The organism is Dietzia sp. SL131, from assembly GCF_026672565.1.
Lineage (GTDB): Bacteria > Actinomycetota > Actinomycetes > Mycobacteriales > Mycobacteriaceae > Dietzia > Dietzia kunjamensis.
In genome coordinates, this window is sequence record NZ_JAPPRI010000003.1 from 2678346 (window position 1) to 2793688 (window position 115343).

General features: G+C 67.8%; 88 protein-coding genes and 5 pseudogenes (1 of these 93 only partly in view). 39 read left to right on the forward strand and 54 right to left on the reverse strand.

Translation table 11 applies throughout. From position 1 onward, the window contains the following. Window positions 1-397, reverse strand: the start of a protein-coding gene (locus OVA21_RS13510) for an FUSC family protein (RefSeq protein ID WP_096906724.1). The gene continues 893 nt to the left of window position 1, outside the view; 397 of the gene's 1290 nt are visible here — the first part of the coding sequence; the start codon lies at window positions 395-397; its stop codon lies off the left edge, out of view. After that, a complete protein-coding gene (locus OVA21_RS13515) occupies window positions 354-770 on the reverse strand; it encodes a DUF3151 domain-containing protein (RefSeq protein WP_067719394.1) in 417 nt (138 codons plus the stop codon). The genes OVA21_RS13510 and OVA21_RS13515 overlap by 44 nt, the downstream gene beginning before the upstream one ends. Before the next feature lie 249 nt (window positions 771-1019). Here OVA21_RS13515 and OVA21_RS13520 point away from each other — a divergent pair, with 249 nt between their 5' ends. Together OVA21_RS13520 and OVA21_RS13525 are read left to right on the forward strand one after the other, a co-directional pair. After that, window positions 1020-2441 (forward strand): NAD(P)-binding domain-containing protein, encoded by a 1422-nt coding sequence (locus OVA21_RS13520; protein WP_268092602.1) that lies wholly within the window; start codon window positions 1020-1022, stop codon window positions 2439-2441. A 130-nt stretch (window positions 2442-2571) separates the two neighbouring features. Beyond that, window positions 2572-4272, forward strand: a complete 1701-nt coding sequence (locus OVA21_RS13525; protein WP_442778955.1) for an alkaline phosphatase D family protein — start codon at window positions 2572-2574, stop codon at window positions 4270-4272. 82 nt (window positions 4273-4354) lie between these two features. Here the strand turns inward: OVA21_RS13525 and OVA21_RS13530 are convergent, their stop codons facing one another. After that, complete coding sequence (locus OVA21_RS13530) at window positions 4355-5746, reverse strand: outer membrane protein assembly factor BamB family protein (RefSeq protein ID WP_268092604.1); 1392 nt, start codon at window positions 5744-5746, stop codon at window positions 4355-4357. Window positions 5747-5915: 169 nt separating this feature from the next. Between OVA21_RS13530 and OVA21_RS13535 the strand changes: the two genes are divergently transcribed. Beyond that, window positions 5916-6509 carry an Rv0361 family membrane protein gene (locus OVA21_RS13535; RefSeq protein WP_268092605.1) on the forward strand — a complete coding sequence of 198 codons (594 nt, stop codon included), beginning with the start codon at window positions 5916-5918 and terminating at the stop codon, window positions 6507-6509. Between the two features lie 63 nt (window positions 6510-6572). Here the strand turns inward: OVA21_RS13535 and OVA21_RS13540 are convergent, their stop codons facing one another. The 3 genes from OVA21_RS13540 to OVA21_RS13550 form a co-directional block, all read right to left on the reverse strand. Next, window positions 6573-8126, reverse strand: a complete 1554-nt coding sequence (locus OVA21_RS13540; RefSeq protein WP_227022147.1) for an HNH endonuclease signature motif containing protein — start codon at window positions 8124-8126, stop codon at window positions 6573-6575. A gap of 236 nt (window positions 8127-8362) precedes the next feature. Beyond that, a complete protein-coding gene (fbaA, locus tag OVA21_RS13545; protein ID WP_067719407.1) occupies window positions 8363-9406 on the reverse strand; it encodes a class II fructose-bisphosphate aldolase in 1044 nt (347 codons plus the stop codon). A gap of 130 nt (window positions 9407-9536) precedes the next feature. Next, on the reverse strand, window positions 9537-10532 hold the full coding sequence (locus tag OVA21_RS13550) for an MsnO8 family LLM class oxidoreductase (protein ID WP_268092606.1): 996 nt from the start codon (window positions 10530-10532) through the stop codon (window positions 9537-9539). Between the two features lie 137 nt (window positions 10533-10669). Between OVA21_RS13550 and OVA21_RS13555 the strand changes: the two genes are divergently transcribed. Beyond that, on the forward strand, window positions 10670-11305 hold the full coding sequence (locus OVA21_RS13555) for a DedA family protein (protein ID WP_082924096.1): 636 nt from the start codon (window positions 10670-10672) through the stop codon (window positions 11303-11305). 22 nt (window positions 11306-11327) lie between these two features. On the opposite strand, the gene OVA21_RS13560 is transcribed toward OVA21_RS13555, so the two are convergent. The 12 genes from OVA21_RS13560 to clpB form a co-directional block, all read right to left on the reverse strand. After that, entirely contained in the window at window positions 11328-11519 is a 192-nt protein-coding gene (locus OVA21_RS13560) for a hypothetical protein (protein ID WP_194307473.1), read from the reverse strand. Continuing rightward, complete coding sequence (locus OVA21_RS13565) at window positions 11516-11722, reverse strand: helix-turn-helix domain-containing protein (RefSeq protein ID WP_067719412.1); 207 nt, start codon at window positions 11720-11722, stop codon at window positions 11516-11518. The genes OVA21_RS13560 and OVA21_RS13565 overlap by 4 nt, the downstream gene beginning before the upstream one ends. Then, entirely contained in the window at window positions 11722-12201 is a 480-nt protein-coding gene (locus OVA21_RS13570; RefSeq protein WP_159148994.1) for a DUF2975 domain-containing protein, read from the reverse strand. The genes OVA21_RS13565 and OVA21_RS13570 overlap by 1 nt, the downstream gene beginning before the upstream one ends. Window positions 12202-12287: 86 nt before the next feature. After that, the gene (locus tag OVA21_RS13575; protein WP_067719417.1) at window positions 12288-12938 is read right to left on the reverse strand and encodes a TrmH family RNA methyltransferase; all 651 of its coding nucleotides are present in this window, start codon (window positions 12936-12938) and stop codon (window positions 12288-12290) included. Beyond that, on the reverse strand, window positions 12935-13777 hold the full coding sequence (locus OVA21_RS13580) for an SDR family oxidoreductase (protein ID WP_067719420.1): 843 nt from the start codon (window positions 13775-13777) through the stop codon (window positions 12935-12937). The genes OVA21_RS13575 and OVA21_RS13580 overlap by 4 nt, the downstream gene beginning before the upstream one ends. Then, on the reverse strand, window positions 13774-14547 hold the full coding sequence (locus OVA21_RS13585; RefSeq protein WP_268092607.1) for a lysoplasmalogenase family protein: 774 nt from the start codon (window positions 14545-14547) through the stop codon (window positions 13774-13776). The genes OVA21_RS13580 and OVA21_RS13585 overlap by 4 nt, the downstream gene beginning before the upstream one ends. Before the next feature lie 5 nt (window positions 14548-14552). Continuing rightward, window positions 14553-15110, reverse strand: a complete 558-nt coding sequence (pyrE, locus tag OVA21_RS13590; protein ID WP_132062441.1) for an orotate phosphoribosyltransferase — start codon at window positions 15108-15110, stop codon at window positions 14553-14555. Window positions 15111-15259: 149 nt separating this feature from the next. Beyond that, window positions 15260-17623 (reverse strand): hypothetical protein, encoded by a 2364-nt coding sequence (locus OVA21_RS13595; protein WP_268092608.1) that lies wholly within the window; start codon window positions 17621-17623, stop codon window positions 15260-15262. A gap of 104 nt (window positions 17624-17727) precedes the next feature. Beyond that, a complete protein-coding gene (locus OVA21_RS13600) occupies window positions 17728-18612 on the reverse strand; it encodes a sulfurtransferase (RefSeq protein WP_132062439.1) in 885 nt (294 codons plus the stop codon). A 129-nt stretch (window positions 18613-18741) separates the two neighbouring features. Further along, on the reverse strand, window positions 18742-19698 hold the full coding sequence (locus OVA21_RS13605; RefSeq protein ID WP_268092609.1) for a hypothetical protein: 957 nt from the start codon (window positions 19696-19698) through the stop codon (window positions 18742-18744). A gap of 1 nt (window position 19699) precedes the next feature. After that, window positions 19700-20380 carry a hypothetical protein gene (locus OVA21_RS13610; RefSeq protein ID WP_268092610.1) on the reverse strand — a complete coding sequence of 227 codons (681 nt, stop codon included), beginning with the start codon at window positions 20378-20380 and terminating at the stop codon, window positions 19700-19702. Window positions 20381-20914: 534 nt separating this feature from the next. Next, window positions 20915-23467 (reverse strand): ATP-dependent chaperone ClpB, encoded by a 2553-nt coding sequence (gene clpB, locus OVA21_RS13615; protein ID WP_268092611.1) that lies wholly within the window; start codon window positions 23465-23467, stop codon window positions 20915-20917. A gap of 231 nt (window positions 23468-23698) precedes the next feature. On the opposite strand from clpB, the gene OVA21_RS13620 reads away from it, so the two are divergent. Further along, window positions 23699-24535: a hypothetical protein gene (locus OVA21_RS13620; protein ID WP_268092612.1), complete on the forward strand. Its 837-nt coding sequence runs from the start codon at window positions 23699-23701 to the stop codon at window positions 24533-24535. Window positions 24536-24579: 44 nt separating this feature from the next. On the opposite strand, the gene OVA21_RS13625 is transcribed toward OVA21_RS13620, so the two are convergent. After that, window positions 24580-25194: a malonic semialdehyde reductase gene (locus tag OVA21_RS13625; RefSeq protein ID WP_268092613.1), complete on the reverse strand. Its 615-nt coding sequence runs from the start codon at window positions 25192-25194 to the stop codon at window positions 24580-24582. Between the two features lie 141 nt (window positions 25195-25335). On the opposite strand from OVA21_RS13625, the gene OVA21_RS13630 reads away from it, so the two are divergent. From OVA21_RS13630 to OVA21_RS13660, 7 genes and pseudogenes are all read left to right on the forward strand, one after another. Beyond that, window positions 25336-25635, forward strand: a complete 300-nt coding sequence (locus tag OVA21_RS13630) for a hypothetical protein (RefSeq protein ID WP_268092614.1) — start codon at window positions 25336-25338, stop codon at window positions 25633-25635. Window positions 25636-25711: 76 nt separating this feature from the next. After that, a complete protein-coding gene (locus tag OVA21_RS13635) occupies window positions 25712-26503 on the forward strand; it encodes an ROK family protein (protein WP_268092615.1) in 792 nt (263 codons plus the stop codon). Between the two features lie 359 nt (window positions 26504-26862). Continuing rightward, complete coding sequence (locus tag OVA21_RS13640) at window positions 26863-27012, forward strand: hypothetical protein (protein WP_268092616.1); 150 nt, start codon at window positions 26863-26865, stop codon at window positions 27010-27012. A 43-nt stretch (window positions 27013-27055) separates the two neighbouring features. After that, a pseudogene (locus OVA21_RS13645) lies at window positions 27056-28110 on the forward strand (IS256 family transposase); the annotation flags it as partial. 375 nt (window positions 28111-28485) lie between these two features. Next, complete coding sequence (locus OVA21_RS13650; protein ID WP_268092617.1) at window positions 28486-29307, forward strand: ribulose-phosphate 3-epimerase; 822 nt, start codon at window positions 28486-28488, stop codon at window positions 29305-29307. A 566-nt stretch (window positions 29308-29873) separates the two neighbouring features. After that, complete coding sequence (locus tag OVA21_RS13655; RefSeq protein ID WP_268092618.1) at window positions 29874-30542, forward strand: class I SAM-dependent methyltransferase; 669 nt, start codon at window positions 29874-29876, stop codon at window positions 30540-30542. 50 nt (window positions 30543-30592) lie between these two features. Continuing rightward, window positions 30593-32872 (forward strand): SUMF1/EgtB/PvdO family nonheme iron enzyme, encoded by a 2280-nt coding sequence (locus tag OVA21_RS13660; RefSeq protein ID WP_268093158.1) that lies wholly within the window; start codon window positions 30593-30595, stop codon window positions 32870-32872. A gap of 343 nt (window positions 32873-33215) precedes the next feature. On the opposite strand, the gene OVA21_RS13665 is transcribed toward OVA21_RS13660, so the two are convergent. Beyond that, complete coding sequence (locus tag OVA21_RS13665; RefSeq protein ID WP_268092619.1) at window positions 33216-33440, reverse strand: integrase core domain-containing protein; 225 nt, start codon at window positions 33438-33440, stop codon at window positions 33216-33218. A 157-nt stretch (window positions 33441-33597) separates the two neighbouring features. Here OVA21_RS13665 and OVA21_RS13670 point away from each other — a divergent pair, with 157 nt between their 5' ends. Further along, window positions 33598-35007, forward strand: coding sequence for an IS1380 family transposase (locus tag OVA21_RS13670; protein ID WP_069389547.1), 1410 nt, complete (start codon window positions 33598-33600; stop codon window positions 35005-35007). 61 nt (window positions 35008-35068) lie between these two features. Here the strand turns inward: OVA21_RS13670 and OVA21_RS13675 are convergent, their stop codons facing one another. Continuing rightward, window positions 35069-35257, reverse strand: coding sequence for a hypothetical protein (locus tag OVA21_RS13675; RefSeq protein WP_268092620.1), 189 nt, complete (start codon window positions 35255-35257; stop codon window positions 35069-35071). Between the two features lie 328 nt (window positions 35258-35585). Here OVA21_RS13675 and OVA21_RS13680 point away from each other — a divergent pair. Together OVA21_RS13680 and istA (OVA21_RS13685) are read left to right on the forward strand one after the other, a co-directional pair. Beyond that, a pseudogene (locus OVA21_RS13680) lies at window positions 35586-36347 on the forward strand (transposase); the annotation flags it as partial. Window positions 36348-36500: 153 nt separating this feature from the next. Then, window positions 36501-37625 carry an IS21 family transposase gene (istA, locus tag OVA21_RS13685; RefSeq protein ID WP_268092622.1) on the forward strand — a complete coding sequence of 375 codons (1125 nt, stop codon included), beginning with the start codon at window positions 36501-36503 and terminating at the stop codon, window positions 37623-37625. A gap of 22 nt (window positions 37626-37647) precedes the next feature. On the opposite strand, the gene OVA21_RS13690 is transcribed toward istA (OVA21_RS13685), so the two are convergent. Continuing rightward, window positions 37648-38415, reverse strand: coding sequence for an ATP-binding protein (locus tag OVA21_RS13690; RefSeq protein ID WP_006898359.1), 768 nt, complete (start codon window positions 38413-38415; stop codon window positions 37648-37650). Further along, window positions 38415-40016 carry an IS21 family transposase gene (gene istA / locus OVA21_RS13695; protein WP_268092623.1) on the reverse strand — a complete coding sequence of 534 codons (1602 nt, stop codon included), beginning with the start codon at window positions 40014-40016 and terminating at the stop codon, window positions 38415-38417. Before istA (OVA21_RS13695) ends, OVA21_RS13690 begins: the two co-directional genes overlap by 1 nt. A 139-nt stretch (window positions 40017-40155) precedes the next feature. On the opposite strand from istA (OVA21_RS13695), the pseudogene OVA21_RS13700 reads away from it, so the two are divergent. Further along, window positions 40156-40700, forward strand: a pseudogene (locus OVA21_RS13700) (IS30 family transposase); the annotation flags it as partial. 11 nt (window positions 40701-40711) lie between these two features. Here the strand turns inward: OVA21_RS13700 and OVA21_RS13705 are convergent. Beyond that, entirely contained in the window at window positions 40712-41110 is a 399-nt protein-coding gene (locus OVA21_RS13705) for an IS3 family transposase (RefSeq protein ID WP_268092625.1), read from the reverse strand. A 160-nt stretch (window positions 41111-41270) separates the two neighbouring features. Then, window positions 41271-42523, reverse strand: a pseudogene (locus tag OVA21_RS13710) (IS3 family transposase). 537 nt (window positions 42524-43060) lie between these two features. Here OVA21_RS13710 and OVA21_RS13715 point away from each other — a divergent pair. The 3 genes from OVA21_RS13715 (at window position 43061) to OVA21_RS13725 (ending at window position 47218) form a co-directional block, all read left to right on the forward strand. Continuing rightward, complete coding sequence (locus OVA21_RS13715; protein ID WP_268092626.1) at window positions 43061-43819, forward strand: DUF5663 domain-containing protein; 759 nt, start codon at window positions 43061-43063, stop codon at window positions 43817-43819. 317 nt (window positions 43820-44136) lie between these two features. Further along, entirely contained in the window at window positions 44137-46068 is a 1932-nt protein-coding gene (locus OVA21_RS13720; protein WP_268092627.1) for a type IV secretory system conjugative DNA transfer family protein, read from the forward strand. Between the two features lie 142 nt (window positions 46069-46210). Continuing rightward, window positions 46211-47218 carry a hypothetical protein gene (locus tag OVA21_RS13725; RefSeq protein ID WP_268092628.1) on the forward strand — a complete coding sequence of 336 codons (1008 nt, stop codon included), beginning with the start codon at window positions 46211-46213 and terminating at the stop codon, window positions 47216-47218. A 119-nt stretch (window positions 47219-47337) separates the two neighbouring features. Here the strand turns inward: OVA21_RS13725 and OVA21_RS13730 are convergent, their stop codons facing one another. From OVA21_RS13730 to OVA21_RS13750, 5 genes are all read right to left on the reverse strand, one after another. Further along, window positions 47338-47664: a LuxR C-terminal-related transcriptional regulator gene (locus tag OVA21_RS13730; RefSeq protein ID WP_268092629.1), complete on the reverse strand. Its 327-nt coding sequence runs from the start codon at window positions 47662-47664 to the stop codon at window positions 47338-47340. Between the two features lie 143 nt (window positions 47665-47807). Continuing rightward, window positions 47808-48659 carry a hypothetical protein gene (locus OVA21_RS13735; protein WP_268092630.1) on the reverse strand — a complete coding sequence of 284 codons (852 nt, stop codon included), beginning with the start codon at window positions 48657-48659 and terminating at the stop codon, window positions 47808-47810. A 230-nt stretch (window positions 48660-48889) separates the two neighbouring features. Then, window positions 48890-49843 carry a hypothetical protein gene (locus OVA21_RS13740; protein ID WP_268092631.1) on the reverse strand — a complete coding sequence of 318 codons (954 nt, stop codon included), beginning with the start codon at window positions 49841-49843 and terminating at the stop codon, window positions 48890-48892. Beyond that, window positions 49840-50784: a protein phosphatase 2C domain-containing protein gene (locus OVA21_RS13745; protein WP_268092632.1), complete on the reverse strand. Its 945-nt coding sequence runs from the start codon at window positions 50782-50784 to the stop codon at window positions 49840-49842. Before OVA21_RS13745 ends, OVA21_RS13740 begins: the two co-directional genes overlap by 4 nt. Continuing rightward, window positions 50774-51496: a vWA domain-containing protein gene (locus OVA21_RS13750; protein WP_268092633.1), complete on the reverse strand. Its 723-nt coding sequence runs from the start codon at window positions 51494-51496 to the stop codon at window positions 50774-50776. The genes OVA21_RS13745 and OVA21_RS13750 overlap by 11 nt, the downstream gene beginning before the upstream one ends. A 139-nt stretch (window positions 51497-51635) precedes the next feature. Between OVA21_RS13750 and OVA21_RS13755 the strand changes: the two genes are divergently transcribed. From OVA21_RS13755 to OVA21_RS13795, 9 genes are all read left to right on the forward strand, one after another. After that, on the forward strand, window positions 51636-52838 hold the full coding sequence (locus tag OVA21_RS13755; protein ID WP_268092634.1) for a hypothetical protein: 1203 nt from the start codon (window positions 51636-51638) through the stop codon (window positions 52836-52838). Beyond that, window positions 52835-54343, forward strand: coding sequence for a sensor histidine kinase (locus OVA21_RS13760; RefSeq protein ID WP_268092635.1), 1509 nt, complete (start codon window positions 52835-52837; stop codon window positions 54341-54343). The genes OVA21_RS13755 and OVA21_RS13760 overlap by 4 nt, the downstream gene beginning before the upstream one ends. Next, complete coding sequence (locus OVA21_RS13765; protein WP_268092636.1) at window positions 54340-54852, forward strand: response regulator; 513 nt, start codon at window positions 54340-54342, stop codon at window positions 54850-54852. Before OVA21_RS13760 ends, OVA21_RS13765 begins: the two co-directional genes overlap by 4 nt. Continuing rightward, a complete protein-coding gene (locus OVA21_RS13770) occupies window positions 54849-56159 on the forward strand; it encodes a hypothetical protein (protein WP_268092637.1) in 1311 nt (436 codons plus the stop codon). Before OVA21_RS13765 ends, OVA21_RS13770 begins: the two co-directional genes overlap by 4 nt. Then, complete coding sequence (locus OVA21_RS13775; protein WP_268092638.1) at window positions 56156-57385, forward strand: hypothetical protein; 1230 nt, start codon at window positions 56156-56158, stop codon at window positions 57383-57385. Before OVA21_RS13770 ends, OVA21_RS13775 begins: the two co-directional genes overlap by 4 nt. A 75-nt stretch (window positions 57386-57460) precedes the next feature. Next, window positions 57461-59026, forward strand: a complete 1566-nt coding sequence (locus OVA21_RS13780; protein WP_268092639.1) for a protein kinase domain-containing protein — start codon at window positions 57461-57463, stop codon at window positions 59024-59026. A 233-nt stretch (window positions 59027-59259) separates the two neighbouring features. Beyond that, complete coding sequence (locus OVA21_RS13785) at window positions 59260-60522, forward strand: TRAFAC clade GTPase domain-containing protein (RefSeq protein WP_268092640.1); 1263 nt, start codon at window positions 59260-59262, stop codon at window positions 60520-60522. Continuing rightward, a complete protein-coding gene (locus OVA21_RS13790) occupies window positions 60519-62486 on the forward strand; it encodes a hypothetical protein (protein WP_268092641.1) in 1968 nt (655 codons plus the stop codon). The genes OVA21_RS13785 and OVA21_RS13790 overlap by 4 nt, the downstream gene beginning before the upstream one ends. Next, window positions 62483-63169 carry a hypothetical protein gene (locus OVA21_RS13795; RefSeq protein WP_268092642.1) on the forward strand — a complete coding sequence of 229 codons (687 nt, stop codon included), beginning with the start codon at window positions 62483-62485 and terminating at the stop codon, window positions 63167-63169. The genes OVA21_RS13790 and OVA21_RS13795 overlap by 4 nt, the downstream gene beginning before the upstream one ends. Before the next feature lie 14 nt (window positions 63170-63183). Here the strand turns inward: OVA21_RS13795 and OVA21_RS13800 are convergent, their stop codons facing one another. Further along, complete coding sequence (locus OVA21_RS13800; protein WP_268092643.1) at window positions 63184-65961, reverse strand: penicillin-binding transpeptidase domain-containing protein; 2778 nt, start codon at window positions 65959-65961, stop codon at window positions 63184-63186. Window positions 65962-66260: 299 nt separating this feature from the next. Continuing rightward, window positions 66261-67037, reverse strand: a complete 777-nt coding sequence (locus OVA21_RS13805) for a hypothetical protein (RefSeq protein ID WP_268092644.1) — start codon at window positions 67035-67037, stop codon at window positions 66261-66263. Window positions 67038-67584: 547 nt separating this feature from the next. Here OVA21_RS13805 and OVA21_RS13810 point away from each other — a divergent pair. The 4 genes from OVA21_RS13810 (at window position 67585) to OVA21_RS13825 (ending at window position 72787) form a co-directional block, all read left to right on the forward strand. After that, window positions 67585-68292, forward strand: a complete 708-nt coding sequence (locus tag OVA21_RS13810; RefSeq protein ID WP_268092645.1) for a hypothetical protein — start codon at window positions 67585-67587, stop codon at window positions 68290-68292. Between the two features lie 102 nt (window positions 68293-68394). After that, window positions 68395-69732 carry an IS21 family transposase gene (istA, locus tag OVA21_RS13815; RefSeq protein WP_268092646.1) on the forward strand — a complete coding sequence of 446 codons (1338 nt, stop codon included), beginning with the start codon at window positions 68395-68397 and terminating at the stop codon, window positions 69730-69732. After that, window positions 69729-70502, forward strand: coding sequence for an IS21-like element helper ATPase IstB (gene istB / locus OVA21_RS13820; RefSeq protein WP_268092647.1), 774 nt, complete (start codon window positions 69729-69731; stop codon window positions 70500-70502). Before istA (OVA21_RS13815) ends, istB begins: the two co-directional genes overlap by 4 nt. 92 nt (window positions 70503-70594) lie before the next feature. After that, entirely contained in the window at window positions 70595-72787 is a 2193-nt protein-coding gene (locus tag OVA21_RS13825; RefSeq protein ID WP_268092648.1) for a hypothetical protein, read from the forward strand. Between the two features lie 51 nt (window positions 72788-72838). On the opposite strand, the gene OVA21_RS13830 is transcribed toward OVA21_RS13825, so the two are convergent. The 8 genes from OVA21_RS13830 to OVA21_RS13865 all read right to left on the reverse strand — a co-directional run bounded on the left by OVA21_RS13830 (window position 72839) and on the right by OVA21_RS13865 (window position 88814). Beyond that, window positions 72839-73597: an ATP-binding protein gene (locus tag OVA21_RS13830; RefSeq protein ID WP_106385343.1), complete on the reverse strand. Its 759-nt coding sequence runs from the start codon at window positions 73595-73597 to the stop codon at window positions 72839-72841. Continuing rightward, on the reverse strand, window positions 73594-74463 hold the full coding sequence (locus OVA21_RS13835; RefSeq protein ID WP_268092649.1) for a Mu transposase domain-containing protein: 870 nt from the start codon (window positions 74461-74463) through the stop codon (window positions 73594-73596). The genes OVA21_RS13830 and OVA21_RS13835 overlap by 4 nt, the downstream gene beginning before the upstream one ends. A gap of 109 nt (window positions 74464-74572) precedes the next feature. Beyond that, window positions 74573-75343, reverse strand: a complete 771-nt coding sequence (locus OVA21_RS13840) for an ATP-binding protein (RefSeq protein WP_107755567.1) — start codon at window positions 75341-75343, stop codon at window positions 74573-74575. After that, on the reverse strand, window positions 75340-76914 hold the full coding sequence (gene istA, locus OVA21_RS13845) for an IS21 family transposase (protein WP_268092650.1): 1575 nt from the start codon (window positions 76912-76914) through the stop codon (window positions 75340-75342). Before istA (OVA21_RS13845) ends, OVA21_RS13840 begins: the two co-directional genes overlap by 4 nt. 119 nt (window positions 76915-77033) lie before the next feature. Continuing rightward, window positions 77034-77870: an IS21 family transposase gene (istA, locus tag OVA21_RS13850; RefSeq protein ID WP_268092651.1), complete on the reverse strand. Its 837-nt coding sequence runs from the start codon at window positions 77868-77870 to the stop codon at window positions 77034-77036. Between the two features lie 687 nt (window positions 77871-78557). After that, window positions 78558-79712 (reverse strand): hypothetical protein, encoded by a 1155-nt coding sequence (locus tag OVA21_RS13855; RefSeq protein WP_268092652.1) that lies wholly within the window; start codon window positions 79710-79712, stop codon window positions 78558-78560. Next, entirely contained in the window at window positions 79709-85210 is a 5502-nt protein-coding gene (locus tag OVA21_RS13860; RefSeq protein ID WP_268092653.1) for a hypothetical protein, read from the reverse strand. Before OVA21_RS13860 ends, OVA21_RS13855 begins: the two co-directional genes overlap by 4 nt. A 256-nt stretch (window positions 85211-85466) precedes the next feature. Further along, window positions 85467-88814 (reverse strand): DEAD/DEAH box helicase, encoded by a 3348-nt coding sequence (locus OVA21_RS13865; protein ID WP_268092654.1) that lies wholly within the window; start codon window positions 88812-88814, stop codon window positions 85467-85469. Window positions 88815-88906: 92 nt separating this feature from the next. Between OVA21_RS13865 and OVA21_RS13870 the strand changes: the two genes are divergently transcribed. Both OVA21_RS13870 and OVA21_RS13875 read left to right on the forward strand, forming a co-directional pair. Next, window positions 88907-89254, forward strand: a complete 348-nt coding sequence (locus tag OVA21_RS13870) for an ArsR/SmtB family transcription factor (RefSeq protein ID WP_268092655.1) — start codon at window positions 88907-88909, stop codon at window positions 89252-89254. A gap of 45 nt (window positions 89255-89299) precedes the next feature. Next, the gene (locus OVA21_RS13875; RefSeq protein ID WP_268092656.1) at window positions 89300-90283 is read left to right on the forward strand and encodes an SRPBCC family protein; all 984 of its coding nucleotides are present in this window, start codon (window positions 89300-89302) and stop codon (window positions 90281-90283) included. Between the two features lie 22 nt (window positions 90284-90305). On the opposite strand, the gene OVA21_RS13880 is transcribed toward OVA21_RS13875, so the two are convergent. Beyond that, window positions 90306-91358 (reverse strand): DUF368 domain-containing protein, encoded by a 1053-nt coding sequence (locus OVA21_RS13880; RefSeq protein ID WP_268092657.1) that lies wholly within the window; start codon window positions 91356-91358, stop codon window positions 90306-90308. A 132-nt stretch (window positions 91359-91490) separates the two neighbouring features. Here OVA21_RS13880 and OVA21_RS13885 point away from each other — a divergent pair, with 132 nt between their 5' ends. Both OVA21_RS13885 and OVA21_RS13890 read left to right on the forward strand, forming a co-directional pair. After that, window positions 91491-92186 (forward strand): hypothetical protein, encoded by a 696-nt coding sequence (locus OVA21_RS13885; RefSeq protein ID WP_167457943.1) that lies wholly within the window; start codon window positions 91491-91493, stop codon window positions 92184-92186. Between the two features lie 163 nt (window positions 92187-92349). After that, window positions 92350-93654, forward strand: coding sequence for an FAD-binding oxidoreductase (locus OVA21_RS13890; RefSeq protein WP_268092658.1), 1305 nt, complete (start codon window positions 92350-92352; stop codon window positions 93652-93654). 22 nt (window positions 93655-93676) lie between these two features. On the opposite strand, the gene OVA21_RS13895 is transcribed toward OVA21_RS13890, so the two are convergent. From OVA21_RS13895 to gdhA, 9 genes and pseudogenes are all read right to left on the reverse strand, one after another. Then, window positions 93677-94837, reverse strand: coding sequence for a hypothetical protein (locus OVA21_RS13895; protein ID WP_268092659.1), 1161 nt, complete (start codon window positions 94835-94837; stop codon window positions 93677-93679). Next, window positions 94834-95688, reverse strand: a complete 855-nt coding sequence (locus OVA21_RS13900; RefSeq protein ID WP_268092660.1) for a nitrilase-related carbon-nitrogen hydrolase — start codon at window positions 95686-95688, stop codon at window positions 94834-94836. The genes OVA21_RS13895 and OVA21_RS13900 overlap by 4 nt, the downstream gene beginning before the upstream one ends. Before the next feature lie 63 nt (window positions 95689-95751). After that, window positions 95752-96024 carry a hypothetical protein gene (locus OVA21_RS13905; protein WP_268092661.1) on the reverse strand — a complete coding sequence of 91 codons (273 nt, stop codon included), beginning with the start codon at window positions 96022-96024 and terminating at the stop codon, window positions 95752-95754. A gap of 2 nt (window positions 96025-96026) precedes the next feature. Further along, window positions 96027-98399, reverse strand: coding sequence for an AMP-binding protein (locus tag OVA21_RS13910; RefSeq protein WP_268092662.1), 2373 nt, complete (start codon window positions 98397-98399; stop codon window positions 96027-96029). Window positions 98400-98453: 54 nt separating this feature from the next. Continuing rightward, a complete protein-coding gene (locus OVA21_RS13915) occupies window positions 98454-98891 on the reverse strand; it encodes a heat shock protein transcriptional repressor HspR (RefSeq protein WP_067719464.1) in 438 nt (145 codons plus the stop codon). Then, on the reverse strand, window positions 98888-100069 hold the full coding sequence (gene dnaJ / locus OVA21_RS13920; RefSeq protein ID WP_268092663.1) for a molecular chaperone DnaJ: 1182 nt from the start codon (window positions 100067-100069) through the stop codon (window positions 98888-98890). The genes OVA21_RS13915 and dnaJ overlap by 4 nt, the downstream gene beginning before the upstream one ends. A gap of 160 nt (window positions 100070-100229) precedes the next feature. Continuing rightward, window positions 100230-100846, reverse strand: a pseudogene (gene grpE / locus OVA21_RS13925) (nucleotide exchange factor GrpE). Continuing rightward, window positions 100843-102696, reverse strand: coding sequence for a molecular chaperone DnaK (dnaK, locus tag OVA21_RS13930; protein ID WP_268092665.1), 1854 nt, complete (start codon window positions 102694-102696; stop codon window positions 100843-100845). Before dnaK ends, grpE begins: the two are co-directional and overlap by 4 nt. Window positions 102697-103041: 345 nt before the next feature. Continuing rightward, window positions 103042-104388 (reverse strand): NADP-specific glutamate dehydrogenase, encoded by a 1347-nt coding sequence (gdhA, locus tag OVA21_RS13935; protein WP_069388614.1) that lies wholly within the window; start codon window positions 104386-104388, stop codon window positions 103042-103044. Between the two features lie 239 nt (window positions 104389-104627). Here gdhA and OVA21_RS13940 point away from each other — a divergent pair, with 239 nt between their 5' ends. The 3 genes from OVA21_RS13940 to OVA21_RS13950 all read left to right on the forward strand — a co-directional run bounded on the left by OVA21_RS13940 (window position 104628) and on the right by OVA21_RS13950 (window position 111367). Next, entirely contained in the window at window positions 104628-106256 is a 1629-nt protein-coding gene (locus OVA21_RS13940; RefSeq protein ID WP_268092666.1) for a S1 family peptidase, read from the forward strand. A 174-nt stretch (window positions 106257-106430) separates the two neighbouring features. Next, window positions 106431-109703 carry a heterodisulfide reductase-related iron-sulfur binding cluster gene (locus OVA21_RS13945; protein WP_268092667.1) on the forward strand — a complete coding sequence of 1091 codons (3273 nt, stop codon included), beginning with the start codon at window positions 106431-106433 and terminating at the stop codon, window positions 109701-109703. Window positions 109704-110113: 410 nt separating this feature from the next. Next, window positions 110114-111367 carry a pyridoxal phosphate-dependent aminotransferase gene (locus tag OVA21_RS13950; protein ID WP_069389501.1) on the forward strand — a complete coding sequence of 418 codons (1254 nt, stop codon included), beginning with the start codon at window positions 110114-110116 and terminating at the stop codon, window positions 111365-111367. 37 nt (window positions 111368-111404) lie between these two features. Here OVA21_RS13950 and OVA21_RS13955 read toward each other — a convergent pair whose 3' ends face one another. From OVA21_RS13955 to OVA21_RS13970, 4 genes are all read right to left on the reverse strand, one after another. Next, window positions 111405-112826 carry a UDP-glucose dehydrogenase family protein gene (locus tag OVA21_RS13955; protein WP_268092668.1) on the reverse strand — a complete coding sequence of 474 codons (1422 nt, stop codon included), beginning with the start codon at window positions 112824-112826 and terminating at the stop codon, window positions 111405-111407. Window positions 112827-112918: 92 nt separating this feature from the next. After that, a complete protein-coding gene (gene dcd, locus OVA21_RS13960) occupies window positions 112919-113482 on the reverse strand; it encodes a dCTP deaminase (protein WP_067719486.1) in 564 nt (187 codons plus the stop codon). Then, window positions 113463-114293 carry a hypothetical protein gene (locus OVA21_RS13965; RefSeq protein ID WP_268092669.1) on the reverse strand — a complete coding sequence of 277 codons (831 nt, stop codon included), beginning with the start codon at window positions 114291-114293 and terminating at the stop codon, window positions 113463-113465. Before OVA21_RS13965 ends, dcd begins: the two co-directional genes overlap by 20 nt. A 170-nt stretch (window positions 114294-114463) precedes the next feature. Further along, window positions 114464-115312 (reverse strand): hypothetical protein, encoded by an 849-nt coding sequence (locus OVA21_RS13970; RefSeq protein ID WP_268092670.1) that lies wholly within the window; start codon window positions 115310-115312, stop codon window positions 114464-114466. Between the last annotated feature and the right edge of the window lie 31 nt (window positions 115313-115343).

Sequence of the window (115343 nt, forward strand, 5' to 3'; positions counted from 1 at the left end):
CGAACACCGCCGCAGACATCGCCAGGATCACCACCAGCGCGATCTGCCACGCCCCGGAGCCGATCTCCCGGATCAGCAGGTCACCGAACCCGACGCCGACGATGACGCCGAGCACCAACTCGACACCCCTCCGGACGCGACGCCCCATACCGGTGCCCAGGGCGATGGCGGCCGCGATGGGCGCGAAGAAGGGCGCCGAGTGGTGCAGCACGTCGTGCGCGAGGAACCAGGCCAGTCCCGCGGCGAGACCGCACTGCAGGATCGGCAGGAACGCGTAACCGAGTCGCCGGGCGCGCGCCCTCAGCGGGCCCGGCAGCGCGGCGTAGACGCCCAGCGCGCGGGCGTCCAGTCGGTCACGCCAGGCCGAGAGACGCGGCGGCGTGCGGGTCTGACTCATTGACCAGGTCCAGACAACGGATGTACTCGTCCTCCTCACCGATCGACTGCGCGGCGCGGGCCAGCGCGGCGACGCAACGGAGGAAGCCGCGGTTGGGTTCGTGGTCGTACGGCACCGGCCCGAAGCCCTTCCAGCCGTGGCGCCGCAGCTGGTCCAGCCCGCGGTGATACCCGGTGCGGGCGAACGCGTAGGCGCTGATCACCTCGCCGGAGTCGAGTGCGCGCTCCGCGAGCTCGGCCCACGCGATCGAGGCGGTGGGGTGGGAGGCCGCCACGGTGCGGGGATCCTCCCCCGCGGCGACGGCGGCCTCCGCCTCCGGGTCACCGGTGAGACGGGTGGGCGGGGGGCCGAGGAGATCTCCGAACTGGGTCATGCCCCCATTGTCCACTAATCCGCCGCATCGCCTCCCCTGCCCCCATTTGCTAAGGTCGAGGGCATGCGGCGCCCCGGACGGGGCGCCGTGCGCTCGTCGCGGGCAGTGGTTTCACGCCCCTTCGGAGTGATAGTGGTCCCGGTGTCGAGGCCCCGTTACGCGGACTCATCCGGTCCCCGCGTCGGACGAGCTTCCACCGGCACCAGTCGGAGTGAACGAACAGGTCGAACGTGGGCCGGAAGGAAGACTGTGTCTAGACAGCGTATTGCGATCATCGGAGCCGGGCCGAGCGGAATGGCCGCCCTCAGGGCGTTCGAATCGGCCCAGCGGTCCGGGGCCAAGATCCCCGAGATCGTGGCCTACGAGAAGCAGGACGACTGGGGCGGCCAGTGGAACTACAACTGGCGGTCCGGCACTGACAAGTACGGCGAGCCGGTCCACTCCTCCATGTACCACAACCTCTGGTCGAACGGCCCCAAGGAGGCGCTCGAGTTCGCCGAGTACACGTTCGACGAGCACTTCGGCAGGCCCATCTCGTCGTATCCGCCGCGTGAGGTCCTGTGGGACTACATCGACGGCCGGGTCCAGGGGTCCGACGTCAAGAACAAGGTCCAGTTCTCCACGGCCGTCCGTTGGGTGGACTACGACCGCGATCTGGACACCTTCACCGTCACCGTGGAGAACCTCAGGTCCGGCAAGACGACCTCGTCGGAGTTCGACCGCATCATCGTGTCCACCGGCCACTTCTCCTACCCGAACCTGCCGGACTTCAAGGGCATCGGGACGTTCCCCGGGTCGATCCGCCACGCCCACGACTTCCGCGGAGCGGAGAAGCTTGCGGACAAGCGCGTGCTGCTGATCGGCGCCTCCTACTCCGCCGAGGACATCGGCGTGCAGGCCTTCAAGATGGGCGCCCGGTCGGTGACGATCTCCTATCGCACCGCCCCCATGGGCTACGACTGGCCGGACGGGATGGAGGAACTGCCGCTGGTCCAGCGGTTCGACGGCGAGACCGTCCACTTCACCGGCGGCCAGACCCGCGAGTTCGACGCCGTGATCCTGTGCACCGGCTACCTCCACAAGTACCCGTTCCTGCCGGCGGACCTGGCCCTGCAGTCGCCCAACAACATCTACCCCGCGGGGCTGTACCGCGGCGTCGTGTGGCAGAAGAACCCCAAGGTCTACTACCTGGGCGCCCAGGACCAGTGGTTCACCTTCAACATGTTCGACGCCCAGGCCTGGTACGTCCGCGACCTCATCCTGGGCCGGGCCAAGTTGCCGTCCGCCGAGGATCGGGTCGCCCACATGCGGGCCTGGCGGAACCGCTTCCAGGAGTTGGACGGGGACGCCGACGACGTGCGCTTCCAGGCCGATTACGTCCGCGACCTCATCGAGGCCACGGACTACCCGATGTTCGACCTCGACGAGGTGGTCGAGATCTTCCTCGCCTGGAAGAAGGACAAGAAAAAGAACATCCTGACCTACCGGGACAAGCCGTACCGCTCCGTCCTCACCGGCACCATGGCGACCGTCCATCACACCCCGTGGCTCCAGGAGCTGGACGACTCGCGCGAGCGGTACCTCTCGACGCCGGAGAAGACCGAGATCGAGGAGCTCGTGGTGGGCGCCGACACCACCCCGGGACAGGACGCGCAGGTCGCCGGCGAGTGAACCGTCGGTGACGTCTGGGGCGAATCCGCTCCCGGACGTCACCCGAGGGGACAGACTTGAACGCGTGACCGCGTCTCCCGCCCCCTCGCCCGAAGCTCCCGGGTCAGCCCGCATCGCCGGAACCGCCCGCATCGCCGATTCCCACCCCACCGGTGGCATCGGCAGGCGCTCCCTCCTCCGGGCCGGAGCGCTGGCCGGTGCCGCCGTCGGGACCGGTGCCCTGGCCGGACGCACCGCGGCCGCCGGGGCCGCGGCTGCCGGAGGCACGGGAGGTGGCGGGGCCCCGGCCGGAGCCGTCTTCCGGCACGGCGTCGCCTCGGGCGACCCCATGGCGGACCGCGTCATCCTGTGGACGCGCGTGACGCCCACCCCGCAGGCGAGCCCCGGTTCCGGGATCGGTGACCCCGTCGTCGTCGCCTGGGAGGTCGCCACCGACCCGGGGTTCACCTCCCTCGTCCGCACGGGGTCCGTCGTCACCGACGCCGGCCGCGACCACACGGTCAAGCTCGACTGCACCGGACTGGCGCCGGACCGCTGGTACCACTACCGCTTCCGCGCGCTCGGTCAGGTCTCACGGACCGGGCGCACCCGCACCGCGCCCGCCGACGGCGCCATGCCCGCCACCGGCCGCTGGCGCGTCGGCGTGGTGTCGTGTTCCAACTGGGAGGCCGGCTTCTTCTCCGGCTACCGGCACCTCGAGGCGCGCGGCGACCTGGACGCGATCATCGAACTCGGTGACTACATCTACGAGTACGGCCGCGGCGAGTACACCGCCGCCATCGGGGCGATCCGCCCGCACGAACCACCGCACGAGATCGTCACCCTGGCCGACTACCGGATCCGGCTGGCGCAGTACCACACCGATCCCGACCTGCAGTCCCTGCACGCGCACGTCCCCTGGATCTGCACGTGGGACGACCACGAGCTGGCCAACGACTCGTGGGAGCACGGCGCCGAGAACCACCAGCCGCACGAGGGCCCGTTCTCCGACCGCAAGGCCGCGTCCTCGCAGGCGTACTTCGAGTGGATGCCGGTCCGGCCGGAGTCGCTGCGCGACGGCGGGCACCTCTACCGGCGCCTGCGCTGGGGGTCGTTGACCGAGATCAGCATGCTGGACCTGCGCTCGTACCGTTCCGAGAGCCCCGATCGGTTCAACGGCCTGGCGATCGACCAGACCAACACGATGACCGGCGCCGAGCAGTTCGACTGGCTGGCCCGCGGGCTGCGGTCGTCGACCGCCCGCTGGAACGTCATCGGCAACTCGGTCATGGTCTCGCCCGTGCTCATCCCGCCGTTGGACGCACGCACGACCGGCGCGCTCACCGAACTCCTGGGGGTCCCGCGGGAGGGCATCACCTACAACTCGGACCAGTGGGACGGGTACGCCGGTGAGCGCCGCCGCCTGTTCGAGGCCATCCGCGCCACCGGCAACCGCAACCACGTCTTCCTCACCGGCGACATCCACACGTCCTGGGCCAACGAGGTGCCGTTCGACCCGGCGGACTACCCCGGGGCCGGCACCGGGGCGGTCGAGTTCGTCACCCCGTCCATCACGAGCAACAACATCAACGACATGGTGGGCGGACTACCCGAGGGCAACCCGCTCTCGCAGGCCGCCCAGGGCGCGCTGACCGCCGCGAACCGGCACGTCCGCTGGGCCGATCTCGATCGCCACGGCTTCACGGTGGTCGAGTTCACCAGCGACTACGCCCACGCCGACTACTGGGCGCTCGTGGCCCGCGAGGACCCGAACAGTGGCGCCTACCCGATGGCGAGCTGGCGGACCCGGCACGGCACCGACCGCCTGGAGCCCGCGGGCCCGCTCCCCTGACCCGGCAGGTCGGGTGGGCCCGGGGGCCAGTGGGGCGAGCCGGGGGCCGGTGGGGCGAGACAGGGGCCGGCCCCGGCGCCCGTCAGTACGCGGGGTCGAGCGATCCCGCGTCCGTGCCGAGCGATCCCGCCGCGGACGCCGCGGACCCCGCGGCGCTCCCCCACGGTGACGCCGGGTCGCCGAGGCTCGCGGTCGCGCCGCCCGTGGCGCGGGAGTCGGGGAACTCCTCGAGCGGGACGAAGTAGACGTTCCGGCTCTGACTGGGGACCACCAGGGTGTCGTCGACGAGGATCGGCCCGGCCGGGGCCAACGGCCCCTCCAGCTCGAGTACGCCGGTGATCGCGCCGGTGCGGACGTCGAGGCGGTACACGTTCCCGGCGGTGGTCGAGAAGTAGGCACCACCCGCGTGGATCACCGGGGCACCCTTGATCGCGCCGACAGGGTTACGCCACAGTCGCTCGCCGGAGTGCAGGTCATACGCATAGGCGGCGCCCGTGGTGGGACTGCCCACGAAGACGGTGCCGTCGTGGATGGTCGGCGCACCGGACCGGTTGTTGGTCGGGGCGGGCCCGTCGCCGATCACGTCCCGCCACACCACCTCGCCGGACTGCTGGTCCATCGCGATGATCGTGTGCTCCTCGCGCGCGCCGGCGATCCCGGGCAGCAGGGCGCGGTTGGCCGTGGTGACGACGATCCCCTCGTCGACGGCCGGCGGGACGTCGTCGAGGCCGTGGGTGAACTCGGGGAACTCCCGCTGCCAGGCGAACTCGCCGGCCGCGGTGTCGTAGGCGAAGAACGTGTAGGGCCGGGGCGCGCCGCCGCCGAAGTACAGCACCCCGCCCTGTTCCGACGGCGAGGACATGCTCACCACGTGGCCGGTCTCCACCACCTCGAGCGCCTCCCCGGTCGCCGGGTCGAGCTTGTACAGGCGCCGATCGCCGGTGACCGCCCACACCGCTCCGCCCGTCACGGCGGGTGTCGGCATGACCTCGCCGGCGGTGTCGTGGCGCCACAGGATCGCACCGGTGTCCGGGTCCAGACTCAGGACACCGGACTCCCCGGTGCCGCGGTAGCCGCCCGGCCCGTCCTGGAAGAAGCGGTTGCCGAATCCCACGAACAGCCGCCCGTCAGAATGGATCATCTCCGAATGCACCCAGTTCGGCGCCTGCGCCTGCCACAGCAATTCGCCCGTCGCCAGGTCGAACGCCTGCAACTCCCCGGAGCCGTGACTGCCGACGAACACCTTGCCGTCGGCCACCACCGGGGTCGCCCGCACCTCGTTCGCGGTGGGGATGGTGCCGGAGAAGATCTGGGCCCCGCCGGTGACGACGTGGGTGTTGTTGGTGGGGGTCGCGCGGTACTGGCTCCAGTCGCCGGGGTCAGCGTGGGCCGGGCCGATGCCGGACAGCAGGAGCGCCGAGACGGCCATGCCGCCGGTGAGGACACGGACAGAGCTGAGACGGAGCCTGGGCATACCTGAAGGCTAACTGGCTATCTCATGTGTAATGCCCGTGGCCTGGCGGGAGCGGAGTCCGCGCCGGTGCGGTCGGCGCCCCTGCACCCCCGGAATCACAGGTCGGTCCGCTACGGTGGCGGGTCGACGCGGCCCGTCCGGGGCCGGCGACGCGCACCGGGAGTAGTAGATGACGACGACGAGCCAGCAGCCGGCCGCCGGGGAGCCGAACCCCGCGGGACAGCCGGGCGGGGGCCCGGAGGGTGGGGCACGTCCGGGCAGCGGCCGGCAAGGCGGTCGCGGCGGGCGGGGCGGCGTGGCCGTCACGGCGGCCGTGGTCGTGGCGCTCCTCGTGATCGCCGCGCTCGTCTGGCTCTTCCTCGCGGGCCCGCTGTCGTCGTCCGCGCGGGCCGAGCGGGACGTCGAGCAGACGCTGGAGAGCATGAGTTCGGCGGAGTCGTTCGCCGAGTTCAACGGGCACATGTGCGCGGAGAACCGCGTCCCGCAGGAGCTCGTCGACACCATCACCGCGTCGAGCGAGGCGACGGGCTCGGACCTCGACTCGATGTTCCGCGAGTCGATCGCGGGTTCGTTCCCCCAGGATCTCGAGGTGCTCGGGGTGGAGATCAGTGACAACGGCGCCGAGGCGACCGCGACCGTGGAGTCGGCGTCCGACGGGACGGGCCCGGAGCAGATTCACATGCGCGACGAGGACGGCGCCTGGAAGATGTGCCAGCCCGGAGTCGGAATGGGCGCGGTCCCGCAGGACCAGCAGCCGGGCTGACCCGACCCGTCGAGGGCGACCCGACCCGCCAACGGTCAGGCGGGCCGGGTCTGCCGCTGGCAGTCAGGCTGGCCGGGAACCGTCTCGGCCGGTGCGGTAGTCCCGCTCGATGCCGGGCGGATTGGTGAGGTGGCCGTCGTCGGCGATGAGACGGTCGACGTGTTGTCGCCATCGGTGGTCGAGAATCCGGTCGCGCGCCTGGGCCAGCGGCCCGTGTGGTGTGGTGCGGTGTTCGTGACCGGTCTCGGTGATGATGGTCAGTTCGCCGAGCGGTCCGGGCCGGTAGGCACAGTGCCCGAAGGTCTTCTCCCGATGGTGCTTGCGACACAGGCACACGAGGTTCCACTCGGCGGTGGGTCCGCCCAGTTCAGGTCGCTGATGATCGAAGGCGATGACATGGTCGATCTCACAGTCATGGGCGTCGACCGTACACCCCGGGTGGCGGCACGTGCCGTCGCGGAGCCGGATTCGCTCGGCCAGCGCCGGGGTGATGAAGTACTTCAGCACCGCGTCCGGTGTGTCCTGAACACCCGGTTGCGGGTCGAGCAGTTCGAACCGGACCCTGGAGTCCCCGCCGGACAGGAGTTCCTCGCACAGCCAGTCGAAGCTCGAGTAGGCGCCGTTCACGAACTGCACGCGGTTGGGCAGGCCCTGGGCGACGCTGTCGATGATCGAGATCCGGATGGGCTGCTCGGTGCCCCACGACGCTCCCAGCGGGGGCCTGTCGGCGGCGTCGGCGCGGGTGCCGGTAGCGGCATCGCCCGCGCCCGCCGACTCTTCCGCGTCGTACAGGCTCGTGCCGATGTCGTTGGTCGTGGGGTCCCCGAGTGCGCACAGGGCGTCGGCGCGCAGTTGGTCGCGCGTGCGGGGGTGGCCCGACTCCGAGGCAGCGCGGGCGGCGGAGTCGATCCGGCGGCGGAGCTTCTCTGCATCCCCGCTGGGCAGCGAGGCCCACATGCTGGTCATGCCGTCGCGGGCCGGGCGGAACCGAACCGTCCGCTGGTCGACGGCGGCGTCCACGGCGTCGCCGGCGGCCTGCGGGTCATGACGCTCCCGGGACGCGTCGACCGCCGTGTCCAGGGCCGAGCGACTGGGCCGGTGGCCCCCGTCGAGGTCTCGGCTCAGGGCGCCGACGACGTCGGATTCCACCGCACCGATGATCGTGTCGGGCACCTCTGCCAGACGGCAGGCGGCGTCGATCGCCAACTGTTCGGGGAACAGTCCGCGTTCGATGGCCTTGCGGAGACGCGGCAGACGCGTGTGGACCTGCACGCCGGCCGTGACCAGGCGTGAGGCATGCCACCCGGTCAGCGACATGGCCGCGGCCAGGTGGTCGCGCGCACGGTCAGTGGGTTCGAGTCGGGAGTAGGCGGGACGCGAGTCCCCGAAGGGCGGCGCATCCGCCGGCCCCGGGGAGCCCCTGTCGACACTCCCCATCGCCTGGACCAACAGGTGGGCCGCCTGCAGCCGGGTCGCCGCCGCCAGGTTCTGCGCCAGCGTCGCCGAGCGCGCCACCTCGCTCAGGGCCTCGGTGCCCAGGGTGTCGAGGGACTCCGGCACCGCGCGGAGCGCCCCGGCGAAAGCCGACCTCGTCGTCGTCCCCGTTTCCTCGCTCACCACCGCACCCCCTTCAGCGTCGCACCCGACTCGAACATACAAGCGATCTTACCGGCACCCTCCGCGTAGCACAAGGGTTCGATTCGGCGGCGAGAGGTCCACACACGACAGCGGCGCCCCTCCGGGTGGAGGAGCGCCGCTGATGGGGCGGTGTCAGGCCGCGATGAGATACGACCGGTCAGGCAGGCCGATCAGGCCGTGATCGATCAAGCAGCGTTCACTCAAGCCGCTTTCACTCAAGCAGCGGCACCCTTGGACTTGCCGGCCGACTTCAGGTCGTTGCACGCCTCGACGACGCGCTCGGACATGGCCTGCTCGGCCTTCTTCAGGTAGGAACGCGGGTCGTAGACCTTCTTGTTGCCGACCTCGCCGTCGACCTTGAGGACGCCGTCGTAGTTGCCGAACATGTGCGCGGCGATCGGCCGGGTGAACGCGTACTGGGTGTCGGTGTCGACGTTCATCTTGATGACGCCGTAGGACAGCGCCTCCTCGATCTCGCTCTTAGCCGAACCCGAGCCGCCGTGGAAGACGAAGTCGAACGGCAGGTCACCGGCGTTGAGGCCCAGCTTCTCGACCGCGACGTCCTGGCCCATCTTCAGCACCTCGGGCTTGAGCTTGACGTTGCCCGGCTTGTACACGCCGTGGACGTTGCCGAAGGTCGCGGCCAGCAGGTAGCGCTGCCCGGTGTTGCCGGCGCCGAGGGCGTCGATGGTGGCCTCGAAGTCCTCACGGGAGGTGTAGAGCTTCTCGTTGATCTCGTTCTCGACGCCGTCCTCCTCGCCGCCGACGACGCCGATCTCGATCTCGAGGATCTGCTTGGCGTTTGCCGTCTTCTCGAGCAGCTCCTTGGCGATCTCCAGGTTACGGTCGAGCGGGGTGGCCGAACCGTCCCACATGTGGGACTGGAAGAGCGGGTTCTCGCCGCGGTCGACGCGCTCCTGCGAGATCTCGATGAGCGGCCGCACGAAGCCGTCGAGCTTGTCCTCGGGGCAGTGGTCGGTGTGCAGCGCGACGAGGACGTCGTACTTCGCCGCCACCACGTGCGCGAACTCGGCGAGCGCGACCGCGCCGGTGACCATGTCCTTGACGTTAAGGCCGGAGCCGAACTCGGAACCGCCGGTGGAGAACTGGATGATGCCATCGGACCCGGCATCGGCGAAGCCCTTGATGGCCGCGTTGATGGTCTCCGAGGACGTGCAGTTGATCGCCGGGTAGGCGAAGCCCTCGTTACGGGCCCGGTCGAGCATGTCCTTGTACTGTTCGGGAGTTGCGATGGGCATGTGGTCTCCTCCAGGGTTCTCGGCTGTGCGACGCGCGCATCTCGGGGCGCCGCACCCCTGTGGAGGTGGGCGCACACCCTCCAGCCTAGGCGAGCGTGACGACGCGCACCCGCGAGCCGTGCGGTACCGGTCAGCCGGGGAGCAGTTCGGCGAGCGCAGCGTCGGCCCGGGCGAGGTCGTCGCGGTCAAAAATGGAGGTGGACGCCATGATCTCGTCGGCCCCGGTCCGCTCGACGAGCACGGCGAGTTCGCGTGCGACCTTCTCCGCGTCCCCCTGGACGGCCCCCGCCATCCAGTCCTCGACCCGTCGCAGCTGCTGCGGACGGAACCTGCGGTCCAGGATCTCCGTCGGCGACCGCAGCGGGCCGAACACCCCGGTCTCCCGGGATTCCGCCATCGCCCACGCCTCCGGGAGGAGTAGCTGTCGCGCGGTCCCGACCGAGTCGGCGACCATCACCTCCAGGCTCACCACCACATAGGGCTCCGGCGTGGCCTCGCTCGGCCGGAACATCTCGCGGTAGCGATCCAGGGGCGACGGGTCGGCGAGCAGCCTCGGTCCCCCGAGCACGACGGGCAGTCCGGCCCGTGCAGCGACCTCCAGGCCCCGACCGGTCGCGAGCACGAACAACGGGGGCGGGGCCTCGACGACCGGCAGCGCGGTGACGGGCCCCCGACCGTGGAGGAAGTCCTGCACCGCGGTGATATCGCGGGCGAACGCGTCGGTGTCGTACTCGGCGACGCCGAGCGCCGCACGGACCGGTGCGGTGAACCCGAGCGAACGTCCCACCCCGAGGTCGATACGGCCCGGGTGCATCGCCTCGAGCATGGCGAACTGCTCGGCGACGATCAGCGGTCGATGGTTGGGCAGCATCACGCCCCCGGATCCGAGGCGGATACGGTCGGTGCGCGCGGCGGTGGCCGCGATCAACAGCGGCGGGCTCCCGCTCGCGATCCCGGGCACCGCGTGGTGCTCGGCCGTCCAGTAGCGGTGGAAGCCCAGGGCGTCGGCCCGCTCCGCGCGGGCCAGGGTGCCCTCGATCGCGGCGGCGTGAGACTCGCCGACGCGGGTCCGGGACCTGTCCAGGAGACTGAGGCGGAGGGTGTCCGGCAGGTCGGTGGGGGCCACGACCACACCGTAGCGCCCGGAGTGACGTCGATCGCGGACACGGCCGGGCCCGGGGTCCGCGGGAGTATGATCCTCCGGTGAACACGCACCTCGTGGCCGAACAGGCACAGCAGGTCCTCGCCCTGGGCCCGGGCTTCATGGATCCCGAATTCTGGCTGTCCGGCGACGGACCGTTCGGCAACGCCATCCTCCCCGCGCTGCTCGCCGTGGTCTTCATCGAGTCCGGACTGTTGTTCCCGTTCCTCCCCGGCGACTCACTGTTGTTCACGGCCGGCCTGCTCACGCAGCAGGACAGCCCGTTCGCGCCACTGTGGGTGGTGCTGGTGACCGCGCCGATCGCGGCGTTCCTCGGGGACCAGGTGGGGTACTTCATCGGCAACCGCTGGGGACATCACCTGCGGGAGCGGCCGGACGGGCGGTTCTTCAAGCAGGCCTACATCCACGAGGCCCACGAGTTCTTCGACAAGTGGGGCCCGGCGACGATCATCCTCTGCCGCTTCGTCCCGATCGTCCGGACGTACGCGCCGCTGGTCGCCGGCATGGCGGGGATGCGCTACCGGGTCTTCGTCTCGTTCAACGTGATCGGGGCCCTGCTGTGGGCTGCGGGCGTGACCGCGCTGGGCGCGTGGCTCGGCCAGTTCACCTTCATCAAGGAGCACATCGACCTGATCCTCATCGGCATCGTGCTGGTCTCGGTGCTGCCGATGGCGATCACCGCGGGCCCCAAGGTCGTCGACCGGATCCGCAACGGGCCCGCGGCACCGGCCATGTAGCGCGCCCTCCTGCCGCCGACGCCTAGTCCGGTCCGCGCTCCCCCGGCCCGCGCCAGCGCAGCGCGACGACCGCGGCACCGATCACCACGAGCACCCCGATCCCCTGCAGACCCGGGGAGTCGTCGGCCTCACCGAGGACGACCGCCGTCGCCCCCAGCGCGATTATGGCCAGCACTGCGGCCAGGACCAGCAGGAAGTGCACCCGGCGCTTCATTCCTCGACCCATTCGAGCAGGTCGCCGGGCTGGCATTCGAGCACCCGGCACATCGCCTCGAGCGTGCTGAACCGCACGGCCTTGGCCCGACCGTTCTTCAGCACCGAGACATTGGCGGGCGTCAATCCCACCCGCTCCGCGAACTCTCCGACGCTCATCTTGCGCTTGGCGAGTTCGACGTCGATCCGCACGATGATCGGCATCAGACCACCGTGTCCATCTCGGAGCGCAGGGAGGTCGCCTGCCGGAGGAGCGCGCGCATGACGACCATGAGCAGCGCGGCGACCGTGATGATGACGACGACGAGGAAGAGCAGTAGCGGCAGGCCGGGATCAGTCGCGTTGATGCCGACCAGCACGAGCACCACCACGAGCATCGCCCAGGCGGCGACGATCGCCCCCAGGATCACATCGACCCAGACCAGGGACCCGTCCGTGAAGATGCGGTCGGCCCTGACCATCGAGAGCAGCTTCCAGGTGGCCACCACCACGACCTGGATGCACACCACCCAGTAGATCGATACGGCCGTCAGCAGCCACCGCAGGTGCGCGTCGCCCGGTGACGTCTCGGCCATGTGCGCGAACTGCCCGGGCAGGGACATGGTCTGCAGCAGGACCAGTATCGCGAACAGCACCACCAGGCACACCCGCAACGGCAGGACCGCTCGTTTCTCGATATTCATACACCGACTATGGACCTATACCTATCGAAAAACAATAGGCGCGGGAAACGGCGGGCGGGCGTCGCGGTGGGCGGGCGAGATGGCGATCAGGCCGGGGCGGCGTGTTCGCGGATCCAGGCGTGCATGGCGATCCCGGCGGCCACGCCGGCGTTGATCGAGCGGGTCGAGCCGAACTGTGCGATCGAGACGGTCTTCGCGGCCCGCAGCCGCGCGTCCTCGCTCACCCCGGGCCCCTCCTGTCCGAAGAGCAGGACGCAGTCGCGCGGCAGGCTCGCGGTTTCGAGGGGCTCGGCACCGGGGAGGTTGTCGACGGCGACGACCGGCAGCCCCTCGGAGCGGGCCCACTCCATGAGGGCGCCGACGTCGGCGTGGTGGCGCAGGTGCTGGTAGCGGTCGGTGACCATGGCCCCGCGTCGGTTCCAGCGGCGGCGGCCCACGATGTGCACCTCGGCGGCCAGGAAGGCGTTGGCGGTGCGCACGACGGTGCCGATGTTGGCGTCGTGGCCGAAGTTCTCGATGGCCACGTGGAAGGGGTGCCGACGGGTGTCGAGGTCGGCGACGATCGCCTCGCGGCGCCAGTAGCGGTAGCGGTCGACAACGTTGCGACGGTCGCCTGCGTCCAGGAGGTCGGAATCCCACCGGTCGCCGGCCGGGCGCGGCTCCCCGGGATGCTCGGTCTCCCACGGGCCGACGCCGACCGCGCCCTCGCCCCACTCGGTCGGGCCCGCCGCCGTCACGAGGTCAGGCGCTGATTGGACAGCTTGACGAGTCGGCTGGGGGCGACCTGCGAGGCCAGGTACATGGCGGTGGCCTGCTTCCCGACCGGCCGGTGGACCTCGCGGCCCAGCGCCCGGCGGATCCTGCCGAACACCCCGGAGGGCTCACGCGCCGTCTGCTCGGCCAGGTCGAGGATCTCGCCGGCGACGTCGCCCTCCGTGAGGCGCACGCCCATCGTGCGCATCCCGGTGGTGTTCACGCCCTCGAGCATTCCGGTGCCCACGTACAGCGGCCACACCGAGCACACCCGGATGCCGTGGCGGGCCCACTCCAGGTCCAGTGCCTCGGTGATCCCGCGGACCGCGAACTTGGTCGCCGAGTACGTCGCCATCTCGGCCTGGCCGTAGATCGCCGACGCCGAGCAGAGGTTCACCACGGTCGGGGTGGCGGACTTCTCCAGGAACGGGAACGCGGCGCGACAGCCGTAGAGCACCCCCTTGACGTTGACGTCCACCAGCGCGGCGTCCTGCTCGAAACTCGCGTCCATGAACGGAGTGCCGTAGAGCAGGCCGGCGTTGTTGACCAGCACGTCCAGCGCGCCACCGCTACGGGCGGCGAGCTCGGTGAGAGCGGCCTCCCACGCGGCGGGATCAGTGACGTCGAGCGAACCGGTGACGATCCGCTCGTCTCCCTCGGCCCACGCACAGGGCTGGAGGTCGTACGCGCCCACGAGGTAGCCGGCGTCGGCGAACCGGCGCGCGGTGGCCTCGCCGATCCCGCGGCCAGCGCCGGTGACCAGGACCGTACGGACCGTGCCGGTGGACGGCGTGCCGGGACCCTGTGCGCCCGCGGCGGTCACGACGCGCTCCCGGCGGTACGCGCCGCGGCGGCGGTACCGGTGAGCAGCAGGAGCGCCGCGGTGGCATAGGTGTCGATCACTCCGACGTCCAGCGCCCGGGCGAGCGCGGTCCCGCCCTCGGTCTTGCGGCGGACCAGGATTAACGCGTCGCTGAGCAGGAAGACCGGCCCGGCGACCGCCAGGACCGAGGCCGCCGGTCCGTGCGACCGGTCGACGGACGTGGCCAACGCGGACAGCGTGGCGAGCAGCCCGCCGTACGCGGCGAGCGGGGCGTTGGCGCGATCCTCTGTGAGCAGCACGGCGCCCGCGACGCCGGCGACGACACCGTGCACGGCGGACTGCACCGGCTTGAACCGCAGCCCCGACCGGAGCATGAGTCCGCCCAGGGCCAGGTGCCCCGCCCCGAACGCCGCCGCACCCGCGACGAGCCTCGACTTGGACCGGCTCGCGTGGCCGCCACCGAGCATGAGGATCACGTCGCCGGCGGTGTACGCCGCTCCGGTGGCCGACAGCAGCGCGGTGTCGACCGCGGAGAGCCGACCGTCGCGCAGCGCGATCGCCAGCGCCGCCGGCACGATCACCGGCTTGCACAGCTTCTCCAGCGCGCCGACCCCGGTGGCCTTGGCGATCTCCGTCCCCACCGCGGCCGCGAGGAACGCGGGCCCCTCCGGGCGGGACGTGTCGCCGAGTGCGCCCACCCGCTCCGTCAGCGCCTGCACCAGGCGATCGCGGAATGCCCTCGTCGTCGTCGTTGTCGTCGTCGTATCCATGCCGGTCACTCCAGTCCCAGGTCGGTCAGACCCAGCAACGCGCGGTACTCCACGCCCTCGGCCCGGATCACGTCGTCGGCACCGGTCGCGCGGTCCACCACGGTGGCCACGCCCACGACCTCGGCGCCCGCCTCGCGCAGGGCGGCCACTGCCGTGAGCGGCGAGTTCCCGGTGGTGGTGGTGTCCTCGACGACCAGGACACGGCGACCGACGATGTCGGGGCCCTCGATGCGGCGCTGCATCCCGTGCTTCTTGGCCTCCTTGCGCACCACGAACGCGTCGATCGGCCGGCCGGGCGCGTGCATGATCGCCGTGGCCACCGGATCGGCGCCCAGCGTCAATCCACCGACGGCGTCGAAGTCCCAGTCCGCGGTGAGTTCGCGCAGCAGCCGTCCGATCAAGGGCGAGGCCTCATGGTGCAGCGTGGCGCGGCGCAGGTCGACGTAGTAGTCGGCCTCGCGCCCCGAGGAGAGCGTGACGCGACCGTGGACGACGGCCAGCTCGGCGACCAGCTCGGACAGTCGCGTGCGGGCCTGGGCGTCGACGGTGACGGGATCGGTCATGGGACTCCTCGCGGGGACACGGTGTTCATTGACACGGTTGTGTGGTGACACGGCTTGTGGTGACACGGTTTGTGGTGACACGGTGGGCGGAACGGCTGCCCCCGACTCTAGTCCGCCCCCGGAACGCCCCGACCCGCTGCGGCGTCGGGTCAGTCCCTGATGTCGGGCGGGAGCCGAAGCTTCGCGGTCTGCTCCACGTCCGGGTCGATGCCGGGACGCTCGCGGCCTGAGGCATCGTCCGCCTGCTCGCCGGCCTCGTGGCTGGGTCGCCCGTCCGCCTGCTCGCCGGCCTCGTGGCTGGGTCGCCCGTCGGCCTGCTCATCAGACTCCGCGTTCGGCTCCGCGTCCGGCTCCGCGTCCGGCTCCGCGTCCGGCTCCGCGTCCGGCTCCGCGTCCGGCTCCGCGCGCCGATGATGACGTCGCCCGCTCGACGGCGTCGCCCCCACCTTGGCCGCGAGGTCCGCGACCGTCAGCCGGCCCGACTCGCCCTCCTGGCTCTCCTCGGCGGCGTCGGCCCCGTGCCGGCCACCCGACGTGCGGTCGAGGTCGGAGCCACCGTCGATGCGGGCGGCGTCGAACCGCTCGACCTCGTCGCGGATCTCGTCCTCGTCGTCCTCCGAGCCGAGCGGCTTGATGCCGGCGGCGCCGGTCGCCGCGCCCGCGGCGAGCGGAGGGACCGACGCGTCCTCGGGGTAGGCCTGCCCGACACCGCGAGTCGGACGCGACAGCGGGGGCCTCGGCGCCAGGTGGTCGGCCGCCACGTCGCCGCGGGCCGGGACCGGCCCCGACGGCTCCATGATCTCGGCGAACGGGTCGGGTTCTTCGGCGGCGGGTTCCGCGGTCTGTGCTGGCCCGGCGGCGACAGCGGTGACGGGTTCATCTGCGGCCTGGTCGCCCGCAGCGCCGTGCTCGGTGTCGTCCGCGGTGTCGTCGGCGGGGTCCCCACGGTCGGCCACGACGGGCACGTCGGTCAGGTCGCGCGCCCCCCTGCGGTCGGGGACCAGGCGGAGGTGACCGGCCCGCCGGGGCTCGGGCGCCGGAGGCGACGTGCCCTCCTCAGGGGCGACGGCGGTGGCCACGCCGGCGACCCGGCCGGTGTCCGTGTCGGTGTCCGTGTCGGTGTCCGTGTCGGTGTCCTCGTCGTCGACAACGGCGAAGTCCTCCGGGTCGGGCAGCGCCGCCGTCGCCGGGGCGCCGTTCGTGCCGGTGCCGACCTCGCCGTCCATCCCGACGGTGGGGTCGGCCTCGGGGCCCGCCGCCGCGCCGGGCGCTCCGGGATCGATCTCGGAGGGCAACGCGCGGGCCCGCCCCCCGATCGGCGGGAACGGAGCCAGCACATCGGCAGCCCCGTGCAGTGCCATCACCACGTCATCCCAGGTGGAGGGGTCGTCGACCCCGTCTATCGTCGCCGCCACCCACTCGCCCTCGGCCCAGATGCGACGCACCCCGGCGGGCACCTCCCGAACGGCGTCGACCAGCCGATCGCGGTCGATGAGATCGAGACGGCCGTAGTCCGAGGTCCGGGCCTCCAGGGCGCCGACCTCGCCGGCGTCGTGGAAGCCGGGCTCGGCCTCGACGTCCGGGCGGCTCAGGTCGAGGACCACATCGGAGGCGGTGTCGCGGCGCAGCGCGAGGACGGTGCGTCCGCCGGTGACGCCCATGATCGCCCGGCGACCACGGAAGATCCCGTGGGACACGGTGCCCAGTGCGCTGAGTCCACCAGAGAAGTCCCCGTGCATGAACTCCGGCGCCGGAGTGGGGGTCGGGGCGAACTCCCGGTCCTCCAGCCAGCGCACGACCGGCGAATCCGCCAGCGGATCGGCGGGCGACTCCTCGACCGGCTCGAGCGCGGACGTACGCTGCCGACGCGCCGGCAGCAGTGCCCGGACCCGGTCCAGCAGCCGCGGCGACGACTCCGTCGTGGGCTCGGCCGGATCGAGCGGGGCGGGCTCGGCGGGGCCATCGTCGGCGACGGGGCCCGTCGTGGCGACGGCGTCCGCGCTCGCGTCCGTGTCCGCGTCCGTGTCCGCGTCGGAGCGGTCACCGAAATCGGCCACCGAGTCCGGCCCTGCCTCGGCGTCGGCGTCCGAACCGTCGGCGCCATACGCCGCCGCGGTTGTCTCCACGACATCGCGCGGCGCGTCCCCCGTCGCCGGCTGCGCGCCCACCTCCGGCTCCGGGCCGCCCTCGGCCACCTCGCGCTCGATGTCGGACGCCTCGGACCGCTGGAACGGCGCGAGACGGGGCTCGCCCGCACGCTCGGCCGAGCCGGGATCCTGTCCCACCTCATCCGCAGGCGAGTCGTGGAGCGGGACCTCGTCGTCGTCTCGGTCGTCGCGGTCTCCGTGGTCGTCGTCCGGGGACTCCCCCTCCGGCGGCGAGTCGACAGCCGTCCGCCTCTCGCGACGGGCGCCGCCACCCGCGCCGCCTCCCCGCTGCTTGGCGTCCAGGCGCAGCAGGACGAGCGCCGCGGCGAGCAGCACGAGGGCTACGAGGAACCAGATCCAGACCATGCCCCCAAGGGTAGTCAGGGGCGGCGGTGTGCCCGGCCAGGCGCAGCGGCGCGTGGGGGCGCGGCCGGATGAGGAGACGGGCGTGGGCGAGGCGCCGAGGGCGGTCAGCGGGGCTGCTCGCCGATCGAGACCGGCCGCTTCCGGTCCGCCGACCACGCTGACCACGAGCCCGGGAACAACCGACCCGCCTCGATCCCGGCGACCTCCATCGCCGCCAACGCGTGGCAGGCGTGGATGCCCGAACCGCAGTACACGACCGCGTCGGACCCACTGGTCACGCCCACCTCGGCGAACATGCGGCGGATCTGGTCGGCCGGCAGGAAGCGGCCGCGCTCGTCGAGGAAGTCCCCGGTGGGCATGTTCACCGCGCCCGGGATGTGTCCGGCGCGCGAGTCCATCGGCTCGGTGCGGCCCTCGTAGCGCTCCGGGGTGCGGGCGTCGATGAGCACGCCCCGCTCGGGCCACGTCCCGGTGTCGTCGATACCGACGGTGAGCATGTGGTCCAGATCGAAGGTGAAGTCGCCGCGCGAGACCGGGTTCCCGGGCCCCACGGCGAGGTCCTCCCCCTCCGCGATCCACGCCTTGAGACCGCCGTCGAGCAGGTGCACGTCCTTCTTGCCGGCCCACCGCATGAGCCACCAGGCGCGGGCGGCCGAGGTGTTGCCGAGGTCGTCGTAGATCACCACGCGACTGTCGTCGTCGATACCGACGCGGCGCATCGCGTCCTCGAAGTCCTCGGGCGACGGGAGCGGATGACGCCCCTCGCGGACGTTGCGCTGCCCCGCGAGGTCGCCGGGCAGGTCCAGGTACTGCGCGCCGGGGATGTGGCCCGACCAGTAGTGCTCCCGGCCGTTCGCGTCCCCGAGCTGCCAGCGCACATCGAGGATCACCGGGGGAGGCAGCGTGACGACGTCCTCGATCAGCTCACGCGCCGTGACGAGGAGGGGGCTGACCTGGGTATCGGTGGCGGGGGCGGGTTCACTGGTCACGTGCCCAGGGTAGTCCTTACGACGACGAGGTGGCGGGTCCCGATCGACCCGCCGTGAGCGGTCTCACGTGAACACCCGGCGGTGGGCGGCGCGCCCCGGCGCGGCCCCGCCGCCACAGGGAACCGCGGTTCAGGCGGCCGCAGGCCCGTCGCTGCGCGGGGCGAAGACCTCCAGCGGCCCCGGCGTCAGCTGCCACATGATGTCTGCGGCCTCCTGTGCCGTGTCGGCGAGACGCTCCAGCTCGCGCTGGCCGGCCGCGGGGCCGTACTCGCGGAGGAGTTCCGAGGCCTCGTCGAGCAGCCTGGCCACGTAGGTCCCGTAGGCCATCCGGTCCACGAGTGTCCGGGGGGCCGGGTCGTCGATCACCGATCCGCACTGCATGGCGGTCGCCGAGAGCAGCTGAAGAGGGACCAGCTCGAGCGGGGTCAGGGGCCGCGGGTCGGGGATCACCCCGACGCCGTCTCCCATGTCCACCACCTCCCTCGCGTGGTCGGGCCGCGGGGCCAGGTCCCGCTCGAGGAAGAACTCGAGGACGTCGTCGATCATCGTCGTCTCGTCGTCGGGCAGCGCGTCGTCGGGCAGGCCGGCGTCGGCATCGGCCGGGCCGCGGGCGACGTCCCCCTCCGCCCGGGCGATCGACCGGGCGAGAGCCCCGGCGGTACTGGCCGCCCAGCCGAGCTGCTGGCGGGCCTGTTCGAGTAGGACCCAGGCGGTGGTGGGGTCACCCAGCTCGCGGCGCTGGCGCAAGGACAGCTCGACCAGCGTGCTCATGGTGCAGAGCTGGTCCACCATCCTGCCCAGGTGGCGGGCCCGCTCAGAGGCCTCCTGACCGCGGCCGGAACCGTCCGGGGCGATGTCCGTGAGCCAGGTGGCCAGGTCCACGGTGAGGTACTCCACCACGTCGAGCGTGTAGTCCATGCCCCGGTCATGCTCCTTGCACAGGTGGGCAGTCGTGTACAGGACCGGGGACCCTCCCGTCAGGTCACCGTCGGTCGGGCCCCCGACCGTGGGCGGCGGGGCGGGCGGGGTGGGGTCGGTCGGGTCGGGGTCGGTCGGGTCGGGGTCGGTCGGGTCGGGGTCGGTCATCTCAGGCCACCTTTCGGGGGTCGCGGTCTGTGGTGACGGAGTCGAGGAGGTCGGGAGCCAGGTGGTGCACCCAGAGGCCGGGTTGCCAGAGCCTCGAGGCCTGCCACTCCCAGCGGGCGACCTCCACGTGGGTCCGTCGCCTCCTGCGAATGTCGGCGACGCAGTCGGCGTGGTCCGCGTCCGCACTGACGAGGATCGCCGCGTCGGTGAGGCCGTCATCCGTCCACTGCGTCAGCAACTCCTGGACCGCCGCGTCCCCGTTCTCCTCGCGATGTCGACGGATCGGAACCACGGTGTCGTGCGGCGTCCGGTCTCCCGCGCGGGCCTCCTCGGCCGCGGCCCTGACCGAGACCATCCCGGGGTCGATCAGGGTGACCCGGGGGTCGCGGGCCCACTGTCGCGCGGCGGCGTCCTGGGCGGCGCGGGCCGCCGGGTTGGCGGCTCTCTCGTGCCTACCCAGGATGATCCCGATCCGCACCGCCCCGCCCGGCCGTCGGCGCCGGGCGACAACGCCGTCCGCGAGGCGGGGCATGTCGAGTGTGAATGTCGAGAGGGGGCGTCGCGAGTAGCCGAAGCCGTCCGCGGCTCCGAGTAGGACATTCCATCCGTCCACGATCACCGAGACGGATTCGGTGCGGGTGTGGAGGAAGGGCGCGATGTTCGAATGGTGGTCGTTGTTCACGAGGGCTCCTGTGGCTTCGGGTCGGCGGGCCGGGCGCCCGTCGACCACAAGAGGACCACACCTTTCAACGCAGGTCAAGCAGCATTTTCGCCGGTAAAGTCCCAAAAAAATCCCGGATTCGAGCAGAGTCTGTTTCCCAGAGATCCCTTCTCTTTCCCGGACCGGAAAGGCCCTGGAATGTTCGAATAAGTGGTGCGGGGCAAGAGTCCGGACGAATCGATAAATCGGTAAATTTCCTACCAGCGGCGATGCGCCCGGCCCACCTCCGCCGCCCCGGTCCGCGGCAGGTGCGCACACCTCTGGCACCCGCCCCGGAGGCCCGTCCCCGGGGCACGATCACGGGCCTCGACCAAGTCCGAACGCCCCCCGGGGGGGGGACGCCCCGACCGCAGCCGCCCACCTCGAGAATCGTCTGTGTGATATTCATCACAGAGACGTCGAGGGGCCGTCCGTATCCCCGACATGACGAGAGACGGGCCCGACCACCATTCACGGTGGTCGGGCCCGTCAGGCACCGGACTCGTCAGACGCCGGTCAGTCGAGGCTGAGCGACTCCCCGTCCTCCGCCAGTGACACGGTGACCGTGTCACCGTCACGGACGTCGCCGCCCAGCAGGGACCGGGCGAGCTTGTCACCAATCGCCTGCTGCACCAGCCTGCGCAGCGGGCGGGCGCCGTAAGCCGGGTCGTAACCGCGCCGGGCGAGCCAGCCCTTTGCGGCGTCGTCCACCTCGAGCGTGAGGCGGCGACCCTTGAGGCGTCGCGCGAGCTCGTCGATCTGGATGTCGACGATCGACTCCAGCTGCTCCTCGCTGAGTGCGTCGAAGACCACGACGTCGTCGAGCCGGTTGATGAACTCCGGCTTGAACGCGCGCTTGACCGCGTCCATCATCTGCTCCCGCGTCCCGCCCGCGCCCAGGTTGGACGTGAGCACCAGGATGGTGTTGCGGAAGTCGACCGTGCGCCCCTGCCCGTCGGTGAGGCGACCGTCGTCGAGCACCTGCAGGAGGATGTCGAAGACGTCCGGGTGCGCCTTCTCGACCTCGTCGAGCAGGACGATCGTGTACGGCCTGCGTCGCACCGCCTCGGTGAGCTGACCGCCGGACTCGTAGCCGACGTAACCCGGAGGGGCACCCACGAGCCGCGAGACGCTGTGCTTCTCGGAGTACTCGCTCATGTCGATCCGGACCATGGCCCGCTCGTCGTCGAACAGGAACTGCGCGAGCGCTTTAGCCAGCTCGGTCTTGCCCACGCCCGTCGGGCCGAGGAACAGGAACGACCCGGTGGGGCGGTTGGGATCGGCGACCCCGGCGCGCGCGCGGCGGACCGCGTCGGAGACGGCCTGGACGGCCTCTCTCTGACCCACGACCCGGCGACCGAGTTCATCCTCCATGCGCAGGAGCTTCTCGGTCTCACCCTCGAGCATCTTCCCCACGGGGATTCCGGTCCACGCGGAGACGACCTCGGCGACGTCCTCCGGGCCGACCTCCTCCTTGAGCATCGCGCCCGCCGCGGCCTCGGACTCCTCGGCATCCGCGAGCTGCTTCTCCAGCTCCGGCAGACGCCCGTAGCGGATCTCGGCCACCCGCGCGTAGTCGCCGTCACGCTCGGCCTTCTCGGACTCGGTGCGCAGGGCGTCCAGTTCCTCCTTGATCTTCTGCACGCCCTCGATGGCGGTCTTCTCGTTCTGCCAGCGGGCGGTGAGCTCGGCGAGCTTCTCCTTGGCGTCGGCCAACTCGGCCTGCAGGGCCACCAGTCGATCCTTGGACGCCGCGTCGGTCTCCTTCTGCAGCGCCACCTCCTCGATCTCGAGTCGACGGACGATCCGCTCGGCGGCGTCGATCTCCTCGGGCCGCGAGTCGATCTCCATCTTGAGGCGGCTGGCGGCCTCGTCGACGAGGTCGATCGCCTTGTCCGGCAGGAACCGCTGGGTGATGTAGCGATCCGAGAGCGCGGCGGCGGAGACCAGGGCGGAGTCGGTGATGCGCACACCGTGGTGCACCTCGTACCGCTCCTTGAGGCCGCGGAGGATCCCCACGGTGTCCTCGACGCTCGGCTCTCCCACGTACACCTGCTGGAAGCGGCGCTCAAGGGCCGCGTCCTTCTCGATGTACTTGCGGTACTCGTCGAGGGTCGTGGCGCCGACCAGTCGCAGCTCACCACGGGCGAGCATCGGCTTGATCATGTTGCCGGCGTCCATCGAGCCCTCGCCGGTCGCTCCCGCGCCGACGATCGTGTGGATCTCGTCGATGAACGTGATGATCTGCCCCTCCGCCGCCGTGATCTCGTCGAGCACCGCCTTGAGGCGCTCCTCGAACTCGCCGCGGTACTTCGCGCCGGCGACCATCGACCCCAGGTCCAGCGAGAGCAGGGTCTTGCCCTTGAGGGACTCCGGGACGTCACCCGCGACGATGCGACGGGCCAGCCCCTCGACGATGGCGGTCTTGCCGACCCCGGGCTCGCCGATGAGCACCGGGTTGTTCTTCGTGCGGCGGGAGAGGACCTGGACGACGCGCCGGATCTCGGAGTCACGCCCGATCACCGGGTCGATCTTGCCCTCGCGGGCACGGGCGGTGAGGTCCGTGGCGTACTTCTCGAGAGCCTGATACTGGTCCTCGGGGTTCTCCGTGGTCACGCGCGTGTTCCCGCGGACCGCCGTGAACGCCGCCTTGAGGGCGTCCTCGGTGGCACCGAGCTCCGTGAGGAGCTTGGCCGCATCGCCACCGGTGTGACCGGCCGCGATCCCGACGAGGACGTGTTCGGTGGAGACGTAGTCATCGCCCATCTCCGCCGCGAGGGTCTGGGAGTAGTTGATGACGGCGAGGGCGTCCCGGTTGAAGTTGGGGGCGGCGAGCCCCGAGCCGGACGCCTTGGGGTAGCCGCCGACGAGGCCCTTCGCCTGGGTCAGGGCGAGCTGCGGGTCCACCCCGCAGGCCTGGAGGAGGGGACCCGCGATCCCGTCCTGTTGTTCGAGCAGGGCCACGAGCAGGTGGCCCGGACGCACATCCGGGTTGCCCGCCGCGGAGGCGGCTTGGACTGCGGCCGACAGAGCCGCCTGGGTCTTGGTCGTGGGGTTGAACTGGCTCATCGACCGGTCCTTTCTTCGACGTATTGTTGAGCGTACTGGAATCAAGACCGGCCCACATCAGGACCGGACAGTCCGTACAACTGCCGAACAGTTGAGTCTATTCCGCTCAAGTCAGGGAATCCGGTGTGAACGCCGCCACCACGTGAGTAGATTCTTAGCGGTACCGCGAGGCCCCTCCCTCGCATCGACCCAGGACAGGCCCCCGTTGACCCCCTCACCCCACCCCGCGCCGTGAACAGACAGCGATCCGTTCATCCCGCCGTCAGCTTCTCCGCCTACTTGCTGGCGATCGTCGTACCGCTCGTCCTGGCGCTGGCGGTCGTCGGATCCTCGCCGGCACTCCTGGCGATGGTCCCCGAAGAGCACCGCGGCACCGTCGCCTCCTTCGGCGAGGGCGCAGCCCGCGTGTCAGGCGGGGACGGCGGCCTGTTCAGGCCGGCCCACGCGGATGCCGCCAACTCCACGGTCCCGGGGACGGCCGTCCCGCTCCGGGGCGAGTGGTCGCCTCGCCGCGCCGCTGACATCCAGCCCCCTGCCGGGCTGATCGCGGGGGTCGACTACGCGGTCGAGGCCACCGAGGACGGGTACCTCGCCCATTGGCCGTGCGAACACGAGATCCCCGTGCGCTCCTACGACGCGCCCCCGGGCAGCGAGTCCGACCTCGCGTGGGCGGTCGAGACCCTCGCCTTCGCCAGCGGCCTCCCCCTCAGGTATGCGGGGCCCGGTGCCGAGGGAGAGCGCGAAGGCGACGGCGCCATCTCCGTGACGTACGGCGACCACCCCATGTTCCACACCGACCCCGAGATCGCGGGGCTGGGCGGCGTCACGGTGTGGCCGCGAGGGTTGGTCCTCCGGGGCTCGGTGACCCTGCGGCCGGATCAGATCAGCCCCGTCCCCGGGGACGCCTGGACCCGCAGCCTGACGCTTCACGAACTCATGCACGCCGTGGGCGTCGACCACGCCGTGGCGCACGGGCCCGAGGTCATGGCGGAACGACCGGGCCCGCACCCTCCGACGATCCTGGGCTACGGCGACCAGTTCGCGCTACGACTCGTCGGCTGCCTGTGACGCGCGGGCTGCCCGGCACGCTCCAGCTGCGGGTGACGACCCCCTCAGAGGGTCGTGACGACCTCGTCGTAGTCGAGTCGCGGCAGCCGGTCGAACCAGGCGTTCTCCGCCGGCGTGCCGATGTTGACCGCCACGAGGACGCGGTGGCGCCCGTCGGGGAAGAACTCCGCGGCGATCCCCTCGGCGTCGAACCCGGTCATCGGGCCGGCGGCGAGACCCGCTGCGCGGATGCCCAGGATGGTGTAGCCGACCTGCAGGCTCGCGTTGAGCTCGGCCACACCGGCCCGCGCGGCCTCGTCAGCGAACAGGTCGCGGGCGCCGGGGAAGTGGGGGAAGAGCCGGGGTAGTTCGTCGTGGAAGTCCACATCGGCGGCGAGCAGCGCGACGGCCGGCGCGGCGGCGGTCTTGGCCCGGTTGCCCTCGGCCAGGTGCGGCAACAGTCGGGCCTTGGCCTCCTCGGACCGCACCACGACGATCCTCAGCGGCTGGTTGTTCATCGACGTCGGGGCCCACTTGACCAGGGCATAGATCGCGCGGAGCTGCTCGTCGGTGACGGGCTCGTCGGTGAACGCGTTGGCGGAACGGGCCTCCCGGAAGAGCAGGTCCTGCGCAGCGGAGTCCAGGGTCAGGGCGGTCGGGACCTCAAAAGATGTTGTCATATCTACTAGAACTCCCGATGCGCTCCGCCGAATCCCGGTCGAATGGTGATGTACGTCACGTCGCGGGCTTACCCTCAGCTCAGCGTCTGAACACTTTCATCGTCCACCCGCCTCGTCGCCGTCACCCCCCGGAGGTCTCCCATGCCCACCCGCACCCGACCCGCGATGCTGGCCGCCCCGGTCGCCACCGCCGTCCTCGTCCTGGCGTCCCTGACCGGCTGCAACGCCATGGACCCCAACCAGGGCGGCGACACCACCTGCGGCGACTACATGGAGATGCCGCCGGAGGACCAGCGCGAGGTGATCACCACCTTCCTCGACGAGAAGGGGCAGTCCGATCCCGCCGGCATGGAGGTCACCTTGAACCAGGAGTCGGCCAAGCTCTACTGCAGCACCGTGGGCCAGGCGAGCGATCCGATCCGGAACATCGATACCGGGTAGCACCCCAGCACACCCAATAGCCCGCCCGCTACGAACTATTGGTGACAATGGTCGGAGTGGAACAGGAGGCGATCTGATGAGGAACGGCGTGGTCGTCGACATCGGCGGCAGCGGGACGCGGATCGGTGCCGTGGTCGACGGCCGTGTGGTGGGGGTGCACGGGGCCGAGGTGGCCACCGCCGAGGACCTGGCCGGCGTCATCCGCGCCGTCGATCCCTCCCCCAGCGGCGTCGGCGTCTCGGTCAGTGGCCACGTCGACGCCGACCGCGGGGTCATCGAGGCCTCCCGCGCCGCCGCCTGGGCTGAGGGACCGATGCGCTCCCAGCTGGTCTCACTCCTGGACGCCCCGGTGTCCGTGATCGGCCACGGCGATGCCCATGCCCTGGCCCTGACGCAACTGCCCGACGTCGAGTTCGGCGGCATCGCCATCTCGCTGGGGACCACCCTGTCCTTCGGCGCGCTCAACCGCCACGGTGCGCTCATCCATCCGTGTGGCCACACCGGGTGGGACCTCGGTCACTGGCGCCTGGTCGTGGACGGCGGTACCACCGAGGCGTGGTGGGGCCTGGGCGGGCACGGGCTCTACGACCTCGAGCGGGAACACGGCGACGGCGCCGCCGAGATCTACGCCCATCGAGTGGGGTCCTTCGTGGTGGACGCCGTCCAGCTGTTCCGGCCCCGCACGGTACTGCTCACCGGCGGGATCGTGGTGGGCCTGGGCGAGGCGCTGCACGGGCCGGTCGCCGAGCAGCTGCACACGCTGCCGCACACGATCCCGGCGCCGCGGGTCGTCTTCTCCCCCTCGCGGGACACCGCGCTGTTCGGGGCCGCGGTGGCCGCGGGGTTGGCGATGCCGGCGGTGCGGTGACCGGGAAGGCACGTACTGAGTTGCTCATTCTGTCCCGTTCGCGTGGAGACGGCCACCCACCTGGTCACAGCAGGCCGTAAACGACGCGTACTTACCCCGGTGCTCGGCCACCGTCCGCAGCGCCCGCTCTTTGAGCGCGGAGTCGATCTTCTTCGTAAGACAGCAATCCTCCTCTACTCGAAAAGGAAGGGGCGGAAAACCTGAAGCGGTTCGGACAAGCCCTGCCTGGGATCCGGGTTTTCGTCCACCCACCGCACGATCGCGTTCTCCGGTGGGTCAGATACAGGCCGCAGATGTCGGTGGTCTTGCTGACCAGCTCAGGATCGGTAGAGAACTGGAAAGACTCAGCCTTCCACTCCTTGGTCCTGGACGCACGCCAGGCTGTAACCAACGTGGAGCCCGAGACCTTCGACCTCGCCGAGCAATGCCCCCATAGCGTGTGTAACTCGGTGGCCGAGATCGTCTCCGACATCCGTGCCGTCGACGGCTGCAGATCGGCCACCGAGTGATCCTTCGAGTCAACCGTTATAGAATCCTCGAGGAGTCATCGCTATGACCGCACCCCATACTGTCGACCTTGCAGGCCTTCTTGGCCAAGCCCTCGCCGAGGCATCACCGGATCTGATGCGCGAACTGCTGCAGAACATGATCAACGCCCGGCCGTCCGCCGATGCCGACAGCGTGTGCGGAGCCGAATGGAACGCCCGCACCAGCCAGCGCAACGGATACCGCCACCGCTCTCTGGACTCCCGAGTCGGCACCGTCGAGATCGCCATACCCAAGCTCCGCTCGGGCAGCCACTTCCCCGAATGGCTGCTCGAGCGCCGCAAGCGGGCCGAGTCCGCCCTGATAACGGTCGTGGCCGACTGCTACCTCGCTGGCGTGTCCACCCGCCGGATGGACAAGCTGGTCAAGACCCTCACCATCGACTCGCTGTCCAAGTCCCAGGTCTCTCGCGTGGCCGAACACCTCGACGAGCAGGTCGCCGCGTTCCGCCACCGCCGCCTGGACGAGGCCGGACCATTCACCTTCGTCACCGCCGGCGCGTTAACGATCAAGGGCAGCGAGAACAACCGGGTCGCCGCCGTCCCGCCGGCCGTCGGAGTCAACGGCGACGGCCACCGCGAAGTCCTCGGCATGCAGGTCGCCACCTGCGAGACCAAAGCCCCATGAAGCACCTTCTTTGCCAACTTGGTCGCCCGCGGCTTGGGCGGAGTCTGCCTGGTGACCTCCGGCGCCCAGGCCGGGCTCGTCGAGGCGATCGCCGCGAACCTGCCCGGAGCTGCGTGGCAGCGCTGCCGCACCCACTACGCCGCGAACCTCATGGCGGTGTGCACCGATTCCATGTGATCGGCCGTGAAAGCCGCGCTGCACAGCGTGTATGACCAGCCCACCCCAACGCGGTGCATAAGCAATTCGACCGACTCCTGGAGTACACTGACAGTGGCCTGCCTGAGTTCGCCGACCACCTCGACGATGCCCCCGATGATCTGCTCGTGTTCAGTACCTTCCCCGACGGCGTGTGCCGCCAGATCTGGTCCAACAGCCCCACCGAGCGGCTCAACCGGGAGATCGGCCGGCGCACCGACGTCGTGAGAATCTTCCCAACCGCGAGGCGGCCTCCCTCGGCAAATAAGACCCTCGCACAGGCTTAGCGACCCCACGGAGCTCCGCAACTAAGAACACAGACAGGTGATGCTGGGAAGTGCTCCACTTGCGAGACAGGGAACGGTGCGCCGCGCAGTGCAAGCGAGATGCTCTACAATCGTTGTAGATGGCAGGGCAGCCAAGTATTTTACCTGTGCCTTCACAGACGCACAAGAGGACACCGCCGATGAACCGTCCGACAATGCGCACATCCCCCAGAATCGCAGGACTCGAGAAACTCTATACACCTAGTAAGATGAACCCAGCGCCGACACCACCCGTGGCGCGGCACGTCTTGATAAGCTATCAGAACGTTAACCAATAAAGGAGTCCAAATGACAATACTAGTCGCTTCAATACTTGACGCCGACCACCTGCGACTTGCCGAAGAAATCCGGCTAGCCGAAGACGCAGGCGTGGACGCTTTTAGCTTCGACGTTATGGATGGTCACTTTGTACCTCGGATCGAGTTAGGACCCCAATACGTAGCTCAACTACGGCAGGAAACAGACCTTCCCCTCGAGGTGCATCTTATGATCAATGATCCTGAGAGTTTTGTTGAGGTATACTGCGATGCTGGACCGGATCTTGTGTCGTTCCACTTTGAAGCCGCCAAGAGCCCAGAACAAATTATAAGTTACATTAAGGGCCGCGGATTATTAGCGGGAATCGCAGTCAAGCACGAAACTCCTTTGGAAACAATTCCGAACAGCTTGCTTTCTCAAGTGGACCACGTTTTACTACTCGCTGTCCCTGCGGGCTTTGGCGGCGCGCCAGCGGGAGAAAGTGCCGTCCATCGCATCCGCAAGATGCGCGAACTACTTGTGCAGTCTTCCAACGAGAACGCCACGATCGAAGTAGATGGCGGAGTGAAACCCCAAACGACCGGCATTTTCGCCGAAGCGGGTGCGGATCTGGTAGTCATCGGTACTGGCATTTACAAATCTCCCGACTATGTGGAAGCGGTAGCAGAAGCAAAGCAGAATATCGCTTTGCATAGTCAACAATTCGCCAATTCCCCGAGGGAGGCGTCATTCATGGCGAAACCCAGCCTCGGATTAGCGTCCGATAAGAACCGCAGGGAGAGGCTAGAGCGATTGAGATCGAACCTCGACATTCCGAGTCGAATCTGGGATCCACTGTCGTCACCACGGTAACGACGAAGCGAAAGACGATTTCAGATGGGTTTGAATGAGCTCGCAGCATGGGCGACTATAATCCCAGTGGCGATAGCAATGGTGGCATGGAGTTCTAGACGGTTGCGACCCATTTGGAGGCGGCTAGGAAGAAAAGCTCAGCGTGTTAGCCGCCTGCGCACCGTTAATAAATCGCAGAAGAACTCTCAAGACTTACCGTATCAAAACGAATCCGGAATGGTATTCCAGGATGGAATCTACAGAAAAGAGCCTCTATCTAATCACGAGGACTGGAACAAGGTAATGCGCCGGAGGCTTCTATGTCCAGAATTAGTGGTTTTCGGACAGTCGAATGAACGCGCGTGGACAAAGCGAGTGCTTACAAGCGGCGAGCCGCCGGTGTTGATTGAAGTTGTTACCTTAGACGGCAATATTAAGAGGTGGCCGGCGCACGAAGTCGCCGCACTAGACGAACTGTCGAGCAATGCCCGCATATTGGGATCTTACGCGGAGTATTCTAAGCTGTCTGCGGGCGATCTTTAGTGGAGGCGCCACTAGTATTTTCACCAAGAAGACACCGCTACCACTTGGCGCTATCGAAGCTTTCAGCTCCGGTGTATTCTATTGCGGATATTGGCGGATATAGGTCCCGCGCGGAAATCATTACCCAGTACGGGATTTCGGCTGAGTACACTGCAGTTAACTCGAGTACGGCTTGGTACGGTCCTGAGGAAATCGATGTGCAGTGCTCTGGAGAGAATGTTCCGCTACCGGACAATAGCTACGATGCTGTCATCAGCGTTGACACTCTGGAGCATATTGAGAGCAAAGGAAGAAAACAAGTCATTTCAGAGATGTGTCGCTTGTCGCGAAACTTCGTCGTGGTGGTGGTGCCGTTCCTGGGGTCCAGTCTGAAGATGGACGAGGAGATCCTTCTTGAGATAACCCGTTCGGGCGGAATTTGTGATATGCCATCATTATTGGAGCACACACAGTTTGGACTGCCAGAACTCGATGATTTAAAAGAATACGCCGACCAGTTCGATTTGAGTATCGAACCAGCCACACCACGACGCCTGTACTGGGCTGGCCAGCTTGCGATGGCCATAAATCACGTTTCCCTGGGCAACGGGGCGCTTGATGTAAATGAAAAGGTGCTAATCTGGCAGGAAAAGTATTTACAGACATGTCCAAAGCCGGTGGATTTCAGTGACGCCTACCGCGCGGTCATGTATAAGGGTGGCGTTCCTGAATGACGCGCAACTTAGATGCTGCCGAACGCGTATACATTGAGGACTGCGTCAGTATGGCGCAGGCGCGAAAGGCGGCGTGGTCATTCGACCAAACTATTACAGGTGGATATCGAGTTGAGCCTGTCATTGGTAGAATAGAATTAGCGCGCCGAGACCTAGGGGAGGTGTGGTTAAGTCATCGCTTTCTACTTTTGCGCGGGGACGCGGGAATGGGTAAATCCACTGTTCTCTCCCGAATACTTCACAGGGTTTCCGAAGATTATCCAATTCTAGGTACGGTCCCATTCCTGGCGGAGTTTGGGGCTCTTGAATCTACGCGAAGTTTAGCTGATTATGATTCCATTGAGGATTTAGCACTTGAATTTTTCCCGTCGGACGTGAAAGGTGAAAGCAACCGGTCGATCTTGTATCGCGCAGTGCAGGAAGAGCGGGCGACTCTTCTCCTAGACGACCTCCCGACCGACCCAACTCAACGCAACCATATAATGGGTTTGCTGAACAAATTTGCCCGACGCCATTCTAGCGAAAAAAATCGGCTTGTAGTAACGAGCACGCTCTCCGCTTCAAGCGCCGGTAGTTTTAGCTCCAACTATTTCGAATCCTATCAGCTAGCGCCCTTGGCTGATGAGGACATCGTGAGGTACGCGATGACGAGAGAAAATGAACTTGGGGGCGGTGCTTCGATAGATGCGCTACTCCGGACAGTCTTCGACGATCCGGACTTGAGAGACTTGTGCAGCGTACCTGCCAATCTCACATCCATTTGTTCAGAATGGGCATCGCGCCAGGTATTTTCAAAAATCGAGGTTCTCGAAGAGATTATATGGTCGAGGGCCAGTAAAGCTTCGAGCCAAACCGCTAGTCAAGAAAAAGTCTCGATGGCGCTCGACGCCTTATCGAGTCTCGCCTTTTCCATTAAAGAATCTGGCGGCGACGGCACCGAGTTCAACACGGCTTCATTGGGTCAGTTGTCTACTCGGATCGGATTCGACATAGCCAGGCTACTTTCTCCTGGTGTAATATATCCTTTTTCATTTAGTCGTTACGCTTTTTCCTCAGGGTTAATTAGAGATTATCTAGCCGCACGATCCTTAGCAGTACAGTTCGTTGAGGCGGCCACTTCTCAGTCTCCGCCGTCTTTCGGCGATTGGGCCGACGAGCGGACAATAGCATTGTGTTTAGGGGTTTTGTCTGAGTTGCTTCTACGGCCCGATATTGCGGAGGCTGCGGTTAAGCAATCGATTGCCGATAAAATCGAGGCGAATCGCATTCTGGTGGTTTCCCAAGCAGTCTGTCGCGGGCTAAGCAAGAGGCTCGAATCAGCCTTGTGGCCTTCATTAAAAGCCGGGTTGAATGATCTTTCCTCGATTGGGTCGAATGGAGCCAACAGGATAGCTGCTCGTCGACTCTTAATGCGGCATTCGAGTGCGGTCCAACCTGGCTTGGGCTCGCTCAAACAGCAGTTATCATTCATGCCGTCTGGGTCAATATGGCTTAAGACGGATCAGCAGATCCCTAGCAAAGTGGGATTAGACGTATGGTTTGCAAAGTACCCTGTCACCGTCGGGCAATTTCAGGAGTTTATCGATGATCATGGCTACCGCCGGCGGGATCTATGGACCGAGAGGGGTTGGGAATGGGTAATCGAAGAGCACGTTGCTCGATTGCCCATTATGGCGAGCCGCTTTACCCATCCCGCCCAACCTGTAGTTGGTGTCACATGCTACGAGGCAGAGGCGTATTGCGCTTGGCTTCAACGCAGATTGGAGGAGCGTTTTGGAGATAGCTCGCTGATCGTGCGACTGCCGAGTGAAGTGGAGTGGATAGCTGCGGCGAGGGGGACGACTCAACTGCCCTCTGAATTTAGATCGATCGCGATGGAGGATGTTTGGAACTCATCTGAGGTCGAATGGCCAGTTCTGGATCGTGATAACCCGTCACCTTTTCGATCCACTCCTTGGGAGACTGGCAACGAATGGCCCCTCATCGGAGTTTTGCAGGATGCTCCCCCGGTTGTAGGCACTTTTCCTGAGTTAAGTGGTCCATACGGAGCAGAAGACCTAGTCGGAAGCATATGGCAGTGGTTAGCAACGAGTTGGGGCGCGGCTTGGGACGGGGAGCCTGCTCCCCTGGGTCAGAGCTGTTCCCACGATGACGTCTCTCTTCCCCCGGATGTTCCGCGGATGGTGAGAGGGGGATCCTACCTGGTGACTTCCCTCGAAGGTGGGAGAGAGTCAAACAAGCACCTTTCGATCGACTACCGGGCACGCAACTACCCCGATATAAGGCACACAACTCACGGCTTCCGCGTCTGCATAGCCAAAAAGCACTAGGGGCGCTTTCCACTCTCGCGGTGACATCTTCGCTTTCCAGACCATTCGAGCGTCCGCGCTCCCCAATGGCCTGCTTCAGTCGGAAAGTGCTCTGTGGACCGGCCAAATTACGAGCTGGCTCGGTGGATATGGCCAGTCATTTCTCCGCGTCCAGGTGGTTGGCGTGCTCCCTCGGCTCATCTTCGGTACCCGTTCTCTGGCCCGCAGCACATATAGGTTACCAATGATCTGTGTCGACGCTGAAGGGACGTGTAACACGCCGAATCAATCGCACTGGGTTGGGTGGAGTCTCTGGTGCGTCCCGGGTTTCACGTGGTTCGGATTCTTTGGATTCCTTGGATTCTCATGCCACTGTGCTGATGCGGTTGCGTTCGAATTCTATTGGGCTGAGCCATCCGAGCTGACTATGCGGGCGTTTGCGGTTGTGCCAGATCTCGAGGTAGTCGAACATTGCGTTGGCCGGTTCGATGCGGGTGTTCCACTTCTGCCGATCAATTAGTTCGAACTGCATGCGGAACCAAAACGACTCGATCATGGAGTTGTCGTAGCAGTCGCCGATACTTCCCATTGATGCCAGCAAGCCCGAGTCACGTGCTCTCTTAGCCTGGATCCACCGATGAGATGAACTTCTAGCGCGGTGTGGGAACGCGAGAATGCCCTTCTGAACTGGCAAGATACGACTTGCTTAAGGTCCGTATCGCCAATTCAAGAAGGGCATCCCGCAGATGCAACTATCTCACACTCTGCCCGTAAGCTTCGCGACGTTCGATGAGCCCAACCTCGTGTCGGGCGCCGGCCTCGTGCCGCTGATGAAACTCGCCGACCGGGCGGGCCTGCACCGGCTCGGTGACGAGCATCTGAGCGTGCCCACCGACAAGGGCTCCAACGGTGGAGTGAAACTGGCCTCGCTCGTGGCCGGGATGGCCGCAGGCGCGGATAGCATCGACGACATGGCCCTGCTGCGCCACGGGGCGATGGGCACACTCTTCGACCGCCCGTACGCCCCTTCGACGCTGGGATCGTTCCTGCGGCAGTTCACCTTCGGCCACGTCCGCCAAACCGATGCGATCGCCTCGCGGTTCGTGCGCGCACTGGCCGAACACACCGGACTGCTCGGTCATGAGTCGGACACCGGGACGGTGATGGTCGATATCGACGACACGATCGTGGAGGTCTACGGACACGCCAAGCAGGGCGCCTCGTTCGGCTACTCCGGGGTACGTGGCCTGAACGCGCTGCTGGCCACGGTCTCCACCGAGCAGGCTGCTCCGGTGATCGCCGCTCAACGGCTGCGCAAGGGCTCTGCCGGGTCCCCGCGAGGGGCTGCCCGGCTGGCCACCGACACGCTGGCACTGATCCGCCGCACCCACCTTCACGGCCGTGACGTGCTGGTCCGAGGCGATTCGGCGTTCTACTCCCACAGCATGGTCACCGCCTGCCTGGCCGCCGGAGCCGAGGTCTCGGTCACCGTACGCATGGACCCGGCGGTCAAACGTGCCATCGCCACCATCGACGACGACGCGTGGACCACGATCAACTACACCGACGCGATCTTCGACGAACACACCAACCGTTGGATCTCCCGCGCCGAAGTCGCCGAGGTCGACTTCACCGCATTCACCTCGAAGCCCAAGAACGACCAGGTGCCGGGTCGGCTCGTGGTGCGCCGTATCCCCGACCTGAATCCCAAGGCTGCAAGTGGGCAGGCGAGCCTGTTCGATACCTGGCGGTTCCATGCGTTCTTCACCACTACATCCGTAGAGCAGTACGACACAGTGGCGGCCGACAAGACCCACCGCGCACACGCGATCATCGAGAACGTCCACGCTGACCTGAAAGCCTCCGCGCTGGCGCACCTGCCCTCGGGCGTGTTCAACGCCAACGCCGCCTGGCTGACCTGCGCCGTCATGGCGTTCAACCTCACCCGCGCCGCCGCCACCCTGACCACAAGCTCGAGCCTGGCACGCGCGACGACCGCGACGATCCGCCGCAAACTCATCAACATCCCGGCCCGGATCGCCTCCTCAGCCCGGCGGCTCCGACTCCATCTACCCGAAAGCTGGCCATGGCAAACAGCCTGGCAGGCGCTCTACGACACCGTCTTCTCCCCGCGCCGGCCCAACGTGCCGATCTGACTCCCAACTCCAGCACCTACGACCAGGAACCAAAGTGGAAAGCCGGGCAGACCGGCGGACCTCACACGCCCTCCATACGGTCACGACCCACGACCATGCCAGCGACCGCCCCGGCTACTTCATCGGTGAATTGAGGCTTAGTAAAGGCCCACGCCCCGAACTGGACGCCGTGGTCGGAATGAATGATCGTCCCTGAATCGGTGCCGTTGCCAAGTCGGCTCTCGATGGCCATCCCGAGTGCGTTCGTCACCAAAGCCGCCGTCGGTGAGGAATAGATCGACCAGCCTGTCGACGACGGGTGAATACTGACCCCCTGGCGACGGGGTGGTTTCTAGCCAACGACGCAACACCGAGTGGTGTTGTGGAGGCCATGATGTCGACGAGACGAGTGAAGAAGGGGCCGGGGCGGCGACCTCTGTCACAGCAGCGGGCGCGGTACATGGCATTGCGGGCGCAAGCCCCGGTGATTCACGGGGATCTGCGAATTTCCGGGTACTGATACACCGAAGTGCTTCCTGAACAGGGGAAACTGGTTCTTGTCTAAGGATCCGGTTCCTCAAGCAGAAAGCACTCGGTAGGTGAAGCGTACTTCGTGGTCGTCCGGTCTGTCCGTTACCGCCGATGGTGTCGGCGTGATTTCCCACGCAGGGGCCATCGCGCCACGTCTTTTGGCTGATCGGGTCGGGCTCACCGCCGAACTGTCGGAGGCCATGGCTCGCCGCCGGTTCATCCCAATCCATGACCGCGGCCGGGTGCTGATCGACGTCGCGACAATGCTCGTTGATGGCGGCGAGGCCATCTCCGACATTGGCGTCCTGCGCCACCAATCCGGCGCTCTGGGCCCGGTGGCCTCGGCGCCGACGGTGTGGCGGACTCTGGACGAGGTCACCGCCGGTAAGCGCAAGAAGATCCAGGTGGCGCGGGCTCGGGCACGGCGGCACGTGTGGTCCCAGCTGCCCGGAGGTGTCCCAGCGTCGACGTGTGCGGGTCGGGACCTGGGAGCCACGATCGTGCTCGATGTGGACGCCACCATCGTGGTCACGCACAGCGAGAAGGAGCTTGCCGCGCCGACATATAAGCGCTCGTTCGGCTACCACCCGATCGGCGTGTGGTGCGACAACACCACCGAGTTCCTCGCGGCGAGTCTGCGGCCGGGCAATGCCGGGTCGAACACCGCCGCCGACCACATCGACGTCCTGGGCCAGGCGATCGCGCAGATCCCCGCCAGTCATCGGCGTGACCTGCTGATCCGCTCCGACGGGGCTGGCGCATCCCATGACCTGATCGACTGGATGACAGAGCAGAACCGCGTCCGTGGTGTCCGCGTACACCCTGATGTGTCGGTTTGGGGACAGGTTCATGTGTAGGTCGGTGTTGTCGGCGTTCCGTAGTTGTTCGCCGAGGTGGGTGGGCCACCCTTGGAGTCGTCTTCCGGCAAGTTGACGATTTCCGAAGGGTGGCCCACCCCCATGATCCTGGATCAGGAGTCCTGGATGAATATCCGACGTTTCAAACAGCTGCATGCCACGGGCATGACGTATGCCGAGATCGGTCGCGAGTGCGGCTGCGACTGGCGCACGGTACGCAAGTACCTGGCCGAGGATGCCCCGACGGCGCCGCCGTCGGCGCCCTCGCGCAAGGGCACACAGAAGGTGGCCATCACCGAGATGATCGCAGCGCTGATCGATGCGATGCTGCGAGCCTGCATCGACCTCAGAGCCACCGTGATCTGCGAGCGTCTCGCCGACGAGCACGACGTGCATGTGCACTATCAACGGGTCAAGACCTACTGCCGCTCCCGCCGCCCCCAGATCCGCGCCGAGCTCGGCCTCGACGAACCGGGAGCGGGGAGTCTGCACCGCCGCATCGCCACCCTGCCCGGGGCCCAAGCGCAGGTCGACTGGGGCGATGAGGGAGATCTGCTGGGCACCGGGGTGCGCGTCTACTCGTTCCACATGACGCTGTCGTACTCGCGGGACCCGTTCTGCTGCTTCGTGACCTCAATGGATGCCGCAACGTTCTTCGACTGCCACCGACGGGCCTTCGACCACTTCGGCGGAGTCCCGGCAGCAATCGTCTACGACCGCCTCAAGACCGTGGTGCGCCGCCATGTCGCCCCAGGCAAGGCAGTCCCGGTCACCGCCGCAGCCACCGCGTTCGCCGGCCACTACGGGTACGACATCGACGTGCTGGCCGCCTACCGGCCCACCGGCAAGGGCCGGGTGGAGCGGCAGGTCGATATCGTGCGCGAGCACGTCGTGGCCGGGCGCCGGTTCCGCTCGGTCGGCGACGCTGATGCAGCGTTCGCCCGATGGGTGAAGATCCGCCGCCGCCAAGTGCATCGCACGCACGGGCAAGTCATCGCCGAAGCCGCCGCGGTAGACCACGCCGCACTGGGCCCGCTGCCGGCCACGGAGTACGAGATCTTCGATGAGCACGTGCGCACGGTGGGCAAGGACTGCCTGATCTCGTTCGAGTCCGACCACTACTCGGTCCCCGCCTCCCAGGTGACGGCGAGGCAGAAGGTCCTGGTCCGCTGGCAGATAGGGCTTGTCGGTACCGCGGGTCCGGCGAGTTGGTACCGCCATTCCGGCGACCCGGAACCGGCCCGTGTGTGAAGCGGGCCGGCACCGTCGGGGGTTACTCCCAGTAGCCGGTAGTGGCTCGGGCTTGGTCGTCGCGCTGTCGGCGCATGTCGACTTCGCCGAGGTTGATCTCGCGGGCGTTGTTGGCCAGGCGGTTGACGATGGAGTCCGCGGCGACCCGGTCAGGCAGCGCCTCGAGCCAGTACGCCGGCCGGGATTGGGAAGCGATCATCGTCGGCAGCCGGTGCTCCCGGTTGGCCAACACGGCGAACAAGTCGTTCGCGGCCTCAGGATCGATGCCCACGGTCAGGAAATCGTCGATGATCAGCAGCTCCACGTCCGAGAGGTCGTTGAGCATCTTCTGGTGGCGGATGCCGTCGCCGCGGGCGATGACCAGCCGCCGGGCGAGTTCGTCCATGCGGGCGTAGGTGACGGTGTGCCCGTTCTGGCAGGCGGCGATGCCGATCGCGCAGGCCAGGTAGGTTTTCCCGCCGCCGGTCGGTGAGAGGACCAGCAGGTTGGTGGGGTCTTGGCGCCAGTGGTGCCCGGCGTAGCGTTTCATCCGCACCGGGGTGATCCCGCGTCCTTCCTGGTAGTTGATCTCCGCGATCGAGGCCTGCGGGATCGGGAACTTCGCCGCTCGGATCAGCTTGTCGATCCGGTGGGCCTGGCGCTGGTCCAAGGCGTCGTCGACGGCGGTGAGAAAGATCTGCTCCGGGGTGAGCTCGTCATTGGCCTCATCGCTGATGAGCTCCTCGAACCGGGTCGCCACGTGCGTGATGCGCAGATTGCGGAACTTCTGGTGATCGATCTCGGTGAACATCACACGCCCTCCCCGCTGCGGCCGCGCGCATAGTGATCGGCCGAGCGCACCTGCACCGCGCCGTCGTCTCGGGCTCCGGCCGGTGGCGGGGGCTTTCGTGTGGCCGCCGCCGGGACCACGGGTCGGGGCGCTTTGCCGTCGGAATCGATGGTGGCCATGACGCGTTTGAGCACGCTGTAGCTGCCGACGCTGTTCTGGTTGAGCAGCACTTGGCAGGCCGCCTCGAGCCGCTGTCGACTTCTCTTGCCGAGAGTTTCGAGAATGTTCTGGCAGTCCAGATAGCCCTGCGCCTCGATCACGTGACGATCCAGGATCTGGGCGATCACCTGCTCGGTGGCGGGGCCGAACCCGCGGGCGCGGTCGGTGAACCACTGCCGCGACCACAGGCCGTCGATACCCTGGTGCTCTTTCGGGGCGTGAGCCAGCACCGTCGAGTACTGGCCCTTGCGGCCGTGGCGCCGCGAATGCTCGCAGACGACCTGGTCACCGTCGAAGAGCGTCACCGACTGCGCGGTCAGGCGCACCCGCAGCAGCTGACCGGCGAAGGTGTACGGCACCGAGTAGTACTGCGACTCGCAGGAGACGTGATAGTTCCGGCCGACCTTGAGTTGCTTCCATTCCACCGTGGCGAACCCGTCGTCGGGCAGGGCCGCCAGCAGCGGCGCTTCGTCGGACTCGAACCTCTCCCACCGGGTCGTACCGTCAGCCCGGCGAATCTGGGTGTTGATCTCGGCGACGCGGTCGGCGATCGCCGCGTTCAGGGCCTCGACGGTGGTCCACACCTCCTCGGCGAGGTAGCCGATGACGCGTTTGTTGACCACTTCCACTGCTGACTCTACGGCTGCCTTGTCGCGGGGTTTTCGGACCCGGGCCGGCACGATCGCGGTGCCGTAGTGGTCGGCCAGCTGCTGGTAGCGGACGTTGACAGCCCTGGCCGCCTCGCCCTGCTTCTGCCGATGAGTGGCGGTGGTCGGGTTGTCGGGCACCACCATCTGCGGTGTCCCGCCGAAGAACGCGAATGCGGCGACGTGAGCGTCAATCCAGGACGGCGATTTCATATCCGTGAAGCCGCGGCAGAACACCGCACCGGAGTACGGCAGGACGGCCACGAACAAGTACAGCTTGGTGACCTCTCCGGTGACGGCGTCGAGGACCTCGAGGGTGTCGCCGGCCCAGTCGACCAGCATCGTCCGACCCGGTTCGTGATGCAGCGTGGCCACCACGTCCTTGATGCGGGCGTGCTCGGCGAACAGGGCGCAGTACTGCGAGTACCCGTACTTCTTCCCGCTTCCGGCCGGAGCGGCGAGATATTTGCCCCAGGCCTGCTGGATGGTGAAGTGCCGGTTGAACTTCATCGACGCCAGCACCCGATCAAAATCGGGCTTGGCGTAGTCCTCCGAGACGCGTTTGCGCCCGTCGGGGAACATCCCGGCGATCTCGGCCGGGTTCATCGACGACGCTTGGCCGGCGGTGATGCCGTACGCGGTGATCGTCTTCTTCACCGCCGCGATCTCCCGACGCGAACACCCGACGGCGGCGACGATCTCGCTGTAGCTATGCCCGGCCAGCGCCAACGTCATGATGGCCTTGTACTCGGCCACATCAGCCTCCTCAAATAGGAAGAAGCGGCGCAGTCGCGCCGCCTCACCCCGAGCAGACCACCCCGCCCGCCCCAAGGAGTACCGAGTCGCCGGAATCGAAGTACCGGATCGCCGGACTAGGCGTACCCACTGGCCCTATCTGCCACAGCCCATGCTCACCATCCATGACCGCCCTTTTGAGCCAGGAGATCGGACCCGATGGGGTCACTGGGAGGGTGACCTGATCGTCGGGACCCAAGGCCGCGACGCGATCGCCACCCTCGTGGAGCGGCGTAGTCGGATGGTCCTCCTGGTGCATCTACCGGCGACGGATTCGACTACCGTCACCCAGGCGATCACCACTGCCCTCGCGGCATTACCTCCGGTCCTGGTGGGCTCGCTGACTTGGGACCAGGGCACCGAGATGGCCAGGCATCTCTCAGTGACCGCGACGCTGGGAATCCCGGTCTACTTCTGCGATCCGCACGCCCCCTGGCAGCGCGGCTCGAACGAGAACACCAACGGCCTGCTTCGCCAGTACTTCCCAAGGGCAGCAACCTGTCCGTCCACAACGCCGACTACCTGGCCGACGTCGCCGACGAGCTCAACCACCGCCCTAGAGTCGTCCTCGACGATCGATCCCCGCTGGAGTACATCACCGACGAACTAGGCTCCGAGGTGTCCAACCGTTGCGTCGTTGGCTAGAAACCACCCCGTCACGTAGGGGTCAATTTTCGCCCGCCGTTGACACAGCCGACGACTCGGCGGGAGTAGACGTCCAGGATCACGCAGCAGTACACCTTGCCCTCGCGAGTCGGGTGCTCCGTAGTGTCGGTGACCCATAGTTGGTTCGGTCCCTGACGTGCGAAGTCTCGCTTGACTAGGTCGGTGGAGATGTCGTCCGCTCTGATGCGCTTGATCTTACGGCGCCCCGAGACGCCCTTTAATTCAGCTCGGCGCATCAGCAGTTCGACCTGGTTGTGGCCAACCTCGACGCCTCTGCCAAGAGTCAGCTCAGCGTGCACGCGCCGAGCGCCGTAGGTACCGCGCGACTCGAGGTGGATCTGGCTGATGAGATTAGTGAGCATCTCCCGGTGTTCGACGCCAGAATCCACAAATTCCGACTCCATAGAACCCGGGACACACCAGACCCTGCCAGCAGGCCCCAGACCCGCCACCTCAAACACTGACATGCGATTCATACAGCCCCTCTTGGAGCTCGCAGGCCAACTGATCGAGGGCGGAATGTCAAGCCCCGGGTTTTGTAGAGGGTGGTTATCTGGCGTCGACGAGGTCGTCGACGGGTTCTGGTGCTGGTTCGACCGCTGCGTGTTGGGCTTCGTATTCTGCGGGTGGGACGTAGCCGATCTCGCCGTGGATCCGGCGGTGGTTGAACCAGTCGATGTACTCGGCGACGGCGATCTCGAGGTCGTCGATGTCTCGCCATGGCCCCTTGTGGCGGTTGCGGATGAGCTCGGCCTTGAACAGCGAGTTGAACGCCTCGGCCATCGCGTTGTCGTAGGAGTCGCCTCGTGAGCCGACCGAGGCCACCAGGTCCTGTTCGGCGAGGCGTTCGCTGTAGCGCAGCGCCCGGTATTGAACGCCGCGGTCCGAATGATGAATCAGGCCGCTCAGGTCGTCGCCGGCGTGGGTGCGCTGCCAGATCGCCATGTTCAACGCGTCCAGCGCCAAGTCGGTGTACAGATTCTTGGACAGCTGCCAGCCGACGACCATCCGCGAGTAGACGTCGATGATGAACGCCGCGTACACCCACCCGGCATAGGTGCGGACGTAGGTAATGTCGGCGACCCACAGTTGGTTCGGGCGCTCGGCGACGAAATTGCGTTCCACCAGGTCAGCGGGCCGTTCGGTCTCAGCCTTCGGGCGGGTGGTGCGCGGCGATTTGGCTCGCTGGACGCCCTTGAGGCCTTCGGCTCTCATGAGGCGTTCGACGGTGCAGCGGGCGACCTGGTGGCCGGCGCGGCCCATCTCCTTCCACATTTTCCGGGCGCCGAACACGTGGTAGTTCTCCTCGTACATCGTGGTGATCGCGGCCGTGAGTTCGGCATCGCGGACCGACCGCGCTGAGGGCGGCCGGGACTTGGCGGCGTAGTAGGACGAAGGCGCGATCGCGGCGCTGGTCTCAGACAGTGCGTCGCAGATCGGCTGGACACCGTGCTCGTCCTTGTGGCGGTCGATGAACTCGACCTTCAGCGCTGTGGACGGTCCAGCTCCGCCGCAAAGAAAGCCGAGGCCTGCTTCAAGATCGTGTTCGCCCGCCGCAGCTCCCGGTTCTCCTTCTCCAGCTGCGCCAGACGGGCGTCACGGTCGGCGGACACCGAGGTGGCGTCTTGGCCCGGGGCCTGGGCTTTGCGGACCCAGGTCCGAAGTGCTTCGCGGTGCACACCGAGCTGCTCGGCGACACGCACGATCGCACCGTGCGAGCGATCAGGGTCGGCCAATGCTTCCAACGCCATCCGCGTCGCGCGTTCACGAAGCTCATCCGGGTACTTACGAGGTGCTCCCATAGCTTTGATGATCCCTTCCCGGGAAATCGATGTCTCCATCAAACCCGGGGCGATGCAGAATCTGCGCGACGGGCAAACCTGCGCACCGCCACCGACGGTTGCGATTCCACATCCACCCTCTCGAGGACGTCTCTCCAGCCCGCAGCAAGCGAGTCCCGACTAGTGGCCGACTCGTACAGCCCCATCGAACCGTCCCTCCACCTTCTGCCAGCCTTCATTGGCTTCCATTTGCGGAACGACACGAAAAAGCCGCGCCATGAGTCAGAGGATCGTGGAAGCGAGATCGGTCCTACTCTTCCAGGCAGCACCCCCTCGGGTTTGTCGTGTCATTATACGCAGTCTCTCGACGCCAGCCCATCGGCAGGGATGCGACCTTCCGAGACCGCATGTCGTTGGCTGTTTGTCAGGCTCCGCTCACGCTTGACTTGTGGCAAGCGTCATTCGAACGGACGACACAAACGGCTATTCCAAGTGCAATGGCCCTGCTCCTCATAGTCTGGGCGCACTCGGGTACTCGCCCCACGCCGAAGGAGCACTGTGACCCTGGACATCATCGACGAACTACGGCGCAGACTGCCCGGAGTGGCAGTGAACGACATCGCCACTCTCGCCGAGCAGGTTCATTCGGAGCTGGAGAGTCGCGTGGGTAAACGTCTAGCAGACGGCCTCACCGACGAGCAATTTCGTGAGTTCGACGAGACGCTGGAGTCCGGGGACGAGGAGGCTGCAAGCCGATGGTTGCAGGTCAACAGACCGGATTACCTAGAGACGACGAGGTCGATCACCAACGAACTCCTGGACGAGGTGTCCGAGCGGATCATCTCCACCGATCCGTCTGCTGCCTGCGACCCGGCGCAGACAGTGTCCACCGATACCTTGTCCAAGCCGCCCGTAGGCCGCAGTGAGGGTGAACGCCTCCGTGACTGGCAACAAGTACGAGGTTTTCTCGAGTCGCGCTTCGAATGCCACCTTGCCAGCGACCGGGCTGCCACATTCTTCTTCCCCACTTCGTCGGGCCGATCTCAGGTGCTCACCGTCCGGAGTTGCACCGCCGATTGGGCCGAGGTCTACACCACGGTGGGAAAGGGACTTGATCAGAGCGCACTGGCCACAGCGCTCCATACGCTGTCCGACTTCGTCGGTGTCGGCGCGGTGACCCACGACGATCTGCTGATCGCCCGACACGGGCTCGCCTACGCCGGGCTCACCATCGAGTCGACACTCAAGACAATCGCCGCAGTCGCACACGCCGCAGACCGCGCCGAGGAAGCTGCGACCGGGGAGGAACTGTACTGATGTCGCCCACCACGACACACCGCGGTGTATTGATGTCTGGGGTTCGCATACTGGGCAGAACGGACGGACCCGAGCTCGCGGAATCAGTGCCCCACGCGCTCGCGTCCATCGCGGCAATCCTGCCCACAGGCGCCATCACCATCCGCACGGGCACCCGGAACGGTGACCCAGACGTCGTCGTCGATATACACGCCGACACCCAACAGGAACCGGCCACCTTCACCGAATCCGTCCTAGAGATCCTCACACCAGTCGCGCAAGTCGAGCCCATATCAACCCAGACTGGCCGCACATCCCCGCCTCGGTCGTGGCCGCTCGTGGCGGACCACCCGGGCCGCCCGGTGGGCTTCGGCGCACCGGTTTCGCAGCCCGCCGCCAGGTGGGGCACCACCGAACCGTGGACCCTGTTCGCGGCACAGACCAATGAGCTCACCGGTCTCCTCGCCCGCCATCCGACCGTCCGGTACGTGGTGACCATCCAGGGCGCCGACCCCGACCGCGTGTCGGAAGAGGAATGGTTGGTGCAGCCACGGTTGGAATGTGACGACGACGAGATCCCCCTCTCCGTACGGGCGGCTGTTCGCCGCGCTTTTCCGGGCTTCCACGTCGCATCTGAACCGGCTGAAGGCGTCGCCCCGCTTCTCGTCGGACGCGACGGCGTGAGTGCGCTGGTGCGGATCCCGGTGGCGATCGGCAGCGGTGTCGCAGGAATGCGGACCGCCCCCTCTGCGGCCATTCCCCTCCAGCGCCTGACCACCTCGGGGCCGGCGTCCCCGGGAGTCGACACTCCCATCCGAGTCGGCGTGGGAGCGTCGCCATCGGGGCACCCCATCGACGTGGAACTCACCGCACGCGAACGGCTCCGGCACATTCACGTGCTAGGGCGCACCGGTACGGGCAAGTCGACACTTGTCGCGTCGCTCGCCCAGAGCATCGCGAACTCCGACGAGGGCTTTATCGTCCTGGACCCCCACGCCACCCTGGTCGACCGCATCCTCGCCGAACTCCCGGACTCCGCAGTGGACCGCACCTGGGTGATCCGTGCCGGCGATACCGCCAACCCCATCCGGATCAACTCCCTCGCGGTGGCCGACGACCAGCTCCGCGAGATGGCGATCATGGAAATCGGCGACATCTTCCAGGAGATGTTCGACCCCAAGAACACCGGGATCGTGGGCCCCCGGTTCAAGGAGCGGGTCTCCCTCTTTCTCCGCGCTCTCCACCTGATCAGCGAGGGTAAGGCCTGCCTCCTCGACGTTCCGATGCTCATGTCGGACACCAAGCTCATTGATGCCCTCAGCTCCTCGCCTCTCGTCGACGATCCCAGGCTCAAGGCATTCCTGCAGAACGAGCCCGCTGTACGGCGATCCGCCGAGTTCGGCGAACTCAATTCCTGGATCTCCTCGAAGTTCAACACCTTCGACGGCACTCCGGCAATGCGCGGAATCCTCGGAACGGGTGAGAACTCGGTGGACTGGGCCGAGGCCATGGACTCCGGCCGCATTATTCTGGTTGACCTGTCCAAAGCCGAACTGGGAGAGACTTCGTCCCGACTCCTGGGGTTCCTCCTCCTGAATTCCATGTGGCTGGCTGCCTTGAGAAGGAAGGGCCGCACACCCTTCACGGTGTTCGTCGATGAGGTGCAGTCCTTCTCTTCCAGCACGCTTCCCGAGATGCTCTCGGAGGGGCGGAAGTTCGGACTGTCAGTGGTTGTAGCGCACCAGTACCTGGGGCAACTCGACCCTTCTCTACGGACCGCCCTCGACGGAAACGTCGGAACTACCGTGGCCTTCGGCTGCGCAGCCTCCGACGCCCCCGAGATCTCCGCGCGCTTCGGCGGAGAGCTACCACCCTCCACATTCGCCACTCTGCCGGCACTCAGCGCCATCACCATGCGCACTGCCGGGGGAGTAGCCCCCACCCCGTTCACGGTGCGCATCGATCACAACGAACGAGTCACTGCATCAGACGGCGAGGGCCGCGGTGCCGAGATCGAAGAGAGGGTGACACGGCAGACCCACCGCGCTCTGGTCGACCCGTACCGCGACGCCGTGAGCCTGTTCGAGGAACCGAGGGCATCGAAGGCGCGCGAACGGATCACCGCATCCAAGCCCTGGCGAACTGCGGCAACGAGTTCCACCTCCTCCGGGCCACCCGGTACCGGGTCCTTCCTCGACGAGTGGCTGGCCAAACGGCAAGAACAGGGCTCACGGCCGGGTCCGACCAGGACCGATGATGCCCCGAATTGACAGAGCCGCGCCTTCGGTCCACGCCGAGAGGGCATCGAGTTCACGCGGTGGCCATCGACGAGCATGTGCAGCAGCGCTAATTCTCGGAGTGCTCGCCGGATGCGGATCACGCGAGACCAGCGTCCCGACGACTCCCGCGGCAGTGGACCAAGCGCGCGCGCTACTCCAATCCTTCTGCGGCGGCGGCCTCTCAGACGCCGGCGGGCCGATCTCGGGAATTAGGATCGCCGGTTCGAGCAGCAATTACGAGCAGTCGCTCGAGCTCGAGCCGGACGTGTTCTACGAAGTCTGCCTGGTGGCGCCCTCCTCCGGGCTTCAGCCGGGGTGGACGGACGACGGGCCCCAAGCAATGATCTCCCTACCCTTGCAGGTGTCAGAGAAGCCAACTGTTCTCGAGACGCGAATCCAGGACTCCTCCGGGACAGTGAGCAACGCGCTCCACGTGAGGACTACCCCAGGAGCCCCCAGTCTGAGTCTCTGGCCATCCACAGCCCTGATACTGGACGGGGAGCGGCAAACAGTGAGCACCGAATATCCAGCGGCCTTGTCCGACGACGGGGACTTCCGAAGTGTCACCATCGGATGCAATCCCGACGGCACCGAACCGGACCGACAACCGGTCTGCGTGACCGCCGCATTCTTTCGGGTATCCGCGCAGCCGGACGCGACCTACATAGCGTCGCTGAAGGGATCGGTTGACGATCCTTCCGCGGATCGGCGGCCCAGCGGAGGGCACTCAGTGGTGGTTTTGAACCGGGAAGATACAGCGGAAGACGGCTCAGCGTCGGTCGTCGTCGACTTTGAGGCGAGCAATAGAAGTGAGATTGCGGTGACCAGACCGCACTTTCAGCTCGTCCTGACGGGGCCGGGGCTGTCTCTACGCCCCGACGAGTGGTCGCTTGGACTGAATCCGTGGCGTAGGCCGACTGGTGTCCCGGCCTCGGACACGACTTTTGTAAGTAGCGGATACCTCGCACCCTCTAGTCAGGTGCTCCTGGCGGCAAACATCCACCTGGACACGTCAGCGATCACCGCGCTCTGCGAGGACGCGATCGTAGCGATTGAGATACGCGCGTTCGCCGACAACTTCCCAGATTCCTCGGACCGGATCCCGATCATCGCTGGACCTGACCTCTGTTCCGCGAGTTGAAGGCCGCGGCCGCCGGTCAGCCATCGCCACCGCATCGCTGACGACCGAAGTCCGCACCCGAGGAACATTCGTGGAGATGGTGACGCCCCTGCGCCCCTTGAGAGGCGCAGGGGCGTAGGTCACCCGGCCAGTAGGTCCACGCCCATGTTCCGCCGGCACCGGTCCGCGAGGTCCAGGATCGTACCGATGTCGACGTGCCCGTCACCCACCGCACGCGATAGAAGGAGCCCCTGCGTCCCCGCCGGAAGCCCCAAGTTCTCGTACCGGCTGCGGGCGCGTGCGATGTAGGTCGACACGGTGCTCTCTGCCAGATAGAGCTCCCGCCCGACGTTCGCCTTGGACATCCCAGCGAACCACAGCGTGAGCACGTCCACCTCGCGTGAGGTCAACGGTGCGACGTGGTGCAGCCCCGGCCGCCCACCCACACCACCGTTCATCCAGTTCATTTCTCCCCCGAACTCTCGACATGTGTTTCGCGGAGCGCGAAACCGTCGCTTGCTCCGATGGAGAGCTCCTGGGAGGGATACGTATCCTAAGGGGCCGCAGAAGGACACGCAAGGGGTGGCCGCGGGGAGCCTGCGGAGGGATCTCAGTCGCGCACCGGAATCCGGCACACGAGCGTCCCCTGGACCAGCAACTCATCGGAGGAGTTGGCGGGGCAACTGTCCGCCGCCGTCGGAGAACGGAACACCGCGACCGTCCGGAACTCCGCCCGTTCGTCGCCGCAGTCCACAACGACCACGCGGTTCCCGCCCGCCGGATCCGGGCCCGCGGAGCAGACGCCCAAGGCGAACACGGATTCCCACGGCTGCAGCCCGGTCCCGACCACCGGCTCCGGGAGTTCCCCCCTGGGTCGCGCAGGATCCTCAGCGTGGGGAGGTGCGTCGTCGTCAGGGGCCGACAACGATGCCGGGGCGTCGACCGTGGTGCTCTCGTCGTCGAGTACCCCCTGGACCGCGGAGACCGCCTTACCCACGCCCCACCACAGGCCGTACCCGACGCCGGCGAGGATGCCAAGTGAGACGAGAACGAATGCGATCAGAACGGCAACGACGGCGAGGGCGACGACCCCCGAATCATCCTTCTCGCCCCTATCCGCATCGCCGCCATCCTCGCGCTCGTCGTCGTGCTCCGGCTCGGGGTCAAGCTCGGCTTCCGGCTCGTCGGACTCTGGAAAATCCTCGAAGTTGACGCCGGGAGCGATCCAGGAGCCAAGAGTGGTCCAGGGATCGTCCTCGTGTCCGTCCTGTCCCCCGTGGTCGTCGCCCTGTGTCGACGGTGCGGAGGCAGCGCCGCCGTCCCCGACGGTCCGGGCGACGGTCTCCCTATCGAGCACCTCTCCAAGCGACTCGAGCTCACTGATCGTATCTTCGCGAGCGCTGGGGGCACCCGCTAGCCAGAGAGTTGTGAGCCGACGCCCGCCCTCGAGTTCTGCGAGCATCCCGTGCACACCGTTGAGGAGCACCTGATCGTCGAACTTCTCCCCGGCCGGAGGCCGGGGCCCCCCGGGTGGCTGCCGCGGGAACGGCTCGCCGTAGACAAGGAATCCGGGGCCAGCGGAATACAGGGCGAACGAGTCCCCATCGGTCCATCCGTTACCCCAGAGGCGGAAGGCTCCGGAGAACTCCGCCACGGTGGTCGACGGATCGGTGACCAGCAGGACCAGTCGGTTCACCGCGCAGCACCCGCCAATGCTAACGCGACCTCCACCGCCGTGGGCCGATCTCCCGCGTCCGGCGCCAACGCCGCCCACACGGCGTCCACCGCCCGCGCCCCGAGGTGCCCGGAGACCACCGCCCCCACGTCGCCCCTGCGTACCGGGAACGCACTGTGACGGGACACCGCCCAGTCCGTCGCCAGGCATCGGACGACGAGAAGTCCGAGCTTGAACACGTCGGACTCCAGGGTGCAGGTCGAGAGCCTCGCCTGTGCCGCGCGGTGTTTCGCCGAACCGGCCGGGGCGGCCATGTCGTCCCGACGGGCGAGGAGGTGCTCGATGGCCATCCAGTGTTCACTCGACCGCTGGGGGACGGGACTCGCCATCCCGACGGGCCGGAAGGAGTCCGAGTCGATGATCATGACGCGGCGCCCGGCGCCCTGGTCGCGAGGCGTCACCAGGACATTCTGGGCACTGACGTCCCCGATGACGATCCCCACTCGATGGAGGGCCGCGACGAGTACCGCCACCTCCACCGCGACGCGCACCCAATCACCTGGCGACGGGTCCTCCAGGCTACTGATCCGCAGCGTGCTGCCCGGTGGCTCGAACAGCACGCCCAGCCGGGAGAACCTCGGCTTCTCGCCGGTGTCGCGCTCGGAGTTCACCTCGAACTCGCGGGGGATCCGCGGCATTACGACGCCGAGCGCCGCACCATCCTCGGCCACCACCGTGTGGGTGGGCCAGACGACGCTATCGAGCACCAGGTCACGCACGTCCGCCTCCCACCCGGCGGGAGCATGGACCAGTGTCTCGAGGAACCGGGCCTGCGCATGCGCCACGCCGTGCAGGGTGTCGGGCTTGTAGCGCTTGTAGACCGTCTCGCCCCGGTCGAGGAGGAACACCTCGCCGTAGTTACCGTCCCCCATGACGGCCCCCAGGCCCGGGAGCTCGGATTCCGGTATCACCCCGTCGCTCCGGTCGTGTCACGGTTCCACACGGTGACCGCCGTGCGATCGTCGATTGCACCCGCGGCGACGAAGGACGACCCGTCGACAAGCTCAAGCAGACTCTCTGCCCTGGTCCAACCCCGGACGAAGAGCTCGACCCCCGGCCGCATTCCGTCACCCAGGACATCCCCGAGGCCGTCGGTGACCAGGCTTAAACCCGATCCCCTGGGCAGCACCCCGGACTCCACGACCGGCACCGGGACGACGTCGGACGGCAGCACTGACACCCCCCTGTCCGCGATCACCCCGCCGGCATGGGCGGCGCCTCCGAGCACCCGGATCCCCCTGACGTCATCCACTACGGCCGTCGAGTCACCGACGATCCGCGCCCGTGTGAACGGAGAATCTCCGTCCGCGCTCACCGGGCCCACGATCGCCACGTCAAGGGTCGTGGCGAGCAGACCCGGCGGGACACCGCCCATCGACCCCGCGCGCCACCGCAGCGCCGTCGACACGGCCCCCGCGAGGTGGTGCCAGTCGACGTCCGAAGTGCCAGGATCGCGACTCCTGTCCACCATCCCCAGAACTTGGTCGACGGCGGTCCTGGCGGCGACCGCCGCGCCGACATCCGAGTGCCGGGCCGCTGAGACGCCGTCGGCGATCGCGACCACGACCCGGTCGGTGGTCCTGGCGAGGCCGAAATCGTAGGCGTCCTGCCGCGGGTGCGAGGTGTCCGTGTTCTTCGGCCCCCTCAGCGAGACGGCGGTAACCCGGAGAGAACCGACGTCGACCGCATCCGCCACCAGGGCGTTCGGGCCACCGGATCCGGTCCGCGGCCACGGCCGGCGCACCTGGCCCTCGACCGCACTCCGCCTCCCGATACGGCGGTGTCCACGCCAGACCCCCTCGGCGCGAGGAACCTCCCCGGGGGAACGGGCGGCCCCGGCGTCATCTGCCATTGACGAGTTCCGTGAACTGGATGGCGCCCGGACGGTTGGAGATCGAACCGATCACGGTGGACATGATGAACGAGACCGCTTCCCGGAAGTGCTGGCCGATGTCCGTCACATCCGTCGGGAAGTGCACGTAGGGCTCACCGGTCTGGCGATCAACGGTCGCATACCTGTGGAGCACCTCCGAACCGGCCATCCGGAGACCGAACTGGAGCACGTGGGGGGCCGCCGCGAACTCTCGATCGACGAGTTCGGCAAAGGCAAGGTCCCGGACGTCCTCCTTGTCCTTTGGTTCTCCGTCGGTCAGAACGAAGACGACCGGGCGGTACATGTCCACCGTGTCGAGGTCCGTCGACTCCACAAGCTCGTCGATCCGGCTCTTCAACAACGCGAACAACGCCGCGTACCGCGTTCCGCCGGATGCCTTGAATTCGATCGAGCTCGGTAGGGACGAGAACTCGTCCATCCTGCTCCTCACCGTAGCCACGGTGTTAAAGGACACGATCTCGAACCGGGCGGTGTCATTGACCGACGGGAACTCCTTCAACTCCTCCGCCATCATGGGCACCAGGTCGTTGGCGATATCGATCATCTTCCGCCCCGTGCCGTTCGGCAGGGTCCTTTGGAGCATCGACGAGGACGTGTCCACGGCGATGTACACCGGGAAGAGCTTCGGCCGCAACAACCGCTCCAAAAGAAACGCATAGTCGTCCGTCATGTGTCCATCCCCTCGGCGAGCCGATCGTGGTGATGTATAGATTCTGACAAACCGACCTGACACACCGCTGTCATTCAGAAAGAGGACATTAACGGGTCGGTGGTGGCCGTACGCTGGTGAAGCCGCCCACCATGGCGCGGTGACGTCGGCCCTGCGCCGAGGTGGAGGCACCCCGGAGGACGAATTCGTGGTCTTGTCGGCCGAGATCGAGGCGGCACTCGAGCACTGCCTGGACGCCATTCCACCTGCTCGCCGCGAACGCGTGGTCCTGCTCGCGATCGCAGACATCGTTGCGCTTCACCAGGGCCGGCCAGCCGTGAACACGTCCGCCCCAGACCTCGGGCTCCCCCTCCGCACCACCTCCCGCTCCGACGTCGACGCCATCGGCGCGGAACTCGACTGGATGGGGCAGGCCGGTGACCGAGCCCGCCGCCAGTATCTGCAGAGGGTGACGGAGCGTGCCGAATTGTATGCGCGGTCGTCCGCGGAGGTTGGCGAGAACACGCTAACCCTCAGCACCCCTGGCCAGCGACGCCACCTCACCGCGATCCTCGAAGACCTCGACCCGTCGGTGCAACCGGCTGCCACCGCCGAGTTTCTGCGTCGATATCAGTCCCTCTTCCCCATCACACTGGCCGGAATGACCGCCCGCGAGCACCGCGGTGAACTCGACTCAATCCTCAGGAAGGGGACCGCCCGGGACCTGAACAGCTTCCTCGACAAGCACTCGATCGACGCCGGCGACGTCGACGAGAGGGTCGCGTGCAGGCTCGCATCGCTCTCCGCGTCCGTTCTCCACCCGGTTCTCCACTCAGGTCCCGGCTCGCTGATCCCTCCCGTTGCCGAGGCGCCCGCGCCTCCGGCTCCTCCCGCTCCCCGGTCGTCGACCTCCCCCGCTCTCGCCCCCTCTGCGCCGTCGACGACGGAGGAGGTAGTCCGCGCTTTGGTGGACCTGGGGTTCCGCCGGGTCGACGACGACTCCGAGATCCCCTACCTGTGGACCGAGGCGATGCCCGATCCGGATCTCGGCACGGTCCTCGAGACGGACGCCCCGATCACAGTGTTCGCCCGCGTCGTGGACGGCTGGCTGGAACTGTTCTCCCCGGTCGCCGATGCCCCCACTCCCCCTCAGCACGTCGCCGCACACGAGATCTGCGCGGTGCGGCGGGGCGTGGGACTGAGAATGGTCGCGAGTGATTTCCTCTGCGTGACGGTCTCGCTCCCGTTCCCGGCGGTCTTGCCGGACGCGATCGACACCGTGGTCTCCGCGATCGTGGACACTGTCATGCTCGTGGCTCTCGCCGTCCCCGCGCCAGCCGATCCCGGTGAGGTCGTCCCGTGACCACCTCCGCAGTGCCGCCTCAGCTGCTCAGCGCCCTGTCCCGCGCGCTGGCCGACGACGACTCGCGCCGGCGATTCCTCCAAGACCCGTCCGACGTGGTCGACACCGCGACAGCTCTCCCCGGGGCGTACGCTGCCGTCGCCGTCGACGCCGCGGCGGCAGCGGCGCGGGGTGGTTCGGCGATCCCTCCAGGCGCCGCCGCCCTCCTCGCCCTCGGCCGCGCCTTCGCCCATGAGAACTGCCTGGCGGGGATCGACCGCCTATCTGCCGCCGCGGGCATCTTCCTGCCCCGCGAGCCGGACCTCGCGACGCGGCTGGTCGCCCTCCGGGTCGAATGCGCCGAAGACGAGGACACCCTGATCGCCACGCTCGCTTACGCCCGCGAGTCTGTCGGCTTCGCGAGTTCCGCACTCGCGCGGGCCGCCGCCCGTGCCTCCGCCCGAAAGTCCGGGATAGACGGCCTCACCGCTCGGTGCTCCCAGTTCGCCGAGACTGGACTCGACCACGGTGAGGCATTCGCGGACGAAGCCATAGTCGAGCTCGTCGCGCGGGGCAGACACGACGCCGCCGAGGCGCTCGCAGATCATGCGCGTCAGTCGGGCCTCGACCTCGACCCGGACACTGAGGCACACCTCCTACCGGAAGAGTGCGATTTCCATGACCCGCGGCTGCCGGCCTGGGCCCCGGAGGATATCCGCGACTACAACCGGTTGGTTTCCCACGAGCTAGGGAACGTCATCTACCGGCTGGAGACGGCCTTGTCGCTCATCACGTCGCGCCACGACCGACTCGCCTGCGAACTCGGCGCTGCGTCCGCCGAAGCTGCGGAACTTCTCGCCCGAGCCGAGACCGCCGGGGGCCGCGCGACGACAGCCGTCACCTCGCTGCGCGCGCTCAACGACAAGCTCCGCTCGTTCTCCTCATGGGCTGAGCCCACCGCGGATGCCGGGGGATGCGATGCCGTGGAGATCGCCGACGACGTGGTCGCCTCACTCACAGACCGCGCCGCCGTTCAGGGCACCGAGGTGGTCGTGCGCCATCACGTCGGCGTGCACCCGCGGATTGCGGTCCCCGCCCCGCTCGTGTGGTTCGTCCTCCACGGTCTCGTCGACAACGCGCTCAAGGCGCACGCCAGAACGGCGACCTCCAAGGTAGGAGAGGAACATGCTCGGGGCACCGACCGGATTGTCGTCCACGTTGCCTACGACCGGGGCGGGGTGGCCGACCGTGAGCGTGCCCCAGACGGATGGACGCTTATGGCCGTAGAGGACGACGGCGATGGAATTCCCTCCGAATTGCCGCCGTCCGTCCTCTCCTGGGACCAGCAGGGAATCCCCGGGACACCGACGGGATCGGGTCTCGGCCTCTCCGCGGCGTCGGACATCGTCCGACGACACGGTGGCTCCCTGACCGCCGCACGCCAGGCGATCGGCTCGATCTTCCGGCTCCGACTCCCGGCCGCGCCCAGCACACCCTGCCCTCCGCACCCTGAGGAGACGACATGACCGGGACAGTAGAATCGGCGCCTCCCACTCCCGCTGTGACGATGCGCGTCGTGGTGGTCGACGACGACCCGGACGTCGTCGAACTCACACGCGAGACCCTGGAGGACGCCGGGTTCGTCGTCGACGCTTATCTCGACCTCGACGACGCGCTCGACCTCCTCCCTGACCGCCAGGGTCCGTTCGTCCTCGTTCTCGACAACGACTTCAACAGGCCGGATGGCCTACGCGGCTGGCACCTCGCCGAGCGGCTCCGTCGCGAACACCCGTGGGGATCCCGGCTGCCGATCATCTACCTCACCGCGACCATGGACACCGACGAGTTCGCCGACCTCGTCCGCGACCGGGGCCCCTTCGCCCCGACGTTCATCGCCCTCAAAGGAGGACACCGCGGCCGACCGCTCGACATCGTCGCGGAGGTCAACCGAGCGCTCGAACAGTTCGCCGACCTCCACCGGGTGGACACCGCCCAACACCTCAGGCGCGCGGTCTCCAGGTGGTCTCAGCGATGACCGCCCCGCGAATGCTCGTGCTGGACACCAACGCCCTCCTCGCCTTGAACGACGGCCAGGACCAGGCGTGGGAGGTACTCAGGAACGGCCAGGCGGACGAGACGGCCGATCCCGAACTCGCCGTCACGTCCCCGTTCGTCACCGTCGCCGAACTCGCGGCGCTGTCCGCACGCGCCGGCGCCCGTGGCGAACTCGAGGCCTGTGATGAGCTGGCGGCGTTCGCCATGGCGCTGCTCGATCCCGTGTACTCGTACAACCTCTTCGGCACGACCGATGTCAGGTTGCTGGGCGCGACCGAGTCGACGGAACCCCGCAGTCTCCTCGACTACACCGATCCCGCGATCATGCAGGTGATCGTCTCTGAACCTGGGAACGGTACGCACGACGTTCCGGTCGACCATCCACGCGCAGAGCGTGTCCGTAGAGTGACGCTCAATCCGACCCCGGAGGATTTCGACGTCATCCAGACCACTGATCTGCTCCTGGAAAGCGGGGACGACGTCCGCCTGTTCACCTTCGACTTCGGCGCGTACCGGGCAGCACAACGCCTGAATCTCCCCGTCGTTGATCAGCCACACTTCTCTCATACCGACGTCACCCATCCGCGCTCGGGTTGTACTCGCGTGCGCATCGGTCCCGTCGACCTTCGCGCAGTCGACGGGACGGTGATCGTCCCCACGGCCGATCTGCTCGTGGCGGTGTTGCTCGGAGAGGACGAGCTTCCTCCGGTCCCCGCCGGCGGGGTACTCGCCACCACGCTGGCAGTGGCTCAGTCGGCCGCCCACCGTGCCCTGCGACGATCGGTCCGGGCCCACCACTCGTCGACCCCTCAACAGGTTCGTGCGGCATTCGTGTCGCTGGTGACGACGAGGATGTCCATCGCCGCCGTCGATGGTCGTCTCCTCACCGCGCTCGTGGACGCCGCGACCGAGGACGAGCGCTGGCGATTCGGCTATCCCACCACCCGCCCCGGTGGCCATCAACAGGTTGTGCCGATCAGGGACATCACGGTGGCGGAGATGATCTCCTCACTCCCGGAGTCCGTCCCGGTCGTCGTCGTCGACACCACGACCGAGCCGGGAGACACCGACGACCTTCCCCACTTGCTCGCGTCGGACCCACTCCGCTACCCGCTCCTGATGCTCCTGGCACGTCGGAGCACTCGAGGGGTTGTGCGCTGTGAGGTGACGATCGCCCTTCGCGGCGGGTTGTCCGGGAAGCCGTTCGAATGCAATCTTCGCGACCTCGCACGCGACGCCCACCGTCTGGGAAGACGCGGACGTCATAGGCCCAGGAGCCGCAGATGAGCGACGACGCAGTCCAAATACGGGTGGGGAGCCTCGCCGATCTCGTCCGGCTGTGCGCGTCGGAGGACTATCCCGAGGGGGTTGCGCCCTGGGGGATCCCGTGGGACAGCGGCGACGAGGCGAGCCTGGCAGATTCCCTCGGACTCGAACTGACTGTCTCCCGCCACACGTTTCTCCGTGTCACCCAATCCCTTCCCGACCCGGACGAGGTCGGCTTCGGTGCCAGACGCCGTGCGGTCGATGCGATCCTCGCAGCTGCCGACCGACACCCTGGCGCCGCGATCGCCCCATCGTTCCTCGGCTACTGGACAAGGGTCGTCACTCTCGCGGACCTGACCCGAGACATCTCCAGACTCCGCAGGGTGCTCGTCCACGCTGTCCGATGCGCGGTCACTGCCCGAGACGGCGACGCAGTCGGGAGTTTCCTCGCTACCGGCAAGGCGCTCGGAATCCAGCCCGACCCGGCAGACCTTCCTGCCGAAGACTTCGACCCGACGCCGTTCCTCACGACACTGCGCGCCGTAGACGATGCGCAGCCGACTCCCGACGTGGCCAGGGATGCGATCCGGCAACTCGACGCCGGACACGCACAAGACGTCGACATGGCGGAGTGCCTCGTGTCGGCTGTTCCCTCGTTCCTCGCCGCGGGGGACACGTCGAGCGCACTGCTCGCCGCCCGCGCCGCTCGCGCGCTGGACCCCGACGGGACCGAGTTCCGCAGGCGGTCCGGTCTTGTCCTCGCGGCATGCATGACAGAAGTGGGAGAACTCGCCACGGCGCGGCGGGTCCTGGACAGGCACTCCGAGGAGGGGGCTCCGACGGTTCAGCGCACGGGCACCGTCGGCGCGCTTCTCCATCGACTGGACCTCCTACTCCCCACGGTTCCCCCGGTCGAACCCGGGGCCCGTCGAGACCACCTGGAGGCGCTCTACTCACACGGCCGGCTCGGTAAACCGGGGTGGAAGGACGCCGAACTGGCTGCGATCGCACACCGCGGTGGGAACGACGGGCCTGGAGACGCATGGCTCGGTCTCGATCTCGCGCGCGCCCGCCGCGACGCCAACTCACCGGAAGCGGCCGCCGAGGTCGCGCTCACCACATTGGTCGCCACCGGCGCCCTGGGCCCGCCAGAAGACGAGTGGTCCAACGTCCGGCGAGACCTCCTCCGCTCGCGATTGCCTCGGGGCGTGTCAGCTCACCCTTCCCGGCGTCATCTGTCCAGCTGACACCCTGCCGAGCAAGGAGCGCTTATCATCAAGCAGCTAGGAATTTCCTTATTCGAGGGACTGGTGGACACACGCATGACCGAGTTCTGGAGCGATCGCGCCCCGTTGATCAAGGTCGGCCACGGCGAGGACTGCCTCAGGGTCGGAGACAAGGCGGACGGGCTCCTCCTAGACGCCCACCTGGGCGACGGCGGGTCCGCTGTGGTCTATCGCGCGGTCGACACCTCTGGACATCGGTTCGCCATGAAGTTCCTCACGGAGGAGTTCGAGGACCACCTCCAGGCGGATCATCCCGGAGACCATCGGATCGGCGCCTACCTCGGCACGGAACTCGAGCGCACGCGGCAGGTGAACTCGGAGCACGTCGTGGACGTCCTGAGAGCGTCTCCGGTACCACGCCAATCCTACTTGGTGATGGAGTGCCTGGAGGGAATGACGCTCCTCGCCTATCTCCGCGAGCATCTCCTCCGCGGACATGAAGACTTCCCCCTGTCGGTCGAGGCCGCACTGGCTCTTCTCTACCAGGTGGCTTGTGGCCTGCGAGATCTGCACGTAGCCGGTTTCTGCCATGCGGACGTCAAGCCCAAGAACTTGTACGTCACCTATCGGGACGACCAGCCCCAGTTGCGGCACAATCCTAGAATTGCAGCCGTGCTCATCGACTTGGGTGCCACCGAGCGGATCGACGACGGTGAGACTCGGATGATCCGCCAGCTCACGCCGGAGTACTGCCGTCCCGGGGTGGACCCCTACGCGCCTCGAGGGATCAAGGACGACTGGTACGCCTTCTCGGTGGTCGCTGCTGAGACGCTCCTCACGGTCGCAGAACACATTCAGAACCCCATGCACATCGGATCGCCGACGACGTCCGGCGCGCTCGGGGAACTCGACCGTGGACTCTCCGTTCTGCAGGACAAGGTGCCGTCAGAATTGCTCGCCCTCATCAACCGGTGTCACCGAAATGCTCCGCCCGCGCCCGGGAGTGGGGATCGGTGGCCCGGCACCGAGACGGCGACGGATTCCATCACCATCGTCCGAAGCCTCGACCACGCGCTCCGGGCCCTGACGGGCCAGACCGGGCGCGACGTCGTGGTCGAGGCGCCCCATCCGGCTGCGGTGCCCGGCGAGCCCCTCAAACTGCTGCCTGTCGTCTGTACGACCAGCGAAGAGTTCACCGCGGTGTTCGCCGACGATCTCCTTCCAGAACAGGCCTCCTCGCCCACAGTCGTGTTGGATCCGGACACCGCGATGAAGCCGCCGTCGACGCAGCCGCACCGTTCGCCGGAACCAGAACCCGCCCGCCCGACCGAGCATTTCGGCTTCCGTTCCGACGCGTTCCCCAGTCCTCCAGAGCCCTCTCCGGATCTCGGCCGCGAGACGATTGTCCATTCTTCGAACGGCATGCCTCGCGGAGGCGCCGCCCTCCACTGGCGGACCGAGGACCCGACCCAGTGGAGTGTGCGTGACATCCTCGCGGCCTCCGCAGAGCCGGTGCCTCACCCTTCCGGAAAGCTGTCGCTCGCCGAATGGGCGCACCGTTCCGATTTCCACGCTCTCGCGTTCATCGTCGCCTCGGGGGTTGTCTCTTTTCTCGTCGTTCTACTGCTCACACTCGCTGTTCTGGCGATTCTCCCCAGGTGAACCCGCGTTGATTCAAGGAGACCTCATGCCCCGTCACGTGAACCACGACCGGCTTCCTCCCATCCCCGGCCCGGTCGCCTCCAGCGGAAACCTGTGGAGGTATCCAAAGATGCGGCGAATAGGACGTATAGCGGTCAAGTTCGCGGCTGGAGGGGCCACGCTGGGCTTCCTACTCGGACTTGGCATCTTCTTCTCACTCTGACCGATCCACCGACCCACTTCAGGAGATCCGCATGGCCACTGCACGGGGGCAGATCCGCCATACCGTCTGCGTCAATTGCGGCGCCGCGGTCACCATCGACCTCACGACCGGGGAACGCATCGACGCCGATCGGGCGATGAAGAGGGTCGGCATCGCGGGACGCTTTGACTTCGACAATCTCTTCGCCCCGGAGCAGACGCTCGACGAGGCCGCGTACAACTGGCTTGAGGAGTTGGGGCTCAAGATCTCGTGCAAGAATGACCACCCGATCGATCCTCGACAACTCAGCGGGAAGAGCTTCCTCCTTGTCGCGATGATCGGCCCGTCGGGATCGGGAAAGACCTCCTATCTGCGTTCGTTGGTCCGCGCGTCGGGTGAAGGCAGGCTCCCGCCGAGCTACACCGTGACGAATAAAACCCCGAAGGACAACGTCCAGTGGGCGGACGCGCTCAAGTTGCTCGACGACGCGCATAAGCAAGATCTGGCCGTCGACCGCACTCGTGCAGAGAGGGACGCTCTCAAACTCCCCATCGTCCTCGATGTCAAGGTTCCCGGAGAGACGGAAGAGATCACGATGGTATTTGTCGATGTCGCCGGCGAGACCCAGAACGAGATCGTGGTCCCGGAAAACGCGGAGCGGAACCTGCACATCGCTTTCGCCGACGCGCACCTCTACATGATCCCGCCCGTCGCCGGGTGGACCCCAGAGGAAAGAAGGGCCGCCGCCATCAGTCTCTCCCGCAACGGCACCCTTCAGGTCGCAGAAACCGCTCTCACAGCGAAGGCTGTCAACGGTGTCTTCAACGTGGTCCGGGACTACTACACCAATGTCCGCAAACGACCCAGGGTGGGCATGCCACTCGTCACTCCAGTCGTCGTCCTCTCGAAGTCGGACTTCGCAGGACACGACCACGACCGTCTGTACGTCGGCAATGCCGCCGACTCGAGCGCCACCACTCTCGAGGAACTCGCGCGCCACCACGACATCGTGCACCGCTACATCGACACCGCGATGAGCGCTGTGGCCGGCCACATCGATGCCACGGTGGAGGATCCCTGGTACGTGGCCGTCTCGCAGTCGGGAGGGCCGGCTTACATGACCGAGGACGGCGCCAAGCCGGTCCTCGACGAACTCGGGGAGGTGGTCAACGCTGAGAACCGTCCTCTGCGTCACGCACACTTTTCTCCGCGCGGTCTCTTCAATCCCCTCGCTGCGATCCTCACCTCTCGTGGCTACATGCCAAGAGAGTTCACCGGGAACCGCATCTATCCGCGGAGAGGGTTTCTGGGATGACGATGCCGCCGTCTGCCCCTCAGGCATTCTGGGGCTGGATCGACCACACCCTCACCGGTGGGTCCGGGGTGGGGCCGATCGCTACGTCACGTGGCTGGCCACCCGTCGACTTCACGTGGACATTTGCCGACACCCGCGACGGCATCGGGCCGGAAGTCGCCAGCAGCCGCGCCCGGTCTGTGGTCGTGACCCCGGAGGGACGCACCCTCGCGCTCTACCGGACATCCGATGACGTCGCCCGAGCAGGCGGCGAGTTCATTCACGTGATCGATGTGAGCGGCGCAGTGTCGGCTGGCAACTGGGATCCGTTGGTCGTCGCTTCCCGCACGTGGTTCGCCGGACTGTTCCTCAAGCGAACCGAGGCGATGCAGGTGATCAATCGCGCGCCGGCCCGGAACGCACTCAACGACCTCGCCCTGACCAACGACCGCCTCATCCCTCGAGCCGACGACGAGAACCTCGTCTCCGTGAGGCAGAACCCCCCTTTCAATCATGTCCAACTCACCACGATCCTCAGCGTGGTGCTCGCGCGTCTCAACGACGCCGCGAGCGTGCCTACCGCGTGCGCGGTCGTCCCGGACAGGGCGTCGACCGTGCCGCACCTCGTCCAGGTCCTGGACCGCCTCCCGGTCGGACTGCGCGCCCATGTCACCTTCACCACCGAACTGCGTGCCTGGCGGGACGATAGACCCAGTCTCACGTTCGGCTTGGCCCCCGGTCGCGCCCCGGCCGGTGCACCCGCCCCTGTCGTCGACCTCGTCGGCGGAACGACCAGGGAACCTAAGCTCCCGGGCTGGACTCAGCGAATGGCACTGGCATTGGTGTCCGCTGACCCCGAGGCGCTACCTCACTGCCCCGGGAGCGACGCACACGTTTCCCTCCGCGCCCTGTGGAGGTGGGTCCTCGCCCGCGAGATCGAGACGACACCGCCCGACTCATGGTCTGCTGAGCACCTCCGAATCGCGCTGCGCGACGCCCCCGCAACCGCACCTGCACCCGCACCCGCCGACGGTGCCCGGAGGTCACCTAATGCCTACTGGAGCATGCCGGTGGTGGAACGTGTGCATCTAGTCGAGCGGCTCGTCCGGCACGGCGACGACGACCGCGACCTGCTCGCGCTGGCACGAAACAGCGACCCCGAGGTGGACGCTGAACTGCTCCGCCGCGAGGTATCGTCCGGGGGGATCCCGCTCAACCTGCTGTCGACGTACCTCCGCATCGAGGAGAGCTCGGCCGGTCCTGACGAACTCCAGCGACTGATCGCCGCAGCCGGGGCACGAGTGGGCCGGCCCGCATTCTCCCCCGACGACGCCAGCGTTCTCGCGGCATGGATCGAACGTTGCATGCAGGCAGCGGGCATTCCCGACGAGGACGTGGTCATGGATCTCGCCGACCGGGATCACGTCGCACTCCTCACGCATCTCCCCGAAGATCGCATCCTTTCTCTGGCCGCGGACGCCGCACTCGACGCGCGGGCCGACGGACTGGTGGAGGCCGTACTCGCTAACCCGAGGTCAGGGCCGGCTCTCGTCTCGCGCCTCGCGCTCGCCGGCGGACCATCGACCCGCGTCTCGGTGGAACTAGCCCGGCGACTCGACGCCGACGGACTGCGTACGGTCGCATCCGCAATCGTCGACGGATCCGCAGACGGCCTCCAGTCGCTGTGGCTGTGGTGCGATGACCTCATCGTCGTCGTCGGCAAGGAGAGCTTCGTCCATCTCTTTGCTCAGATCGCCCGGGAGTACCTCGCCATGACTCCGCGGTGCGTTGAGGCGTTGGTTCCGCACATGTCTTCGGGGCCGGGTCACCTGGAGGACCGGGGGCACCCCGATCCTCGACACGCCGAAGAACGAACATCGGTCGGCGACACCCTCACGCTGCCGCCTCGCCCCCACGATGAGCCGGGGCCGGACCGTGACCGTCGCCGACGGTGGAATCTGCCGTGGGGGCGCGCTGACCGGTGAACGAATTCCACCGTCTGTCGCCGTTCGTGCCCACCGCATTCAGCATCGCTCTCATCCTCGCCGGCCTGGGGCGTTCGCTCCCCTTGGGCAGCCCTGCGCCGTGGTGGGTTCTGGGTGCGATGCTCGGATCCGGGGCCGTTCTCGTTCTCATCGCCCGGCGTCTTGACTACGAGGTGATGGTCTACGGTTCTGGACTGGAGACGTCCTCGGCCTCGTCGCAGGTGGCACTTCGCCGACTGTGGGTCCGTGCGCGCCGTTGGGCCACCGTATCCGCTGTACTCATCGCCCTCATCGCGATGGTCTCGACAGGTGTGGCGATCCCGACCATCACCTCGGTTGTCTGGGTGTGTGCGGTTGCTGTGCCGACGGCTTGGCTACTCGGGGTACTTAGTGGAGTTGACGAGGTCAGACGCCTTGTCACCGCACTGACCCCTTGGTTTGCCGTCGCGTGGGCCGGTGGAGCGCCTTGGACGGATGCACATGTGTGGTCGCCGACTCAGGGCGTCACCTTCGGTGTGTTCTGCGCCGCCTGCATCCTCCTCGCGGAGTATGCAGCGCGACCACTCACCAACGTATTCGGTCGATCCGTCGGCCGGAAGATCGCCACCGGACTCATCGTCATTCGCGTTGCGGTGTCCCTCCTGGCGGTGTGGGCGGTTGTCGTCGCCGGTTCGACAGGCTGAACGACCAGTTCAACTCACCCGTCGACATCCGTGCGGCACACGTTGTCGGAGGGCCGACCTCCCTCGAGTTCCTCCATGATCCCGGGCAGCCAGCCCGCGAGTACCTCAGTCGCAATCCCATCACCGGGGAATCGGTTTTCGGCACTGTGCTGTACAGCCAGCGCGACCACAGTGGAACGGTCGACGATGACGACCATCCACGAGTCCTCACTGGCAGGCACAAGATCAGTCGACTCCACTTCCGCAGTGCCGGTCTTGGCGGCGAGCTCGTGGGCCGGGAGTACGCCGGCCAAACGTGTCGCCGTACCGTGCGCCACCGCTCCACGCATTCCCTCGTAGGCCACATCGAGCGCCTCGCCGAATCGCTCGGCGCCGTCGAAGGCAGGCTCTGGACGCCGCGGTGACGACCAGTCCGTGAGCGACGACCCTTCACACCAACCGTGGACCAACGTCGGTCGACCGCCACCGCCACGGGAGGCGACCGTCGCCCCGATTCCCGCGACCGTCACGGGGGAGAGCCGAACTCCCTCCTGCCCGAATCCCGCGCGAGCAAGTGCGGGTGCGTCAGCATTGGCCGACAATCCACTCGTCGACGGGCTATCCGGGAACGAGTAGAGGTCCACTTCCGGCCTCGTCGGGTCCGCCGGTCCGACGAGGCCACTGAGCGGATTCGAGTCGCCGCGACCGGAGCGCAGCGGGTCGATGTCCGAGGTCACGCCAAAGTACGCGGCCACCTCGTTCATGCGCTCAGCGCCCGCCTGAACTGCCATCCATGCGGCCACAGTGTTGCAGGACTGAGAGAGCATGTCCTGTACGCGTTGGCCTTGACACGGTCCGTCCCATGCATTGGGCATCACAGCAGGCTCCGCTCCCGGTACCGGGATGACCCAGGGGCTCGGCAGCGGCTCGACCGGCTCGATTCCGTCCAGTGCAGCCACCGTCCCGGTGACGATCTTGAATACCGACCCGGCAGAGGCACGTGCCTGTTCAGGCGCCCTCACGAAGACGTTCTCCAACTGCCGACTAGAGACAAACGCGGCCCGTTCCCGCAGACGTCCAAGGTCCGGGGAGCCCGACTCCGCCGCATCTTCCACCTTGCTGTCCGCAAGTCTTTTCACCGAGGCATCGAACGCGATCGGGTCCCCGTCGGTGATAATTCTTCCCGTGGGCCCGACCTCATAGGCACCCGAGTTCAGATCCGGCCCCATCGAGCCGATACTCACCGGTGCAGAGGGAGTGGACCCGGACTCCTTGGACGCGACCGACCTGATTTGCCCGGACTCGGCGTCCATCACCACGATCGTCGCGGAAAGACCCGCGAGGGCTGTCGTCTCGTCGAGGGAACGGTACATCCGCTGCTGCAGACCCATGTGCAGTGAGGAGACCACGGTGGTCCGTCCGCACTCCGGCTTCCAAGGCAGCACGTGAGTCTGACCGCAGGTGGCGGCACCGGACACGCTGAACTCCAGTCCCTGACCCACCTTCTGGAAGGGGCTGAAGAACCCGAGGTCTGCCACCAGGCGACCGTTCGAGTAGTTCCTGAGACCCCCGCTGTAGGACGGCGACGCGAAGACCTGCCCGTCCGAGGTGACGATCGCGCCCCGGTTGCGATAGTTGGATTCGCCATACACCCGGGACTGCGGATCAACCCACTTCACGACGGTTGTGATCATCAGGACCGCCAAGGACATGACGGCCACGGCTCCGACCATCTTCCGGACCTCTCGCCCGTTGTGCACTTCTCGTTCAGGCCCGGAAGCGAATCCACCATAGGAATCGTGGCCGTAAACGACATCGGAGGCGGACGACGACAAGAGCGCGATCGACATCGACACTAACGCCACCGATACGAGGAGGACCGCCCCGTTCGCCGAGACGAACGGCATGTCGATGCCGCTGATCGGCAGGATCGCGAAGTTGGCGAGGGGCGACCAGAACATGGGGAGCAGCAACATGGCCGCCGCCCCCGTGACCGCGATCCCTGGGAGATCCTTACGCCGCGCCGCCTCCTTCGCGAGAAGGTACGGGATCAGGAGCGACACCGCGAGGAGCCCGATGATCGCCCCATATCCCCAGAACGCGACAACGGTCGCCGGGATGTAGTCGGACCGGTAGGCCGGTACCGCGAACGCGAGCGCAGCGGACCCCGGTCCGTTGCCGATCATCCCCGTGAAGGACATCGACCGCTGAGCCAGGCAGAGTTGAGACGGCGACGCCCCCTCCGGACACGCCTCCAGCAAATCTCGCACTCGACCGACTACCTTGAATCCTCCGGTCTCGTCACGGTCAAGGACCAGCGTGAACGCGGCTCCCGCGATCCCCACCGCGAGGAGCGGCCGACGGATCGGGCTGCCGTGGACTCGATAGAGCATCACCATGAGCGCGAATATCACGATGGCGAGAGGCCCGATGTCGCCTGCACCGACAAACACCCCGGCGAGAAGCAAGAAGACCGCAGCTCCAACGACCAGAATTCCCTGGGTGATCGGGCGGGACCACCGACCACTGGCAGTCCGCATGCCTGCCATCGCAGCACCCGCAACCGACGATTTGGTCGCGAAGAGCGCAGCCGCGACAAAGAATCCTAAACGGGCGAACTCCGTGACCTTTATGCCCCCGATTGACCCCTGCCTAAAGCCGGAGAGTCCGCCGACCGCGGGAGCAAGTCTCATCAGGAATGCTGCGAGCGTGACGCCCCCGATCCACCACACCCAATGGGGACGCGGAATCCTGACCAATACCCGTCCCACTACATCGCCTACGGCGATCCCCACGGCGAGCCACACGGCCATCATGAGTCCACGCCCGGTGGATCCGAGAACGACCTGCGTACCGATTCCTCCTGCGCAGAGCACCACGACGATCCGCGCGACCAGGACGGATCGCCAACCTCGTCCCCCCGCCACGATCAGGTGGGTACTGAGTGCTATCACGCCGAGGACGCCCAGGGTCAGCCACCACGACAAGTCCATCGCGCGATCGAGGTGCCGACTCGTCGCCACGAAACTCAACCCGGTAAGCAGGACCGTGAAGGCGGTGCCGAAGACGCTGGCGGAACTGCCGGTGGCCCGGTCGCGATTGGTTCCGACGATCATGACCTCCCCTCCGGGTCAGTCGGATAACGAAGGATCGCTGACCCATCGGGGGTCAGCCAGATCTCATCCCCGGGTACGAGTTCGATCACGCCGTTGACCCGGATGTGCACAGGTGCCCCACCCGCAGCGCGGTGATACGCCCCTGCCGTGCCTGTGATGCGACAGTGCATCGCCCCACTTGCGAGAATGGGGATCACCTCGAGTGCTTCCCTCGAGACCGCGAGGAATTCGTCGAGATCGGGAATCGTCACGTCGGCGTCATACGGTTCCAGACCCCGTCCGACTGTGAACGGGTTCAGAACGGTCACCTGCCGGACTACTGCGCTCCCCTTTTCCATCCAGTCCAGTTCGAGTACGGGTCCCACTCGTGACCCTCCCCGGTAAGGCTGGAGCACTTCGAAGCGCGGAGCCTTCGACGGGAGGTCCGCTCGCTCGACAGCGATCACCAGGTCGTCGAGTCCGTAGAAGTCAACGATCGCATCGCTCCTGGCAGCGAGCTTCTGCACATCCGCAAGTATCCGGCGACGCAACTCCCCGCGGACCCGCCGCACCAGGTCGGAGGCCAGAAGAACATCAGCATCTGCATGCTCGACGCCGGTTTCGACACGGACCACCGAGGGTAGATCGCATCGGACGGCGTCCTTGGCGTCATGCACCCGACTTTCGCGGACGATGAACTCAGCGAGCTCACTCACCGCCGTCTCGCGGATCGAACCGCGCACGGGCGGTTCGACTGTAGACTCCAAGGCCTTGCCGATCCGGTCACGAGCCATACGGAACCTATCCCGCCATCGAGTCACCATGAACCGTAGCCCCATCCCGTGAGTAGGGGTGTCGACGCGGCGAGCACGATGACGACGCCGATCCACTTGAGCCTCCTGGCACGCAGGCTGGGACGGAGCATGGCCCTCCTTCGTTCGGCACACCAAGAATGAAGGATTGAAGATTAACCCACTGACCAGTCCGAACCCCGGCAAACCGCGTGGTCTAGCGCATTGCCGTCCGTCGTGTCGTATGAACGTCGGACATGGTTAGGCGTTGCGCGGGGCAGTCGGCGCGCCGGCCGCCCGGTGGCTACCACGACACGCCGGGTTTCCGAGTCATTCTTTAAACGCGGTCGCTTTTCCGTTGCAGCTCGGATTCCACCGGCTCAGGTCGCTTACCCCCGCCTCGATCTCGCTCTCGCGGGGAGCTCGTTCACTCACTACAAGTCGTCCACATTTCGATTGTTGTCGTGCGGATCACTCGACGGTCTTCAGGTAATTCTGTGGTGCAGATCGGTGCCTGCGTCCAGACTTGGTCAAGGGGCCGCCGAAAGCGATGGTCATCGACAGGTGGGGGGAGTTCGTGGACTGCAGATCGCGATCGCGCTGGAGACGCTATCGGCGCGTCGGGACCGTCACCGCTCGCCGGCAGGACGTGGCCGCGGTCTGGAAGACAGGTGCCGACGACCGGATGGAGGGGGCGGCGGGGGACTGGCTCGTCGAGGACGCCAGCGGGGGACAAAGAACCGTGTCCGACCAGGCTTTTCGCGCATCTCACCGGCATGTCGAGGCGGACAAGTGGGAGCGGTGCTCCGTCCTGGAAGCCAGAAGAGCGAAGACTGGCGAGGTCGCGGTGTCCCAGGAAGGCACATCAACCGCGACTGCGGGAGACTGGGTCGTCCGCGATGCGCCAGACAATGCCTGGATAGTTCCGAACTCGCATTTCAGAACCGCGTACAAGCGTTCCCGAACTATCCTGGGCCGGGGCACCGAGTCTCCAGCGGAGTCGTATTTGATCCTCCTGCTGAGGCTGAGCGTCTTCGGTGTCTCCGTGGCTGTGGCCGTGTTGTGTGTGTTGGCCCTGGGTGTCGAGTCCACCAACACCCCCATCGAACCAGGTTCATGGGTCGCCCGGATGCCGTTTATCGACCTCGCCCTTTCCCGGCCCGGCGTCACCTCGGTCGCCTTCCTGATGTCCGCGTACACCCTGATGTGTCGGTTTGGGGACAGGTTCATGTGTAGGTCGGTGTTCGGCGTTCCGTAGTTGTTCGCCGAGGTGGGTGGGCCACCCGTGGAGTCGTCTTCCGGCAAGTTGACGATTTCCGAAGGGTGGCCCACCCCCATGATCCTGGATCAGGAGTCCTGGATGAATATCCGACGTTTCAAACAGCTGCATGCCACGGGCATGACGTATGCCGAGATCGGTCGCGAGTGCGGCTGCGACTGGCGCACGGTACGCAAGTACCTGGCCGAGGATGCCCCGACGGCGCCGCCGTCGGCGCCCTCGCGCAAGGGCACACAGAAGGTGGCCATCACCGAGATGATCGCAGCGCTGATCGATGCGATGCTGCGAGCCTGCATCGACCTCAGAGCCACCGTGATCTGCGAGCGTCTCGCCGACGAGCACGACGTGCATGTGCACTATCAACGGGTCAAGACCTACTGCCGCTCCCGCCGCCCCCAGATCCGCGCCGAGCTCGGCCTCGACGAACCGGGAGCGGGGAGTCTGCACCGCCGCATCGCCACCCTGCCCGGGGCCCAAGCGCAGGTCGACTGGGGCGATGAGGGAGATCTGCTGGGCACCGGGGTGCGCGTCTACTCGTTCCACATGACGCTGTCGTACTCGCGGGACCCGTTCTGCTGCTTCGTGACCTCAATGGATGCCGCAACGTTCTTCGACTGCCACCGACGGGCCTTCGACCACTTCGGCGGAGTCCCGGCAGCAATCGTCTACGACCGCCTCAAGACCGTGGTGCGCCGCCATGTCGCCCCAGGCAAGGCAGTCCCGGTCACCGCCGCAGCCACCGCGTTCGCCGGCCACTACGGGTACGACATCGACGTGCTGGCCGCCTACCGGCCCACCGGCAAGGGCCGGGTGGAGCGGCAGGTCGATATCGTGCGCGAGCACGTCGTGGCCGGGCGCCGGTTCCGCTCGGTCGGCGACGCTGATGCAGCGTTCGCCCGATGGGTGAAGATCCGCCGCCGCCAAGTGCATCGCACGCACGGGCAAGTCATCGCCGAAGCCGCCGCGGTAGACCACGCCGCACTGGGCCCGCTGCCGGCCACGGAGTACGAGATCTTCGATGAGCACGTGCGCACGGTGGGCAAGGACTGCCTGATCTCGTTCGAGTCCGACCACTACTCGGTCCCCGCCTCCCAGGTGACGGCGAGGCAGAAGGTCCTGGTCCGCGCCACAGCCAGCCGCATCACAGTCTGCCGCCTGGAGGACCCCGCCCAGGTGCTGGCGGTCCACCGTCGCGGCAGCCGGTCCCACGAGTGGATCATCGAACCCACCCACTGGGACGGCCTGCCCGACGGGGCCGGCCGCGCCGTCTGTCACACCGAGCCCGACCGGGCCGGGGCATCTGCCAGGCCGGAGGAATCGTCATCAGTGCTGGCGCACTATCTGGCCTCGATGGACCCGGTTCCCGATATCCGACGGCCGTTGGCGTCCTACGAGCTGGTGGCGGGTGAGGCCTCGTGAGCGAGTTCGTCATCAGTCGGATCACCGCCGCCGCGCAGCGTCTCAAGCTACCGCACATGGCCGCCAGCGCCGCTGACGCAGCGACCCGTGCCGAGCAGTCGCAACTGGGCTACCTGGACTTTCTCGACCAGCTGCTCGAGGAGGAGGTCACCCACCGGGAATCGGGCCGGTTCCGCAACGCGCTCAAGCTCTCCGGGCTGCCGCACCACAAGACCCTGGAAGACTTCGACTTCGCCTTCCAGCCCGGCGTCGATGCCCGGCGCTTAAAGGATCTCGCGGCAATGGAGTTCGTCGAACGCAAAGCCAACATCGCCCTGCTCGGCCCGCCCGGGGTCGGCAAGACCCACATCGCCGTGGCACTGGCAGTGACCGCATGCCGGGCCGGCCACTCGATCTACTACACCACCCTCGACGACCTGGTCCGCAAGCTGCGCAAAGCCGACAACCTCGGCACCCTACCTAAGCAACTCTCCAGCCTGGCCCGGCCATCCCTGCTGGTCATCGACGAAGTCGGCTACCTCCCACTCAACCGCGCGGAGGCCAACATGTTCTTCCAGCTGGTATCACGCCGCTACGAGAAGCGCTCGACGATCATCACCAGCAACAAGACCTTCGCCGAATGGGGCACCGTCCTCGGAGACGAAGTCCTGGCCACCGCCATCCTGGACCGGTTCCTGCACCACTGCGAGGTCATCGCCATCAACGGTCCCTCCTACCGGCTCAAAGACCGAGCAGACCTTGTCAGCACCGCCGAAGAACCGGCACCATAAACCCCAGCCGGACACCGACACGTGAGCCTGTACCCGCAACGACACGTCACCCTGTACGCGGACACCTGATATCCGTGGGAATCTTGGCGATCATGATCGCGGACTTCAGGTTCATCTTCTATGACGCCTCCCGAACAGTGACCATCGCCGCTGCGGCAGGCATCTCCACCATCACTGTGGCGTTTCCCCCCTTCTATCACTGCAGAAGCGAATCCGACTCGCTGTGGTCGACACTTGCGGACACTGCCGGCTTGTTCACCTTGACCTTCGAGCGTGACACGCTCGCTTTCGCGGATGAGCGCGGGGTCGTCGCCTGTATGCCACCGTCTACCGGTATGGAAATGGCCCGAGTCCTCGCGTTGGTCGCATCATCCGCCGCCATCGTCGCGCTGCTCGTCCGGGCGTCCGAGGGTTTCCGAAACAGGATGGAGCTGGCTCGACACCCCGAGCGAGCGATCGTCGCGATCGGTCTGGACGACGACGCCGTCGAGTTCCTTAAGAACGTTAAGGCTGGCAGCCTCGATAAGACCGTGTACCTCCTCACCGTCGCCCCCGACCGCCCGTGCGTCCGGGCCGTGGAAGAAGCCGGCATCCGCGTCATCACCGTCGACATCGACTCCGAGCGTGCCTTCCGCAAATTATTCTCTCGGAGGGTCCGGTTCCGCGTCATTAAACACCCCGCGCGCATCTACCTCCTCTTCGCGGATCCCGCGATCAACGAGAAGAGACTCAAGCAGGCTCGAGCTGCCAGGATTCTGCCGGATCACGGCACCGAACACTCTTCTCTCGAAACGATCCCCAGGGTGGTCGTGCGGATCGATGACGTCTGGCAGGCCGAGGACTACCAAAACGAGAACCGCGAGATATCCGGTTACGCCGTCGACGTCGTCGGGATCTACGCTTCGACCGCGGACGCGCTCCTCGGCCCTCACTTGGCCCATGTCGACGCAGCGCTCAAAAGACTGGACGTCGTCAGCGCCAGGAAGAACGGGGCCCAGGACGACGAGAACGTTCCCCGCCCGGGCCCTCTTGTCATCGTCGGCTCAGGCAATCTCACTTTAGCGATGCTCTCGTGGATGGCCGATCGCTCGCGTGAGTTGCGGGTACTGCGAGAGAAGGACGTGAACGAACGCCTCGGGAGGGAAGCGACCCGCGACCTCCACGTAATAGTGATCAGTCACGACGCGGACGACCTATGTGATGACCACACGGTTCGCCAACTGCACCGCGGTGGTCAGTATCTCCTTCTAGATGCTATTCCCTGCGCACCGGACGACACTAAGAAGCGGCTGACGGAGGTACTCGACCGCGTTCGGAATGAAGACCCGATCGTCGTCTTCACCGACGATCCCGGAGTGCAGTCGGGAAGCTTCGCGCCCAGTATCAACTACCGCTTTGCGGACATCCCGGTATTTCAGCACCGTCCTGATGTCTCCACGCCCCCGGAAACAACGAGTCGACACCGTATCAGCCCTTATGGAATCACCCTCGCGCCACGCAACGCGGTCACTATGCTCGAAAGGTGGGGCAGACTCGGTCTACTCCTCCACGCCAAGTACATTCTGGGGGTAAAGGACACGCTCGAGAAGCTGGAGACAACAGCCGAACAATTGGAGAGAACTGACCAGCGCAGTTTTAAGCAACTCGTCGACGATTGGCGCGACGCCCTCGTCGTCTCGAGTCCCGGTTGGTTTCCCCGTGGTACGAGACTCGTAACGGATACCACGGGCAACTCAGAGCCTCAGGTGCCCCGCCGTCTCGCTTGGCAGCCTGCCATCGAATCTTCCAGCAGCAACGACTTTCACCCTTACCTGGTGGAAGACAACATCCGATCCGTCGTCATGACGCTCGCCTCGTTGTCATCTCGTTCGCTTGACTGGAAAGCTCCTCCCGCCGAATCCACAGAACTCTTCGAACCACCCTGGTCCGAACCAGAGGAGAAGCTGGAAGAGAGCCAAGCCGAAGAACTCCGTAGCACCGGAGATCACTCACTGGAACCCTGGCAGGTCAAGGCGCTGATGGACTTTGGATGCAAGTTCAACCTTTCGCCGGAGCAGCTCACCACAATCGCCAGGGCCGAATCTGAATCGTGGCGCCAGCACCGTTGTCGCCAGAAGCCAAAGTGGCAAAAGACCGACGCCGCCCGCGCCGAGGCCAGATCGAAGCTGGAGGACCAGGTCGAAGCCGGGGAGATCAGTACGGAGGCCGCGAAACTGGTCAGGCACCTCCTAACGTGTGCCTGTTTGGGACGCCTTTCGGAAAGCGCGGATCTGATGATCGGGTAGCGGTCGGACGGGCATCGGATAGCGGCATCTGCCCGTCCGACCGCTGGGCCGCTATGGCGTTGTCGTGGCGAGGTGTCGTCTCATGTTCGGGCCGTCGAGGGCGATGATCTCGGCGCCGGCGACGATGCGGTTGAGTATTGATTCGGCGATGACCGCGTCTTGGAGCGACTTGTACCAATCGGGCGGGTCGAACTGGGAGGTCACCAGAGTCGATCCTCGCCCTTCGCGGGCGGCCAGGATGTTGAGCAGCTCGGCCGCGGTGTGCGGGGCCACCGGGGTGGTCAGGAAGTCGTCCAGAACCAGCAGGTCACAGTTGTGCAGGTCGGTGAGGAAGTCCAGCCGGCGCTGCGAGGTCGGTTCTAGAACGGCGAGCCGGTTGGCCAGGTCGTCGAGCCGGAAGAATCTCGCGGTGTAGTACTTTCGGCACGCGGCATTGAGAAGCGCTTGGGCGAGGTAGGTCTTGCCCACGCTGGACTGGCCGAGCACGACGAGATTACGAGTGGCGTCGATCCATTGACAGCTGGAGAGACGTGCGATTAGCTCGCGGTTGACGTTGCGGTCAGGCAGGTAGCGGATCTCTTCTACGCAGGCGTCAGGGTTTGGCGATCTGGAGGCCTTGAGTAGTTTCTGGGTCCGGCGTTCCTGCCTGGCCGTGATCTCTTTGTCCAGGGCGTGGAAGATTTTCTCGGAGAAGGTCCACTCGTCGCAGGCGGGATCGTTGGCCAGGTCAATGACGGTCTGTCCGAACGCGGTCATCCGCAACTGCGTGAACAGCGGCATGTCGGCGTCGGTGAGATGACGATCAGTCACTGCAGGTCCTCCTTCCCCGCGATGCCGGTGCTCGTACTCGGGCGTCCGGTGAGGGTGGCGAGACTGAACTGCTCAGGCCCGGCCAGATGCGCCCCCGTTGTATCCCGCCGACCCGGCGGCGGCTCCACCCGGGCCGTCGTTGCCGGCGGCGCCTCCGTCGTCGTGGGTCGGGCCGCGGCCTGGGCCCGCAGGGCCGCCAGCTGCTGTTTGACGGCGGTGTAGCTGATAGCCCGGCGTGCGGTCTCAGAGACGAGTTGCCCGCAGGCCCGCTCGAGGAGCTGCTTGTTGTCGCCGCGGGCCAGGGCGAGGATGTTCTGGCACGAGCGATAGCCCTGAGCCTCGATCCGCTGGCGATCGAGGACCTCGCTGATCGCGGCGACGGTGTTCGGTCCGATCTTGTGGGCCTGGCGCACGAAGTAGGCCCGTGACCACAGGTCGGATGATTGCAGGTGCTGGGCGGGCACGTGGTCAGGGTCGGTGACGAACGCGTGCCGCTTACCGGAGACGGTGTGGGAGGCGATGACCTCACCGCCAGCCATGACCACCAGTGTGGGGCCGGTGATCTTCACATCGACGTGCTGGCCGGCGAAGGTGTAGGGCACCGAGTACTTCACCGTGGCGATCTCGACGTGGTAGTCCCGGTTGACCTTGGACTTCTTCCAGATGACCGGCTGCCAGCGGACCTCGGGCAGAGCGATCAGCTCGGACTGCTCATGCTCGGCGAACAGCTCGCGGCGGCTCGTCTTCTGGCCCCGGAACGGGATCCGGTCGTTGATCGCCTCCACCTCGGCGGCGATCGCCTCGTTCAGATCGTCCAGGCTCGCGAACCGCCGATCGGCCAGCCGTCCGATCACCCAGTTCGTCACCACTGGCGCGTAGGGCTACTTGGTTGCGCCAGTCCACGGAGTTGGTAGCGCTGTTCTGGGGAGTCGGTTGCGGCCCCAGCTTCTGGGCGGGGCCGCAGCCGCTGGCCCTTTACTCCCAGTAGCCGTCGGTGGTGCGAGCCTGGTCTTGGCGCTGTCGGCGCATATCGATCTGGCCGAGGTTGATCGTCCGCGCGTTGTTAGCCAGGCGGTTGACGATGGAGTCCGCCGCGACTCGGTCGGGCAGTTCGGCGACCCAGTGGGCCGGCCCGGTTTGCGAGGCGATCATCGTCGGCAGGCGGTGTTCGCGGTTGGCCAGAATGGCGAACAGGTCGGAGGCGGCATCGCTGTCGATGCCGACGGTGAGAAAGTCGTCGATGATCAGCAGGTCCGTGTTCGATAGGTCATTGAGCAGTTTCTGGTGCGCGATTCCGTCGGCGCGGGTGATGACCAACTGCCGGGCCAGCGAATCCATCCTGGCGTAGGTGACGGCGTGACCGTTGTGGCAGGCAGCGATGCCGATGGCGCAGGCCAGGTACGTTTTTCCTCCTCCGGTTGGGGAGATGACCAGCAGGTTCGTGGGATCGGCGGCCCAGTCGTGGGCGGCGTAGCGTTTCATCCGCACCGGGTTGATCCCGCGGCCCTCGCGGTAGTCGAGTTCTGCGACATTCGCCTCCGGGATCGGCAGGCCGGCGGCCCGGATGAGCTTGTCGACCTTGTGTGCCCGGCGGTCCTCGAGGGCGTCGTCCACGGCGGTCAGGAATAGTTGCTCGGGGGTCAGCTCGTCGTTGGCCTCGTCGCCGATGAGCTGCTCCAGCCGGGCGGCGACTCGGGTCACGCGCAGGGCGCGGAACTTGTCGTAGTCGATGTCGGTGAACGTCACTGCGCTGCCCCCTGGCTGCCGATTTCGTAGTGGGAGGCGTCGCGGACGTAGACCTCCGGGCCAGGATCGTCGCCTTGGGATTCGGTGTGTTTGCGGGTTGAGGCCGCGGGCCTGATGGTCCTGGGCGCCTTGGCATCCGAGTCGATCGCGGCCATCAGTCGCTTGAGGGTGGTGTAGGTGGGATAGCCGCCGCGGGCAAGGAGTTCACCGCAGGCGGCCTCAAGGCGCTGACGGTTCTTCTTGCCGAGTCCGCCCAGGATGTTCTGGCAGTCCAGATACCCCTGGGCCTCGATCTGGTGGCGGTCCAGGATCTGCTCGATCACCTCCTGTGTGGCCGGACCAAAGCTGCGGGCTCGATCGCTGAACCAGGTCCTGGACCACAGGCCGTCGATGTCGCGGTGCTTGTCCGGAACGTGCACGCCGAGCGTGGAGTACTGGCCCTTGCGGCCGCTCAGCCGCGGGTGCTCGCTCACGACCTCGTTGCCGTTGAACACCGTGACTCGGCTCGAGGTCAACCGAACCCGCAGCAGCTGTCCTGCCAGCGAGTACGGCACCGAGTAATGCTGGTAGTCGGCGGTGATGTGATAGTTGCGGGCGGCCTTGAGCTGCTTCCAGGCCACCTCCTCGAACCGGGCATCGGGCAGGGCTGTGAGCAGGTGCTGCTCCTCGGTTTCGAAGCGCTCCCACCGGGTCGAATCGTCGGCCCGCTTCAGGTCCTGGTTGACCTCGCGCACCCGCTCGTCGATCGCCTCGTTGAGCTCGGACACCGAGAACCACGTCTCGCCCTCGAGGTAGCCGATGACGCGTAGGTTCACCACATTCACCGCAGACTCTGCGGCAGCCTTATCCCTTGGCCGTTTGGCCCTGGCCGGGACGATGGCGCACTGGTAATGGTCGGCCAGCTGCTGGTAGCGGGCGTTGACGACCCGCTCGGAATCGCCCTTGTGTCGTTGGTGCGTCGAGGTGGTCGGGTTGTCCGGGACCACTAGCTGGGGCACGCCCCCGTAGAACGAGAATGCCTGGACGTGGGCGTCCAGCCAGGCCTCGGACTTTGTGTTCGGATACGCCCGGCAGAACACCGCGCCCGAGTACGGCAGAACCGCCACGAACAAGAAGGCCTTGACCACCGAGCCGTCACCGCGGTCCACCACGTCCAGGGTGTCCCCGGCCCAGTCCACGTGCATCGCCCGCCCCGGCTCGTGGCGCAGGACCGCGACCAGGTCATTCGTTCGCGCCCACTCGGAGAACAGGGCGCAGTACTGCGCGTACCCGTACTTTTTCTTGCCCGTGCCTGCGGCATCGGCGTATCGGCGCCACCCCTGCAGCAGCGTGAAGTGGCGACGGTGCTTGAGCGCCTGGAGTACCGATTCGAACTCCGGCCGCTCGTACTCATCCGAGACGCGACGTCGCCCGTCGGGGAACCACCCGGCGACCTCCGCATCCGAGACACCCTCCACTGAGGTGATGCCGTTCGCTCCGATCACCTGCTTGGCCCGCGCGACATCACGGTGCGAACAGCCCGCCGTCTCCACGACCTCCCGGTAGCTGCGGCCCTGAAGCAACAGGGCCATAATCCTTCGGTAATCCGCCACGGATCCCGCCTCTCATGCCAAGAACGACGACACCCCTTGTGCCGTCGCCCTCAGCCGAGCACACCCCAACCCGCCGCTACCGGGTATCCAGAATCTTGCTACCGGGTCGATGGATCTGCGCAACCATAAGGCCCTACGCGCCAACCCACCTTCACCCCGGCCTCGACGTTGCCCTTGTCCGTCGGGCGCACCGGCCGAGTGGGCACGGCGGCGGTCTGGTGGTACTCGAGGAAGTCCCGGTACTCACGGTTGACCTCGCGGGCCCGGTCACCGCGGGCGATCTGGTTCGACGCCGTCGAGGCGTTGTCCGGGACGATCACCTGCGCCGCGCCGCCGAAGTACTCGAACGCCTGTAAGTGCGCGTCGAGCCAGTTCGGCATCTTCTCGTCCAGGCAGCCGCAGGCGAAGACCAACCCCGAGTACGGAAGCGACGCCACGAACACCGACACTGTGGTCTTGGTACCGATGACGGGGTCGAAGATCGCCATCTTCGTGCCCGCCCAGTCGACCTGCATCGTGTGCCCGGGCACGTGCGTGATCCGCATCGTCAGCTCGTTGACCTCGACGTACTCGCCGACGATCTGGCAGAACCGCTGATAACTGTAGTGCCGCTGCCCCGGCGATCCGTCGCTGTCGAGGTAGTTGGCCCACAGCACCCGCAGCGGCAGCTTGTTCTTGCCCGTGCGCTTCTTCACGGTCGCCGCCACGTCGAAGGCCACGAACTCCGCCGACGGCGTCTTGCGCCCATCGGTGAACAAGGCGTCAATCTCCTCGCCCTTGAGCGCCTCGACCTGGCTGGTGGCGGTCAGCCCGTGCTCGCGGCACACCTTTTTCGCCTTCGCGACCGTGCGGTGCGAGCAACCCGCGATCGCCTCGATGTCCCGGTAGGACCTGTCCTGCAGCAGTAGCGACATCACCAATCGGTAATCAGTCACCCGTGCCTCCTGTTCGGAAATCACGCGCAGCCTGGTTGCCACGCGTAGAACCGACACGAGCACACGAGGACCGGCACCGCTATCCGATGCTCATACTCGCGCTACCCGATCATCAGAACTCTGCTTTCCGAAGCACGTCCCTAACAGGCCGCGAAACTGGTCAGGCACCTCCTAACGTGTGCCGAGGAACAGAGTCGACAGCACCTCGCGATGGCCTCGTGGGAGAAACTCGATGCCAACAACCGATGGTCTACCTACTGCACAGTGATGGAAACCGCCTCGTTCCTGCATCTTCTCGGGTATTTCGGCGCACGGTCCGACGACTCGTCCACGCGCAAGCGCCTTCCCGATAAACCCACGCCACTTCGCTGGACACCCGGAAACTCGACGTGGGAATCCGCGGGCTCTCCGTTCGCGCCTTCTTACGACTCGATGTAGCGACAGTTGAAAGCAACAGTGCAGCCCCAGCGGGGCGGTGGGCCCGGTCAATTGACTGCGCATCGCCCTTCGTGAACTCGCCGACGGCTCCTGCCCGGTCGGTGATCCTACCGTCTAGGTGAGCGACCGTGATCCCCTCGGCGTGCAGCCTGTGGACCACCGTATCGAGCTAGCTTTCAAGAATGGCTCGGCCCGGTGCCCCTCAGCGAGGGGTACAGGCACAACCGGCGCCGTGGGTCCAACATGCGATCAGAATTCATGTCGCTTCCTCACGAACGAAATCAACTCGTCCGTCGCGGGATCACAGTGCGCAAGACGGTTCCTCAAACTGGTCAACTGACGGAGTGTCTCTTCGTCCTCCCGAGGAACCCTGACCAGCTTCCTGACGGCAAGATCTTTGAGGATTCCGATCTCGATAAGTCCGCCGCCCTTTTCCCGGTTCCGGTCCATCATCTCGACGGTGGCAATCGAATTGAACTTGTCCTCGAACTTCGCGCGTTCGTCGTCCACGACGGGCATCAGGATTCGGCTGTGCGCGATCCATAGTCGACGCTTGACCTCGGCCTCCGAACAGTCGACCGGCCCTACTCGGGGTGCGCCGCCCCATCGTTCGATACGCCCCTGACGCCATCCTTCGAGTAATTCCTTGGGTGGCCTGAACTGGTGCGAACGGGAGGCAGAGGCGAGAGTAAACACGTCCCCGTCTTCTTCCCTGTGCCGGCGGAGCTCGGCGATCAGGGGCACGACGGTGTCGGTCGAACCATCCCACCAGCGGGAAAGGAAGTCGAGGGCGTCGACATCCCAGCACGCTAGTTCCGCTAGGACAGCCTGGTCGAGGGAATCCCGGCGCTTGGCATGCTCATGGACCGCCACACAGAGTTCGGTGTCGAGTCGGCCGACCGTTCCCCACCACCATTGCACCGCGACCTCGGCGGTGTCGATCCGGTCCAGCATCGCCGGGGTCACGGCGTCGAGGGTTGCGCCGATGACCAGCCGGGGCCGGTCCTCGGGGCTTAGCCCGGAGACCTTCAGCTGTGCGGGCCAACGCTCAAGGATCGTCGGGATGTCGTTGTGTTCCCATGAGGTGAGGAAGAGCCACTCCCCGTACCAGGTGGGCCAGCCGACGATCTGGTCCCACGCCGAATACCTGGTGATGTCGCCAGAGCTGCCCTCGAAGCTCTCAAGTACACGGACGGGGAACTCCTTGTCTGCCTCGAGGCACCATTCCGTATGGGCGGCCGCACCCTGAATTTCTCGGAGCACATCGTCTGCTACGCCCGACTCCACGGCACTATCGGCGAAGACGAAGACGACCGACTTGCCTGCGTCGAGGTCGTCGAGAACGGCGGTGACGCGGTTCCTCACCCCGGGCAGATCGACGATTCCGCGAGCCAGCTGACTCACTGCTCACCGACCGCCTGAAGTGCCCGGACAACCACCGGATCGATCTGGTACTTGTTCGCGTGCTCGTTCACCACGCCCAGCGTTGAGAGTTCGACGGCCAGGGACCGGAGCTCATCGGGATCCTGGTCGAGGATGTCAGCAACCACGTCCACGAGTTCGAACTCGGCAGAGGCGAGTTCTGCCCACTGCCCGAGCATCCGACGAGAGGTCTCGTTGACCCCGCACGCCTCTAGGAACTCGATGGCCTGCGCGGCGCTGGCCGGGAACGTCTCCACGATGCGAAATGAGTCCTCGAGGCTCTTCCCGCCGCTCGCCGCCATAACCGCCTTCTCGATCAGCCGCGGCCAGCCACCCGTCAGATCAACAAGCCGTTTCCTCTCAGGCGGGGTCGCGAAGGGGATGTCGTGCCACGCCCTGACTCCGTCGCCGGACCACTTCTCCAGCGGGATGAGAGTTTTGCTCACCGAGGTCTGATGGTCGGCGAAGTCGACGGCCACCGACACCGCGTCGGCGGGGAAGACCACCACCAGGTGGCCCGCCGCGCGGTTACGCAGCTTCTTCAGTCCCACCGCTACAGACTCCGCCAGGGCGAGATCGGCGCGGGTGGCGTCAACGAGGAGCAGTCGCGGCCTACTCGCTCCAGCTCCGGAGAAGGCGAACGCCGCGGCATCTGCACCGGTCGTCTCGGACGCCTCAAGGATAGTCATCTCGACGTCCCGTTCCACGGCTACCTGGTGGAGGACCTCCGAGACGAGGTCAAGGCGCAATTCTCTGCTTCCGACGATAACGAAGTCCCTCGGCGTGTCGTACTTGCGTCGCATGGGAATCACGACGGACAGGTCGTGCTCGGCCAACGGGCTGTGACCGGCTCGACCCTTGATCGTGACCGGGCGTCGCGCCGCCCTCGGATTGAACTCCTGCGGCAGCTCGAACTGATCGGAGTTCTCGGTGAGTTCCGCCTCCAACTCCTCCCTGGTGCCGAGCATGGTGACGATGTTCGGCGAACGCATCGAGAACGTTCCTTCGTCGCTTCGGCTCAGCACCCCCAATCCGACGAGCTCGTCGAGGTAGACGGCGAACTCGGACGAGGTCAGGTCGACGAAGCCCTCGGTCCAGTAGACTTCGCAGAAGTCACGGATCTCCTGCGGTTGGTACTGCTCGAGAAACGCGTCGTCCATGCTCATGATGGCAGCAGTGAGCGCGATCACCCGGAAGCGCTCCTCCAGCCTGATTGTCAGCCGGAGCTTGTCCGCGATCTTCTTCCGCGTGGTCCGCGATCGCGTGATGGTATCGATGTCCTCCTCGGTGATGTCGATCAGCGGCTCGTTCCTGCTGAGCCGCTTCGCTCGCAATTGTTCGATGAGGTCGATGCAGACGATTTGGATGAGACCGGGCTGCATGTTGGTAAAGGCGAGCAAACGCCAGACGTGGTTTGGGTTGACGAACTTGTAGCCGAGCGCCTCAAGCGGACGGGTGACCAGTTGGCGGGCGGGGCCTGCGGCGAGAGGCCCGACCAGCACGTCGTCACCACCATGCGCCAGAGGCGTGTTTGCCACGTTCTGGAGTCGCTGCACTTTGTGGAGGCCTGCGAAAATCGGCTTGAACCGCCCATCGGTGTCCTCCTTCAGCCGCTTGAGCGGGCCGATGTTGCGGAAACCGTTTGGCTGGGTGGACGATTCCTTTTCCAGGAAGGCGTCGGCCTCGTCCAACAGTAGGAGCATGCGGCGATCAGGCGCCCCCTCCAGCCAGGTCTGGATCAGCTTGATGACCGGCTCACTGTTGCGGACGTTGGGATTCTGCTTGACGCCGAAGTCGGGGTATTTCGACAAGTTGTTGTAGAGAACCCCCCAGAGATCAGCCGGATCGCTCCAGGATCCGATCCCGTGCGAGTTTAGATCGAGATAGACGGCGATGTGACCGTCCGCCCCCTCGAAATCGTCCTTGAGCTTGCGCAGTAGGGCGGACTTGCCGAGCTGGCGACCACCGTAAACGAACTGGCTACCTGCGGGGTCGCGCAGCTTCCGGAGTTCGTCGTACCGGCCGACGAAGACCTCGTCCGGCACCTTTCCTGCGACCGATGTGTAGTGGTTGAAAGAAGCGAATGGCAAGGTGAGTTGCTGCATCGCGCGGAACGACTTGGAGTAGCTCTTCGCTACGAAGGCCGCCACGGCGACGTCGATGACGATCGCGTTATACCGACCATCTCTACATCCCTTAAGAATCTGCCGTCGGGTCTCGAAGCTCAATACCCTGTCGACGAGGACGATAAGCGGTCCGGTCGCATGGTCGCTAGCGGCGGACAGGGTCTGCTCGATCTGGATGACATCGCTCGTCACCGCGACGTTGTAGAGCGCGGCCTGGGACCCCAGGGCGGGAACGAGGGACCCGTCGAGCGGCGTGCCCTTCAACTTGTAGAGCGAATAGTGTCGGCCAGCGGTCCTGACCGACCTGATGTCACCGACGACATCGAGACCACACGCCCGGAGGACGGCCTTAAGGGCGCCGCTGCCCATCCTGGCGCCGACCAAGTGCGACCATTGCTCGAGAAGCGCCGCGTCCTTGGGGTCCGCCAGGTTTGATCCGTCCCGATCGGTACCGAGTGCCTGGGACGCCGCGCGCAGGTCATCGCCCTGTGTGAGCGACGCAAGTGCGGTCTTGAACTCGTCAAATACCTCGGTGCCGATCCCCTCCACCCCGTTGTCCTTGCCGAGTACCCGCTGACCATCACGCGCGAGAGCCAGCAACTCGTTCGCTCCGATGAAGTCCTCATCCTTGAGCAACTGGCGAACCCGATCGGCCACGCGATCGTCCGTTATTTCGGTCTTGACTCGGTCCCGGAGTGCGGCCGACGTGGCCTCACGCTTCCGCTCGAGGTCCGCACTGATCCCTTCCAGCGTCCGGACTTGGAGATCAAATCGGTCCCCCTCGTACTCGGAGGGCCCGACCAGCCGCGCCTCGAACTCCGACGGCGCTCCACCGGAGTAATCCGCAATGAATGTCCGCCCGATCTCCTCACGGACCATGTCAGCCTTGGCGGCGAGTCGAGTCGCCCACAACCGGCGGCTCTGAACGAGGGAGGCGGTCAGTCTGTCGTCGAGAATGGCGACGTCGCCCGCACTCTGGAGGTCGCCGAGCGCGTCGTAGGCTGCGAACATCTCCTTAGTCGACGGCGGATGCCGCAATTCTTCCAGAACGGTGTCCAGCTCGACACCGTCAGCTTCGGGAATACCGGTCAGCGACCTCTGGGCGGACGTCACGGACACCAGGTCGGCTCGGAGCGCGTGCACGTCGGTGATCTCCGGCCGGATCCACGCCGGATCCTGGATCCATGACACGAGCCGACTCATCACCTGCTCGCCGGGCGTTGTGGCTTCCTCGTTACTGACTTCAGCCGCTGCAGCGAGCAGGTCCTCGGTCACGATCCCGAAGGCGGATCCCTTGCCCTCTACGGAGTGCTGAGCGGCGGTGGTGATCGCCTCGCTCAGGAGGTCGCGGACGTCCTGGACGCACCTCTCTAGCGAGCCGAGAGCGTTGCCAATGATGGGCTTCCTCAGCTGCTGAGGCGAACTGACCCGGATGTCAGCCTCCTTGATGAGGCGCGCAGAGTCGCTCATAGACTCGAGGGCGTCGGACAAGTCGCTGCGCGAAGCACCCCCGGAATCGAGCTCCAGCATGAGGTCCAGTGTCCGGCCTAGTGGTTCGTCGCTCCGCAGCAAGTAGTGGAGAGTGTGATCGGCTCGGGTGAAGCTCGGATGAGTGCTATCGAGACGCACCTTGAGTTGGGCGGCCTTTTCCACAATCTCGCGGGGCGTGTGTCCGTCCAGCCTGGTGGAGTCACGAAGGTGCTGATAGCCGCGCGAACTGGCCTCCACCACCGCCTTGACGAGCGCGTCATACGACGGCTTCGACACCGCGAACTTCGACCAGTGGTCGACCTCGTTCCGGCTGAGCCAGCCCGCGGCGAGTCCGGCGCGGAGGCATGCGGCTAATGCCATCAGCTGCACGTCGGCGTCGTGAATCACTCCCGCGGCGAAGAGCTGAGACGCATTGACAAGCACGGACGACGGGTCGATCCCGCCGTACCCGGAGTGGAAAGCGTCCGATGCGAGCCGAAGGACGTCGACGGTCTCGGAAGGAGCCCCGGACACCTGAGCGACGAACCATGCTGCACCAAATCTGCCGCTTTTGAGCCACTCGGCGAGGTCCGGTCCTTCGGCCTCATCTACACCGTTGCCGCTTGCGGCGTCCTCTGCGGCGTCCTCCTCGGCAGTCATTTCCGATTCGTCCGCCTCCGGCGGCGAGTCGGTGTCGCCGAGCTCGCCGTCAGAGACCATTTGCTCAGTATCTGAATCGTCGTCCCCCACCACCGCGCTGCCCTTCTCGAAGGCGGTGGCGCGGGACTCATCTTCTGCCTTGCCCACGACCAAGGGATCAAGCGATGCCTCGAAATCCGCCCCGGGCTCCGGCGCGGAGCTGCGCTGATCCTCCGGATCGGGGTCGGCGAGAAGCTCCGACTCCGTCGCAGACGGCTCCGCCTCCACGAGGTCAGCTGAGTCGTCCACAATGTCGCGGGTAGCTAACTGTTCGAACTCCTGATACTGGTCCTTGGACTCGACCTTCTCGATAGATGACTCCCTCTCGACGCCTTCGGCGCGCAGCTCCGCCTCGACCTGCGTGAGTCCTGCCAGTGCCTGGTCGTACGCCTCCTGGAATGCGGCATTAGTACCTGCAAGGGCCTTGAGTCCCTCAATCGCACCGCGGAACTCCCCTCGCCTCGCCTCCAATTCCGTGTGGCGCTTTTCTGTCGCCTCCCGGTCCAGGGCCTCGTCGCGGTCCACGGCAGCCTGGCTGAGCCTGGTGAACGAACTGTCCTCAGGTGTCACCTCTCCGAGAGTGACCCACGCAGCCTCGAGCGCCGCATTCCACCTCTCCGCTATCGACTGCTCATCGACTGCGGCCCGTCGCCCTTCAGAGATCGCCCGGATGACCTCGGAGGTCTCCGAAATTAGGGTGAATGACAGTGCCTTGAGCTGCTCCGCGACAGGATGCAGAGACTCCGGAGCGCCCTCCGGAGCGGTTTCTCCCTCGGTCGCCAGTGACTCTCCACCGTCTGGCAGAGGCGCATCCTCTGGCTGCGTGACCAACGTGGATTGGCGGGTGCGTGCCTCCTCCAGAGCGTGGTCGAACACCGTCTCGTCCGGCGCGGCGACCAGAGCGATCTCTTTGAACGCGACGATCGCGCTCGGCCAAACGATGTCGGCTCGCCCCGACTCGGCAACGTGATCCGCCGTCAGCTTGGGCAGATGTCGGAGGAGCTTGTCCGACGACGGAGGCATCGATGCCCACCTGCGGACCGTCTCCGGAGTGACTGGAAAGTTCTTCGGCTTCTTAGCGAGTTTGCGGATCTCCTCCTTGAGCCACGGAAATGCGGACAGCATTTCGGTGATCTCTTCGTTGGAGAGTTGCCTGAGGCATCGGCGAACGAAGGCGCTGTTCATGAGGGAATGATGACAGACTCCCCGGACACAATGTCGACGTGGCACTAAAGAGCATGGGGTGGAGCAATTCTGTAGCTGATTCGCACTCGTCAACGTTTGCGAATCGGGCCAGTTAGAGTGCACTACCTATTCGGGAAGTAGGCGTAGCGAAGTCTCTTGCGCGCGCAGAGATGGACTCCGGTAAGGAGTCCTTTGGTGAGCAAAATCCCCAGCCACAGGCATGAAGTGCTCCGCTTCCCAGGGTTGCGCATACTGCCTACTCGATCAACCCCCGCAGGTCGTCGGCCGTGAGCGCGGCCGAGAAGTGCTCCCCGCTGTCCAGCACGGAGGCGAAGAGCTCGGCCTTGCGTCGCTGGAGCTCGACAACCCGCTCCTCGATGGTGTCGCGGGCGACCATCCGATAGACCAACACGGGCCGGGTCTGGCCGATCCGGTGCGCACGGTCCACGGCCTGCGCCTCCGTGGCCGGGTTCCACCACGGGTCCAGCAGAAAGACGTAGTCGGCCCCCACCAGGTTCAGTCCCACGCCCCCGGCCTTGAGGCTCAGGCAGAACACCTGCGCACCACCCTCGGTGAACCGACCGACGGCTCCCGCCCGGTCGGTGGTGCTGCCGTCGAGGTGAGCGACGGTGATCCCCTCGGCCTGCAGCCTGTCGACCACCGTGTCGAGGTAGCTGGTGAACTGGCTGAACACCAGCGCCCGGTGCCCCTCGGCCACGACCTCGCGCAGCGACGCGATGAGCTCATCGGTCTTGGCGGAGGGGATCGATACGTGATCGGGGTCCACCAGTGAGGGGTCCAGGCACAGTCGGCGCAGCACGGTGAGGCCGGCGAGGATGCTGATGCGGTTGGAGTCGAAGTCGTCGAGCAGTGCCAGCAGCGACGCCCGCTGACGGGCCAGTTCGCGCTCGTAGACCCGGCGGTGCGCGGCCGAGAGCTCCACCTCCATCACCGCATCGGTGCGCGGCGGCAGTTCGCCGGCCACCAACTCCTTGCGGCGCCGCAGCAGGAACGGCCGGAGTCGGCGGCGGAGACGACGCAGCGCCTCGGCGTCGCCGTCCTTCTCGATCGGGGTCCGGAACAGCACACGGAACTCCTTGGCGTCGGGCAGCACCCCCCGACAGGACAGGGCCGCGATCGCCCACAACTCGGTGAGGTTGTTCTCCATGGGGGTGCCGGTGACGGCGAGCAGGAAGTCCGCGCGCAAGCCCGCGAGCGCGGCGAACAGCTTGGACGACGGGTTCTTGGCCTGCTGGGCCTCGTCCAGGATCACCCCGGCCCACCCGATCCCCGCGTAGGCCTCGGCATTGAGCCGCAGGACTGTCGCGGAGGTCACGACGATGTCATGCGCGGCCGCGTCCTCGGCCACGGTGGTGGGCGACTTGTTCTCGGTGGCGGAGCGTCGGGCCACGCGCAGCGAGGGCACGAACCTGCGGGCCTCAGACTCCCAGTTGGGCACCACGGACGAGGGTGCCACCACGAGGAACGGCCCCGGGGAGCCGGCGACCGTCCCGGCGCCGGTGGCGGGGCGGTCCTTGTGACCCTCGTGCGCGTGGGCGATCAGCGCGAGCGCCTGGACCGTCTTGCCGAGCCCCATGTCGTCGGCCAGGATCCCGCCGATCCGGTGCCGCCACAGCATGGCCAGCCAGTCCAGACCCTGCTGCTGGTACGGCCGCAGCTCTGCCTGCAACGCGGCGGGCACCGGGACCGGTTCGGGCGTGTCCGAGGCGAGCTCGAGCAGTGCCTGCGCCCGGCCCGTGGGCGGCGCGAGGTCGTCGGCCAGCTCGGCCAGGTCCGACCAGAGCCCGGCCTGGCCGAGCCCGATCCGGATGTCACCCGCCCCGTCGGCCCCGCCGGCACGGGCGGAGGACGCCGCGAGCGCCTCGTCGAGCAGGGTGCGCAGTTCCCCGAAGCGCTCCAGGTCGACCGGGACCAACACGCCATCGTCGGTGACGAACTCCGGTTGCCCGCTCACCACCGCCCGGAACACCGTGGCGAACGGCACCGGCCGCCCCTCGACGGTCACGCCCACCGACAGCCCCAGCCAGTCGATCCCGGACCGGTCGTCTTCGGCAGCCACCCGGATCCGCGGCCCCTCGGCGGCCCGGCGGATCTCCGGGACCCCCTCGTTCACGCTCACCCGCACGCCATCGAGGGCGCGTATCGCAGCCACCCCGTCCGCCAGCAGCACCGCAGCGTCGTGCCCGGTGACCCGCCAGGGCCCGGGCGAGACCACCCATCCCCAGCCGGCCTCTTCGACTCTCACCGCGAGCTCGAGCGACTCGCGGTTCGCCAGGATCGGTCCGGCGTCACCCAGGTCCCCGGCCGTGAGCGGACGACGACGCGTCGTCTCGGTGCCGTCGCTCATCCGGAGCACGTCGAGCCGGGACCACTCCGCGACGAGGTCCGGCCCGTCCGCGGAGCCGGGCCCGGCGTAGCGGCGGATCACGAGGTCGAACTCGACCCGGTCCAGCTCGGGCAGCTCCAGGCGACCGGCGCGGTCGACCACCGGGTAGGCGTCGACGAGACCGGGGAGGAACTCGCCGCAGAACTCGGGCACCGCCTCGTCCGGGATGGTCAGCTCACGCCATCGGCGCAGATCGCGGGCCACCCCGTGGTCGAGCCGCCCGACCGGGCAGAGCTCCAACACCCTGTCGCGGACCACCGCGACCAGGTCCCCGCGCTCCCCCACGAGTGCGCCCGGCAGGGGGCGGTCGTGTTCCTCGTCGTCGTCGGGCATCGTCAGGGCGCCGTCGGCGTCGGGCAGCACCTCCGCCGCCGCGGTGACCACCACCTCCCGGCCGTCGGGTGACCAGGCGGTGAGCCCGACGCGTCGGCGCGGCCCGGGCCGGACGTCGTGCAGGCCGTCATCGGGGACGATCTCCACCTCGGCCTCGGCGGCGGTGGAGATGAGCGGCCACAGTGCGGGGACCTCGGCATCGCACAGGTCCAACCACACCCTGGCCTGACGACGACTACGGGCCAGCGCGTCCACGGCGCGGAACCAGCTGGTCTGCCCGGCGCTCATGTCCGCGGTCCACCCGTAGCGCAGCCGATCCCATTCCACGCCCGCCGACTTCCACCGCCCGCCCCTGCCCGGGACCACGATGCGCGCACGGAGCCGGTTGCCCAACCCGGGCCGCAACCCACCGGTCCAGCCGTCGTCCACGGTCTCGTCCGCCACCACCGACAACTGCAGTCCGTAGACCTCGGACTCCCGCGGCGGGGCCAGCTGCGCCGTCCCGCGCATCATCTCCTCGACCCGCTGCCGCCACTCGGGTACCGGTTCGGTGCCGCCGTCCGGATCCGCTCCGGCGAACAGCATGAGCGCCGCGGCGTGCTTGCACCGCATCGCCACCGGGCACGTGCACGTGCTGAGCTTCGGCCGGGACCAGCCGCCCCGGTCGGGATGCCCGAAGGCGACCTCGGTCCGGTACCGGCGGCCGCCGCTGCCCGCGACCCGGGCCGACAACGTGCGCGAACCGGGGTTGAAGCTCACGTCGCCGATGGCGTCCGCGTTCACGTACGGCCGCGAACGGGCCAGCGCCGCGGACCCGACGAACCGCTCGACCTCGGACTCGGGGACCCTCACGCTCGACCGCACGCACCCAGGGTAGGGGCGACCCACGACATCGCGGCGGGCGAGTTCGGCCACACCGTTGACCTCGTCCCCACCGCGACCTAACATGAAACCAAATGGTTTCATATCACAAGCACGGGGTGGATCTCAGTGACGACGACGTGGATCGGTTGTTCCGGGCGCTGGCCGACGCCACACGCCGGGACATCGTCCGTCGCACGCTCACCGACGAGTGCTCCATCTCCGACCTCGCCCACCACTACGACATGTCGTTCGCGGCGGTCCGCAAGCACGTCAACGTCCTCGAGGAGGCCGGACTGGTGACCGACGGCCGCCACGGACGCGAACGCCGGATCCGGGGCAACCCCGAGGCGATCCGCAGGGCCCAGACCCTGCTGGACGGCTACGAGCGCCTCTGGCGGGGACGCATCGACCGACTCGACGCCCTACTCGCCGACGACTGACACCGGAACAACTCAGGGACACCACCGAAGGAGAAGGGGCCGATCATGCCAGTGACATCCGTGGACAAGGACCTCGAGGAGTTGACGATGACCATCGTCGCCGACTTCCCGGTGACGGTCCGCCGACTCTGGGACGCGTACGTGGACCCGCGCCAGCTCGAGAGGTTCTGGGGGCCGCCGGAGTGGCCGGCCACGTTCACCCGACACGACATCTATCCCGGCGGCCGGTCCGAGTACTACATGACCGGGCCGGACGGCGCCCGCAGCGGCGGCTACTGGGAGTACCTGTCCGTGCTCGAGGGCAGCTCGTTCGAGATCCTGGACGGATTCACCGACGAGGACGGTCGCCCCGACCCCGGGATGCCGACGATGCGCGCGGTGTTCTCCTTCGAGGAGACCGACTCCGGTGCCCGCCTGACCACCACGACGTACTTCACCAGCCTCGACGAGCTCGAGCGGCTCATCGGCATGGGCATGGAGGAGGGCACCCGCTCCGCGATGGCCCAGATCGACGACGTCCTGGCCGACCTGCGCTCCTTCGCCGCCGACCGCGCCACCGCGGCGCAGCTCCTCAGCGACACGCAGGTGCGCTTCACCCGGATCCTGCACGGCACGCCCCGGCAGGTCTGGGACGCCCACCACGAGCCGGAGCTGCTGAACCGGTGGTTCCACGGACCCGACGGCTGGGCGCTGGTCGGCTGCCGGGTCGCCCCGGCGCCCGGCGAGACCACCCGCTTCGAGTGGGCCCCCGACGACGGGGTCGAGGGCGAGGCGTTCGCCCTCACCGGGCAGCTCCTGGAGACCGACCCACCCCACCGGGAGGTCTTCACCGAGACGATGGAGGGCCTCGACGCACCGCCGACGCGCAACGAGCAGACCCTCACGGCCGTCGAGGACGGGACCCTCATGACGCTCGTCATCACCTACGACAGCGCCGACCTGCGCGAGACGATCCTCGGCACCGGCATGGTCGACGGGATGGAGGCCGGCTACCGCCGGCTGGAGGCGGAGGTGCTGACCAGCCCCTGACCGCCGCCCGACCGGCTCCGGCCTACCCGCGGTCCTCGAGTGCGGAGGTCCGCGGGTCGGGGTCGGTGGTGGCGGTCTTGTCCGCGAACACCCGCTCGACGGCCAGCACGATCAGCACCACGACGATGCCGGCGGCCACGGCGGCCAGGACCGTCGGCCAGTTTGCGCCGGGGGCCAGGACCTCGGCCTCCTCGGTCTGCCACGGCCACAGCGCGCGCAGCGACCCCAGCATGAGTCCGGCCATGGCCACCAGTGTGGGCTTGCGGAAGTCCTCGAGCAGGCGGTCGAGGACCTTGACGAACAGGGAGATCCCGACGAGCGCGCCCAGGGCGAACACGCCGAGGTAGGCGAAGTTCCGGTCGTCGACGGCGCCGAGCGTCGGGGCGTAGAGCCCCATCGCCAGCAACAGGTAGGACCCCGAGACGCCGGGCAGGACCAGGGCGCAGATCGCCACCGCCGCCGCGACGAACACCAACAGGTAGGAGGGGTCACTGATCGACCCGCTCGGCAGCCCGGACAGGACGAACGCGAACACGGCGCCGAGCACGAAGATCAGTCCCAGCACCCAGTTGCGCCCACCCGGGGTGGCCCGCGCCATCCCCAGAGGCACCGCGATGCTGGCCGCGACCATGCCGAGGAACAGCCCGCGGGCGATCTCGGGACTGCCCTCGACGAAGCCCTTGAGCACACCGGCCATGGTGAAGACCATGACGAGCATGCCCAGCGCCAGCGGCAGCAGCAGCCACCAGTCGACGTGCCGGAACGCCGCGCGGGTGCGGGCCCGACGCTCCGGCCCGAGGGCGGCCGAGCGCAGGCCGTCCACGACGTGCGCCCCGGAGTCCAACAGGCGCGGATAGACGCCGGTCACCAGCGCCACCGTTCCGCCGGAGACGCCGGGCACGAGCTCGGCCATCCCGATGAGCGCGCCGCGGACGACGTTGCCGGCCATCCCCAGCGGTCCGGGCCGGACCGGCACCGGCGTGCCGGGGTCCAGATCGGCGTCGTCGACCGGGTCGTGGACGGACCCGGCCGGGCCGTGGGGGTCGCGGGAGGGCCTCGACGAATCGGCAGTCATCGTTACAGCTTCCCCGAACCACGCCCCTCGATCCAAGCGACGCACCCGGGGCGCGGGGGGATGACTAGGCTCGACAGTCCAGCGGCACGTCATCCGGCGACGTGCCCCCGGGCCGGCGTGGGAGGTCGGGACATGCCGATGCACTACCCCCCGCTGCCCGACGGCACCTACCGGTACGGCGACCCGCCGCAGCCGCTGCCCTCCCCCGTCCCCGGGCCGGATCCGAGCTCTCCTGCCCCTGATCCGGGCTCCGCGTACCCGCCCCCGGCCCCCGATGGCCGCCCCGGCGACGGCCCACCGCCCGCCGGGGCCCCCGCGGAGGGCCGCCCTCCCGGCACCGCGGCGGCCGCGGCGATCATCGGGGTGGCGGCCCTCGTCGTCGTCGTGGTCCTGGGCGTGGTCTTCCTCGGCCCCGGATCCGACCCCGGCCGCGGTACCGACCCGTCGCGCGGCCCCTTCCCGCAGGTCCTCCCCCCGGCCGAGCGGGCACCGGGGTCCGGATCGTTCACGGTCGACGGCACGTTCACCGTCGTCTCGACGCCCGCGGAACCGGTCTCCGGCGACCGCACCGGCTGCGATCTGCCCATCACCCTGTCCGACATCGGCGAGGGCACCACCATCACGCTCATCGACAGCGGCGCCGCGCAGATCGGCACCGCCATGCTCGTCTACTCCGGCGGCGACCTGTCCTCGTGCACCTTCACCTTCGAGTTCCCCGACGTCCCCGCCGGCGGCTCGTTCTACATGGTCGAACTGCCCGGCCGCGGCCAGCTGACCTACACCGAGGGCGAACTGCGCGCGGGCGTCGACATCACCCTCGGTCGGTGAGCCGGGCCGGTCGGTGAGCAGCGTCGGGCGGTGAGCAGCCTCGGGCGGGGAGGGCGCCAGGCGCGAAGGCGGGCCAGGGTCGCGCTCACTCCCGGCGGGGGTGCCGGGCGCGCGGATAGGGTGGGGACAGCGACGACGACGACGAGACGGGAGGCGTGCAACGGTGAGCAACGGCCCCGGACCGGACCATGGTGACGAACCGTTCCGTGCCTCCGAGGTGGAGCGCCTCGTGGGGGACATCGACCTCGACCCGTTCCTCGGTACGCCTGTCGACCCGTTGGCCGAGCCGCTCGAGCAGCCGGTGCCCGTCGAGGCGGAGACCCCGCCGCTGCTGGTCCTGCGGGACCTACTGGTCGACGAGCGGTTCCCGGAGCTGTTCGCCCGGGCGCTGCGCGCGGCCGACCCCGACTTCCGTGAACTGTTCCCCCGCGACGCCACGCCGATACTCCGGGACTTCGCGCGAGCGATGCGGTGGGCGTTCGAGACCACCGAGTACGCGCGCGGCGACCGCGCCAAGGTCGATGAGGTCGTCGAGTTCGCCCGCCACCTGGGCGCCGATCACCGCAAACTCGAACTGACGCCCGGGCACCACCGGCGCTTCGGGGAGGCGCTGGCCCACACCCTGCGCCACCTCGCCGGACGCGCCTGGGACGACCGACTGGAGACCACCCTGGGCACCGCCTACCGGGTGCTCTCGACCGCCCTGCAACAGGGCGCCGCCGCCGACGAGGGCCCCGCACGCGTCGGCGCGACCGTGGTGGAGATCCTGCGGCCCACTCGGGACGTGGTGGTGGTGCGGCTCATCAGCGACGTGATGGTCGACTACCACCCGGGGCAGTACCTCAGCGTGCTCACGCCCTACGCGCCCGGCGTGTGGCGGCGGCTCAGCCCGTCGATCCCGTCGAACCCGGCCGGGCAGATCGAGTTCCACGTCCGCGACGTGCCCGGCGGCGCGCTCAGCGGCTCACTGGTCCGCAGCGTCGGCGTCGGTGACCGTTGGGTGCTCGCCCGTCCCCTGGGGATGCTCGAGGTCGACCGGTCCGAGCCGACCCGGGACGTGCTCATGATCGCCGGCGGCACCGGGATCGCGCCCCTGCGGTGCCTGCTGCTGGACATGATGCGCCACGCCGACAACCCGCGGGTCCACCTGTTCTACGGGGCCCGCTTCCCCGGCGACCTCTACGACCTGCCGACATTGGTCGACCTCGCCGCCACCGCCCCGTGGTTGACGATCCAGCCCGTCGCCGAGGAGGACGAGGACCCCTGGTGGGCCGGCCCCCGGCAGGACCTTCCCCGCACCCTGCACCGTCGGCAGACCGGCACCCTGGTCCGGGCGGTCGCGCAGTGGGGATCGTGGGCCGACCGGCAGGTCATCGTCTCGGGCTCACCCGAGATGCTGCGCGCGACGGTCCGCGGTCTCGTCGCGGCGGGCACCCCGCGGGAGAACATCAGCTTCGACCGCCCCTGACAATCCCGCCGCGGCGGCCGGATCAGCGCGCCGCCGCGACGGTGTCGGCGTCCTCGCCGGCGCCGGGCGCGCCCTCGTCGGGGTCGTCGGTCGTGTCACCGCCGTAGCCGGCTGCGGTACCGCCGTCCGCGCCGCCCCCACCCTCGTCGTCGTCGCCGCCGCCGCCGTCGCCGACGCCGCCGTCGTCGTCGCCGGCCTGGGACTCACCCGCTGGCGGGACGGGGGTCTCGGTGCTGGTCTGCGGAGTGGAGGTGGTCGCCCCCGTCGTGGTGGTGGGACTGGTCTGCGAGGTGGTGGTGCTGGTGGGCGCCTCGCACGGCTGGAACACGCGGCGGAACCGGTCGGGAACGCCCAGCTGCTCGAGTTGCTCGCGGCACACGTCCGAGGTGGGCTCGGCCAGGAACTCCCAGTCGTCGTCGCGCCACGAGAGCAGCTCGATCTCCCCGTCGTCGCGGGTGACCAGCAGGAACCGCTCGTCGCATTCCCGCACGGTCGTGCCGCTGCCCAGCTCATCGGCCACGAAACCCGGGCTACAGCGTTCGGCCGGACTCGGCGGGCCGGTCGTCGTGGGCTGCGTCGTCGGCGGCGTGGTCCGCGTGGTCTGCGAGGTGGTGGTCTGCGTCGTCGTGGTGGGGGTGGCGACCGGGTCCTCGTCGCCGCCGGTCGCGGAGACCAGCCACACCACCAGCGCAGCCACCAATGCGACCGCGAGCAGGATGGCGGCGATCATCCACGGCGTGGACCCGCCGTCCCCGCCGCCATCGCCGCCACCGTCGTCCCAGGCGTCGCCGTCGTCCGGAGGCGGCACGTCCCCAGGAGGCGGCACGTCCCCGGCGGGGTGGCCGGAGGCGGGGACGCCCGCGGCGGTCGGATAGCCGGACGTGCCGGGACCGGCCCCGGAGGCCCCGGCACCTTCTGCCGCGCCGAACGCCCCGGCCCCGGAGGCCCCGGCCCCGGCGGCCGCGGCTCCGCCGTCCGCCGGGTACTGCGACCACGCCGTGCTGCCCTCCCCCGAGCCGACCGGCGGGAGGTGCTCGGTCGGAGGGTCGGTGGGCGGGAGTTGCTGCGTCGGCGGGTCGGCACCCGGCTCGACCGCCGGATTCGGCTCGGTGACGGCATCGTCGCCCGGGTGGTCCGGCTCGGCGGGCTCGTCGCCCGGGCGTGGGCCGCCCGGCCCCGTCACCGCGGGACCTCCCCGCCGGAGGGCTCCGTGACCCGTCCGTTGGCGAGCACCGGGATCACCTTCCGGATGCCGGTGACCTCGTCGTCGTCGACATCCACCACCAGTAGCTCCGATCCGGCGCCGGCCTCGGCGCGCACGGACCCGTCCGGCCCGACGAGCAGGGAGTGGCCGACGCCGGTGGGGGCGCCGGGCTTGACCTCCACGCCCTCGACCTCGGGATCGGCCTGCCCCACGGCGAACAGGAACGTGGTCGAGTCGAGCGCGCGGGCGCGGGCGAGCAACCGCCACTGGTCGACCTTCCCCTCGCCCGCACCCCACGAGGCGCTGCACAGGGTGATCCGGGCGCCGGCGGTGGCGAGCGCCGTGTACTGGCCCGGGAAGCGGATGTCGTAGCAGACGCTCAGACCCACGCCCACGCCGTCGACCGTCACCACGTGCGTGGCGTCGCCCGGCTCGACGGTGTCGGACTCCGCGAACCCGAACGCGTCGAACAGGTGGATCTTGTCGTAGCCCAGGTGGAGGTCGCGGTCCGGCCCGCCGCCGGCGTCGTCGGCCGGGCCGGTCACCAGGAGGGTGTTGCGGACGCGGCCGCCCTGCCCGGGCGTGAACATGCCTACGACGACGAGGACACCGTGCTCACGAGCCGATTCAGCCACCGCGGTCGCCCACGGGCCGTCAAGGGGTTCGGCGATCTCGTCCAGCCGGCCCGCACCGAACGCCCGCATGGTGGCCTCGGGGAACACCACGATCCGGGCACCCTGCGCTGCGGCCTCGGCGACCGACTCGCGGACCAGCCGAAGGTTGTCCTGCGGGTCGCGTCCGGTCAGGATCTGGGCGGCGGCGATGCGCACGGGTCGTCCTCCTCGTCGGCGGCGGGCTGTCGTCTCAGCCGGCTGGGGCGTCTCCCCCCGACGCTACCCGCGTGCGGGGTCGGCGTCCCCGCCCCGGGCGGCGACCCGCCGCGCGATCCCGGCACCGCGCTCCCACAGCCACCACACGCACACCCCCACCGCGAGCGAGGCGACCAGGGCCGGCCACGGGTGGCCCGCGTCCCGGATCGGCGGGTACACGAGGAAGTGGGTGAGATAGATGAACAGCGAGGCCGCTGCTAGGGGGGTCACCACCCGGACCACCGGGCGGGGCAGCCGGACGGCGGGGATCCAGATCAGGGCGAGGATCCCTCCCACGATCACCACCTCCCGCCCGGGATCGCCGAACCAGCCCGGCACGCACACGAGCGCGACCGCGGAGCAGGCGAGCCGCGCCCACATCGCGGTGAGCGCTGCCCGGTGCCCTCCCGGTCCGCCCGGCCCGCCCGGTCCGGCCCCCCGGGTTCGGCCCGCGCCACGGCCCAGCCGAGCGCGAACAGCCACAGCACCGCCGGCGCCGAGTACCACACGAGGGGCCCGCCGCCGAGGTCGATGACGGCGTAGCGCACGAGCAATCCGAGCCCGACCAGCGTGGCCGGCAGCGCGTACGGCCACCGCCGGTCGAGCCTGCTGACCGCGGGGACGGCCATGAGCGCGGCCACGCCGAGCAACAGGTAGACCGTCGCCTCGACGAACCACATCTGCCACGGATTCCACCAGCGGTCGTCGGACCAGGAGCGGGGACCCAGGAAGTGGGTGGCCAGCAGCGGCGAGTACCAGTGGTAGCGACTGGTCAGGGGGGTAACGAGCAGCAGCCACACCACGGCGGGGACCGCGATCCTCCCGACCGTCGTGAGCACGCCCCGGGCCCGCTCGCGGGCGCTGACGGAGTGCAGCCGGAAGCGGGCCAAAGAGTAGCCGGTCAGAGCCACCAGGACGTGGGCGCCGCCGTAGACCGCGAACGCCCGGGTGTGCCCGCCCACGATCGTGAGGATGAACAGGGCGCGCAGCACAACCGAGGTGTCGACGCGGGCCCACGCCCGCCAGGGGGTCCAGCGGGAGGCCGCCGGGGGACGCGGTCCGGCAGCGCGGTTGTCGAGCTCCCCCAGTGGGCGCAGGTGCCAGTCGCGGGGTAGGCCGGGCACCCGCTCCTCGAGCCGGGTCGAGAGCACCACGTAGGTCAGGGAGTCCCCGCCGAGGTCGACGAACGTGGCGTCCGGCGGGCAGGAGTCCAGGCCGAGCGCATGGGCCACGAGCGTACTGGGCGCGTCGGCGTCCGCCCCGGCACCCGTCCGCGCGCGGTCGGCGACGAGTGCACGGAGTGCGGCCTGGTCGACCTTGCCGGCGGGAGTGCGGGGAGGGTCGACGACGACGACCTGCTCGACCGCCGAGGTGGGCAGTCCCGAGGCCGTCGCGGCGGCGGTGGCGAGGGCCTGCGAGCGCTCGCGGGTGACCACGACCAACCGGTCGGGCTCCCCGACGCACCAGGCGTCGAACCCGCCGTCCGCCAGGGTCGATTCCACCCGACCCAGGTCGATCCGGTGCCCGAAGATCTTGGTCTCGCGCCCCATCCGCCCGACGATCTCCACGAGGCCGTCGTCGGCGATGCGGGCGAGGTCCCCGGTCCGCAGCTCGTCGAGCTCGGGCCCGCGGGCGAGGTCGGCCGAGGTGCGGGCGTACCCCATCATCACGTTGGGGCCGCGGTACACCAGCTCACCGGGGGCGTGCGGATCGGTTCCCCGCGGACGGTCGACGCGGAAGGAGCCGCCGGGGATCGCGATCCCGATGGCCCCCGCACGGGTCCGCGCGAGGTGAGGGGGGAGGTACGCCATACGCGCGGTCGCCTCGGTCTGGCCGTACATCACGACCAGTTCTGACCCGCGTGCTTCCAGGTGCGCGGCCAGGCGACGCACCGCCTCCGGCGCGAGGCGCCCGCCCGCCTGGGTGAGGTAGCGCAGGCGGGTGAGGCGGTCCAGCCGGTCGAGACCGACGCGCTCGAGGAGTTCGACCGTGTGCGGGACGGCGGCGAACGTCGTCACCTGCCCGGCCTCCGCCCGGTCCCAGAACGCCGGTGCGGAGACGGAGTCGGAGTTGAGCACCACGGACGCGCCGGCCAGCAGGTGACTGTGCAGGACGGACAGGCCGTAGCAGTAGTGCGGCGGCAGGGTGGTGATCGCCCGGTCCCCCGGCACGATGCCCAGGTAGTCCACGATCGACCGCGCGTTGGCCAGCACCGCCCGCCGGGACTGCCGGACGAGCTTGGGTGCGCCCGTGGACCCGGAGGTGCTCAGGAGCAGTGCGAGGTCGGGATGCAGGTCGTGCCGCGGCGGCGCCGTGAGCACCCCGGCCGGGAGGGGTCGGCCGTCCCCCGCGACAACGTCGGGGTGCCACGCCGCGAGGAGGTTGTCGGTGGCCGCGCCGTCCGGCGGCAGGAGGAGCACGACGTGGCCGGCGGAGTGGGCGGCGAGATAGTCCACGAGGAACTCGATGGTGTTCGTTGCCACCAGGCCGATCAGGCGACGACCGGTCGTCACGGGCGGGTACTCGGCGGCGCGCTCGGCGCTCATCCGGGAGAGCGCGGAGTAGGTGTACTCCGCCTCGTTGGTCACCACGGCGACCGCGGTGCCGCGCCCGGCGGACTCGTCGAACAGGCCGGGCGGAGCCTGCCCCTGATGCGTACGTGCGACGGTCACGCGCCGAACTATATTAGGTGAGGCTTCGCTATGAAAGTCGGGCGGATCCGGTCATCAGCCGTCGCGGCGGCCCGTCTCCCGCTGGTGACGGGGCCGCCACACGACCACCGACGTCGAGCGGGGCACGTGGACGAGTTCACCGCCCGCCCGGCCGGAGGACCCGGAACGGCGACGAAGTTCGGCGACCTCCTCGACCAGTTCTGACACGCGGCTGCGCAGGGCGTCGACCTGATTGGTCAGCTCAATGATCCGCTTGATGCCGGCGAGGTTGACGCCCTCCTCCTGGCTGAGGCGCTGGACCTCGCGGAGCAGTGCCACGTCCCGCAGCGAATAGCGTCGCCCACCGCCGCTGGTGCGCTCAGGGGTGACGATGCCGAGGCGGTCGTAGGTTCGCAGGGTCTGAGCGTGCAGCCCGGAGAGTTCGGCGGCCACCGAGATCACCAGGACGCTGTCGTCGGCCCCCAGCTCGCTGACGTCCCGCCGGGGGCTCATGCCGACCCCGCCCAGCCCGACCGCGGATCGAAGCCGGCGGCGCGCAACGCGTCGTCATAGGCGGCGAGCTCGGCTTCGGCCATCCCGGCGGGGGGCGTGGCCACCCGGAGGGTGACCTTGAGGTCACCGGTTCCGGTCTTGCGTGCGATTCCCCGGCCGCGCACCCGAAGGATCTGTCCGTCGCGGGAGCCGGCGGGGATCTTGACGGTCACCCGCCCGGTGAGCGTGGGTACCGACACCTGGGCGCCGAGGACCAACTCCGGGTAGGACACCGGCAGGTCGACGAGCAGGTCGGCCCCGTCGCGGTCGAACACCTGGTCCTTCTGAACGGTGACCGTCACGTACAGGTCGCCCGACGGTGCCCCGCGGAAGCCCGCCTCACCCTGCCCGGAGAGCCGGATGCGCTGGCCGTCGGAGACGCCGGCCGGGACCTTGACGTTGATGGTGCGGGTGCGGTCGGTGACGCCGCTGCCACCGCAGTCGGTGCACGGGTCGTCGATCTTGGACCCGGTGCCGCCGCAGTCGGTGCAGGGCTCGGCGAAGCCGAAGGCCCCCTGGGTGCGCTGGGTGACGCCCGCACCATGGCAGGTGCCGCACACCTTGGGGCTGGTCCCCGGCTTCGCGCCACTGCCGTGGCAGATCAGACACGGCGAGGCGGAGGAGAGTTTGATCTGGACCGTCTCACCGAGGGCGGCCTCACGGAAGGACAGGGTCAGGGCGGTCTCGACGTCCTGGCCGCCCCGCGGGCGCTGTGCCCGGCCGCGGCCGGCCCCGCCGCCACCCGGGCGGGCCTGGTTGAACAGGCCGCCGAACAGGTCCGAGAATCCCCCGGCGCCGCCGGCGGGCCCGCCGCCACCGAAGAGGTCGTTGATGTCGAAGTCACCGCCGGAGGCAGTGTACCGGCCCCCGCCGCCCGGGGCGAAGCCGCTGAACCCGCCGGAGGTGACCTGGTCGCGGAAGGCGTCGTACTCCTTGCGCCGGGCGGGATCGCCGATGACGTCGTTGGCCTCGCTGATCCGCTTGAACTTGTCCTCCGCGGCCGCGTTGCCCGGGTTGGAGTCCGGGTGGTTCTCCCGCGCGAGCTTGCGGTAGGCCTTGCGGATCTCGTCCTGGGTGGCGGACTTGGAGACGCCCAGTTCGGCGTAGTAGTCCTTCTCGACCCATTCGCGCTGACTCACCAGACGCCTCCCTTCTTCTTGTTGCAGTTCTTCTTCTAATTGCAGAGTTCGGGTCTACGAATTCTCTCAGTTCCCCGGCACGTCCGGGGTGGGTCGGCGTGCGGGTGCGTCCCGAGATCATCGGGACGCACCCGCACGCCGGGGTGATGAGCCGGTGGGCTCAGCGGACGCTGACCATCGCCGTCCGCAGGGTCCGCTCACCGTGGCGGTAGCCCTTGCGCAGGACCGTCCCCAGCACGGGCTCGGATCCCTCGGATTCGTCCTGCACGGCCTCGTGGAGGGCCGGGTCGAACGGATCGCCCTCGTTTCCGAAGGACTCGACACCCTGGGATGCCAGTAGCGCGCGGACCTTGTCGGCGAAGACCTTGAGCGGCCCCTCGGCGAGGTCGCCGTGCGCCTCGGCCCGGTCGAGGTCGTCGACGATACCCAGCAGCTCGGTGAGGACCGAGCCCTTGGCGGTGTCGATGATCGATTGGCGGTCACGTTCGACGCGGCGCCGGTAGTTGGCGAACTCCGCCGACACCCGCTGCAGGTCCGCGGTCCGCTCGTCGAGCTGCGCCTGCAGCGCGGCGGCCGGATCGTCCGCGGGAACGTCCCCGGTCGGGGCGCCCCCGCGTCAGCGGCATCGGCTGCGGTGCCGTCGGCGTCGCTGTCGGTCGACGGCGGGGCGTCGTCGACGATCTCGGCCTCGACCGCCTCGGCGGCCTGCTCGGCCTCGTCGTCAGCGCCGGCCCACGCCGCCTTCTCGGAGGCGTCGGTCTGCTCGGGGCGGGTCACTTGGACTCACCCTTCGACTCGTCCTCGTCGACCACCTCGGCATCGACCACGTCGTCGTCGGCCGCGCCCGCACCCGACGCGTCGCCGGCCTCGGCACCCTCGGCCGCGGAGGCCTCGTAGATGGCCTGGCCGACGGCCTGCGCCTCGGTGTTGACCTTCTCGACCGCGGACTTGATGGCGTCGACGTCCGAGCCCTCGAGGGCGGTCTTGGCGTCGGCGATCGCGGCCTGGAGCGACTCCTTCTTGTCGGCCGGGATCTTGTCCTCGTTCTCCGAGACGAACTTCTCCGTCTGGTAGATCGTGGACTCGGCCTGGTTGCGGGCGTCCGCCTCCTCGCGACGCTTGTGGTCCTCGGCGGCGTGCTCCTCGGCGTCCTTGATCATCTGGTCGATCTCCTCCTTGGACAGGCCGGAGCCGTCCTGGATGATGATCGTGTTCTCCTTGCCGGTGCCCTTGTCCTTGGCGGTCACGTGGACGATGCCGTTGGCGTCGATGTCAAAGGTGACCTCGATCTGCGGCACGCCACGCGGCGCGGGGGCGATACCGGCGAGCTCGAACGACCCGAGCAGCTTGTTCTGCGCCGCCATCTCGCGCTCGCCCTGGAAGACCTGGATCTGCACGGACGGCTGGTTGTCGTCGGCGGTCGTGAAGGTCTCCGAACGCTTGGTCGGGATCGTGGTGTTGCGCTCGATGAGCTTGGTCATCACGCCACCCTTGGTCTCGATGCCCAGCGACAGCGGGGTCACGTCGAGCAGCAGGACGTCCTTGACCTCACCGCGGAGCACGCCGGCCTGCAGCGCGGCACCCACGGCCACGACCTCGTCCGGGTTGACGCCCTTGTTGGGCTCCTTGCCGCCGGTGAGCTCCTTGACCAGGTCGGTCACGGCGGGCATACGGGTCGAACCGCCGACCAGCACGACGTGGTCGATGGAGCCGACCGAGATGCCGGCGTCCTTGATCACGGCCTGGAACGGGTTGCGGCAGCGATCGAGCAGGTCCTGCGTGATCTTCTGGAACTCGGCGCGCGAGAGAGTCTCGTCCAGGAAGAGCGGGTTCTTGTCCGCGTCGACGGTGATGTACGGGAGGTTGATCGAGGTGGACTGCCCGCTGGACAGCTCGATCTTGGCCTTCTCGGCCGCCTCGCGCAGGCGCTGCAGGGCCATCTTGTCCTTGGTCAGGTCGATGCCGTTCTGCGCCTTGAACTTGTCGACGAGCCAGTTGACGATCCGCTGGTCCCAGTCGTCGCCACCGAGGTGGTTGTCGCCCGAGGTCGCACGGACCTCCACGACGCCGTCGCCGATGTCGAGCAGGGAGACGTCGAAGGTGCCGCCACCGAGGTCGAAGACCAGGATGGTCTGCTCCTTGTCGCCCTTGTCGAGGCCGTAGGCCAGGGCTGCCGCGGTGGGCTCGTTGACGATGCGCAGGACGTTGAGGCCCGCGATCTGACCGGCGTCCTTGGTGGCCTGACGCTGGGCGTCATTGAAGTAGGCCGGAACGGTGATGACGGCGTCGGTGACGTCCTCACCGAGGTAGGACTCGGCGTCGCGCTTGAGCTTCTGCAGCGTGCGGGCGCTGATCTCCTGCGGGGTGTAGGTCTTGCCGTCGATCGAGTCCGACTTCCAGTCCGTGCCGATGTGGCGCTTGACCGAGCGGATGGTGCGGTCGACGTTGGTGACCGCCTGGTTCTTCGCCGGCTGACCGACGAGGACCTCGCCGTTCTTGGCGAACGCGACGACCGACGGGGTCGTGCGCGCGCCCTCGGCGTTGGCGATGACCGTGGCGTCGCCGCCCTCGAGGACCGCGACGGCCGAGTTGGTGGTGCCGAGGTCGATGCCTACTGCACGTCCCATGATGTTCTCCTTCTACTGACGTGTACGGGTTCTCTCTAAGCGGACCCGGCTCAAGGCTCGGATCGATGGCTCCACCCTGCCTGCCGGTGGCCTGCCGCGTCAACCTGAGTTGAGCCTGGCCCGCTGAGGTTTGTCGCCCCGTATAACCCCCACTCTGTCGAATCCATTCCGGCGGTGGCGCAACTCACACCATTCATTGAGCCCGCCGGGCTCAACAACGGGAAGAGCGCCCCGGCCGCCGCCTCTCGGCGTTGCGGCTCGGAGCGCTCTTCGTATGGGAAGGGGAAGGTGCGGGAAGGAGAAGGAGGTACGACGACGACGAGGTCCGCCGTCACCCGGATCAGATCAGATGACACCCTGCGCGAGCATGGCGTCGGCGACCTTGCGGAACGCGGCGATGTTCGCCCCGGCCACCAGGTCACCCGGGGCGCCGTACTCCTCGGCGGTCGCCGCCGCGGTGGCGTGGATGGAGGTCATGATGCGGTCGAGCTCGGAGTCCACCCGCTCGAAGTCCCACAGCAGCCGACCGGCGTTCTGCCGCATCTCGAGACCGCTGGTGGCCACGCCGCCGGCGTTGGCGGCCTTGGCGGGCCCGAAGAGGATGCCGGCCCGGTGGATGACCTCCACCGCCTGCTCCGTGCACGGCATGTTGGCGCCCTCGGCGATCACGCGGCACCCGTTCTTGGCGAGCGTGCGCGCCTCCTCGGCGTCGAGCTCGTTCTGGGTGGCACAGGGCAGCGCGATGTCGCACTCCACGTCCCACACGGAACCGGTCTCCAGGTAGGTGCAGTTGCCCCGCTCCCGGGCGTAGGCCGACAGCCGTTCGCGGCGGACCTCCTTGACGTCCAGGAGCAGGTCCAGGTCGAGACCGTCCTCGTCGTGGACGTAGCCCTGACTGTCCGAGCAGGCCACGACGGTCGCGCCGAGCTGGGCCGCCTTCTTGGCCGCGTAGATCGCGACGTTGCCGGAGCCGGAGACGACCACCCTGGAGCCCTCGAGGCTGTACTCGGTGTCGCGGAGCATCTCGCGGACGAAGTAGACGAGCCCGTAGCCGGTCGCCTCGGTGCGCGCCCACGAGCCGCCGTAGCCGACGCCTTTGCCCGTGATGACGCCCGCCTCGTTGCGGCCGGTCACCTTCCGGTACTGGCCGTACAGGTACCCGATCTCGCGCCCGCCCACGCCGATGTCACCGGCCGGGACGTCGAGGTCGGCACCGATGTGGTGCGCGAGCTCGGACATGAAGGACTGGCAGAAGCGCATCACTTCCGCGTCGCTGCGGCCGTGCGGGTCGAAGTCCGACCCGCCCTTGCCGCCGCCCAGGCCGAGACCGGTGAGGGCGTTCTTGAAGACCTGCTCGAACCCGAGGAACTTCAACGTGTCCTCGTCCACGGACTTGTGGAAGCGCAATCCGCCCTTATACGGGCCGAGATCGGAGCTGAACTGCACACGGAAGCCCCGGTTGACCTGGACCGCGCCGGCGTCGTCGACCCACGGCACCCGGAAGGACACCACGCGCTCGGGCTCGATGATCCGCTTGAGGATCCCGCCCTCGACATATTCCGGGTGCTGCTTGACCACGGGTGCGAGCGACTCCAGCACCTCGTGCACGGCCTGCCGGAAGAGGTGCTGTCCGGGATTGCGTCGCACCACGGTGTCAAGGGCGTCGTGAAGTGCGGCGTCAGCGTCGGACATGGGACCTCCGGGTAATAAGTCTTCGGTGATGACGCGTACGTCGTTGCCGAAGAGGCAGCCTAGCGGCAGGGCTCGCGATTCTCCGACTCAGCGTCGTCACATCAATCGACAATCGAATCCCACTAATCACACGTGTCACACTGGACTCACTAATCACATCTACGTAATCTGAGCCGCGACAACCCGAGCCACTGCCGGTCGACGCGCCGTCGCCCAGCCGTGCATTCCGGAAGGCCATCATGCGTATCACCTCGAAGTTCGCCGCCGTCGCCGCCGCCGCGGCACTGGTGGTCACCGCGACCCCTGCCGGCGCGGCCCCCTCCCCCACACCCGCTAACCCGGCTCCGTCCGCCTCCCGACCCGCCGTCGCACAGCCCCTGCCGGCGTTGGCCGATGCCCTCGGTCCGGAGCTGACCTCACTCGTCGAGGCACTGCGACGTGATCTCGGACTCACTCCCGAGCAGTTCCTCGCCCAGGCCGGCATCGGGGAACGTCTGGCCGAGGCCCGTCCCCGGTGGGAGCAGCAGTTCCGTCAGTCGTTCGGCGGCGTCTGGCTGGACGAGGAGGGCACCGGCCTGGTCGGCGTGGTGGCCGGCGCCGCCGGAGATGAGCTGCGCGACGAGGCCACCCGGTCCGGGTTCACGGTCAAGGATGTGGCGCTGACCACGAGTGAACTCGAGGCGCGCGAGCGTCAGGTCATCAAGATCATCGAGGGCACCCCCGAGGACATGCAGGACCTCGTCACCGACGTCCGCGTCGATCCCACCCGCAACGCGGTCGTCGTCACGACCCGCGGCGGCGAGGCCGCGCAGCTCGGCAACCTCGACGCCCGACTGCGGGACCTCGCCGAGATCGACATGATCGAGGCCCCCGACCCGGCGTTCGACACGGCCCCGTTCGGCAGCGAGGGGGGCACCGGGTCCGACGGCGAGCCGACCGTCGACGGCATCGAGCCGGCCACCACCCGCGCGGACGACCCGGACGGGACCGGCACGGCGCCCGGGAGCGGCGGCGACTCCGGCTCGCTCGGCAGCCTGGCCCTGCTCAATGACGCCGGCCTCGTCCCCGAGGGCCCCATGCGCACGGTCATCGACCTCCTCGCCGGCCTGACCCCCGGCACCGGGTCGATCATCGACGGGATGATGGCCCAGACCATGGTCGACCCCGGCACCCCCGTGCCCGAGAACCAGCCGCGGGCCATCGAATCGGTCCCCGCTCCGGCGGGGCCCGTCACGGGCGGTACCGCGTACCAGGTGGGCGTCCCGGGAGGAATCCTCGAGTGCTCGACCGGGTTCAACGGTGAACTGGACGGCAAGCCCGTCGTCATCACCGCCGCGCACTGCGCCGGCGCCGACGGCACCCGCGCCGCCCTCGCCGACGGCGAGGAGTTCGGCACCATGACCCGCAGCGAGCGGGAGGGCATCGACACCGCCCTCATCGCGGTCGACGACGACGTGGCGGACCGGTTCCGTACCAACCTGGTGGGAGACGGGCCGGACAGCACCCAGGAGATCATCGGCACCGCGGACCCGGTCGTCGGCCAGAAGGCCTGCAAGACGGGGTTCCGGACCGGCTTCTCCTGCGGCACGATCTCGCAGGTCGGCACGACAATCGACGTGGCGGGCACGCGCACCATCTCGAACGCCTTCACCGTGGACCTGTGCGCCCTGCCCGGCGACAGCGGCGGCGTCGTCTTCTCCGGCGACCGGGCCCTGGGGATCTCGAGCGCGTCCAACGTCGCGGACTCCGTCACCTGCGCCGACGCCGACGCCGTGGCCCGGACGGCCGGGTTCACCCCGCGCCTGTCGGCCGTCCCGATCGCCGACGTCCTCGCCGCACACCCCGGGCTGACGCTCCGGACCAACTGACCCTCCCCTTCCACGCGGGCCCCGCCTGCGAGTGGAGTCTGCTCCGGTAAGGGCAGCCTCAACTCGGCAGACGGGGCCCGCGTGGCTTACCTTTGACCTCGACACAGTCGACGGGCGCCCACAGGGTCCTATGAGTGCTCGTGCGTCGAGAAGTGCGACGAAAGGCCGCGAACCATGTCAGGCGTGACCATCACACTCGGGACGATCGGCGTCCTGCTCAGTCTGTTCTGCTGGGCATCCTTCATAGGCGGCGTCACGCGCATGGTGCGCAGCCTGTTCCTGGGACAGAAGGACGGATTCGACCGGCTGCGGCCGATCCTGCCCCGATTGAAGAACGTCATCGTCGAGGTGGGCGCCCACACCCGGATGGCCCGCAAACGTTCGGTGGGCTTCTTCCACTGGTTCGTCATGGTGGGCTTCCTGCTCGGCTCGATCGTCTGGTTCGAGGCCTACATCCAGACGTTCAACCCCCGCGGCGGCTGGCCCTGGCTGTCCGACCAGGCCTGGTACCACGCCGTCGACGAGTTCCTGGGCCTGGGCACCGTCATCGGCATCACCGTGCTGATCATCATCCGTCAGATCAACCAGCGTCGCGGCCTCAACCGCTTCGTCGGCTCGGACCGCAAGGCCGCCTACTTCGTCGAGACCGTCGTGCTCCTCGAGGGCCTGGGCATGATCTTCGTCAAGGCCGGCAAGCTGTCGCTGCAGGCCGCCGACGGGTACGACTTCCACTGGTCCACGGACTGGGTCACCGGCCCGCTGTCGACGATCCTGCCGGCCAACGAGCTCATGGTCTCGGTCTTCGCGCTGATCAAGCTGCTCACCGGCATGATCTGGCTGTACGTCGTGGGCCGCAACATCACGTGGGGCGTCGCCTGGCACCGCTTCTCCGCGTTCTTCAACATCTACTTCAAGCGCGAGGCCGACGGCCGCACCGCGCTCGGCCCGCTCAAGCCGATGACCATGGACGGCGTCCCGCTGACCATGGAGAAGGTCGAGGAGCTCACCGAGGCCGACGAGGACTTCGAGCCCAAGCTGGGCGCCGGAGCCATCGAGGACTTCTCCTGGAAGGGCTGGCTGGACTTCTCCACCTGCACCGAGTGCGGCCGCTGCCAGGAGCAGTGCCCCGCCTGGAACACCGGCAAGCCGCTGAGCCCCAAGCTCATGATCATGTCCCTGCGCGACCACGGTGCCGCGAAGGCGCCGTACCTGCTCGCCGGTGGGCAGACCACGATGGGCGAGGAGACCGGACTGGTCGACGCCGAGGGCAACCCCGACGAGGCCAGGCTCGCCAAGATCCCGGAGGCGGCCCGCCTCGAGGCCCAGCGCCCCCTCGTCGGTCACACCACCGCGGACCTCTCCGACGACCCGATGGCCGCCGGCATCATCGACCCCGAGGCCCTGTGGTCCTGCACCACGTGTGGCGCCTGCGTCGAGCAGTGCCCGGTGGACATCGAGCACGTCGACCACTTCATCGACATGCGCCGCTACCAGGTCCTCATCGAGTCCGAGTTCCCGACCGAGCTCGCGGGCCTGTTCAAGAACCTCGAGAACAAGGGCAACCCCTGGGGCCAGAACAACTCCGGTCGCGACGAGTGGATGAACTCCCTCGACTTCGAGATCCCCGTGATCGGCAAGGACATCGAGGACTTCGCCGACACCGAGTACCTGTTCTGGGTGGGCTGTGCCGGCGCCTTCGAGGACCGCGCCAAGAAGACCACCCAGGCCGTGGCCTCGCTGCTGCACACCGCCGGTGTGAAGTTCGCGGTGCTGGGCCAGGGCGAGACCTGTACCGGCGACTCGGCCCGCCGCGCGGGCAACGAGTTCCTGTTCCAGATGCTCGCCCAGCAGAACATCGAGGTCATGAACGACGCGTTCGACGGCGTGCCCGCCGCGCAGCGCAAGGTCGTCGTGACGTGTGCCCACTGCCTCAACGCGCTGAAGAACGAGTACGGCGACTTCGGCGGCGACTACCAGGTGGTCCACCACACGCAGCTGCTCAACCGTCTGGTGCGCGAGAAGCGCCTCGTGCCGGTGGCCCCGATCGACGGTGGCGTCACCTACCACGACCCGTGTTACCTCGGCCGCCACAACCAGGTCTACGAGGCCCCGCGTGAGCTCATGGACGGCTCGGGCGTGACCCTCACGGAGATGCCCCGTCACGGGCAGCGGTCCATGTGCTGTGGCGCCGGTGGCGCGCGCATGTGGATGGAGGAGACGGTCGGCAAGCGCATCAACATCGACCGTGTCGACGAGGCCCTGTCGACCAAGGCCACGAAGATCGCCACGGGCTGCCCGTTCTGTCGCGTGATGCTCTCGGACGGGGCCACCGCCCAGACCGACGGCACCGAGCAGGAGGGCCAGGTCGAGGTCGTGGACGTCGCCCAGCTGCTCCTGGAGTCCGTCTCCCGTGACGGCGGCCTGCCCGAGCCTCGCGAGGCCGCGTGGCTGGAGCAGCCCACGCGTGAGAAGACGAAGGCGGAGAAGGAGGCCGAGCAGGCCGAGCGCGACGCCGCCGAGGCGGAGTCCGCCACGGCCGCCGCCCCCGCTGCCCCGGCCGAGGCCGCGCCGGACAACGCCGTCGTCGACGAGGGCGAGGGCGCGGAGGTCGCCGCCGCCGGCACCGGTGGCGCGGCCAGCGCGGCCGAGGCCGGCCCGTCGGCCGCCGATTCGACGGGCGCACCCAAGTCGGGTGGCCTCAAGCTCGGTGGCGGCGGCAAGGCCCCCGGCGGCCCCAAGGCCCCGGGTGCGCCGAAGGCCCCCGGCGCTCCGAAGGCCCCTGGCGCCGCCGGGAGCGGCGAGTCCGCCACCGAGGCCCAGTCCGCGGTGAAGGACGCCGAGCGCACGGAGGAGACCCGCGAGGCCGCGCAGGGCTCCGCTCCGGCCACCACCGGCGCTCCCAAGCCGAGCGCCGGTGCGCCGAAGTCCGGCGGGCTCACCCTGGGTGGCGGGGCCAAAGCTCCGGGCGGGGCGAAGGCCCCGGGCACGGCCAAGGCTCCGGGCGGCGCGAAGGCCCCGGGCACGGCCAAGGCAGCGGCGTCCGAGCCGTCCGCGGGCGAGTCCGCCGCCGCGCAGACCGAGACCGCCGATGCCGGGTCCGCCACGGACACCGCACCGGCCGCGCCCGCGAAGCCGGCCGTCGGCCTGGGCCTCAAGGGTGGAGCTAAGGCGCCCGGCGCACCCAAGGCACCCGGTGCTCCGAAGGCACCCGGCGCTCCGAAGGCCGAGCCCGCCGCCCCGGCGACCGAGGCCCCGGCGAAAGCCGAGCCCGCCGACACTGCCGACACCGCCGAGTCCGCGACCGGTTCCGCCGACCAGGCTGAGTCGACGTCGACCGAGTCCACCCAGGCTGAGTCGACGCCGACCGATGCCCCGGCGAAGCCCGCGTCGGGTGGGGCGATCCCCCGCTCGAAGAAGTCCGGAGGTTACGGCCTCTCTCTGGGCTGACGCCCACCGGACGCCACCGCGGCCCGTGATCAGATCTCCTGATCACGGGCCGCGGCGCATGTGGACGTTCCCCGGGGGGAGGGCGTACGCGCGTCCGCTCGCGACGCCGCCCTCAACCGCTCCCGCGCCTGGCGCCCAGGGCGCTCCCGCAGATGTACTGCACGAAGCTCGCCGCTCCTGAACATGGCGTCTGGCCTGCCCTTCGGCGGGTGCGAGACGCCATGCCCGCGGGCGGCTGGAGCTCCAGCCGGCGACCGCGTAGAAAGGTGCCACCGCCGCGCTGCGTTCACGACATCCCTGTGGGGCCACGGTGCTCTCCTTCGGCCCCGGGCATGGTGCCGCCATGCCCCACCGGACATACGCCCTCCGCGACGCGGGCCACAGCGACCCGAGTGGCACAATCGCAAGGTATGACGCCTGAGACCACGGGACGAACGCTCCACCAGCTGCGCACGCTCGACCAGTCCTCCAAGCTCAAGGACGTCCTCTACGAGATCCGCGGGCCGGTACTGGCCAGAGCCCATCAGCTCGAGGCCGAGGGTCACCGCATCCTCAAGCTGAACATCGGCAACCCCGCGCCGTTCGGGTTCGAGGCGCCGGACGTGATCATGCGGGACATGATCGCCGCGCTCCCCCACGCGCAGGGCTACTCGGAGTCCAAGGGCATCCTGTCGGCCCGCCGGGCGATCTTCACGCGCTACGAGCTGGTCCCGGACTTCCCTCGTCTCAGCGTCGACGACATCTACCTCGGCAACGGCGTGTCCGAGCTGATCACGATGACCATGCAGGCGCTGCTCGACGACGGCGACGAGGTCCTCATCCCGGCGCCCGACTACCCGCTGTGGACGGCCATGACGTCGCTCGCGGGCGGCAAGCCCGTCCACTACCTCGCGGACGAGGACGACGACTGGAACCCGTCGCTCGAGGACATCGCCTCCAAGATCACCCCGCGCACCAAGGCCATCGTGGTCATCAACCCCAACAACCCCACCGGCGCGGTCTACTCGCGTGAGGTCCTGCAGGGGATCGTCGATCTCGCCCGCGAGCACAGTCTGCTCATCCTGGCCGACGAGATCTACGACCGGATCGTCTACGACGAGGCCGAGCACACCTCCATCGCCACCCTCGCCCACGACCTGCTCGTGCTGACCTTCAACGGACTGTCCAAGACCTACCGTGTGGCGGGCTACCGGGCGGGCTGGCTGGCGATCACGGGCCCCAAGGCGCACGCGGCCGGCTTCCTCGAGGGGTTGGAACTACTGGCGTCCACCCGCCTGTGCCCCAACGTGCCCGCGCAGCACGCCATCCAGGTGGCGCTCGGTGGCTATCAGTCGATCAACGAGCTCATCGAGCCCGGCGGCCGGCTGCACGAGCAGCGGGGCATCGCGTGGGAGAAGCTCAACACGATCCCGGGCGTGAGCTGTGTCAAGCCCATGGGCGCGCTGTACGCCTTCCCCAAGCTGGACCCGAACGTCCACGAGATCCACGACGACCGGCTGTTCGCCCTTGACCTGCTCGAGCAGGAACGGATCCTCATCACCCAGGGCACGGGCTTCAACTGGCCGGACCCCGACCACTTCCGGGTGGTCACCCTGCCCGCCTCTCGCGATCTGGGTGTGGCGATCGAGCGGATCGGCAACTTCCTGGCCTCGTACCGGCAGTAGCCCGGGGGCCGCGTCGGCCGGTGCCAGGTCGGCCGGGTCAGGTCGACGGGTGTCCTGAGCGCATCGGCGAGACGACCCCCGGCCCGGCGGGGGCCGTCCCCGTGCGGCGGGTGGCGCCCTCCGCCGGCACCCCGCGTCCGAGTGCGCGGTAGGTCCAGCCGGCGGCGCGCCAGCGGTCGGCGGGCATGCAGTTGCGACCGTCCAGCAGGACCCGGCCGCGCGCCACCCCGGTGACCGCGGCCGGGTCCAGCTCGACGAACTCGGGCCACTCGGTGGCCACCAGCACCACGTCGGCGCCCTCACAGGCGGCCAGCGCCGATTCGGCGTACGTCAGCGTGGGAAACAGGGCGCGGGCATTGTCCAGGGCCTGTGGGTCGTACACGACGGTGCTCGCGCCCTTGAGCGAGAGCATGCCCGCCACGTTCAGCGCCGGCGAGTCCCGCACGTCATCGGAGTTCGGCTTGAACGCCGCCCCCAGCACGGCGACGGTCTTGCCGATGACCGTCCCGCCGCACGCCTCGACGGCCAGGTCCACCATCCGCTCGCGTCGGCGCATGTTGATCGAGTCGACCTCCCGCAGGAACGTCATCGCCTCGTCCGCGCCCAGCTCACCGGCCCGGGCCATGAAGGCGCGAATGTCCTTGGGCAGACACCCACCACCGAAGCCCAGGCCGGCATTGAGGAAGCGCCGCCCGATCCGCTTGTCCATGCCGATCGCATCGGCCAACACCGTCACATCGGCGCCGGCGGCCTCACACACCTCCGACACCGCGTTGATGAAGCTGATCTTGGTCGCCAGGAACGCGTTCGCGCTGACCTTGACCAACTCTGCCGTAGCCAGGTCCGTCACGATCACCGGGCACGGATCGGCCTCCAGGATCGGCGCGTACGCCTCTTCAACCAGCTCCCGCGCGAGCCCCAGTGCCGACTCACCGCCGGCCAGGCCGATCACGATCCGATCCGGCGTCAGGGTGTCCGCCACGGCGAAGCCCTCGCGGAGGAACTCCGGGTTCCACAGCACCTCGACCCGCACCCCGTCCGGGGCGCGGGAGTCGGCGATCTGTTGCAACCGCGCGGCCGTGCCCACCGGCACCGTCGACTTGCCCACCAGCGCCGCATCCGCGGACAGCAGGGGCGTCAGTCGCGCCACGACGTCCTCCACGTGCGAGGTGTCGGCGGCGAACTCACCCTTGCGCTGCGGGGTCCCGACCCCGATGAAGTGCAGGTCGGCGAAGGCGGCCGCCTCGGCGTAGTCGGTGGTGAACCGCAACCTCCCCGACTCCACGTGCCGCAGCAGGATCTCCGGCAGCCCCGGCTCGTAGAACGGCACCTCGCCCCGACGCAGCCGCTCGATCTTGGCCTCGTCGACATCCACCCCCAGCACCTCGTGGCCCAGCTCGGCCATGCAGGCGGCGTGGGTGGCACCGAGGTACCCGGTCCCGAACACGGTCATACGCATGGCGCTGTTCTACCCCGTCGACGCGGCGCGGCGGGAACGGGCTGGTGAACGGCGGGCGAGCAGTGCGCGCCGGATGGCAGCCGTCCGCCGGGTCACCGGAAGTTCAGGTACGCCTTGGAGGCGGTGGGGCCGCGCTGGCCCTGGTACTTCGAGCCCACGGAGGCACTGCCGTACGGGGTCTCGGCGGGACTGGAGAGCCGGAACAGGCACAGCTGGCCGATCTTCATCCCGGGCCACAGCGTGATGGGCAGGTTCGCGACGTTCGACAGCTCGAGGGTGATGTGGCCGTCGAACCCGGGGTCGATGAAGCCGGCGGTGGAGTGCGTGAGCAGCCCGAGTCGACCGAGCGACGACTTGCCCTCGAGCCGGCCGGCCAGGTCGTCGGGCAGGCGGAGTCGCTCGAGGGTGGCCCCCAGGACGAACTCGCCGGGGTGCAGGACGAACGGGTCCCCCTCGGCGGGCTCGACCAGTTCGGTGAGCTCGTCCTGCTGCTGCGCGGGGTCGATGTGGGTGTAGCGCGAGTTGTTGAAGACCCGGAACATCCGGTCGAGGCGGACGTCGATGCTCGACGGCTGGATCAGCGCGGGGTCGAGGGGGTCGATGCCCAGCCGCCCGTCGGCGAGCTCGGTACGGAGGTCACGGTCGGAGAGCAGCACGGTCCTGAGGGTACCGCGCGCCCCCGGCGAGCAACCGGAGCTGGGTCCCCAGCTCGGTGACGTCCGTGCAGGCCTCGGCGAACGGCAGCCGTTCGCGCCGCGCGCGGCCCTCGCGGTCCGTCAGCTCGAGGTCGACGCCGGCGCGGTCGATGCCGATCAGGAGGGGGCGCTCGGCGGGCAGGCACCGGCAGACACGCAGGGCCAGCCGCGGCACCACCTGGCAGCGCGGATCGTTGAGGTGGTCGAGCCAGTGCCCCTCGAGGTCGGTGAAGGGGTCGGGCCCGGAGGTGGCGAGATCGTCGGGGGCGATTTCGGTGACGCCGGAGTCGTCGGTGAGCAGGATCCGCTCCGTCCGGAGCCGGACGAGCGCCGACTCGGATCCGACCCCGAGCAGGGCGGAGTCGGGCAGGTCTCGCGCGATGTGGGTGGCGGCGTGGCGTTGGGCGCGCGTGTCGATCTGTTCGACCAGTCCGTCGACGACGACGAGGCGGCGACACCGGCCCCGGGCTGCCCCGCCGAGGATCTCGTCGAGTACTTCGAGACGGGCGTGCACTCCCCCGGACGGGATCGCCGCGGCGTCGGCCGTCGGGATGACGAGGCTGAGGTCGGCCGTTCCGGAAGTCCGGTGCGCGAGCGCGACCGCGGGAGTGGCGTTCCCGCGGGACCCGGCGGTGTTCTCGCGGGACCCGTCGGTGCTCCCGCGGGACCCGGCGGTGGGGGCGGGGAGACTCAGCGTGGCCCTCGCGCAGCGCCGCAGTGCCGAGCTCGCCCGTTCGGCCGGCTCGGGAACGGGTCCCACCAGTGATCGCATGCCTTCGCCCTCTCGTCATCGCGGTCCCGGCCTTTTCCGTTCCGGCGCCTCAGGGGTAGTGGCGCCGGAACGGAAAACACCGGAGCGGGGACGTGACTACCCGCAGCGATTAACTTAGGTAAGGCTTACCTGTAAAGGCAAGGGCTTTCAGCGAATTCTTGTGAAGTGATTCACCGCGTCAGCGCGGAGAGTTGGCCGAGAACGTCGTCGGAATCGGCGCAGACCTGCGCGAACGAGAGTCTGACGAGGTCGCGGAACCCGCCACCGGTCGATCCGATGAGGAGGTCGACCCCGTACCGGTCGATCGAGACGATCCGCGGATTCGTGCCCGCGATCTGCCGCCCGGCACGCAGGGCGAGACGGGAGGCGAGCCCGGTGTCGGCGGCGAGACGGTGCAGCCACACCTGCTCGTCGACGCCGATCGGGTCGACCGCTGCGGCAGCGAGGGACGCCCGGGGCACCACGTGGACGCCGTCCGCGGTGAGGTAGGTGATCTCCAGTGGCTGCAACTCGCTCAGGCGGAGCGACCCGCCCTCCGAGTTCGGGCCCGTCCCGCCCCCGTCGGCGGTGACCAACCTGCGCGGACGCGCCGGGGACGAGGCCGTCACGATCCCGGAGAGGGTGACAACTCCCCGGGCGACAGCGCAGTCGTCGTCGTCGCCCCCGGCAGCGCGCCCCCCACCGCCGACCCCTCCGCGTCCCGCACCACACGACGCGGGGCGCCCGTCGAGGGCGAACGACGGGCGCGGCGCGGAACCCCGGCACCGACCGGTACAGACCGTGTCGACGATCTCGACGGTGGCGGTCGCCCCGGCGGCCGCGACGCGGTCGACGTCACCGGCCTCGCGCGACATGCCTCCCACGTCGACCACCAGGACGACCACTCCGTCGTCTCGGACGCGCGCGGAACGCAGCGGCCGCCTGAGCACGCCGGCCTCGATGGTCCCGGCCGCACCGCGGGCGAGCACCGTCCGTACCCGCTCGGCGATCGGCCGCTCCATGACCTTGTGCACGTCCACCACGCACCTCCTGCAGGGCTGAGCCCGCGGA

Bases quoted from the DNA above. Each gene is read 5' to 3' on its own strand.
- fbaA (WP_067719407.1), bottom strand. From the start codon at position 9,406: ATGCCCATCGCAACTCCCGAACAGTACAAGGACATGCTCGACCGGGCC.
- OVA21_RS13555 (WP_082924096.1), top strand. From the start codon at position 10,670: ATGGATCCCGAATTCTGGCTGTCCGGCGACGGACCGTTCGGCAACGCC.
- OVA21_RS13965 (WP_268092669.1), bottom strand. From the start codon at position 114,293: ATGCGATCACTGGTGGGACCCGTTCCCGAGCCGGCCGAACGGGCGAGC.
- OVA21_RS13915 (WP_067719464.1), bottom strand. From the start codon at position 98,891: ATGAGCCCCCGGCGGGACGTCAGCGAGCTGGGGGCCGACGACAGCGTC.
- dnaK (WP_268092665.1), bottom strand. From the start codon at position 102,696: ATGGGACGTGCAGTAGGCATCGACCTCGGCACCACCAACTCGGCCGTC.
- pyrE (WP_132062441.1), bottom strand. From the start codon at position 15,110: ATGACCGATCCCGTCACCGTCGACGCCCAGGCCCGCACGCGACTGTCC.
- OVA21_RS13565 (WP_067719412.1), bottom strand. From the start codon at position 11,722: ATGCCGATCATCGTGCGGATCGACGTCGAACTCGCCAAGCGCAAGATG.
- OVA21_RS13630 (WP_268092614.1), top strand. From the start codon at position 25,336: ATGCCCACCCGCACCCGACCCGCGATGCTGGCCGCCCCGGTCGCCACC.
- OVA21_RS13670 (WP_069389547.1), top strand. From the start codon at position 33,598: ATGCAACTATCTCACACTCTGCCCGTAAGCTTCGCGACGTTCGATGAG.
- OVA21_RS13885 (WP_167457943.1), top strand. From the start codon at position 91,491: ATGCCGATGCACTACCCCCCGCTGCCCGACGGCACCTACCGGTACGGC.
- OVA21_RS13800 (WP_268092643.1), bottom strand. From the start codon at position 65,961: ATGGCCGTGTGGCTCGCCGTGGGGATCGCCGTAGGCGATGTAGTGGGA.
- OVA21_RS13805 (WP_268092644.1), bottom strand. From the start codon at position 67,037: ATGGCTCGTGACCGGATCGGCAAGGCCTTGGAGTCTACAGTCGAACCG.
- OVA21_RS13635 (WP_268092615.1), top strand. From the start codon at position 25,712: ATGAGGAACGGCGTGGTCGTCGACATCGGCGGCAGCGGGACGCGGATC.
- OVA21_RS13625 (WP_268092613.1), bottom strand. From the start codon at position 25,194: ATGACAACATCTTTTGAGGTCCCGACCGCCCTGACCCTGGACTCCGCT.
- OVA21_RS13775 (WP_268092638.1), top strand. From the start codon at position 56,156: ATGAGCGACGACGCAGTCCAAATACGGGTGGGGAGCCTCGCCGATCTC.
- OVA21_RS13585 (WP_268092607.1), bottom strand. From the start codon at position 14,547: ATGGATACGACGACGACAACGACGACGACGAGGGCATTCCGCGATCGC.
- istA (WP_268092622.1), top strand. From the start codon at position 36,501: ATGAATATCCGACGTTTCAAACAGCTGCATGCCACGGGCATGACGTAT.
- OVA21_RS13945 (WP_268092667.1), top strand. From the start codon at position 106,431: ATGTCAGGCGTGACCATCACACTCGGGACGATCGGCGTCCTGCTCAGT.
- OVA21_RS13665 (WP_268092619.1), bottom strand. From the start codon at position 33,440: ATGGGAAGTATCGGCGACTGCTACGACAACTCCATGATCGAGTCGTTT.
- OVA21_RS13780 (WP_268092639.1), top strand. From the start codon at position 57,461: ATGACCGAGTTCTGGAGCGATCGCGCCCCGTTGATCAAGGTCGGCCAC.
- OVA21_RS13765 (WP_268092636.1), top strand. From the start codon at position 54,340: ATGACCGGGACAGTAGAATCGGCGCCTCCCACTCCCGCTGTGACGATG.
- OVA21_RS13880 (WP_268092657.1), bottom strand. From the start codon at position 91,358: ATGACTGCCGATTCGTCGAGGCCCTCCCGCGACCCCCACGGCCCGGCC.
- OVA21_RS13605 (WP_268092609.1), bottom strand. From the start codon at position 19,698: ATGACCGACCCCGACCCGACCGACCCCGACCCGACCGACCCCGACCCG.
- OVA21_RS13875 (WP_268092656.1), top strand. From the start codon at position 89,300: ATGCCAGTGACATCCGTGGACAAGGACCTCGAGGAGTTGACGATGACC.
- OVA21_RS13650 (WP_268092617.1), top strand. From the start codon at position 28,486: ATGACAATACTAGTCGCTTCAATACTTGACGCCGACCACCTGCGACTT.
- OVA21_RS13595 (WP_268092608.1), bottom strand. From the start codon at position 17,623: ATGGTCTGGATCTGGTTCCTCGTAGCCCTCGTGCTGCTCGCCGCGGCG.
- OVA21_RS13810 (WP_268092645.1), top strand. From the start codon at position 67,585: ATGGTCATCGACAGGTGGGGGGAGTTCGTGGACTGCAGATCGCGATCG.
- OVA21_RS13560 (WP_194307473.1), bottom strand. From the start codon at position 11,519: ATGAAGCGCCGGGTGCACTTCCTGCTGGTCCTGGCCGCAGTGCTGGCC.
- OVA21_RS13730 (WP_268092629.1), bottom strand. From the start codon at position 47,664: ATGAACTGGATGAACGGTGGTGTGGGTGGGCGGCCGGGGCTGCACCAC.
- OVA21_RS13825 (WP_268092648.1), top strand. From the start codon at position 70,595: ATGATCGCGGACTTCAGGTTCATCTTCTATGACGCCTCCCGAACAGTG.
- OVA21_RS13750 (WP_268092633.1), bottom strand. From the start codon at position 51,496: ATGACGGACGACTATGCGTTTCTTTTGGAGCGGTTGTTGCGGCCGAAG.
- OVA21_RS13870 (WP_268092655.1), top strand. From the start codon at position 88,907: ATGGTTTCATATCACAAGCACGGGGTGGATCTCAGTGACGACGACGTG.
- OVA21_RS13535 (WP_268092605.1), top strand. From the start codon at position 5,916: ATGACGACGACGAGCCAGCAGCCGGCCGCCGGGGAGCCGAACCCCGCG.
- OVA21_RS13570 (WP_159148994.1), bottom strand. From the start codon at position 12,201: ATGAATATCGAGAAACGAGCGGTCCTGCCGTTGCGGGTGTGCCTGGTG.
- OVA21_RS13660 (WP_268093158.1), top strand. From the start codon at position 30,593: ATGGCGCAGGCGCGAAAGGCGGCGTGGTCATTCGACCAAACTATTACA.
- OVA21_RS13955 (WP_268092668.1), bottom strand. From the start codon at position 112,826: ATGCGTATGACCGTGTTCGGGACCGGGTACCTCGGTGCCACCCACGCC.
- OVA21_RS13735 (WP_268092630.1), bottom strand. From the start codon at position 48,659: ATGCTCGCAGAACTCGAGGGCGGGCGTCGGCTCACAACTCTCTGGCTA.
- OVA21_RS13950 (WP_069389501.1), top strand. From the start codon at position 110,114: ATGACGCCTGAGACCACGGGACGAACGCTCCACCAGCTGCGCACGCTC.
- OVA21_RS13785 (WP_268092640.1), top strand. From the start codon at position 59,260: ATGGCCACTGCACGGGGGCAGATCCGCCATACCGTCTGCGTCAATTGC.
- OVA21_RS13745 (WP_268092632.1), bottom strand. From the start codon at position 50,784: ATGGCAGATGACGCCGGGGCCGCCCGTTCCCCCGGGGAGGTTCCTCGC.
- OVA21_RS13790 (WP_268092641.1), top strand. From the start codon at position 60,519: ATGACGATGCCGCCGTCTGCCCCTCAGGCATTCTGGGGCTGGATCGAC.
- OVA21_RS13860 (WP_268092653.1), bottom strand. From the start codon at position 85,210: ATGAACAGCGCCTTCGTTCGCCGATGCCTCAGGCAACTCTCCAACGAA.
- OVA21_RS13530 (WP_268092604.1), bottom strand. From the start codon at position 5,746: ATGCCCAGGCTCCGTCTCAGCTCTGTCCGTGTCCTCACCGGCGGCATG.
- OVA21_RS13770 (WP_268092637.1), top strand. From the start codon at position 54,849: ATGACCGCCCCGCGAATGCTCGTGCTGGACACCAACGCCCTCCTCGCC.
- OVA21_RS13690 (WP_006898359.1), bottom strand. From the start codon at position 38,415: ATGTTCACCGAGATCGATCACCAGAAGTTCCGCAATCTGCGCATCACG.
- istA (WP_268092646.1), top strand. From the start codon at position 68,395: ATGAATATCCGACGTTTCAAACAGCTGCATGCCACGGGCATGACGTAT.
- OVA21_RS13515 (WP_067719394.1), bottom strand. From the start codon at position 770: ATGACCCAGTTCGGAGATCTCCTCGGCCCCCCGCCCACCCGTCTCACC.
- gdhA (WP_069388614.1), bottom strand. From the start codon at position 104,388: ATGTCCGACGCTGACGCCGCACTTCACGACGCCCTTGACACCGTGGTG.
- clpB (WP_268092611.1), bottom strand. From the start codon at position 23,467: ATGAGCCAGTTCAACCCCACGACCAAGACCCAGGCGGCTCTGTCGGCC.
- istA (WP_268092650.1), bottom strand. From the start codon at position 76,914: ATGGCCCTGTTGCTTCAGGGCCGCAGCTACCGGGAGGTCGTGGAGACG.
- OVA21_RS13940 (WP_268092666.1), top strand. From the start codon at position 104,628: ATGCGTATCACCTCGAAGTTCGCCGCCGTCGCCGCCGCCGCGGCACTG.